At 70.7% G+C, this 109,508-nt stretch carries 119 protein-coding genes, 1 tRNA gene and 2 pseudogenes (1 of these 122 running past the window's edge); 63 read left to right on the forward strand and 59 right to left on the reverse strand.

Translation table 11 applies throughout. The features are described from left to right. Positions 1–292 carry the 3' portion of a hypothetical protein gene (locus tag HD596_RS13535; RefSeq protein ID WP_185069588.1) on the forward strand. Its footprint begins 35 nt before the window's first position, so only the last 292 of its 327 coding nucleotides appear in the window; the start codon falls outside the window, past its left edge; the stop codon is at positions 290–292. Between the two features lie 77 nt (positions 293–369). Here the strand turns inward: HD596_RS13535 and HD596_RS13540 are convergent, their stop codons facing one another. Further along, positions 370–1,392, reverse strand: coding sequence for a LacI family DNA-binding transcriptional regulator (locus tag HD596_RS13540; RefSeq protein WP_313043888.1), 1,023 nt, complete (start codon positions 1,390–1,392; stop codon positions 370–372). Between the two features lie 31 nt (positions 1,393–1,423). Here HD596_RS13540 and HD596_RS64755 point away from each other — a divergent pair, with 31 nt between their 5' ends. After that, positions 1,424–2,614: an MFS transporter gene (locus HD596_RS64755; RefSeq protein WP_185069589.1), complete on the forward strand. Its 1,191-nt coding sequence runs from the start codon at positions 1,424–1,426 to the stop codon at positions 2,612–2,614. 64 nt (positions 2,615–2,678) lie between these two features. Here HD596_RS64755 and HD596_RS13550 read toward each other — a convergent pair whose 3' ends face one another. The 4 genes from HD596_RS13550 to HD596_RS13565 all read right to left on the reverse strand — a co-directional run bounded on the left by HD596_RS13550 (position 2,679) and on the right by HD596_RS13565 (position 6,371). Continuing rightward, complete coding sequence (locus HD596_RS13550; protein WP_446685861.1) at positions 2,679–3,704, reverse strand: methyltransferase; 1,026 nt, start codon at positions 3,702–3,704, stop codon at positions 2,679–2,681. Next, on the reverse strand, positions 3,701–4,480 hold the full coding sequence (locus HD596_RS13555) for an ABC transporter permease (RefSeq protein ID WP_185069591.1): 780 nt from the start codon (positions 4,478–4,480) through the stop codon (positions 3,701–3,703). Before HD596_RS13555 ends, HD596_RS13550 begins: the two co-directional genes overlap by 4 nt. Next, positions 4,477–5,187 (reverse strand): ABC transporter permease, encoded by a 711-nt coding sequence (locus HD596_RS13560; protein WP_313043891.1) that lies wholly within the window; start codon positions 5,185–5,187, stop codon positions 4,477–4,479. Before HD596_RS13560 ends, HD596_RS13555 begins: the two co-directional genes overlap by 4 nt. A 62-nt stretch (positions 5,188–5,249) precedes the next feature. After that, positions 5,250–6,371: an ABC transporter substrate-binding protein gene (locus HD596_RS13565; RefSeq protein ID WP_313043893.1), complete on the reverse strand. Its 1,122-nt coding sequence runs from the start codon at positions 6,369–6,371 to the stop codon at positions 5,250–5,252. 275 nt (positions 6,372–6,646) lie between these two features. On the opposite strand from HD596_RS13565, the gene HD596_RS13570 reads away from it, so the two are divergent. The 4 genes from HD596_RS13570 (at position 6,647) to HD596_RS13585 (ending at position 11,925) form a co-directional block, all read left to right on the forward strand. Continuing rightward, the gene (locus HD596_RS13570; protein WP_185069593.1) at positions 6,647–9,394 is read left to right on the forward strand and encodes a sensor histidine kinase; all 2,748 of its coding nucleotides are present in this window, start codon (positions 6,647–6,649) and stop codon (positions 9,392–9,394) included. Beyond that, positions 9,391–9,816 carry a roadblock/LC7 domain-containing protein gene (locus HD596_RS13575; RefSeq protein WP_185069594.1) on the forward strand — a complete coding sequence of 142 codons (426 nt, stop codon included), beginning with the start codon at positions 9,391–9,393 and terminating at the stop codon, positions 9,814–9,816. The genes HD596_RS13570 and HD596_RS13575 overlap by 4 nt, the downstream gene beginning before the upstream one ends. A gap of 98 nt (positions 9,817–9,914) precedes the next feature. After that, positions 9,915–10,910 (forward strand): MarR family transcriptional regulator, encoded by a 996-nt coding sequence (locus tag HD596_RS13580; protein ID WP_185069595.1) that lies wholly within the window; start codon positions 9,915–9,917, stop codon positions 10,908–10,910. 328 nt (positions 10,911–11,238) lie between these two features. Next, positions 11,239–11,925, forward strand: coding sequence for a hypothetical protein (locus HD596_RS13585; protein ID WP_185069596.1), 687 nt, complete (start codon positions 11,239–11,241; stop codon positions 11,923–11,925). Positions 11,926–11,952: 27 nt separating this feature from the next. Here HD596_RS13585 and HD596_RS13590 read toward each other — a convergent pair whose 3' ends face one another. Genes HD596_RS13590 through HD596_RS13605 form a run of 4 tightly spaced genes read right to left on the reverse strand, consistent with a single transcriptional unit; the run spans position 11,953 to position 14,262 of the window. Further along, entirely contained in the window at positions 11,953–12,525 is a 573-nt protein-coding gene (locus HD596_RS13590) for a dihydrofolate reductase family protein (RefSeq protein ID WP_185069597.1), read from the reverse strand. A 31-nt stretch (positions 12,526–12,556) separates the two neighbouring features. Next, positions 12,557–13,684 carry an RNA polymerase sigma factor gene (locus HD596_RS13595; RefSeq protein WP_185079460.1) on the reverse strand — a complete coding sequence of 376 codons (1,128 nt, stop codon included), beginning with the start codon at positions 13,682–13,684 and terminating at the stop codon, positions 12,557–12,559. Further along, positions 13,627–14,037: a YciI family protein gene (locus tag HD596_RS13600; RefSeq protein ID WP_185069598.1), complete on the reverse strand. Its 411-nt coding sequence runs from the start codon at positions 14,035–14,037 to the stop codon at positions 13,627–13,629. Before HD596_RS13600 ends, HD596_RS13595 begins: the two co-directional genes overlap by 58 nt. Positions 14,038–14,058: 21 nt before the next feature. After that, a complete protein-coding gene (locus tag HD596_RS13605) occupies positions 14,059–14,262 on the reverse strand; it encodes a hypothetical protein (RefSeq protein ID WP_185069599.1) in 204 nt (67 codons plus the stop codon). 252 nt (positions 14,263–14,514) lie between these two features. Between HD596_RS13605 and HD596_RS13610 the strand changes: the two genes are divergently transcribed. The 3 genes from HD596_RS13610 (at position 14,515) to HD596_RS13620 (ending at position 15,733) form a co-directional block, all read left to right on the forward strand. Then, on the forward strand, positions 14,515–15,060 hold the full coding sequence (locus tag HD596_RS13610; protein ID WP_185069600.1) for an RNA polymerase sigma factor: 546 nt from the start codon (positions 14,515–14,517) through the stop codon (positions 15,058–15,060). Further along, positions 15,053–15,319 (forward strand): hypothetical protein, encoded by a 267-nt coding sequence (locus HD596_RS13615; RefSeq protein WP_185069601.1) that lies wholly within the window; start codon positions 15,053–15,055, stop codon positions 15,317–15,319. Before HD596_RS13610 ends, HD596_RS13615 begins: the two co-directional genes overlap by 8 nt. A gap of 177 nt (positions 15,320–15,496) precedes the next feature. After that, complete coding sequence (locus HD596_RS13620; RefSeq protein ID WP_185069602.1) at positions 15,497–15,733, forward strand: hypothetical protein; 237 nt, start codon at positions 15,497–15,499, stop codon at positions 15,731–15,733. On the opposite strand, the gene HD596_RS13625 is transcribed toward HD596_RS13620, so the two are convergent. Together HD596_RS13625 and HD596_RS13630 are read right to left on the reverse strand one after the other, a co-directional pair. Next, a complete protein-coding gene (locus HD596_RS13625) occupies positions 15,730–16,947 on the reverse strand; it encodes an MFS transporter (RefSeq protein ID WP_185069603.1) in 1,218 nt (405 codons plus the stop codon). The two genes, HD596_RS13620 and HD596_RS13625, sit on opposite strands and share 4 nt — an antisense overlap. 76 nt (positions 16,948–17,023) lie before the next feature. After that, positions 17,024–18,184, reverse strand: a complete 1,161-nt coding sequence (locus tag HD596_RS13630) for a pyridoxal phosphate-dependent aminotransferase (RefSeq protein WP_185069604.1) — start codon at positions 18,182–18,184, stop codon at positions 17,024–17,026. Positions 18,185–18,236: 52 nt separating this feature from the next. On the opposite strand from HD596_RS13630, the gene HD596_RS13635 reads away from it, so the two are divergent. Together HD596_RS13635 and HD596_RS13640 are read left to right on the forward strand one after the other, a co-directional pair. After that, the gene (locus HD596_RS13635) at positions 18,237–18,782 is read left to right on the forward strand and encodes a helix-turn-helix domain-containing protein (RefSeq protein WP_185069605.1); all 546 of its coding nucleotides are present in this window, start codon (positions 18,237–18,239) and stop codon (positions 18,780–18,782) included. Between the two features lie 20 nt (positions 18,783–18,802). After that, entirely contained in the window at positions 18,803–19,630 is an 828-nt protein-coding gene (locus tag HD596_RS13640; RefSeq protein WP_185069606.1) for an alpha/beta hydrolase, read from the forward strand. Here the strand turns inward: HD596_RS13640 and HD596_RS13645 are convergent. The 3 genes from HD596_RS13645 to HD596_RS13655 are packed head-to-tail and all read right to left on the reverse strand — an operon-like array spanning position 19,602 to position 20,970. Continuing rightward, on the reverse strand, positions 19,602–19,898 hold the full coding sequence (locus HD596_RS13645) for a hypothetical protein (protein WP_185069607.1): 297 nt from the start codon (positions 19,896–19,898) through the stop codon (positions 19,602–19,604). The two genes, HD596_RS13640 and HD596_RS13645, sit on opposite strands and share 29 nt — an antisense overlap. Then, positions 19,895–20,389: a hypothetical protein gene (locus tag HD596_RS13650; protein WP_185069608.1), complete on the reverse strand. Its 495-nt coding sequence runs from the start codon at positions 20,387–20,389 to the stop codon at positions 19,895–19,897. The genes HD596_RS13645 and HD596_RS13650 overlap by 4 nt, the downstream gene beginning before the upstream one ends. Before the next feature lie 59 nt (positions 20,390–20,448). Then, on the reverse strand, positions 20,449–20,970 hold the full coding sequence (locus HD596_RS13655; protein WP_185069609.1) for an RrF2 family transcriptional regulator: 522 nt from the start codon (positions 20,968–20,970) through the stop codon (positions 20,449–20,451). Between the two features lie 85 nt (positions 20,971–21,055). Here HD596_RS13655 and HD596_RS13660 point away from each other — a divergent pair, with 85 nt between their 5' ends. Beyond that, positions 21,056–21,799, forward strand: a complete 744-nt coding sequence (locus tag HD596_RS13660; protein WP_185078461.1) for an SDR family oxidoreductase — start codon at positions 21,056–21,058, stop codon at positions 21,797–21,799. Between the two features lie 24 nt (positions 21,800–21,823). On the opposite strand, the gene HD596_RS13665 is transcribed toward HD596_RS13660, so the two are convergent. Next, entirely contained in the window at positions 21,824–22,198 is a 375-nt protein-coding gene (locus tag HD596_RS13665; RefSeq protein ID WP_185069610.1) for a nuclear transport factor 2 family protein, read from the reverse strand. Positions 22,199–22,304: 106 nt separating this feature from the next. Between HD596_RS13665 and HD596_RS13670 the strand changes: the two genes are divergently transcribed. Continuing rightward, positions 22,305–23,273 carry a helix-turn-helix transcriptional regulator gene (locus HD596_RS13670; RefSeq protein ID WP_185069611.1) on the forward strand — a complete coding sequence of 323 codons (969 nt, stop codon included), beginning with the start codon at positions 22,305–22,307 and terminating at the stop codon, positions 23,271–23,273. Here HD596_RS13670 and HD596_RS60370 read toward each other — a convergent pair. After that, positions 23,258–23,587 (reverse strand): FAD:protein FMN transferase, encoded by a 330-nt coding sequence (locus HD596_RS60370; RefSeq protein WP_313047535.1) that lies wholly within the window; start codon positions 23,585–23,587, stop codon positions 23,258–23,260. The two genes, HD596_RS13670 and HD596_RS60370, sit on opposite strands and share 16 nt — an antisense overlap. A 93-nt stretch (positions 23,588–23,680) precedes the next feature. On the opposite strand from HD596_RS60370, the pseudogene HD596_RS13680 reads away from it, so the two are divergent. Both HD596_RS13680 and HD596_RS13685 read left to right on the forward strand, forming a co-directional pair. Further along, positions 23,681–23,908: pseudogene (locus tag HD596_RS13680) on the forward strand (sensor histidine kinase); the annotation flags it as partial. A 56-nt stretch (positions 23,909–23,964) separates the two neighbouring features. After that, positions 23,965–24,876: a phosphotransferase family protein gene (locus HD596_RS13685; RefSeq protein ID WP_221519309.1), complete on the forward strand. Its 912-nt coding sequence runs from the start codon at positions 23,965–23,967 to the stop codon at positions 24,874–24,876. Between the two features lie 47 nt (positions 24,877–24,923). Here the strand turns inward: HD596_RS13685 and HD596_RS13690 are convergent, their stop codons facing one another. Beyond that, positions 24,924–25,298 (reverse strand): MerR family transcriptional regulator, encoded by a 375-nt coding sequence (locus tag HD596_RS13690; protein WP_185078464.1) that lies wholly within the window; start codon positions 25,296–25,298, stop codon positions 24,924–24,926. Positions 25,299–25,351: 53 nt separating this feature from the next. On the opposite strand from HD596_RS13690, the gene HD596_RS13695 reads away from it, so the two are divergent. From HD596_RS13695 to HD596_RS13735, 9 genes are all read left to right on the forward strand, one after another. Continuing rightward, positions 25,352–26,236, forward strand: coding sequence for an NAD(P)-dependent oxidoreductase (locus HD596_RS13695; RefSeq protein ID WP_185069612.1), 885 nt, complete (start codon positions 25,352–25,354; stop codon positions 26,234–26,236). Then, a complete protein-coding gene (locus HD596_RS13700) occupies positions 26,233–26,664 on the forward strand; it encodes a PPOX class F420-dependent oxidoreductase (protein WP_185069613.1) in 432 nt (143 codons plus the stop codon). Before HD596_RS13695 ends, HD596_RS13700 begins: the two co-directional genes overlap by 4 nt. A gap of 137 nt (positions 26,665–26,801) precedes the next feature. Continuing rightward, positions 26,802–27,956 (forward strand): AAA family ATPase, encoded by a 1,155-nt coding sequence (locus tag HD596_RS13705; protein WP_185069614.1) that lies wholly within the window; start codon positions 26,802–26,804, stop codon positions 27,954–27,956. Next, entirely contained in the window at positions 27,953–29,197 is a 1,245-nt protein-coding gene (locus HD596_RS13710; protein ID WP_185069615.1) for a vWA domain-containing protein, read from the forward strand. Before HD596_RS13705 ends, HD596_RS13710 begins: the two co-directional genes overlap by 4 nt. Further along, a complete protein-coding gene (locus tag HD596_RS13715; RefSeq protein WP_185069616.1) occupies positions 29,194–29,922 on the forward strand; it encodes a hypothetical protein in 729 nt (242 codons plus the stop codon). The genes HD596_RS13710 and HD596_RS13715 overlap by 4 nt, the downstream gene beginning before the upstream one ends. A 4-nt stretch (positions 29,923–29,926) precedes the next feature. After that, positions 29,927–30,403: a GNAT family N-acetyltransferase gene (locus HD596_RS13720; RefSeq protein ID WP_185069617.1), complete on the forward strand. Its 477-nt coding sequence runs from the start codon at positions 29,927–29,929 to the stop codon at positions 30,401–30,403. A gap of 65 nt (positions 30,404–30,468) precedes the next feature. Continuing rightward, a complete protein-coding gene (locus tag HD596_RS13725; protein ID WP_185069618.1) occupies positions 30,469–31,851 on the forward strand; it encodes an SUKH-4 family immunity protein in 1,383 nt (460 codons plus the stop codon). Between the two features lie 42 nt (positions 31,852–31,893). Further along, positions 31,894–32,619, forward strand: coding sequence for a hypothetical protein (locus tag HD596_RS13730; RefSeq protein ID WP_221519310.1), 726 nt, complete (start codon positions 31,894–31,896; stop codon positions 32,617–32,619). 3 nt (positions 32,620–32,622) lie between these two features. Then, positions 32,623–33,135: a P-loop NTPase family protein gene (locus HD596_RS13735; RefSeq protein WP_185069619.1), complete on the forward strand. Its 513-nt coding sequence runs from the start codon at positions 32,623–32,625 to the stop codon at positions 33,133–33,135. Positions 33,136–33,302: 167 nt separating this feature from the next. Here HD596_RS13735 and HD596_RS13740 read toward each other — a convergent pair whose 3' ends face one another. The 4 genes from HD596_RS13740 to HD596_RS13755 are packed head-to-tail and all read right to left on the reverse strand — an operon-like array spanning position 33,303 to position 38,449. Continuing rightward, positions 33,303–34,517 carry an MFS transporter gene (locus HD596_RS13740; protein ID WP_185069620.1) on the reverse strand — a complete coding sequence of 405 codons (1,215 nt, stop codon included), beginning with the start codon at positions 34,515–34,517 and terminating at the stop codon, positions 33,303–33,305. Positions 34,518–34,526: 9 nt separating this feature from the next. Then, the gene (locus HD596_RS13745) at positions 34,527–35,927 is read right to left on the reverse strand and encodes a DNA-3-methyladenine glycosylase 2 family protein (RefSeq protein ID WP_185069621.1); all 1,401 of its coding nucleotides are present in this window, start codon (positions 35,925–35,927) and stop codon (positions 34,527–34,529) included. Between the two features lie 60 nt (positions 35,928–35,987). Next, positions 35,988–37,562, reverse strand: a complete 1,575-nt coding sequence (locus HD596_RS13750; protein WP_185069622.1) for an ABC transporter permease — start codon at positions 37,560–37,562, stop codon at positions 35,988–35,990. Then, the gene (locus HD596_RS13755) at positions 37,559–38,449 is read right to left on the reverse strand and encodes an ABC transporter ATP-binding protein (protein WP_185069623.1); all 891 of its coding nucleotides are present in this window, start codon (positions 38,447–38,449) and stop codon (positions 37,559–37,561) included. The genes HD596_RS13750 and HD596_RS13755 overlap by 4 nt, the downstream gene beginning before the upstream one ends. Before the next feature lie 176 nt (positions 38,450–38,625). Between HD596_RS13755 and HD596_RS13760 the strand changes: the two genes are divergently transcribed. Continuing rightward, positions 38,626–39,822, forward strand: coding sequence for an RNA-guided endonuclease InsQ/TnpB family protein (locus HD596_RS13760; protein WP_185069624.1), 1,197 nt, complete (start codon positions 38,626–38,628; stop codon positions 39,820–39,822). 112 nt (positions 39,823–39,934) lie between these two features. Here the strand turns inward: HD596_RS13760 and HD596_RS13765 are convergent, their stop codons facing one another. Continuing rightward, on the reverse strand, positions 39,935–40,390 hold the full coding sequence (locus HD596_RS13765) for a GbsR/MarR family transcriptional regulator (RefSeq protein ID WP_185069625.1): 456 nt from the start codon (positions 40,388–40,390) through the stop codon (positions 39,935–39,937). A gap of 85 nt (positions 40,391–40,475) precedes the next feature. Then, positions 40,476–41,096, reverse strand: a complete 621-nt coding sequence (locus HD596_RS13770; RefSeq protein ID WP_185069626.1) for an FMN-binding negative transcriptional regulator — start codon at positions 41,094–41,096, stop codon at positions 40,476–40,478. A gap of 26 nt (positions 41,097–41,122) precedes the next feature. Between HD596_RS13770 and HD596_RS13775 the strand changes: the two genes are divergently transcribed. Together HD596_RS13775 and HD596_RS13780 are read left to right on the forward strand one after the other, a co-directional pair. Continuing rightward, on the forward strand, positions 41,123–42,460 hold the full coding sequence (locus HD596_RS13775; protein WP_185069627.1) for an aminotransferase class I/II-fold pyridoxal phosphate-dependent enzyme: 1,338 nt from the start codon (positions 41,123–41,125) through the stop codon (positions 42,458–42,460). Between the two features lie 232 nt (positions 42,461–42,692). After that, complete coding sequence (locus tag HD596_RS13780; RefSeq protein ID WP_185069628.1) at positions 42,693–43,601, forward strand: M23 family metallopeptidase; 909 nt, start codon at positions 42,693–42,695, stop codon at positions 43,599–43,601. A gap of 77 nt (positions 43,602–43,678) precedes the next feature. Here the strand turns inward: HD596_RS13780 and HD596_RS13785 are convergent, their stop codons facing one another. From HD596_RS13785 to HD596_RS65625, 5 genes are read right to left on the reverse strand one after another with little or no spacing between them, the layout of a single operon-like run. Further along, complete coding sequence (locus HD596_RS13785) at positions 43,679–44,278, reverse strand: GTP-binding protein (protein ID WP_185069629.1); 600 nt, start codon at positions 44,276–44,278, stop codon at positions 43,679–43,681. Continuing rightward, entirely contained in the window at positions 44,259–44,657 is a 399-nt protein-coding gene (locus tag HD596_RS13790; RefSeq protein WP_185069630.1) for a DUF742 domain-containing protein, read from the reverse strand. The genes HD596_RS13785 and HD596_RS13790 overlap by 20 nt, the downstream gene beginning before the upstream one ends. Next, a complete protein-coding gene (locus HD596_RS13795) occupies positions 44,654–45,088 on the reverse strand; it encodes a roadblock/LC7 domain-containing protein (RefSeq protein WP_376775845.1) in 435 nt (144 codons plus the stop codon). The genes HD596_RS13790 and HD596_RS13795 overlap by 4 nt, the downstream gene beginning before the upstream one ends. Next, entirely contained in the window at positions 45,085–47,490 is a 2,406-nt protein-coding gene (locus HD596_RS13800) for a sensor histidine kinase (protein WP_313043933.1), read from the reverse strand. The genes HD596_RS13795 and HD596_RS13800 overlap by 4 nt, the downstream gene beginning before the upstream one ends. Positions 47,491–47,506: 16 nt before the next feature. Continuing rightward, entirely contained in the window at positions 47,507–47,743 is a 237-nt protein-coding gene (locus HD596_RS65625) for an arabinofuranosidase catalytic domain-containing protein (RefSeq protein WP_221519312.1), read from the reverse strand. Positions 47,744–48,042: 299 nt separating this feature from the next. Here HD596_RS65625 and HD596_RS13810 point away from each other — a divergent pair, with 299 nt between their 5' ends. Together HD596_RS13810 and HD596_RS13815 are read left to right on the forward strand one after the other, a co-directional pair. Beyond that, positions 48,043–48,450, forward strand: coding sequence for a hypothetical protein (locus tag HD596_RS13810; RefSeq protein ID WP_185069631.1), 408 nt, complete (start codon positions 48,043–48,045; stop codon positions 48,448–48,450). Between the two features lie 171 nt (positions 48,451–48,621). Next, positions 48,622–49,587, forward strand: coding sequence for a S66 family peptidase (locus HD596_RS13815; protein ID WP_221519313.1), 966 nt, complete (start codon positions 48,622–48,624; stop codon positions 49,585–49,587). Positions 49,588–49,595: 8 nt separating this feature from the next. Here HD596_RS13815 and HD596_RS13820 read toward each other — a convergent pair whose 3' ends face one another. Next, entirely contained in the window at positions 49,596–49,811 is a 216-nt protein-coding gene (locus HD596_RS13820; RefSeq protein ID WP_185069633.1) for a hypothetical protein, read from the reverse strand. A gap of 27 nt (positions 49,812–49,838) precedes the next feature. Here HD596_RS13820 and HD596_RS13825 point away from each other — a divergent pair, with 27 nt between their 5' ends. After that, positions 49,839–50,309 (forward strand): hypothetical protein, encoded by a 471-nt coding sequence (locus HD596_RS13825; RefSeq protein WP_185069634.1) that lies wholly within the window; start codon positions 49,839–49,841, stop codon positions 50,307–50,309. Positions 50,310–50,332: 23 nt separating this feature from the next. Next, positions 50,333–50,974, forward strand: coding sequence for a class I SAM-dependent methyltransferase (locus HD596_RS13830; RefSeq protein ID WP_185069635.1), 642 nt, complete (start codon positions 50,333–50,335; stop codon positions 50,972–50,974). Positions 50,975–51,041: 67 nt separating this feature from the next. On the opposite strand, the gene HD596_RS13835 is transcribed toward HD596_RS13830, so the two are convergent. The 3 genes from HD596_RS13835 to HD596_RS13845 all read right to left on the reverse strand — a co-directional run bounded on the left by HD596_RS13835 (position 51,042) and on the right by HD596_RS13845 (position 53,097). Further along, a complete protein-coding gene (locus tag HD596_RS13835) occupies positions 51,042–51,449 on the reverse strand; it encodes a hypothetical protein (RefSeq protein WP_185069636.1) in 408 nt (135 codons plus the stop codon). Positions 51,450–51,560: 111 nt separating this feature from the next. Further along, positions 51,561–52,355 (reverse strand): carbon-nitrogen hydrolase family protein, encoded by a 795-nt coding sequence (locus HD596_RS13840; RefSeq protein ID WP_185069637.1) that lies wholly within the window; start codon positions 52,353–52,355, stop codon positions 51,561–51,563. A gap of 10 nt (positions 52,356–52,365) precedes the next feature. Further along, the gene (locus HD596_RS13845) at positions 52,366–53,097 is read right to left on the reverse strand and encodes an HpcH/HpaI aldolase family protein (protein WP_246554443.1); all 732 of its coding nucleotides are present in this window, start codon (positions 53,095–53,097) and stop codon (positions 52,366–52,368) included. Positions 53,098–53,155: 58 nt separating this feature from the next. Here HD596_RS13845 and HD596_RS13850 point away from each other — a divergent pair, with 58 nt between their 5' ends. Beyond that, on the forward strand, positions 53,156–53,836 hold the full coding sequence (locus tag HD596_RS13850; protein ID WP_185069639.1) for a GntR family transcriptional regulator: 681 nt from the start codon (positions 53,156–53,158) through the stop codon (positions 53,834–53,836). Here the strand turns inward: HD596_RS13850 and HD596_RS13855 are convergent, their stop codons facing one another. From HD596_RS13855 to HD596_RS13875, 5 genes are read right to left on the reverse strand one after another with little or no spacing between them, the layout of a single operon-like run. Then, positions 53,837–55,486 carry an ABC transporter ATP-binding protein gene (locus tag HD596_RS13855; RefSeq protein WP_221519314.1) on the reverse strand — a complete coding sequence of 550 codons (1,650 nt, stop codon included), beginning with the start codon at positions 55,484–55,486 and terminating at the stop codon, positions 53,837–53,839. Continuing rightward, positions 55,483–56,283: a creatininase family protein gene (locus HD596_RS13860; protein ID WP_185069640.1), complete on the reverse strand. Its 801-nt coding sequence runs from the start codon at positions 56,281–56,283 to the stop codon at positions 55,483–55,485. The genes HD596_RS13855 and HD596_RS13860 overlap by 4 nt, the downstream gene beginning before the upstream one ends. Positions 56,284–56,296: 13 nt before the next feature. Beyond that, positions 56,297–57,166, reverse strand: coding sequence for an ABC transporter permease (locus HD596_RS13865; protein ID WP_185069641.1), 870 nt, complete (start codon positions 57,164–57,166; stop codon positions 56,297–56,299). Positions 57,167–57,168: 2 nt separating this feature from the next. After that, positions 57,169–58,113 carry an ABC transporter permease gene (locus tag HD596_RS13870; RefSeq protein WP_185069642.1) on the reverse strand — a complete coding sequence of 315 codons (945 nt, stop codon included), beginning with the start codon at positions 58,111–58,113 and terminating at the stop codon, positions 57,169–57,171. Further along, a complete protein-coding gene (locus HD596_RS13875; RefSeq protein WP_221519315.1) occupies positions 58,110–59,555 on the reverse strand; it encodes an ABC transporter substrate-binding protein in 1,446 nt (481 codons plus the stop codon). The genes HD596_RS13870 and HD596_RS13875 overlap by 4 nt, the downstream gene beginning before the upstream one ends. Positions 59,556–59,972: 417 nt before the next feature. On the opposite strand from HD596_RS13875, the gene HD596_RS13880 reads away from it, so the two are divergent. From HD596_RS13880 to HD596_RS13890, 3 genes are all read left to right on the forward strand, one after another. Beyond that, positions 59,973–60,782 (forward strand): CPBP family intramembrane glutamic endopeptidase, encoded by an 810-nt coding sequence (locus HD596_RS13880; RefSeq protein WP_221519316.1) that lies wholly within the window; start codon positions 59,973–59,975, stop codon positions 60,780–60,782. 164 nt (positions 60,783–60,946) lie between these two features. Then, positions 60,947–61,999 carry a hypothetical protein gene (locus HD596_RS13885; protein ID WP_185069644.1) on the forward strand — a complete coding sequence of 351 codons (1,053 nt, stop codon included), beginning with the start codon at positions 60,947–60,949 and terminating at the stop codon, positions 61,997–61,999. Between the two features lie 90 nt (positions 62,000–62,089). Then, positions 62,090–62,851, forward strand: coding sequence for a class I SAM-dependent methyltransferase (locus HD596_RS13890; protein WP_185069645.1), 762 nt, complete (start codon positions 62,090–62,092; stop codon positions 62,849–62,851). Here HD596_RS13890 and HD596_RS13895 read toward each other — a convergent pair. Next, positions 62,829–63,263, reverse strand: a complete 435-nt coding sequence (locus tag HD596_RS13895) for a DUF3995 domain-containing protein (RefSeq protein ID WP_185069646.1) — start codon at positions 63,261–63,263, stop codon at positions 62,829–62,831. The genes HD596_RS13890 and HD596_RS13895 overlap by 23 nt on opposite strands. 117 nt (positions 63,264–63,380) lie before the next feature. On the opposite strand from HD596_RS13895, the gene HD596_RS13900 reads away from it, so the two are divergent. The 5 genes from HD596_RS13900 to HD596_RS13920 all read left to right on the forward strand — a co-directional run bounded on the left by HD596_RS13900 (position 63,381) and on the right by HD596_RS13920 (position 67,269). Next, positions 63,381–63,794 carry a hypothetical protein gene (locus tag HD596_RS13900; protein ID WP_221519317.1) on the forward strand — a complete coding sequence of 138 codons (414 nt, stop codon included), beginning with the start codon at positions 63,381–63,383 and terminating at the stop codon, positions 63,792–63,794. Next, positions 63,791–64,273 carry an RNA polymerase sigma factor gene (locus HD596_RS13905; RefSeq protein WP_185069648.1) on the forward strand — a complete coding sequence of 161 codons (483 nt, stop codon included), beginning with the start codon at positions 63,791–63,793 and terminating at the stop codon, positions 64,271–64,273. Before HD596_RS13900 ends, HD596_RS13905 begins: the two co-directional genes overlap by 4 nt. A gap of 60 nt (positions 64,274–64,333) precedes the next feature. Then, a complete protein-coding gene (locus HD596_RS13910) occupies positions 64,334–65,254 on the forward strand; it encodes an alpha/beta fold hydrolase (protein WP_185069649.1) in 921 nt (306 codons plus the stop codon). A gap of 96 nt (positions 65,255–65,350) precedes the next feature. Next, the gene (locus HD596_RS13915; RefSeq protein ID WP_185069650.1) at positions 65,351–66,436 is read left to right on the forward strand and encodes an ATP-binding cassette domain-containing protein; all 1,086 of its coding nucleotides are present in this window, start codon (positions 65,351–65,353) and stop codon (positions 66,434–66,436) included. After that, entirely contained in the window at positions 66,433–67,269 is an 837-nt protein-coding gene (locus HD596_RS13920) for an ABC transporter permease (protein ID WP_185069651.1), read from the forward strand. Before HD596_RS13915 ends, HD596_RS13920 begins: the two co-directional genes overlap by 4 nt. 2,031 nt (positions 67,270–69,300) lie before the next feature. On the opposite strand, the pseudogene HD596_RS61685 reads toward HD596_RS13920, so the two are convergent. The 3 genes and pseudogenes from HD596_RS61685 to HD596_RS13935 form a co-directional block, all read right to left on the reverse strand. Continuing rightward, positions 69,301–70,329, reverse strand: a pseudogene (locus tag HD596_RS61685) (AfsR/SARP family transcriptional regulator); the annotation flags it as partial. Between the two features lie 136 nt (positions 70,330–70,465). Beyond that, positions 70,466–71,074: a hypothetical protein gene (locus tag HD596_RS13930; protein ID WP_185069652.1), complete on the reverse strand. Its 609-nt coding sequence runs from the start codon at positions 71,072–71,074 to the stop codon at positions 70,466–70,468. A gap of 135 nt (positions 71,075–71,209) precedes the next feature. After that, entirely contained in the window at positions 71,210–71,788 is a 579-nt protein-coding gene (locus tag HD596_RS13935; RefSeq protein WP_185069653.1) for a hypothetical protein, read from the reverse strand. A gap of 189 nt (positions 71,789–71,977) precedes the next feature. Between HD596_RS13935 and HD596_RS64760 the strand changes: the two genes are divergently transcribed. Further along, entirely contained in the window at positions 71,978–73,246 is a 1,269-nt protein-coding gene (locus HD596_RS64760) for a sensor histidine kinase (RefSeq protein ID WP_221519318.1), read from the forward strand. After that, positions 73,243–73,845, forward strand: a complete 603-nt coding sequence (locus HD596_RS13945; RefSeq protein WP_185069655.1) for a response regulator transcription factor — start codon at positions 73,243–73,245, stop codon at positions 73,843–73,845. The genes HD596_RS64760 and HD596_RS13945 overlap by 4 nt, the downstream gene beginning before the upstream one ends. 55 nt (positions 73,846–73,900) lie before the next feature. Here HD596_RS13945 and HD596_RS13950 read toward each other — a convergent pair whose 3' ends face one another. Genes HD596_RS13950 through HD596_RS13960 form a run of 3 tightly spaced genes read right to left on the reverse strand, consistent with a single transcriptional unit; the run spans position 73,901 to position 77,658 of the window. Then, positions 73,901–75,112, reverse strand: a complete 1,212-nt coding sequence (locus HD596_RS13950) for a vWA domain-containing protein (protein ID WP_185069656.1) — start codon at positions 75,110–75,112, stop codon at positions 73,901–73,903. After that, positions 75,112–76,320 carry an AAA family ATPase gene (locus HD596_RS13955; RefSeq protein WP_185069657.1) on the reverse strand — a complete coding sequence of 403 codons (1,209 nt, stop codon included), beginning with the start codon at positions 76,318–76,320 and terminating at the stop codon, positions 75,112–75,114. Before HD596_RS13955 ends, HD596_RS13950 begins: the two co-directional genes overlap by 1 nt. 30 nt (positions 76,321–76,350) lie before the next feature. Beyond that, complete coding sequence (locus tag HD596_RS13960) at positions 76,351–77,658, reverse strand: hypothetical protein (RefSeq protein ID WP_185069658.1); 1,308 nt, start codon at positions 77,656–77,658, stop codon at positions 76,351–76,353. Positions 77,659–78,127: 469 nt separating this feature from the next. Here HD596_RS13960 and HD596_RS13965 point away from each other — a divergent pair, with 469 nt between their 5' ends. Next, a complete protein-coding gene (locus tag HD596_RS13965; protein ID WP_185069659.1) occupies positions 78,128–78,475 on the forward strand; it encodes a VOC family protein in 348 nt (115 codons plus the stop codon). Positions 78,476–78,582: 107 nt separating this feature from the next. On the opposite strand, the gene HD596_RS13970 is transcribed toward HD596_RS13965, so the two are convergent. Continuing rightward, positions 78,583–78,732, reverse strand: a complete 150-nt coding sequence (locus HD596_RS13970) for a hypothetical protein (protein WP_185069660.1) — start codon at positions 78,730–78,732, stop codon at positions 78,583–78,585. A 1,243-nt stretch (positions 78,733–79,975) separates the two neighbouring features. Between HD596_RS13970 and HD596_RS13975 the strand changes: the two genes are divergently transcribed. Next, a complete protein-coding gene (locus HD596_RS13975; RefSeq protein WP_185069661.1) occupies positions 79,976–80,467 on the forward strand; it encodes a DUF2975 domain-containing protein in 492 nt (163 codons plus the stop codon). Continuing rightward, entirely contained in the window at positions 80,467–80,688 is a 222-nt protein-coding gene (locus tag HD596_RS13980) for a helix-turn-helix domain-containing protein (protein ID WP_185069662.1), read from the forward strand. Before HD596_RS13975 ends, HD596_RS13980 begins: the two co-directional genes overlap by 1 nt. A gap of 319 nt (positions 80,689–81,007) precedes the next feature. Here the strand turns inward: HD596_RS13980 and HD596_RS13985 are convergent, their stop codons facing one another. After that, positions 81,008–81,193 carry a hypothetical protein gene (locus tag HD596_RS13985; protein WP_185069663.1) on the reverse strand — a complete coding sequence of 62 codons (186 nt, stop codon included), beginning with the start codon at positions 81,191–81,193 and terminating at the stop codon, positions 81,008–81,010. Between the two features lie 745 nt (positions 81,194–81,938). After that, positions 81,939–82,544 (reverse strand): hypothetical protein, encoded by a 606-nt coding sequence (locus HD596_RS13990; RefSeq protein WP_246554447.1) that lies wholly within the window; start codon positions 82,542–82,544, stop codon positions 81,939–81,941. 322 nt (positions 82,545–82,866) lie between these two features. On the opposite strand from HD596_RS13990, the gene HD596_RS13995 reads away from it, so the two are divergent. Beyond that, positions 82,867–83,223 (forward strand): hypothetical protein, encoded by a 357-nt coding sequence (locus HD596_RS13995; RefSeq protein ID WP_185069665.1) that lies wholly within the window; start codon positions 82,867–82,869, stop codon positions 83,221–83,223. Positions 83,224–83,486: 263 nt separating this feature from the next. Here the strand turns inward: HD596_RS13995 and HD596_RS14000 are convergent. The 3 genes from HD596_RS14000 to HD596_RS61695 form a co-directional block, all read right to left on the reverse strand. Further along, a tRNA-Ala gene (locus HD596_RS14000) sits at positions 83,487–83,559 on the reverse strand. 15 nt (positions 83,560–83,574) lie between these two features. Further along, complete coding sequence (locus HD596_RS14005) at positions 83,575–84,303, reverse strand: HAD-IA family hydrolase (protein ID WP_185069666.1); 729 nt, start codon at positions 84,301–84,303, stop codon at positions 83,575–83,577. A 15-nt stretch (positions 84,304–84,318) separates the two neighbouring features. Continuing rightward, entirely contained in the window at positions 84,319–84,438 is a 120-nt protein-coding gene (locus tag HD596_RS61695) for a DLW-39 family protein (RefSeq protein WP_020542320.1), read from the reverse strand. A 368-nt stretch (positions 84,439–84,806) separates the two neighbouring features. Here HD596_RS61695 and HD596_RS14010 point away from each other — a divergent pair, with 368 nt between their 5' ends. The 4 genes from HD596_RS14010 (at position 84,807) to HD596_RS14025 (ending at position 89,566) form a co-directional block, all read left to right on the forward strand. Then, the gene (locus tag HD596_RS14010; RefSeq protein ID WP_185069667.1) at positions 84,807–86,141 is read left to right on the forward strand and encodes an MFS transporter; all 1,335 of its coding nucleotides are present in this window, start codon (positions 84,807–84,809) and stop codon (positions 86,139–86,141) included. A gap of 65 nt (positions 86,142–86,206) precedes the next feature. After that, positions 86,207–86,419: a heavy-metal-associated domain-containing protein gene (locus HD596_RS14015; RefSeq protein WP_185069668.1), complete on the forward strand. Its 213-nt coding sequence runs from the start codon at positions 86,207–86,209 to the stop codon at positions 86,417–86,419. Then, on the forward strand, positions 86,416–87,348 hold the full coding sequence (locus tag HD596_RS14020) for a DUF8832 domain-containing protein (RefSeq protein WP_185069669.1): 933 nt from the start codon (positions 86,416–86,418) through the stop codon (positions 87,346–87,348). The genes HD596_RS14015 and HD596_RS14020 overlap by 4 nt, the downstream gene beginning before the upstream one ends. A 19-nt stretch (positions 87,349–87,367) precedes the next feature. Then, positions 87,368–89,566 carry a heavy metal translocating P-type ATPase gene (locus HD596_RS14025; protein WP_185069670.1) on the forward strand — a complete coding sequence of 733 codons (2,199 nt, stop codon included), beginning with the start codon at positions 87,368–87,370 and terminating at the stop codon, positions 89,564–89,566. Here HD596_RS14025 and HD596_RS14030 read toward each other — a convergent pair. Then, entirely contained in the window at positions 89,516–90,712 is a 1,197-nt protein-coding gene (locus HD596_RS14030; RefSeq protein ID WP_185069671.1) for an MFS transporter, read from the reverse strand. The genes HD596_RS14025 and HD596_RS14030 overlap by 51 nt on opposite strands. Before the next feature lie 67 nt (positions 90,713–90,779). Between HD596_RS14030 and pdxR the strand changes: the two genes are divergently transcribed. After that, positions 90,780–92,171, forward strand: a complete 1,392-nt coding sequence (gene pdxR, locus HD596_RS14035; protein WP_185069672.1) for a MocR-like pyridoxine biosynthesis transcription factor PdxR — start codon at positions 90,780–90,782, stop codon at positions 92,169–92,171. On the opposite strand, the gene HD596_RS14040 is transcribed toward pdxR, so the two are convergent. Next, on the reverse strand, positions 92,127–92,645 hold the full coding sequence (locus tag HD596_RS14040; RefSeq protein WP_185069673.1) for a universal stress protein: 519 nt from the start codon (positions 92,643–92,645) through the stop codon (positions 92,127–92,129). The two genes, pdxR and HD596_RS14040, sit on opposite strands and share 45 nt — an antisense overlap. Before the next feature lie 125 nt (positions 92,646–92,770). Here HD596_RS14040 and HD596_RS64765 point away from each other — a divergent pair, with 125 nt between their 5' ends. Genes HD596_RS64765 through HD596_RS14055 form a run of 3 tightly spaced genes read left to right on the forward strand, consistent with a single transcriptional unit; the run spans position 92,771 to position 98,764 of the window. Continuing rightward, positions 92,771–95,953 carry an AfsR/SARP family transcriptional regulator gene (locus tag HD596_RS64765; protein WP_185069674.1) on the forward strand — a complete coding sequence of 1,061 codons (3,183 nt, stop codon included), beginning with the start codon at positions 92,771–92,773 and terminating at the stop codon, positions 95,951–95,953. 35 nt (positions 95,954–95,988) lie between these two features. Beyond that, positions 95,989–96,150 carry a hypothetical protein gene (locus tag HD596_RS14050; protein ID WP_185069675.1) on the forward strand — a complete coding sequence of 54 codons (162 nt, stop codon included), beginning with the start codon at positions 95,989–95,991 and terminating at the stop codon, positions 96,148–96,150. 37 nt (positions 96,151–96,187) lie between these two features. After that, on the forward strand, positions 96,188–98,764 hold the full coding sequence (locus tag HD596_RS14055) for a helix-turn-helix transcriptional regulator (protein ID WP_185069676.1): 2,577 nt from the start codon (positions 96,188–96,190) through the stop codon (positions 98,762–98,764). Here the strand turns inward: HD596_RS14055 and HD596_RS14060 are convergent. Together HD596_RS14060 and HD596_RS14065 are read right to left on the reverse strand one after the other, a co-directional pair. Continuing rightward, the gene (locus HD596_RS14060; protein WP_185069677.1) at positions 98,761–99,462 is read right to left on the reverse strand and encodes a hypothetical protein; all 702 of its coding nucleotides are present in this window, start codon (positions 99,460–99,462) and stop codon (positions 98,761–98,763) included. The genes HD596_RS14055 and HD596_RS14060 overlap by 4 nt on opposite strands. 98 nt (positions 99,463–99,560) lie before the next feature. Further along, positions 99,561–100,430: a hypothetical protein gene (locus HD596_RS14065; RefSeq protein ID WP_185069678.1), complete on the reverse strand. Its 870-nt coding sequence runs from the start codon at positions 100,428–100,430 to the stop codon at positions 99,561–99,563. A gap of 199 nt (positions 100,431–100,629) precedes the next feature. Here HD596_RS14065 and HD596_RS14070 point away from each other — a divergent pair, with 199 nt between their 5' ends. Together HD596_RS14070 and HD596_RS14075 are read left to right on the forward strand one after the other, a co-directional pair. Next, positions 100,630–101,217, forward strand: coding sequence for a cadmium resistance transporter (locus HD596_RS14070; RefSeq protein ID WP_185069679.1), 588 nt, complete (start codon positions 100,630–100,632; stop codon positions 101,215–101,217). Between the two features lie 58 nt (positions 101,218–101,275). Then, positions 101,276–101,710 (forward strand): phosphatase domain-containing protein, encoded by a 435-nt coding sequence (locus HD596_RS14075; RefSeq protein ID WP_185069680.1) that lies wholly within the window; start codon positions 101,276–101,278, stop codon positions 101,708–101,710. Here the strand turns inward: HD596_RS14075 and HD596_RS14080 are convergent. The 5 genes from HD596_RS14080 to HD596_RS14100 all read right to left on the reverse strand — a co-directional run bounded on the left by HD596_RS14080 (position 101,693) and on the right by HD596_RS14100 (position 104,563). Then, positions 101,693–101,959, reverse strand: a complete 267-nt coding sequence (locus HD596_RS14080; RefSeq protein WP_185069681.1) for a hypothetical protein — start codon at positions 101,957–101,959, stop codon at positions 101,693–101,695. The genes HD596_RS14075 and HD596_RS14080 overlap by 18 nt on opposite strands. Next, positions 101,959–102,309 (reverse strand): ArsR/SmtB family transcription factor, encoded by a 351-nt coding sequence (locus HD596_RS14085; RefSeq protein ID WP_185069682.1) that lies wholly within the window; start codon positions 102,307–102,309, stop codon positions 101,959–101,961. Before HD596_RS14085 ends, HD596_RS14080 begins: the two co-directional genes overlap by 1 nt. 46 nt (positions 102,310–102,355) lie before the next feature. After that, positions 102,356–103,699 (reverse strand): hypothetical protein, encoded by a 1,344-nt coding sequence (locus tag HD596_RS14090; protein WP_185069683.1) that lies wholly within the window; start codon positions 103,697–103,699, stop codon positions 102,356–102,358. Positions 103,700–103,772: 73 nt separating this feature from the next. Further along, positions 103,773–104,168: a hypothetical protein gene (locus HD596_RS14095; protein WP_185069684.1), complete on the reverse strand. Its 396-nt coding sequence runs from the start codon at positions 104,166–104,168 to the stop codon at positions 103,773–103,775. A 2-nt stretch (positions 104,169–104,170) separates the two neighbouring features. Then, entirely contained in the window at positions 104,171–104,563 is a 393-nt protein-coding gene (locus HD596_RS14100; RefSeq protein ID WP_185069685.1) for a hypothetical protein, read from the reverse strand. 83 nt (positions 104,564–104,646) lie between these two features. Here HD596_RS14100 and HD596_RS14105 point away from each other — a divergent pair, with 83 nt between their 5' ends. The 7 genes from HD596_RS14105 to HD596_RS14135 all read left to right on the forward strand — a co-directional run bounded on the left by HD596_RS14105 (position 104,647) and on the right by HD596_RS14135 (position 109,493). Next, the gene (locus tag HD596_RS14105; protein WP_185069686.1) at positions 104,647–105,420 is read left to right on the forward strand and encodes an alpha/beta fold hydrolase; all 774 of its coding nucleotides are present in this window, start codon (positions 104,647–104,649) and stop codon (positions 105,418–105,420) included. Between the two features lie 47 nt (positions 105,421–105,467). Next, entirely contained in the window at positions 105,468–106,613 is a 1,146-nt protein-coding gene (locus HD596_RS14110; RefSeq protein WP_185069687.1) for a sensor histidine kinase, read from the forward strand. After that, positions 106,604–107,242, forward strand: a complete 639-nt coding sequence (locus tag HD596_RS14115) for a response regulator (RefSeq protein WP_185069688.1) — start codon at positions 106,604–106,606, stop codon at positions 107,240–107,242. Before HD596_RS14110 ends, HD596_RS14115 begins: the two co-directional genes overlap by 10 nt. A 27-nt stretch (positions 107,243–107,269) precedes the next feature. Then, on the forward strand, positions 107,270–108,064 hold the full coding sequence (locus tag HD596_RS14120; protein WP_185069689.1) for an MBL fold metallo-hydrolase: 795 nt from the start codon (positions 107,270–107,272) through the stop codon (positions 108,062–108,064). A gap of 35 nt (positions 108,065–108,099) precedes the next feature. Further along, positions 108,100–108,672 carry a PadR family transcriptional regulator gene (locus HD596_RS14125; RefSeq protein WP_185069690.1) on the forward strand — a complete coding sequence of 191 codons (573 nt, stop codon included), beginning with the start codon at positions 108,100–108,102 and terminating at the stop codon, positions 108,670–108,672. Between the two features lie 111 nt (positions 108,673–108,783). Continuing rightward, on the forward strand, positions 108,784–109,161 hold the full coding sequence (locus HD596_RS14130; RefSeq protein WP_185069691.1) for an SgcJ/EcaC family oxidoreductase: 378 nt from the start codon (positions 108,784–108,786) through the stop codon (positions 109,159–109,161). After that, positions 109,158–109,493 (forward strand): hypothetical protein, encoded by a 336-nt coding sequence (locus HD596_RS14135; protein WP_185069692.1) that lies wholly within the window; start codon positions 109,158–109,160, stop codon positions 109,491–109,493. Before HD596_RS14130 ends, HD596_RS14135 begins: the two co-directional genes overlap by 4 nt. Positions 109,494–109,508: the final 15 nt, after the last annotated feature.

Below are 109,508 nucleotides of genomic sequence, written 5' to 3' on the forward strand. Positions count from 1 at the left end.
TGGCGGCTTTTTCGTGCTGGCAGGCGCGGCAGTGGTCGCGCCCCCCGCTTCCGCGGACCCGTGCTGCGCCCCCTGCTACGGAAGCAACGGTGCGCACATCGTCGACCGTGGAGAGACCCCTTATGGCCTGATCTGGGCAAAGGTTCTCAACTGCAGCTACGGACGAGAGGTCACGGTCGACGTGTCCAACGCGCTGGACCCGCCCTGCGAATATGTGGGCAAGGGCAAAACGAGGACCTTCTATACGAAAACCTACCTGTCGTCAGACGTAAGAAAGGCGAAGTTCTGCTGACCCGCCCGCGCGGCTGAGAACAGCGCCGAGCCCTTTCGCATCCCCGTCCGAAAGGGCTCGGCGCGCGACTGCCCGGGTCATCGTCCGGATGTGATGGTCCATGGGATCTCTTGGTCGTTCGGGTGGCCGGGGTTGAGTGCCAGATGCGCGCAGCGGCGGCCCTGGTCTCGTAGCGGGTTGGTGACGGAGGTGATGCCGAGCCGGCGGCCGGCGGGTGATGCGTCCCAGCCGAGGTAGGCGGCCTCCGGGTGGGTTTCCTGGAGGGCCTGGTGGGCGCCGAGGGCGAGTTCGTCGCTCATGGCGATGATGAGCGCAGCGGGGGTGAGGTGGGGTGCGAGCGCTCGCGCTGCGGCGAGGCCGTCTTGCTGGGTGTTGCGGGCCACGACGGCGATGGGGGTGTTCGTCCAGCTGAGCCCGGCTTGTTCGATGGCGGTGCGGTAGCCACGCAGGCGGGCGTCGGTGACGGGGAACGGTGCGCGTGGCGGCAGGTCGGCGCCGGTCGTCACCAGGTGCTCGCGGTCGCGGTCGAGCGGGAACGAGATCACGACGGGTGTGCGGTTCTCGCGGAGTCCCTGGGAGACGAGCGCGAGCGCGGCCCGGTAGTCGTCCTGGGTGACGCAGGCGATCCCCGGGCGCGGTGGGCCGCCCTGGATGACGGCGGGGCGGGGGTCGCCGGCGACTGCCGCCAGCACCGGATCGTCCTCTGCGGTGGTCCACAGGACGAAGCCGTCGACCGCCGCCGACAGCACGCGGTCGGCATCGGCGGCATCGCCCCGCGTGGGGATGAGCGTGAGGCCCCGGCCTTCCTCGACGCAGACCTCTGCGACCCCGGCCAGGAACTGTGCTGCCTGGGGGTCGTCGAAGGCGTACGCCAGATGCTCGCTGAAGACCACTCCGATCTGATGCGTTCGACCGGACTTCAGCGCGCGGCCCACGGCGTCGGGGCGATAGCCCAGCTCGTCGGCGGCGCGGTGTACGCGTTCGCGGGTGGCGGTCGCGACCCGGGCGGGTCGGGTGAAGGCGTAGGAGGCGGTCATGGGTGACACTCCGGCACGAGCCGCCACATCTTTCAGCGTCACGCGTCTGCGGTCGGTTGGCACGGCACCATTCTATTTGTGTAGCGTTACACAGGTGTCCACAGTGATTGCCCGCCCCGCCGGCCTGCTTCGCGCGGCGCCGTTCCTTGGCTTCGCCGGATTCGGAGCCTTCTGGGGTGTGTGGGGTGCCACCCTGCCCCTGCTGCGCGTCCAGGCCGGTGTGAGTGATGCGGAGTTCGGGGTCGTGCTGCTCTTCATCGGCGCCGGAGCGCTGCCCGCCATGCTGATGACCGGACGGCTCGTCGACGCACTCGGTCTGCGGGTCACCGGAGTGCTGCTCGCGCTCCTGGGTGTCATGGGTGTCGTGCTTTCCACCGCGACGAACTATGCCGCGTTGTGTGCCGGCATCCTGTTGACGGGAGCCAGCTCGGGAGCGGCCGATGTGGCGCTCAACACGCTGGCGGCGACGGTCGAGAAGCGAACCGGACGTCCCGTCGTGACCCGTTCGCACGCGGCGTTCTCCGCCACGGTCGCGCTCACGAGCCTGGGCACCGGTGCACTCACCGCAATCGCCGGCAGCCTGCTGGTGAACTTCGCCGCGGGCGCCGTGGTGGTCGTGGCGCTCGGTCTGGCCGTTGTCATCACGACGCGCCTGGCCCATGCTGAGGGCGCGCCTGAAGGTCAGGACGAGCCCACGCGCCCCGGTCGCATGTCGTGGTGGATCGCCCTGGTCATGGTCGGTGCGATCGGCGCTTTCGCGTTCGCGGCGGAGAACGCCTACCAGTCCTGGAGCGCCGTCCTGCTGACCGACGCGTTCACCGCCTCGCCGGCGCTGGCCGCCGTCGCGCCGTCGGCGTTCGCCACAACGGCGGCACTGACCCGTTTCGCCACCGGTACGGTCACGTTGCGCCGCCCGATCGCCACGCTGGTCGCGGCAAGCGCGATAGCCACGGCCGGTGGTGTCCTGACGGCGTTCGCGCCCACGTTGCCGCTCGCGCTGGCAGGCATCGTCGCCGCAGCCGTCGGCACCTCGGCGCTCTTCCCCACCCTGCTGTCCTACGGGCTTCGACCCGTTCCGGACGGGTCACGAGGACGGGCCACGTCGGCTGTCTCCACGGTCGCCTATCTCGGCTACCTCGCCGGGCCGGCGTACTTCGGGCTGCTCGCCGAGGCCACCGGGGTGCAGAGGTCGTTTCTCGGTATCGCCGCGCTGACCGCCGTGGTGCTGGCGGCGGTCCCGGTGCTGCCGGCGCTCAGGCGAGCGGGGAGCCGGTCGCTGCCTTGATCATGATGCTGGGCCGGGCCGAAGGCGCCGCCGAGCTGGTAGCGCCGGACGTGCAGGGTCCGGGTCAGATGGGTTTGGCTTCGAGGAGGCTTGCTCCCGCGCCCAGCTCCACGACCTGTCCCAGTTCCAGATCGGCCGAGGCGAAGAGCTTCGCGTAATCCTGTCGGCTCCGCTCCGAGCCGCCGTTGAAGATGGCCAGCATCCGCAGGTCCAGGTCCTTGCCCAGATGCGGCTCCGCGTCGTCGGGCAGCACCACTTCCAGGATCAGCACGCGCCCGCCGGGTTTCATGGCGTGCCGGACATTTCGCAGAATGCGTACAGCGTCGTCGTCGCCCCAATTGTGCAGGACGCTGGCGAGCAGGTAGACGTCCCCTCCCGAGGGCACCGAGTCGAAGAAGTTCCCGGCCACCACCTGGCACCGATCAGCCAGTCCCGCCGCGGCCAGCACATCCCCGGCATGGGCCGCTACATGGTCGAGATCGAGGAGGATGCCCCGCATGTCCGGATTGGCGCGTAAGACCGTGGCCAGGATCGAGCCCCTGCCTCCGGCGACGTCGACCATGGTGCCGACGCCGGTGAAGTCATAGCGCGTGACCAGGCCCCGCGTGAAGGCGTCGGCCCTGGCGGTCATGTAGTCGTCGAAGATGCGGCTGATTTCGGGGTGGCGGGCCAGGTGCTCGTAGAGCTCTCCATACTTGCTGACGAACGCGGAGCTGCCCTCGCGCACCGTCTCCGGCAGTTTGCCCATGGCGTACCAGAAGCTCTCCTCGCCCAGCATGCGCATGGAGGAGCGGATCGAGCCGGGGACGTCCGAGCGGAGCACGGAGCCCTCCTCGGTGAGGGCGTACCGGTCGTCGCCGGACGGGCGGACGACCCCGATGCTCGCCAGCTCGCGCAGGACCCGGCGGAGCGAGGGGGCGTGCGCCCCGCACCTGGCGGCGAGCTCTTCGGTGTCGAGCGGCCCATGCGCGAGGTGATCGGCCACGCCGAGCTCCGCCATGGTCAAGAGGGCAGCGAATCGGGAGATACCGGAGACCGCTTCCCAGAGGAGCTTGTCGGATGACGGCATGTGTCCCTTTCCAGAAGTCATGGCGTACGGTTCGCCTGCCTGTGCCAGATCAGCAGCCGGCGCTCCGCGAGCACGAACAGCGCGTTGACGATATAACCGAGAATGCCCAGCAGGGCGATCGTCGCCCAGACGCCGGGTGTGTCGAAGCTCCGCTGCGCCACCAGCAGCTGGTAGCCGATGCCGTCCGTGCTGCCGAACACCTCGGAGATCACCATGAGGATCAGCGCGAGGGACAGGCTCAGCCGCAGGCCGGCGAAGATCTTGGGTGAGGCGGCGGGGATGACGATCCGGCGTAGCCGCTGTGGTCTCGACAGCCCGAAGACCGTGGCGGTCTCGGTGTAGGTTCGGTCGACGTTCCTGGCCCCGTCGATCGAGTTGAGCAGCACGGGCCAGATCACACCGGAGACGATCGCGGCGAGCTGCGTCGCCAGCCCGGCCTGGAACAGCGCCAGGAACAGCGGCAGCAGCAGGGGCGGCGGAACGGCACGGCCGAACTCGATCAGCGCGTCCACGTAGTCGGCCGCGACCCGCGAGCGCCCCAGCGCCACCCCCGCCACCACTCCGATGAACGCGGCCAGGAACCAGCCGGCGAACATGCGCCCCAGGCTGGGCAGGATGTTGGCCACGGCCTCGTCGGTGAGGAACAGGCGGGCGACCGGGCCCGAGAACCACAGCTCGTGCATGCGGGCGACGATGCTCGTGGGCGGCGGGAAGTCGGTGTCCCCGAGCCGTCGCGTGACGAGCTCCCAGACGACGATGGCAGGCAGGATCACCACGACCCCGGCAAGCGATTTCATGTCTGCGCCGCACCCGTCCGCGCCAGGTGCCAGCTGAACAGGCGGCGCTCGGCCGCCCGCAGCGAGGCGTTGGCCAGCAGGCCGAACATGCCGGCCCACAGCGTGGCCGCCATGACGAGGTCGGTCCTGTTCCCGCTGCCCGCCTGGACGACGAAGACGCCCAGGCCCGCGGTTCCGCCGGCGAACAGCTCGGCGCTGACGGCGATGATCAGCGCGACCCCGGAGGCGATCCGGACACCGGTCGCCACGAAGGGCGCGGCACTGGGCAGGCTCACTCTGCCGAGCACGGCCAGCGGCCCGAATCCGAAGCTCCGCAGCGAATCCTTGGCCAGCGGGTCGACGTCGTGCATGCCGTACAACGTGTTGAACAGGATCGGCCAGACGGACGCGTACACGATGACGCCGACCTTCATCAGGCCATCCACCGGGATCAGCAGGATCGCCAGCGGGATGACCGCGACCGAGGGAATGGGCCGCAGGAACTCCAGTACGGGCCGGGCGGCGCGCTCCACCGGGGCCAGCGCGCCGAGCAGGACGCCTGCCGGGACCGCCACCGCCACCGCGACCAGCAGGCCGAGTGCCCAGTTCGTGAGCGTCGTGAGCGCTCCCGACAGGAACTCTCCGTCGACCGCCAGCCGCGCGGCCTCCATCAGGATGACGGAGGGCGCGGGGAAGACCAGGCCGTCGCCCAGCCCGAACCGGATCACCAGCTCTCCCGCGAGGAGGAACGCCGCAACGCCTGCGACGCTGCGGAATGACCGCGAATGACTCATCCGTCCGACGGCGTCGCGATGACCGACTTCACGTCGATCGGACTCTGGAGGTACTTGTACTCGAGCATGAGGTCGGCCACTTTCTGCAGCCTGTTGGCGCTCAGCGCGCTCGGGAAGGTGCCCAGCGTGATGACCGAAGCGGTCTTCGCGTCGATCTTCGTGTACGTGGGCAGGATCGCCTCGATCTCCTTACGGTCGTTCGACGCGAGTTCCTGCGCCTTGGCGATGGCTCGCTGAAAGGCGGCCAGCGTCTTCGGGTTCTTCTTGACCCACTCGTCGGAGGCCATCCAGCCCGCGATCGGCAGGTCCTCGGTCTGCCCCGTCATGGTGTCGGCGATCTTGCGGAAGCCCAGCTTGCTCTGGTTGGCGGTGATGAACGGCTCGGTGATCCAGGCGGCGTCGGCCTGTCCGGCCTGGAGCGCGTTGCCCATGTCGGGGAAGGGCTTCTCGGCGAATTTGACGTCGTTCTCGGTGAGGCCGGCCACCTTCAGCTGGGTCGTGACGGCCAACGTGGCGATGTTCCGGAAGTTGTTGACCAGGACGGTCTTGCCCTTGAGATCCGCGACCGTCTTGATCGGCGAATCCTTCGGGACCATGATGTTGTAGCAGTTCGGACCGGCCTGGTACATGTCCGCGACGAGCTTGAACTTCTCGCCCTTGCTCACCGCCAGGAAGGTCGAGACGTAGTTGGTCTGGGTGATGTCCAGCTGACCGCTCTTGATCTGCGGAAGGGCCGCGGCGCCGCCGACGATGGCGACCGGCTCGACCGTCAGGCCCTCTTGTTTGAAAAAGCCCTTGTTGATGGCGATGTAGAGGGAGACGGGGTCGGGAATCGGCATCGCGCCGACCTTGATGGTGGCCTTCTCCAGGCCGTTGCCGCCCGGCGAGCCGGCCGGCGCGCCGTTTCCACCGCAGCCGGTGAATAACAGAGTAACTGTAACGCCGAGCACGAGAGTGCGACAGCGCACTTTGCGGGTCATTTGAGGTTCTCCTAACACAGGAAGCCTCCGGTGATCGGCACCGGGGCACCGAGCGTGAAGAGTACCGAAGGCGAGATCGATGCTGAAGCGCGCCGGATGACGTTTCTCTTGGATTTCTCTGCAAATGAATTGCGTCACCAGCGCTGACGCTGAGTGCGTCGCCGAATGCTCCGATGCTCTCGAGATCGAGCTGTCGAGTGACTGTGCGTGATGTTTGCAGAGACGTGCAAATGTTGATTTATCTAGTATCTTGATTGCCGTTGGCCAGCTAATGGGGTTTGTGGTCGAATTGCGCCGGAGCTTGCCCCCGCTCGGTCAGTGGCGCCGGAGCTTGCCCGCGTTCAGTCAGCGACGTGGCTGAAGTCTCCCGAGGCAGGCCGTCCGGGGGACGTTTGCCATCGGTAAGGACAAAGATGACCCAAGTTGGTCGTGCCGGCGTTCCCGTTCTGCAGGAACGGTTCGTGGCCGACGAGAAGTCACCGGAGCAGGCGTCGGTGGAGCAGGTTCCCGCTCACGGGAACCCGATGGCGTTGCGGAACTGGCGGGTGCGAACCCGCCTCATCACGCTTATCGCCATTCCGACCCTGGTTGCCGTGGTCCTGGGCGCGCTGCGGGTCGGCATATCGATCAGCAGCGCGGAGCAGAATCAGCGCATCAGCAATGTGGGCTCCTTGGTGGCACAGCTCGGCGAGCTGTCCCGCGAAATGGCACTCGAACGAGACCTGTCCGCGTACTATGTCGCCTCCGACAGGGAAACGGCGCAGCTGGAGCGGCTCACGGCCCAGCGGCGGATCGTCGATTCCAGCGTGCAGCGCACGAACGCGACGGCCTCGGCGGTCGAGAGCTCACTGTCCGATCTCGGCCGCAGGAAGCTGGCCTTCGTCCGCATCAGGCTGACCCAGCTCGCCTCGCTGCGCGCCACCGTGTCCGGGCCGAACGCGCAGCTGCCGCCGCTCCCGACGATGGAGAAGTACTCCGAGGTCATCGCGGAGATGCTGCAACTGTACGACGAGGTGGCGCAGGGCTCGACGGACGAGCAGCTGATCTCCACCAGCGCCGCGCTGCGAGCCGTCGCCCGATCAGAGGAGGAGGCCGCCAAGCTGCGCGGCCTGTTGACGATCGCGCTCGTCAAAGGGTCGTTCGAGGAGCCCGAGCACAAGGCCTTCCTCGACGCGCGCTCCAACCGCGAGAGCGAACGCGCCTCGTTCCGCGCCGTGGCCACGCTGGCGCAGCGGCAGTTCCACGACAACACGGTCACCAGCGTGGAGGTCGGCCGGGGCGAGTTCTACATCAACAGGGCCGTGTTCCTCGCCAATGCCGGCCTGCCCCTGCGGCGGCTCGACCCCTCGACCTCCAACGACGTCACCCTGTGGTTCAACGCCATCAGCGACACCGTCGACCGGCTGCACACCGTTCAGCGGGCGTTGCTGGAGCAGGTCGGCACCCGGAGCGCCGACATCCAGTCCAGTGACCGGTCCGCGGCCACGCTCAACGTCATCATCCTCGCCGTGCTGCTGCTCCTGGTCCTCGCCATCACGGCGGTCATGGCCCGCTCGCTCGTCCGGCCGCTCAGGCGGTTGCGCCGAGACGCGCTCCTGATCGCCAGCCAGCGGCTCCCCGAGCTCGTGCGGCAGCTGCGCACCAGCGAGGTCGACGCGAAGGCGATCCAGGTGCCGCCGATCGCCATCTCCTCCAAGGACGAGATCGGCGAAGTGGCGCGGGCGTTCGACGAGGTCCACCGCGAGGCGGTCCGGCTGGCGGGCGAGGAGGCCCGCCTGCGCGCCAACGTCAACGCGATGTTCGTGAACCTGTCGCGGCGCAGCCAGACGCTGGTGGAGCGGCAGATCACCCTGATCGACGGCCTGGAGCAGGGCGAGCAGGACGAGCAGCGGCTCGGCAACCTGTTCAAGCTGGACCACCTGGCCACCCGCATGCGGCGTAACAGCGAGAACCTGCTGGTCCTCGCCGGCCAGGAGACGCCCCGCCGCTGGAGCAAGCCCGTCAAGCTGGTCGATGTCGCCCGCGCCTCGCTGTCGGAGGTCGAGAACTACGAGCGGGTCGTCCTCCAGGTGCCCGACGGCGTCGCCGTGGCCGGCCAGGCCGTCAACGACGTCATCCACCTGCTCGCCGAGCTTGTGGAGAACGCGTTGTCGTTCTCGCCGCAGGAGGCCCAGGTGATGGTGTCGGGCAGCAGGATCGACGGGGGCGGCATGATGCTGTCGATCACCGACTCCGGCATCGGCATGACCCCGGACGAGCTCGCCATCGCCAACGAGCGCCTCCTCGACGCTCCGACCGTGGACGTGTCGGTGTCGCGGCGCATGGGCCTGTTCGTGGTCGCGCGTCTGGCCCACCGCCACGGCATCCGGGTGCAGTTGCGCCCGCACGAATCCGGGGGGCTCACCGCGATGATCCTCATGCCCGAGGCGATGCTCGCCGCGCAGGCGCCCGGCTATCCTGGCGGCTCCGCCGAGGCCGTGCCCACTCCGCCGCAGTGGGGCTCGTTCCAGATGGGTCCGGGCCATCCTTCGTACCCGTCCAACCCGCCCGACGCCTGGCTCACGCCGTCCGAGAGGTCGGGGCAAGCCGGTGGCTGGCCGTCCGGCGACACCGGCTCGTACGCCGTCGCCGACCCGTGGGTGCCGCCGCGGAGGCCGTACGACCTGCCGAACCAGGAGACGATCTACCCCAGGCGCCCCAACCTGGGTCCGCGCGGCGGCATGGACGCCGCGCCGCGGCGGCCGTCCGGTTACGACTTCCCCGACACGACGTCGGAGTCCACCGGTCCCATCCCGGCCGCCAAGGCGACCTCGGACGAATACCTGCCGATCTACGCCTCGATCGAGTCGGCGTGGTTCGAGCAGGGAGCCAGCTGGGGGACGGCTGACGCCGGATGGAACGCCGCCAAGGCCGCCGTGGAGCCGGTGCGCGACGGCGAGACCGCGACCGGGCTGCCCAAGCGGGTGCCCAAGGCCAACCTGGTGCCCGGCTCGGCCACCCCGGCCGCCGCGCCCCAAGATGTCCCGCCGATGCCGTCCGTCTCGGCGGACCGGGTACGCAGCCGCCTGTCCAGCTTCCAGCAGGGCTACCGGTCCGCTCGCGACGACATCAGCATGGGCAGGGCCGCTCCCGACCCGAAGCACAGAGGGCAGGGCGTATGAACGACGTGAGCTACATGGCGTACGAGGTCGACTGGCTGATCAGCGAGTTCGTCGGCATCATTCCAGGAGTCGTCCACGTCGTCCTCTTCTCCGCCGACGGCCTGCCGCTGGCGACGTCCTCGGGCTTCCCCGTCGACCGGGCCGGCCGGCTGGCCGCGATCACCTCCGGGCTGGTGGGCCTGTCGGTGGCCACCTCCTGCGCCCTCGACGGAGGTGAGGTCGTTCGGAGCATGGTGGAGATGGAGAACGGAATGATGCTGACCACCATGTCGATCGGCGAAAGCGCTTGCCTGGCCGTGCTCGCCGAGCCCGACTGTGACGCGGCGCTTGTCGCCTACCACATGACGCTCATGGCGGACCGTGCGTGTCAGGTGCTGACTCCCGCCGTACGCGAACATCTGCGCACCAGCCAGATCAGGTGATGCGGACGAACGAGCGATCATCGCCATCCGGCACCGTTTCGACCGCCGAAGCAAGTCTGTATCCGCCACCGTGACATGAGTAGCATCGCTGCTCGCTATTGGCCGAAGCTCGAGAGGACGAGTTACTAATGGGCACGCGCCTGGTCATCGAACGACTTGATCGGGTACCCGTGACCGTGACGATGGTCCCCGGATTGTCCATGTTCGCGCTGATCTCCGATGCGCTCGGGGGACGGGACAGGGGCACCCCCGAACGATGGCGGCAACTGGTGCGCTCCGCCGCGGTGACACCTGACGAAATGGTGGTGGATTCGCTCGCGGCACCCGGCCACAACATATTTCCCGATGTCGCGTTCCCCGGAGACTTCAGCCGGGACCTGGACGTTGCCACGCAGCTCGAAATGCTTCGCGATCAGCCGCCCGACGCATTACGAATAGAGCTGGACGCCATTACCGACGGGCGACCGCCGCCCCACTGGCAGCCCGCGATGAAGGATCCCCGCCGTTGGCTGCAGGGGTTCGCCGACCTGATCGAGCAGGCGTGGTCCGCCATGCATCCGGAATGGCAGCAGACCCGCGCGCTGTTCGATCGCGAAGTCGAGCGGATCGCCGTGGCCGGCGCCCGAGGAGCACTCGATGTCGTGCTCAATGACCTGCACGCCGACTGCACCTTCCGCGAGGGCGCGTTGAGCGTGCCCGACTACGGTCCCGACGAGTTCTCCATCGGGTCCAGGGGCCTGGTGCTGATACCCATGCTCGCCGGGCCGAAGGCGCTCATCGTCCGCCTCGACGGCCCGGACGCCGTGTGGCTCGGCTACTCCCCGCCGCACCTGACGGCGCCCAGGCCGAAGGACACCGAGGAGCAGCTCCAGTTCCTCTTCGGCGACGCGCGGGCGACCATCCTGGCCAGCGTCGACCAGCCGATGTCGATGGGCGTTCTGGCCAGGCGCATCAAATGTCACCCCAGCGTGATCACCTACCACTGCAAGCGCCTCGAATCGGCGGGGCTGGTCACCCGGCGGCGCGACGGCAGGGAGATCTACGTCCACCTGACCAAGCGCGGCACGGCCCTGCTCGATCTCTTCACCTCCTGACCTCGGCATCGACGCGTCCACGCCAGGCTGCGGCGCCTCGGACGAATTCCGCATAAATGCAAGGGTGCCGTCACGATCCGACATGGCGCCGTGTGTCGCATCAGCCGCCTCTGTCCGCCGGGCCATGGTGGTCGAGTTCGGGCGAGCGGGTCTCAACCCCCGTCTCCACCACCGGTCCGCCGAGCCGCGCGTGGCCCTGAAAGGTCCGTACGCCACCGCGTGCGCGTCCACGAACGAGAAGGCTTGCATCACACGCATGACCAAGAGGGACCGAATCCGAGAAGCGGGCGGAAAGCCTCGGAGGCTGGCGCTCAGCGTGCCACAGATCGTGGGAAGCACGATGGCCGCGGTCACGGCGGCGGTCGCGGCGTCGTACCTGGGCGTCGCCGGCACGGTGATCGGCGCCGCCGTGATGAGCTTCGCCAGCACGGTGGCCACCGACGTTTACACGCACTATCTCAGGCGCACCGGCGACAAGGTCAGGCAGCACACCGCGAGCGCGTGGCACGAGCGGACGGCCGAGGCGGGTGACGGCGCGCCGCGGCGGTCCGCGCAGGTCGTGGCCTCGGCCGGGGCACTGCTGAAGGCGTTGCCGTGGGCCAAGCTGGGTGCGGCGGCCGCGCTGGTGTTCTGCGTCAGCATGGGCGGCATCCTGACCTACCAGGTGATCGTTGATCAGACGGTGGCCGACCAGGTGACCGGCAAATCCCGTAAACGGGCCGAACCCCGCAAACCATCCTCCAAGAAGAGCAGGCACACACCGGCGCCGTATCGGGAGCCTGCCACCTCGACGCCGGCAGGCGCCTCTCCGTCCTCCATCCCGTCCACGTCACCCGCCACCCGCACCCCCACGCCGGCACCCACCCTGACGCCGAAGCCGACGCAGAGCGTGCCGGAGCCGTCCGAGCCTTCCCCTCCCGAAGGGACTCCCGACGTGACCAGGCAGTCACCGGCGCCGGGCCAGGGTGGGCCCTCGGCCACGCCGCCGGGCACGGTGCACGTGGAGCTCTTCTGAACGTGGCGGGAGACCGGCCGTCGGGGCTCAGACATGCAGGGTGGGCCGGTAGATGAGCTCCTGGGTGTGGCCGTCGAGCGTCCGGCTCTCGATCAGCTCGAGGTCGAAGTCGGCTGCCCCCTGGAAGATCGGGTCCACTCCGGTCTGACCGGAGATCACGGGGAAGATCGTCACCTGGACGCGGTCGACCAGACCGGCGGCCATCAGCGCCCGGTTCATCGACAGGCTGCCGTGCGAGCGCAACGGCACCTCCGACTCCTCCTTGAGCCGGGCGACGACGTCGACGGCGTCGCCTCTCACGAGGGTCGCGTCCGGCCAGTTGAAGGGTCCTTCGAGGGTCGTCGACACCACGGTTGTCGGCAGGTTCCGCATCCGGGTGTTCACCGGGTCGCTCACCTGGTTCGGAGCCAGCACCTGCACGAACTGCCGGAAGGTGTTGGCCCCGAGGACCATGCGCTGCTCCTCGCCGTACAAGGCGAGGCGGCGGTCGAGAAACTCGGGACCTTGCTTGCCCCAGTAGCCGCCCCAGTCGCCGCTGCTGTTGTAGGAGCCGAAGCCGTCCAGGGTGGTGAAGATGTCGAAGGTGTAGACAGCGGTCATGATGCTCTCCTTGAACGTTTGATTGACGACATCACCTAAGGGAGATCAACGCGGCCAGGTGATGCAGCGAGTTGATGAGGTGCTCGCGGCCGAAGGAGCGCCCGTCGCGTCTGCAGGAAGGTTCGTTCGGTGTCGTTGGTGGCCAGGGCGATGGCCTCGTCGTAGGCGGCGCGGGCATCGGCGGTACGGCCGAGGCGGGCGAGCAGTCCGCGCGGGCGGCGGGCAGCAGGTGGTAGCCGGGCAGGTCCAGCTCGTCGATGGCGGCCAGCGCCTGCGCCGGACCGTGCACCTCGGCGACGGCGACCGCGCGGTTGAGCGTGACGATCGGGGTCGGGGTGTGCTGCAGCAGTTGGTCGTAGAGCGCCAGCACCTGCGTCCAGTCGGTCGCCGGCCCGTCGGTGTGCACGGCGTTGATCGCGGCCTGCAACTGGTACGGTCCCGGCTGGTTACGGCGCAGGCACCGCCGTACCAGCTCGTGTCCTTCGGCGATCAGCTCCCGGTTCCACAGCCGCCGGTCCTGCTCGGCGAGCACCACCAGTTCACCCGAAGGCCCCACCCGCGCGGGGCGCCGGGCTTCGGTGAGCAGGAGCAGCGCCAGCAGCCCGATCACCTCCGGCTCGTCGGGCATCAGCTCGGCGAGCGCCCTGGCCAGGCGGATCGCCTCCAGGCACAGGTCCGTGCGCAGCAGCGGCCCGGAGGTCGCGCTGTATCCCTCGTTGAACACCAGGTAGAGCACGGTGAGCACCGAGGTCAGCCGGTCGGGGAGTTCGGCGGCGGCGGGCACCCGGTAGGGGATGCCGGCGTCGCGGATCTTCTTCTTCGCGCGGACGATCCGCTGGGCGACGGTCGCCTCCGGCACCACGCAGGCCCGCGCGATCTCCGCCACCTCCAGCCCGCCGAGCAGGCGAAGGGTGAGCGCGGTCTGCGCGAGCGGCGACAGCGCCGGGTGGCAGCACGTGAAGATCATGCGGAGCTGGTCGTCGCGCACCGGTCCCACCTCCTGTGGCTCGTCGGGTTGCTGCAGCAGCAGCGCCTGCGCGTGGCGGGCCTCGCGGGTGGACTCCCGGCGCAGGCGGTCGATCGCCCGGTTGCGGGCGGTGGTCACGATCCACGCGCCGGGATTGGGCGGCGGCGTCTCGTCCCACTTCTGGACGGCCACCGCGAACGCGTCCTGTACGGCGGGCGCACCTCGATCGGGGCCCCGCAGGTCAGCGCGCACTTCTCGGCCCAGGCCAGCGCCTGGTCCAGATCGTCGCACCGGATCACCCAGAACCCGCCGAGCTGCTCCTTCGTCTCGGCGAACGGGCCGTCGGTCATCGTGGTCGTGCCGTTGCCGGGACGGACGACCGTGGTGGAGTGCGAGGGCAGCAGACCGCCGACGAACACCCACGAACCGGCGGACTGCATCTCGGCGGTGACCTTGGCCGTCCGGGCCTGCTGCTCCTGCATCTCCTCTTCGGACAGCGACGGCGCGCTCTCGTCGAACTGGACGGCGAGCAGGTACTTCTTCATGACGGACTCCTTGGAAAGGGATCAGGCGGACAGGCGGCGGGCGATGACCGGGATCACGATGGCGGCGGCGACCACGTGCGTCAACATCAGCAGCGCGCCGCCGACGACGAGGCTGATGCCGGCGAACTCACCCGCCCTGGCAACGGCCGCGGTCGCCGCGACGGCAGCGGCGGTCAGACCGCCGGTGATCAGTGGTTCGGCGGGAGCGGTGGTGGTGACGGACATCGTGGACCTCCGGTGAGTGGCGACCGGCCCGTTGCCCGGTCTCTCACCTTGGCTACGAACGCGCTCGACGCCAATCGACACCCGCACAGAAAAATCCGGATCTCGAATCCTTCGGCGGGTGTGGCGCCTCTCATATGCGTTCCGTCATCGACGAATGAGAGGTTGTCGTGATCGTTGCTGTGGGCGTCGCCGTCGCCGTCGTACTCATCTGCACCTGTAGCGTGGTCGTGCTGCGGCGGAGGAGGCGTGCGCGTGGCTGAGACGAGGGCCTGGCCGGACGAGGCGGTGATCGCGGCGGCCCGGGACGGCGACGCCGAGTCGATCGCCGCGCTGGTGTCGGGCGCGCACCCGCACGTGCGGCGCTTCGCCCGCCACCTGTGCGCCACGCCGGAGGACGCCGAGGACGCGGCGCAGGAGGCGTTGATCGTCCTCTACCGCAAGATCGGTACGCTGCGGGCCACCGGCGCTCTGGTGTCGTGGATGTTCCGGATCATCCGCAACGAATGCGTACGCCGGGCCAGGCTGGCCCTGCGGCCACCGCCTCCCCTCCACGGTGCCGTCATGCGGTCCGCCGAAGAGGAGGTGTTCCAGCGGCTGGAGGCGGCGCGGGTGGCGGCGGCCATCGCGGCGCTGCCCGCCGACCAGCGGCAGGTGCTGATCATGCGGGACGTCCAGGGCCTCAGCGGCCGGATGACCGCCGACGCGCTGGGCCTGACGGTGGCGGCGATGAAGTCGCGCCTGCACCGCGCCCGCGCGGCCGTGCAGCACCGGCTGGGCGAGGGGGCGTGCGATGAGTGACGGGCACGAGTTCGCCAGCGCGTCGCTGCCGCGGCACCTGGCGCGTGGCGTGGTGGGGTTCGGGGCACTGATCGGCTCGTTCGCGCTGATCCCGGTGATCGGGCCGGTCAGCCTGGTGCTGGCGCCGGTGGCGCTGCTGGCCTTCCGCGGGTGCCCGACGTGCTGGCTGATCGGGCTGGCGCAGACGATCTCGAGGGGACGGTTGCGGCGGTCGTGTACGGACGGCGTGTGCGAGCTGCACGTCGCCAAGAGGACGTAGCCCCCGGAAGGGGAGGGCGGGCCATGGCCATGGTCCGGAGGCGTTCGGGGCCAGTATGGCGGCGGCCTCGTTCGACGAGGCGGACTGGGCCGCGGTGCGGTCGCACGACACCGTCGGCTACCTGCTGTCCGCGCCGACCGGGGCCGCTGGCTCGCCCCGGCCGATCGAGCGGACGAGGTGCTGGCCGATCGGGCGGCCGAGGGCACGGACGAGGCCCTGGCCGACGTACTGGTCAGCGCCTGGGTGAAGCGGCCGATCCACGACGGTCAGGTGCTCTACAGCTGCGGCATGCACCTGCTCGGCGCCCCCGAGGTGGAGATCGAGGTCGGTGCTGCGCACCGGCCCGTGCGACCGCTACGACGAGGACGATCTGTTCTTCAACCGTACGGATACGTCCGGCTGACTCACGGCTAGCCGGCCGCGGTCCTCAATTCCGCCGGACGGCGCTCTCGCTGAGCCCAGCGGACGGCGAAGGGGGCCGCCAGGCCCGTGAGGGCGAACAGCCCTCCGACGACGTACCAGCCGGGACGGCCCCAGGTGACGCAGAGCGCGATGAGCAACGCCGGGCCGAGCCCTTCGGCCAGTCCGGCGCCCAGCCCGAACACCCCCAGATACTGCCCCGTGGCGTGCTCCGGCGCGAGGGCGAAGGAGACCTCGAAGCCCGCCGCCGAATGCCACAGCTCGCCGATCGTATGGATCACCACCGCGATCACCAGGAACGTCGCCGCCCCCCATGCGGGTAACCCGGCGGACAACGGGATCAGCGAGCAGGAGACGAGGAAGGCGCCGCCCGCCCGGCGGTAGGCACCGCCGCCGGCCGCCGGGGAGTCGACGCCGCGGCTGGCCCGTACCTGGAGCGCGACCACCATGACGGTGCTGATCAGCATGGTGCCCGAGACCAGCCAGCGCGGCGCGGCGGTGAATCCGACCAGCCAGAGGGGGATGGCCACGGTGAGCACCTTGAACTGGACGGCCATGATGCCGTCGAGCGCGGTGAGCAGCAGGTAGGGACGGTCCCGCAGGGCGATCCAGCGGGGCCCGTGGACGGCCGGTCCGGGCGCGACCGGCGGCAGGCAGATCAGGATCGCGGCGGAGGCGGCGAAGGCGAGGGCGTTGCCGGCCACGAGGAGCCGGTAGGCCATGAAGGTGTCGGCCTGGACGGCCCAGCCGGCCAGCAGGGCGCCGAAGGAGACGCCGACGTTGGTGACGGCGCGGAGGTAGGCGCGGAACTCCTGGGGCCGGTCGCCGCCGTAGTGTCTGATGAGCGGACTGCGTGCCGCCAGTCCGGCCGCCTTCGCCCCGGTGGCCGCGCACACGGCGAGGAGGAACGGCCAGAAGCTGTCGGCCAGCACGAAAGCGGCCGTGGCCAGCGCCTGGACGACCAACGTGATCGTGTAGACGCCGCGTGCGCCGTGTCGGTCCGCGAGGTGGCCGACGGCGATGCCCAGGGCCAGCGAGGCGATTCCGGCGATGCCGAGCCCCAGGCCCACCTGGCTCGCCGGGAGGTGCACCCCTTCGGTGAAGTACAGCACTCCGGCGGTCAGGTAGAGGCCGCTGCCGAGGGTGTAGACGAAGTTGGAGGCGGCGAGGACGCGCTGCGGCCCGGCTTCCGGCACCAGATGGGGCATTGACGACGCTCCGGTCACTTATTGCGATAGATTCGCAATAGCAAGGTAAGCGCAAATATCCGGAACGTCTATGGTGTCAGCCGATGGCCAGGCGGAAGCGGTCGCCGAGGCCGGTGAGGCGTTCGACGGGCTCGTTGGCGAACACGAGCCGCAGATAGTGCCCACCGCTGGGACCCCAGCCGTCCATGGGGGTGGCCGCGACCTTCGCCCGGTCGAACAGGCGCCGGGACAGCTCGGCAGGGGTCAGCCCCAGGGGCCTGGTGTCCAGGAGGAGCGACCACCCGCCGTGCGGCCGGACGACCGGGTACGCGGCGAGCTGGTTCAGGATCGTCTCGCAGCGCCGCTGCCATTCGGCGGTGGCGGCGGCGACGTCGGCATCGGCGTCGGGCGCGTCCAGCGCGGTGGCCACGGCGTCCTGTGCCAGGCCGACCTGGCAGACGACGTTGGTCAGGCCGACCAGGCGGATGTCGGCGACGATGTCGGCGGGGCCGGTCACCCAGCCGACGCGCCAGCCGATGAGCCGCAGCTCCTTGGAGGCCGAACCGACGGTGATGGTCCGCCGTGCCAGGCCCTCGTGGGCCGCCGGGTGGCTGGGAGGGCGGCCGTCGAAGCGGATGCGTTCCATGGCCGCGTCGTAGATCAGCCAGGCGTCGTGGCGTTCGCAGGCGTCGGCGAGGGCGGACCAGTGGCGCTCGTCCAGGACGAGGCCGGTCGGCATCGCCGGCCCCATCATCAGGACCGCCGCCGTGCCGGGTCCGACGGCGCCGGCGAGCCGTTCGGCGTCGACGGTCCAGCCGCCTGCGGTGGGCTGCGCGGGGACGAAGCGGGGGACGCCGCCCGCGAGCCGGACGCGGTTGACCAGGCCGGCGTAGACGGGGTCGCACAGCACGACCTCCTGCCCTGGCTCCACGGTGGCCAGCAGCGTGTTGAGGACGCCGTTGAGCCCGCCGGCCACGCTGACGCACTCGGTGTCGGCGTCGTAGACGTGCCCGGAGACGCGCCCGACGTGCGCCGCGGCGGCCGCGCGAAGCGAGCGGCGCCCCTGGAACGGCAGATAGCTGTTGGCCGAGTCGTCGTCGACGGCGGCGCGCGTGGCGGCGAGGGCGACGGCGGGCGGCCGCAGGTCGGTGTCCAGGTTCTCCAGCCGCAAGAACTCCGGGTCGCCCACGGCGTCGGCCGCGTCGCCGACGGCGTCCACGCCGATGCCAGGGATCTCGCGCAGCCGCGTCACCGTCATGTCGCCTCCAAAACCATTTTATTGGTACGTCCATACCACTATGCTGATACGCATGGATCTCGCGCAAGTGGTGGGGACGAACGTGCACCGGCTGCGTACGGCGGCCGGGATATCGCTGGCCGACCTGGCGTCCGCCGGCGGCATCAGCAAGACCACGCTGCACGGCATCGAGCAGGGCCAGGGCAACCCCACCCTGAGCACCCTGTGGGCCCTGGCCACCGCGCTGAAGGCGTCCCTCGGCGAGCTGCTGGAGTCGCCCGCCTCGACCGTCGAGGTGGTGCGCGCCGATGACCGGCGGCCGCGGGTCGAGGGCGACGCGGTCAGCGCGCGTCTTCTCCACCGCATCAGGCTGCGCGGCACCGTGGAGGTCTATGACATCGCCATCGCCGGGAGCACCCAGCACTCCGACGCCCACCTGTCCGGCGTCGAGGAGTGCCTCGTGCTCACCCACGGACGGGTCACCACCGGACCCGCCGATTCCCCCACCGACCTGGCAGAGGGCGATTCCATCCGGTTCGACGCCGCCCGCCCGCACCTGTACCGGGGCCACGCCGCGCACAATCGCGCCGTGCTACTCATGGTCCACCCGGAGAGCTGACCAGAGGGGAGAAAGAGCTCATGACCGTCCCCGACGTGTCCGAGCTGCGCGAAGGCTCACGCAGGCGGGCCGCCGACCGGCCCCAGGGCCCCGCACAGGCCGGTGTGGAGGACCTGCACGGGCCGGGCGGGCTGCCGCTGCGCCACTACCGGCCCTCCGAACAGGCCCGGCCGCTGATGGTGTTCGCCCATGGCGGCGCGTTCGTCATCGGCGACCTGGACACCCATGACCGCACCTGCCGGCGCATCGCCCACGCCTGCGACGTCGAGGTGCTGGCCGTCGACTACCGGCGCGCGCCCGAGCACCCGTACCCGGCGGCCGTCGACGACGTGACCGCGGTGCTGCGCTGGGCCCGCCCGGCCGCGGTGGCCGGCGACAGTGCCGGCGGCTACCTGGCCACCATGGCCTGCCTGCGGCTGCGGGACGCCGGCGAGCCGGTGCCCGGCCTGCAGATCCTGATCTGCCCCAACACCGACCTGACACTCTCCCAGCCGAGCATCGTCGGCAAGGGCTCCGGTCACTCGCTGGACGCCGGCTTCCTCGCCTGGGCGATCGAGCTGTGGACGCCCGATCCCGCCGACCGCGTGCCCGCCAGCCCGCTGCTGGCGGCAGACCTGTCCGGAATGCCGGACGCCCTCATCGTGACCGCCGAACACGACGCCCTGCGCGACGAGGGCGACGCCTACGCCCGCCGGCTGGCGCAGGCCGGCGTCCACGTGACGCACCGGCAGGAGCCCGGCCTGGAGCACGGCTTCATCCAGAACATGGACCTGACCTCCGCGCAGGCGGCCGCCGCGCACGAGCGGCTGTTCGAGGACATCAGGACCCTGACACGCCGGAGCCGGTGATCAGGGGGCAGATCTTCCGGTACGGCAGGCCGGGCAGATACTCCTGCCACTCCGCGCGCGTCAGCGAGCGCCCGGCCCGGGCGCAGACGGCCGCGGCCGTGCGCTCCGGATCGACGGAGACCGCGCGCAGCACGCCCGCCTCGTCGATGGTACGGAGCACCGCGCCACCGGATCCGAACGCCGCCGCCATCAATGGCTCGTCCGCCCCGGCGGCCGACGACCCGAGCTTGCGAGGCGTGATGGGGTCCCGTTGTCCCTCGTCGATCATCCGGCGGCGCCATGGCCGGGGAAGAGGCCCTGAAGGAGCGTGTAGCCCGGCATGCGTTCGGCCGGACGCACGCCCACGGTGAACATCTCCGGCTCGTCGAACACCGGCTCGCCGTTCGGGCGGCGCGCGTACGGGACGCGCCCGTAGTCCACGCCGTCGTTCTGATCGAAGCTCATCCAGGTGATCGCCTCCTGCTCCCCGTCGAGCAGCGGGAGGTTCGAGACGGCTCGGCTGAAGACCTTGTCCGGTGTGATCACCCACACCTGGGGGACCGCGAAGATCCATCGCGTCGCGGCGATCTCCTGCGCCTTGGCGGCGGCTCGGTTCTCGAAGTCGGCCGCCGACTGCTGATCGCGAAGGTAGTCGTAGTCGCTGAGCACGAGCCGGCGTTCGCCCTGGAGCGCGACGATGGCGGGGCAGTCGCGAGCGAGGATGTTCTTCTCCAGCCGGGCGATCACGTCGAAGAGCAACGTGGCCGTCTCGTCGTTCATCGCGTCCTCCGAACTTCGCAGCTCCCCACAGATCCTGTCATGTGGCTCCGGTGGCGGGCTCAGCGGAGAACGTCGCCGCCCTGTCCTCGCGGACGGGTCTCCGGCGCGTCCTTCGAGCCGGTGAGCAGCGAACGGGTGCGGGCCGGCGCCCATGGAGGCAGGTCGGCGAGGACCTCGGCGAGCGAGACCCCGGCCAGGCTGCCTCGCCACGCCCGATGCGCCTCGGCCATCTTCACGGCGAGGACGCAGGCCTGCCGGCACTCCTCGGCCGGCAGCGCGCCACGGCCCTGCCGGCGGATCTCGCGGCATTCGTACGGGGCGGAGGCGCCGTCCACCGCCTCCACGATCTGCAGCAGCGTGATCTGCGCGGGCTCGCGCGCCAGCCGGAACCCGCCGCGCGGCCCCGTCGTCGCCGACAGCACGCCCGCCTTGACGAGCGACTGGAGCTGCTTGGCGAGGTAGGGCGCGGGCAGGTCGTAGTAGTCCGCCAGCTGGGCGGCCGATGCGGTGGCCCCCGGTTCGAGCTGCGCCAGCGAGGTGGCGCAGTGCAACAGCCATTCGGTGCTCACGGGCAGCTTCACGATCGGCAGCATATCGCGGATATTGCGGACCTGTTTAGTCCGAGATATGGTCATGGCTGATCGTGGACAAGGAGTGATGATCATCATGCGGATCGCCGTCGCCGGCGCTACCGGCAACATTGGTTCCCTGACCGTGGCCGCCCTCGAACGGGACGGGCACGACGTCGTGCGCATCAGCCGTTCGCTCGGCGTGGACCTGCTGAGCGGTGACGGGCTCGACGACGCCCTCGCCGGAGTCGAGGCCGTCGTCGACGTCACCAACGGGCCGGCGGGGGACCGGGCCGAGACGGTGGCCTACTTCGCGACCGCCACCCGCAACCTGCTCGCCGCCGAGGAGCGGGCCGGCGTACGCCATCACGTGCTGCTGTCGATCGCCGGGGTGGGCCGCATCGACGGCAACGCGCACTACGCCGGCAAGCGGGAGCAGGAACGCCTGGTGGCCGAGGGGCCGGTGCCGTGGACGGTCGTACCGGCCACGCAGTTCCACGACTTCGCCGAGATGGTGGCCGGCTGGACCGAGCAGGACGGCGTGGCCACGGTCGCCCCGCTGCTCGTGCAGCCGATCGCGCCCGCGGACGTGGCCGCCGTCCTGGCCGAGATCGCGGCGGGCGAGCCGCGGGGGCGCTACGTCGACGTGGCGGGGCCCGAGCCGCAGGACCTCGTCGACATGGCCCGGCGCACGCATCAGGCGCGCGGCCGGGAGGTCAAGCTCGTGCCGACGTGGTCGGGGCTGTTCGGCCCGGAGATGGCCGGCAATGTGCTGCTGCCGGGCGAGCACGCCCGCATCGCGCCGACCACGTTCGACGACTGGCTCCAGGAACAGAAGTGACCACCCGAGGTCGTGCGAGCCGGGTCAGGGCTGGACGGCGCTCCTGGCCCGGTGCATCGGGAGCATGTCGAAGACGCTGATCACGCGCGTGATCCTGCCGTTCTCGACGGTGAAGTAGTCGATGCCGCGGAAGTCCTTCAGCAGCGGGGTGTCGGTGGTGTACACGGTCGCCGCGTTCGTGTCGTCGCCCAGGACGTCGATGACGGTGGCGCCGATCAGCGAGGTCGCGAACGGTTCGAGGAATCCGCGGTAGCCCTCCACCCCCTCGAAGGTGCCGGTCGGGGCCTCGCACACGACGTCGTCGGCGAGCAGGCTCAGGGCCTTGTCGATGTCCTTGCTCGTCCACGCGCGGACGAAGTCCTCGGCGATCTGCTGGGCGAGCCCGTTCGTTGCGGTCACAGCACGGTTCCTTTCGGGGACGTTCGGCGCCGCCCCCCGTGGGCGGCCCGTCTACCTGCATCTTCACGGGGATATATGTCAGGTGGCGTCATATACGTTTGAGGACGTGAGATCCGAGCGCCTGCTGTCGATCATGCTGCTGCTGCAGACCCACGGGCAGCTGCCCGCGGGTGACCTGGCCGAGCGGCTGGAGGTGTCGGTCCGCACCGTCATGCGCGACGTCGAGGCGCTGTCGTCGGCGGGCGTGCCCGTCTACACCGTGCGCGGTCCCCACGGCGGCATCGCCCTGCTGCCCGGCTACCGCACCAACGTCACCGGCATGACCGCCGACGAGGCCCGCGCCCTGTTCGTGCTGCTGTCCGGCCACGCCCACACCGAGCTGGGCCTGGGACAGGCCCTCGGCTCCGCGCTGCGCAAGCTGATGGCCGCCCTGCCCGCCCCCCACCGGCCCGACGCCGACCTCGCCAGCCGCCGCATCCTCATCGACCCCGTGCGCTGGCGCGGCGGGCCGGCGCGCCCCGCCGTCGACCTGGCCGTGCTCCAGCAGGCCGTCTTCGACGACCGGCGGCTGCGCCTGCGCTACCGGCACGGCCGCGACAACCGCGTCCGCTCCTACACTCTCGATCCGTACGGCCTGGTCAACAAGGCCGGCGTCTGGTACCTGGTCGCCGACCACCGCGGCGAGCCCGCGCTCTTCCGCGCCGACCGGGCCCTGTCAGCCGGCATCCTCGACGAGCCCGTACGCCGCCGGGACGGCCTCGAACTCGCCGACGTCTGGGACGGCCTGCGCCGCCACATCGACGACATCCCCGCCCCGCTGCCCGTCACGGTCAGCGTCCACCGCGACATCCTCGGCAGGTTCCTGCGCATCCACGAAGCCGATCTGGCCGGTCCCGCGCCCGCGATCGACGGGCAGCCGGAGCGGGTGCGCGTCCAGCTGCACTTCCGCTCCCTGGGCGCGGCAGAAGTGCTCCTGGCCTTCGGCACGGACGCCGAAGTCCTCGCCCCGGCCGAGCTCCGCCGGGCCCTGGCCCGAAAAGCGGCCGAAGCCGCCGCCTGCTACGACGGCACGTAGCGGTGGAAGCCGCTGGTACGCCAGACCGTTCCCGACGAGGTCACCGCGAACGCCTCCAGCTCGTCCTGCTCCTCCACCCACCCCCGCGCCGCCGAGCCCATCGCGAACGCGGCGGTGGCGTAGGCGTCCACGGTGGTCAGGTCGTACCCGACGAGGGTGAGCGAGGCCAGCGCGGTGGCGGGGGCGCCGGTGTGCGGGTCCACGATGTGGTGGCCGCGTTCGGCGGTGCCGGAGGTGGCGACCGCCAGGCCGGTCCCCGAGACGACGGCGGCCAGCGCCCGGGGCGCAGCGGGTGGGCGACGCCCACCCGCCAGGGGGTTCCGGCGCTGCGCCGAGGCGGACGTGCCGGATGAGCGAGCTGGTCGCCGACCTGCTGCTGCTCGCCCGGCTGGACGCGGGACGAGGCGGACCTCACGGTCACCGACGGCGGGCCCGGCATCCCGCCGGACATGCGGGAGGAGATCTTCGAGCGCTTCTCCCGCGTGGACAAGGGGCGATCGCGCGCCTCCGGCGGGACGGGGCTCGGCCTGGCGATCGTCAAGGCGGTGGTCGCCGCGCACGGCGGCACGATCGGCGTCGAAACCCACCCCGGCCGCACCGCCTTCCACATCCGCCTGCCCGACGCGAGAGCCTGATACCTCGATGGAAAATGCCGGGCACGCGACCAGAGTGATGGCCTACCGTGCCGCGAATGGAGGATCTGCTTCCCCAGGCAGTGCTGGACGCGGTGCTGGGCCGGCCGGGTGGCTCGCTCGTGTCGTGCCGGAACGAATCGATCACCGGTAGCTCAGGGGCCGCCACCGATGGCGTGACCAGGCTCTCGGGCCAGGCGCGGGTCGGCCGCGATCAGGTTTCCTTCACCGCGATCCGCAAATCCTGCCGGCCGCTGACCACCGGACGCCACGCCGCCGGCGCCGCCGACCCCCGGCACTGGGCCAACTGGCGGCGCGAGCTTCTCGCCTATGCCAGCGGGCTGCTGCCGAAGGGACCTGGCCTGGTCGCTCCCCGCTGCTACGGCGTCATCGGCGACACCGTCTATCTCGCCGACGCCGGCGCCACACCGGAAGCCCCGCCCGTGGCCGCACACCGGCTCGGCCGCTGGCAGGCCGGCGTCACCGTGCCCGACGTACCGTGGCTGTCCGGCCACCAGCTCGCCCAGCGGATCGCCGTCAGCGACCTGGACTGGACCGGCATGGACGTGCCCCCGAGCATCCCGGCGTTGTGGGACGAACGCCACGAACTGCTGAGGCGGCTCGACCAGGTGCCGCGAGTGCTCGTGCACGGTGACTTCTCCCACGGCAACCTCGTCGCCGCCGGCGACGGAGCCGACACGGTGGCGCTGGACTGGGCGACGTTCGGGGTGGGCCCGGTGGGCGCCGATCTCGCATCCCTGGCGCTGACCACGCTCGGGCGCTATCTCCCCGACTACCTCGACGGGCTGGCCGGCCGCTTCGACGCCGCCGATGTCGAGCTGGGCTACCGGGCGACGCTCGCGCTGACCGGAGCCGGTCGCATCCACTGGATGCTGTCGCGCGGGATGAAGCCTCCCGCCGGCTACCTCGACTTCGTCGCCGCCGAGGCCACCTCACGCCTATACCGGTAGAACCGTTGAGGCGACGAGAAAGCCGGGCAGACGGCTTCCAACAGGCCTCAATTATGTGACCCGCTCTCCACAACGCGTCGCTCCCTGGCGTCGATGTAGTCGCGGAGGGACTGGCGGGAGCGGGCGAGCGTGTCGATGTGCTCGTCCAGGCCGTGCAGCCGGGCCCGCAGGGTGTCCAGGAGTTCGGGGTAGGGCTCCAGGTCGGATGCCGCGCCGGTGGCGCAGGGGAGCAGGTACGCGATCTCCTGGGTCGACAGCCCGGCTTCGAGCAGCCTGCGGATCTGGGTGACGGTCAGTACGGCGTCGTCGCCGTACTCGCGGTAGCCGTTGCTGCCGCGCGCGGGTTCGAGCAGGCCCTGGGCCTCGTAGTAACGCAGCTGATGCGTGTGGACTCCGGTCTGCCGGCTCAGCTCCCCGATCAGCGCGCTCTTTCCCCCTTGACCTTCATATCGGTATGAACGTTGAGGATTCTGCCATGAGCACCAACAACGCCAACCACACTCCCGTAACGGTCATCGGCCTCGGGCTGATGGGCCAGGCGCTGGCCGGATCGTTCCTGCGCGAGGGGCATCCCACGACCGTGTGGAACCGTACGGCGGCCAAGGCCGACCAGCTGGTGGCCCAGGGCGCGACGCTCGCCGGCTCGGTCGGCGAGGCCGTCGCGGCCAGCCCGCTCGTGGTCGTCTGCGTCACCGACTACGACGCCGTGCACGGGCTGCTCGATCCGCTGGGCGCGGTTCTCGACGGCCGGGTCCTGGTCAACCTGGGCTCGGGTACGTCGCAGGGCGCCCGTGAGACCGCCGAGTGGGCGGCGCGGCAGGGCGGCGCCTACCTCGACGGCGCGATCATGGCCGTCCCCGCCGAGATCGGGGCGGACGCCGTCATCACCTACAGCGGGCCGCGGTCGGCCTTCGAGCTGTACGAGCCCGCGCTGAGGAGCCTCGGTTCGGGAACGACGTACCTTGGCGACGACCACACCCTGTCGGCGCTGCACGAGATGGCCGTGCTGAGCCTGATGTGGAACGTCCTGAACGGATTCCTGCAGGGTGCCGCCCTGCTCGGCGCGGCGGGGGTGCGGGCCGGAGCGTTCGCCCCGCTCGCGGGCAAGGGGATCGAGATCGTGAACGGCTGGCTGGCGGACTACGCCGAGCAGGTCGACAATGGCGCGTACCCGGCCCTGGACTCCACGATCGACACCCACCTGGCCGCGATGGACCACCTCATCCACGAAAGCGAGTCGCTCGGTGTCAGCGCCGAGCTCCCGAGGTTCATCAAGGCCCTGACCGACCGGGCCGTGGCCGACGGGCGCGGTGGCGACGGCTACGCGGCGATGGTCGAGCAGTTCCGCAAGCCGTCATGACCGCCACCCCGTTCGACCCGCGTACGCTGCTCGCGGAGAGCCGGCTGGGCGTCCTCGCGACGATCAAGTCGGACGGCCGCCCGCAGCTCTCCCCCGTCATGCCCTTCTACGACCGGGAGGCCGAGGTCGTCTACGTCTCGATGACCGAGGGCCGGGCCAAGACGGCGAACCTGCGCCGGGACCCGCGGGCCGCGCTGGAGGTCACCAGCCCCGACGGCTGGTCCTGGGCCACCGCCGAGGGCGCGGTGACGCTCACGGGGCCGGGCGCCGACCCCCACGGTCCCGAGGTGGAGGCGCTGGTGGACTACTACCGCCGCGCCGCGGGGGAGCATCCGGACTGGGCCGAGTACCGGTCGGTGATGGTGTCCGACCGCAGGGTGCTCATGACGATGCGGGTCGAGCACGTGTACGGCGAAAGAGTCCGCTGACGGTCGCTGCTCTGGTCCAGGCCCTGCCCCGGCCGAACCGCCCATGAGCTGCGAGGTCAATCAAAGTTGACGCCAGCGATCGCGTCAACCTAAGATGACGCTGTCCGGCTGATCCCGTCGCTCCCCTGCGAGGACCCATGAGCTCTCAGTCAGCAGTGCGCGAGGCCGTCGCGGTCGCGGTCGCCGCGAACCTGCCCGTCATCCTGTGGGGCGCCCCGGGCACCGGGAAGACCTCGTCGGTGCTCGCGCTCGGCGCGCGGCTCGGCCTGCCCGTCGAGGTCGTCGTCGGGTCGATCCGCGAGCCGAGCGACTTCTCCGGCCTGCCGGTCCTGCGGGACGGCGGCACCTGGTTCGCCCCGCCCCGGTGGGCCGAGCGGCTGGCCGAGGCGGGCCACGGGCTGCTGTTCCTCGACGAGCTGACCACCGCGCCGCCCGCCGTGCAGGCCGCCATGCTGCGGGTGGTGCTGGAGCGTACGGTCGGCGACCTCACGCTGCCCGACGAGGTGCGGATCGTGGCCGCGGCCAATCCCCCGGACCAGGCCGCCGACGGCTGGGACCTGTCCGCGCCGCTGGCCAACCGCCTGATCCACCTGCACTGGCAGGTCGAGGCGGCCGACATCGCCGAGGGCTTCGCCACCGGCTTCGCGGTGCCCGAGCCGGCGCCCGCGCCGGGCCCCGAAGCGGTCGCCCGGGCTCGCGCGCTGGTCGGCGCCTTCCTGCGGGTACGGCCCGAGCTGGTGCTCGCGGTGCCGGACGGCCCGGAACGGGCGGGCCGCGGCTGGCCGAGCCCGCGAAGCTGGGAGATGGCGGCCAGAGCGGTCGCCGCCTGCGAACGCGGCCCGGCGGCCCGGACCTCCGCGGCCTGCGAAGGCGGCATGGCCGCCCGGACCTCCGCCGCCTGTGAAGGCGGCATGGCCGACGGCGAGGTGCTCGCCGAGCTCGTGCTGGGTGCGGTCGGCGAGGCGGCCGGCTTCGAGCTGATCTCCTGGCTGCGCGACCTCGACCTGCCCGACCCCCAGACCCTGCTGACCGACCCGCACGCGCCGCTGCCCACCCGGGTCGACCGCCTGTACGCGGTGCTCGGCGCGGTCGTCTCCCACGTGCTGGCCGACGGCAGCCCACAGGCGTGGGAGCAGGCGTGGACCGTGGTGGCCAGGGTCGCCCGCACCGCGCCCGACGTCGCGGCCGGCGCGGCCAGGTCGCTGGCCAGGGGCCGGCCGGCCGGTGCGGCCCTGCCGCACACCATGCTCGAACTGGCGCCGATCCTGCGTTCGGCGGGTCTGCTGCGATGACCGAGGGGGCGGAGCTGATCGGGCAGGCGATGGCCCGGTTCGCGGCGGCCAGGCTGTGGGCCGCGCACCGGGCGCCGTACCTGGCCACCGCGGTGTTCGCGCTGAACCCGGTGGTGCTGGAGCCGTACCTGGACGACAGGACCGGGCGGCCGGTGCCGGACGCGGAGTTCCGCGCCTTCCCCGCCGACACCCGGTGGAACGTGCACGTGGACACCGGCACCGCGCTGGCCACCCCGGTCGAGGAGATCGGCTGGTGGCTGCTGCACCAGGTGGGCCACCTCGTACGGGCGCACGCCGAGCGCTCGCCCGCGGCCGAGCCGCACCGCTGGAACCAGGCGGCCGACGCGGAGATCAACGACGACCTCGAGGCCGAAGGGCTGCCCGGACCGGCCGGCGTGATCTCGCCCGCCGCGCTGGGCCTGCCGCCCAACCGCATGGCCGAGGAGTACGTACCGATGCTGGACGTGCTCGACGAGGCCGTCGGCAGGGGCGGCCGGGCGCTGTCGGAGGCCCTCGACTGCGGCAGCGCCGCGGACGGCGTCGGCCGCGCCTACGAGGGATCGGGCGGCGGGCTCGGTGACCTGGACCGGGAGCTGCTGGAGCGCTCCATCGCCGCCGGCATCCAGGACCGGATCGGCGCCCGCAGCGAGGTGCCGGCCGGCTGGCGGCGCTGGGCCGAGGAGCGCCTGCGCCCCAAGGTCGACTGGCGGGCGCGGCTCGGTGCGGTGATCCGGCGCGGGCTGAGCTCGGCGGCCGGCCGGGTCGACTTCAGTTACCGGCGGCCGTCACGGAGGGCGGGCGCCCATCCCGAGATCGTGGCCCCGGCCATGGTCAGGCCGGTGCCCGGCGTCGCGGTGGTCATCGACACCTCGGGCAGCGTCACAGAGCCGCGGCTCGATCAGCTGCTCACCGAGCTCACCGGCATCCTGGACGGCGTCGCCGGCCCGAACCGGCGGCTGCGCGTGATCTGCTGCGACGTGGCGGCTCATCCGGTGCAGGAGGTCCGGCGCGCCGCCGACGTACGGCTGGCCGGTGGCGGTGGCACCGACATGCGGGCCGGGCTGGCCGCCGCGACGGCGCTGCGCCCCCGGCCGGACGTGGTGATCGTGCTGACCGACGGGCAGACCCCCTGGCCGGAGCGCCGGGTCGCGGCCGACGTCGTGGTCTGCCTGATCGGCGAGGACGGGCACGCCCCGGAATGGGCGGCCGCTGTGCGCGTACCCAAGGAGGATCGATCATGATCGTGGCATTCCCCGACGACTCGGAGCCGCGTCCCGAGCCGCTGCACGCCTGGCAGGAGAGCGGCTTCACCGTCGCCGAGGCCCGCGGCTGGATCAAGGAGGGCTTCCGGCTCCCGCAGGCACGGCGGTGGCGCGAGTCGGGTGTCTGCGCAGCCGACCAGGCGCGGCAGTGGCGCACCGCGGGCGCGACGCCGTACACGGTGGACGTCTGCCTGCGGGCGGGCATGACACCACGGGACGCGGTGCGCTGGCGGGAGCTGGGGCACTCGCTGGAGGAAGCGGCGGATCGGCACCTGGCCGGTGAGAGCCCGCGACCGAGGCGGTGGCTGCACCGGCTGTTCGGCGGCGACCGGAGCCGGGCCGCCGCCGAGCCCGGCGCGATGCGGGAGCTGCTGCGGGCCGGTGTCGCGGCCTCGACGGCACGCGGGTTCGCCGACGCGGGCTGGGCCGGTCGCGACGCGGTGGAGTGGGCGCGGCGTGGCGTGGAGCCGACCGACGCCAAGATCTTCCGCGCGCTGGGCTTCTCCGCGGCCGAGGCGGCGAAGCTGGACGAGGACGCGGTCTCGGTGATGGTCGGGTGGTGGCGTGCCGGAGTGCCGTTCGACGAGGTCGCGGCCTGGCGGGGCGCGGGTTTCCGGCCCGGCGAGGCGGTCGCGCTGCGCGCGGACGGGACCGGCGTGGAGCAGGCGAAGATCCTGCGGGCCCTCACCGAAGGGGCAGAATGAGCCGGTGACCAGTCCCATCGAGGCGCCCGCGCTCGTCCTCGTCCCGTTGCGTCCGGAGCACGCCGACGAGATGGCCGTCGTGCTGTCGGACCCGCAGCTGCACGCGTTCACCGGCGGCGCCCCGCTCACCGCGCCGGAGCTGCGCGCCCGCTACGAGCGGCTGGTCGCCGGGCCGCCCGGCTGGCGCAACTGGGTGATCCGGTCGCGGGAGGAAGAGCGGCTGGTCGGGTACGTGCAGGCCACGATCGACGGCCGGACCGCCGAGATCGCCTGGGTGATCGGCACGCCGTGGCAGGGCCGCGGCCTGGCCACCGCGGCCGCCCGCGCCCTGGTCGACCGGCTCGTGAGCGAGGGGATCGACACCATCGTCGCCCACATCCACCCCGACCACGCCGCCTCGGCCGCCGTCGCCACGGCGGCCGGCCTGCGCCCCACCGACCGGTGGTACGAGGGGGAGGTCCGCTGGGAACGTACCGTCTGATCCGCGAAGATCCCCTACCCTTGGGGGAACTTGATCCCAAGGGTCTGACGTCGGGGTGTTGAATCGTGGTCACGCACGAAGAGATGGTCGAGGCTTTCGGTGACGAGGGCCTGCTGCTGATGGACGTCGAACAGTGCCGCGAGAAGGGGCTGTCGGAGGCGGACGTCCGGATCCTGTCCGAGGTCGGGCTGCCGGTACGCGCGGACCAGGCGTTCACCACCTTCCTCGCCGACGAACCGCGGGTGGGCTCCCTCGTCGTGTTCAGGACGCCGGGCGGGGACCTCAACGTCCTCACGCTCGGCGGCACGTCGGGAGACTCGGGCATGCGCTACTTCCTCGACATCCGCAGCGGCGTCGTCGGCCTGCTCTCGATGGACGAGACGCCGCAGGCGGAGAAGGTCAACAGCTCTCTGGCGAACTTCGTCGAGTTCCTCTACCGGCTCAGGCTGCGCCAGCAGGCGTTGAACGGCGAGTCCCCGGAGGCCGGCAAGGAGTACACGGAGAAGCTGTGGCTCTCGCTCAAGGAGCTGGATCCGGACGCCTTCGACGACGCCGAGGCCTGGTGGTCGATGGTGATGGACACCCTGATGAGCCGGAACCTCATCTCCGAGACCCGCGCCTTCCTCGAACAGCGCCGCGCCGAGGTCGCCGACACGCTGTCCAAGCTGATCGAGTTCGAGGAGGCCGTCGCGCCGCGCGGCACGCAGCGCGAGGGTTTCGACCGGGCTCTCAGCCGGCTGGAGCACGAGGGCTGGCAGATCGTCGACGCCAAACGGTTCGCCTCCGACACCGGGACCAGCGGCCTGCTGAGCCCGTGCGCCGACCACTTCACCCCGGACGGCGCGCTGGCCGACGACGTGCCGCTCGCGTGGCGGGGCGGGCTGCCCTCCAACATCCAGGCGGCGTTCGCCCGTGAGGGTCTCGTGGTCTCCGTTCCCGGGCAGGCGGGTCAGGACGACGACTACGACGCGCTGCTGGAGATGGACGCCGACGAGCTGGCCGAGCACGGCGACGCCCTGATGGATTCGGTCATCGCCTCGGTCCACGGCTTGAAGAAGCCGGAGGAAGGGGTGGTGACCTGCCTGGCCGCCGACCGGTCGTCCGACCTGTGCCGGATCTCGGCGGCCTTCGACCGGCTGGCCGCGCACGGCTACCTCGCCGAACCCGACCTGTGGCCGACCGCGTCCGGCGCCTGGCAGCAGGTCCACGAGGCGGCCGCCGCCGCCGGGCAACCGCCGAGGGCCGTCTTCTGGACGACGCAGTCGCACACGGCGAGCTTCGACGCCTACGGGGACCTGGTGGACGAGCTCGTCCTGCAGTGGGCCGGCGATCCGGAGCTGATCGCGCAGGCGCTGGCCGGCACCGGGCTCGAGGTGGAGGTTCCCGAGCACGAGAGCACCGCGTTCCTCCTCCGCCCGGCCTCGAAGGGGCGTTTCGAAGTTTCTTGATGTGAGCCGTCGCGCCTCCGGGGGCTCTGTACCGTGCTGCCGGTGAAGATCCAGAAGATGGGAACGCGGCCGTGGCTCGCCGCCGGCGCGGCGATGATCACGGTGCTCGCGGGGGTGGCGGGTCCGGCCCGGGCGGGGGAGAACTACGGGCAGTACTCCCGGTTCGCCGACCGCAGCGCCGGCCAGTACTGGTCCGATGGGCAGGCGGCCGGGCAGTGGACCTGGAAGCCCCTGTCGTCCACGACCTCGGAGATCAGCTGGGGCGATCCGAAGAAGTGGCCGCCGGACTACGCGGAGAAGTTCGTGCGCGACGGCGACTGGCTGACGCTGGACGGGTGGCGGGGGAACGGCACGTACTACACCGTCAGGGTGACCAAGGAGCAGATCGGGGACGCCAAGTGCGAAAATCTGCGGACGTTCGCCACATCGGGGCCGCAGCACTACGTGAAGTGGGACATTCCCTCGCAGGGGTACTGCCTCAAGGCGTGGGGGACCATCACCGAGAAGTCGTCGGGCAAGGTCATCGACTTCGGCCACACCCAGATCTGGTCGCCGCCCGCGCCCTGCTCGAACCAGTACCTGAGCGGGAAGACCTGCATCAAGCAGTGGGAATCCTGGTGGGACAACAAGGACACCCCCGGTAAGCCGATCACCAGGAAGCTGGACCGGGACCAGTACATCGCCCGCGGCCTTGGCATGGCGTTCAAGATCCAGCAGTATTTCCCGAAGGACTGGAAGTCGGAAGCGCGCTCCTACTGGACCTGGTGATCCATGATCGTATGGCTGAACGGGACGTTCGGCGCGGGTAAGACGAGCACCGCGAGGGAGCTCCTCCCGCTCGTCGCCGGTGCTCGCTACTTCGATCCCGAGCAGGTCGGCTCCATGCTGCGGACCGTTTCCGACCTTCCGGGCGTCGGGGACTTCCAGCACTGGACGCCGTGGCGGGGCCTCGTCGTGGACACCGCGGCGCGGCTGCTCGACTACGTGGGCGGGGCGCTCGTGATGCCGCAGACCGTCCTGGTCGAGCAGTACTGGCGGGAGATCAGCGCCGGCCTGCGGGAGGCCGGCATCCCCGTGCACCACTTCGTGCTCCACGCCGACCAGGAGACCCTGACCCGCCGGATCGAGGCCGCCGACGACGTGTGGGCCCGGGAATGGCGGCTGGAGCACCTGCCGGCGTACGCGGACGCCTTCCCCTGGCTCAGCCGCGAAGGCCAGGTCGTCGACACGACCGACGGGTCGCCCGCCGAGGTGGCCAGGAAGATCGTGAAGCGGCTCGGCTGAGGGTGTTCATCCACAGGTGTGTGCCCAGGCCGGTGGACAGCCGGGCCAAGGTGGTCGCGGGCTGTGGTATTGCGACGCCAGGCCCTGATTCTCCAGCGTTCCGGCCCTGCCGGGGCGTCGGGGGCGGGTGCTTCCGCCACCCCTGGTGAGGGCCGGTACGGGCATGGTTATCCACAGGACGACCCGGTTATCCACAGCCGGCGGTCCTCTCGTACGAACAGCAGGGCGAAGGCGGGAAGGGCCGCCAGAGCGCTCATCAGGATCACGGCCCCGGCCAGGTTGCCCGCCACCAGCAGCGGGGTGACCACGGCGGCCCCGACGGGCGGGGTCGCCTGCATCATCGTGCGGAAGGCGCTGAAGACCCGGCCGCGCCGGGACGGCGGGATGCGCTCCATGCGCAGCGACTGCGCCCAGACGGTCATGGGGGCGCTGAACAGGCCGATGACCAGGAAGCCCGCGGCCACCGGGATCCAGTCGGGCGACCCCAGCACCGCCAGGAACCCTGCCGCCGCCACCAGCTCCACCACGGCGATCGCGACCAGCCGGTCGATCCGCGGGCGCCAGGCCCCGGCCGCGAACCCGCCCAGGAGCTCGCCGGCGGACAGGGCGGCCATGAGGAGCGAGAGGGCGGCGCCGTCGCCCGGAAGCTGCTCCTTGGCCAGCCACGGGGCGACCACCATGGTCATCGCGCCTTCGGCGATGTTGAAGGCCATGAAGGCGAGCGTGGTGCCGACGAGGACCCTGTCGCGGAAGACAGGCACGGGTGCGGACCGGGCCGCCGGCTTCGCGTGCGGGCGCAGGGGGCGGCGGATCAGGGCCACGGCCACGGCGAAGCAGGCGTAGGTGGCGGCGTCCAGGGCCAGGATGTTCGCCGGGCCGAGGGCGCCCAGGAGCGGGGCGGCCAGGGTGAAGCCGATGATGCCGGACAGGGAGTAGCTGACGGATTCGAGCGCGTTGGCGGCGTCGCGTTCTTCCGGGGCGACCAGGTCGGGGATGGCGGCCGGGACCGCCGCCATGGGGACCATTTTCAGCAGGCCGTAGAGGGCGGCGACGAGGAAGGGGAGCCAGGCCGGCACGGTCGCGACCGCCGCCGACAGGGGGATCGACCCGACGGCGACACCGCGCAGCACGCTGTCGGCGATCAGCGCCGCCCGCTTGTCGAACCGATCGAGCAGCGGCCCCGCCACCAGGCCCCCGACCACGACGGGGGCGGTGTAACAGACGGCCAGGAGGCCCAGCTTCGCCGTCCCGCGGGGCTGGGCCAGGACGAGCCAGGACAGGGCCACGAACGTCATGCTGTCGCCCATCACCGAGACGGACGCGCCGAGCCAGAGGCTGCGGAAGTCCCGCCTGTTCTTGAGGAGGGACAAATAGGTCGACACGAAGGTTCCTCAGGGGGTGTGGGTGAGTGGCGCGCTCAGGTGCTGCATCGCGTACGAGCGCCAGGGCCGCCAGCGGCGCGCGTCCCCGGCCGTCAGCCCGAGGCGGTGCAGCCCCTCCCGCACGGCCGGGTCGGAGGGCAGGAAGACGTCGGGGTCGCCGAAGGCCCGCATGCGGATCCGTGCCACGGCCTCCGCGTCCAGGCCCGGCAGGGTCAGGAGCTCGCGTTCGACCTGGTCGCGATCGGCTTCGGGGCCGAGGTGGAGGGTCCCGGCGGTCAACGCGCGGGCCAGGGCGGTGACCGGGGCGGGTCCGTCGGAGCTCGCCAGGGCCTCCATACGGGGGAAGGCATGGGTGACGCCGGCCGCGTGGAACGGCGGATGGGGGAGCAGCGTGCCGTAGGTGCGGACCAGGTGGACGAGCAGGGATCGGCCGGCGGGGGTCTCCTCGTTCAGGATCGCGCGGATCGCCATCTCGGCCGCGTCCACGTGGCCGGGCACGCGCCTGCCGGGAGTCCGCGCCACCACGGCGGCGAGGAGCGGGTCGCGGGTCAGGTGGTCGGCGATGTCGCGGGGGTCGGCGTCCAGGTCCAGCAGGTGGCGGCAGCGCCGTACCGCCGCCGCCAGGTCCCTCAGGTCCGCCAGGTGGAGCTCGCAGGAGACGTACGTGCCTGCGGGGCGGAGCGTGACGAGGCCGAGGCCGTGCGGGAGGGTCAGCGAGCGGCGGTAGCAGTGGGCGGTGGCCTCCTCCAGGCCCGGAATCGCGCGGGCGGCGAGGTAGGAGAACAGGGCCGGCAGGTCCAGGGGCGGGCGGTAGGTGAGGCGCAGCCGCAGCGCGCCGGGTGGGCGGCGGGCGGAGGGCGCGCCCCGCAGGGCGGTGGGCGTCGTCCCGTAGACCTTGCGAACGGTGTCGTTGAACTGGCGGATCGAGGAGAAGCCGGCGGCGAACGCTATCTCGCTCGCGGGCAGGTCCGTGGTCTCCAGGAGCGTCCTGGCCGTGGCCGCGCGCTGGGCCCGGGCCAGGGCCTGCGGCCCCGCGCCCAGGTCGGCGGTGAGCTGGCGGTGCAGCTGGCGCTCGCTGTAGCCGAGCCGGGACGCCAGGCCGGCGACTCCTTCGCGGTCCACGAGGCCGTCGGCGATGAGCCGCATGGCGCGGCCCGCCACGTCCGCCCGGACGTTCCACTCGGGGGAGCCGGGGGCGGTGTCCGGGCGGCAGCGCTTGCAGGCGCGGAAGCCCGCCTCCAGGGCGGCCGCGGAGGAGGGGTAGAAGCGGACGTTCTCGCGCTTGGGGAGGGCGGCCGGACAGCTCGGGCGGCAGAAGATGCCGGTGGTCACGACGGCGACGAAGAACCGGCCGTCGAACCGGCCGTCGCGGCTTCTGAGCACGGCATACGCGTCTTCGTCGGTGAGCACGCGGACCACTCTTCCGGCTCCACGGCCGCACCCACTAGTGGAAATCGGACATCAAGCGGCTCAGCCCAGGTCGCGGTCGCGCAGGCGGATCAGGGCGGTGGCGACGAGCAGCGCGGTCAGTGCGAGGATCACCGTCGCCGGCGCCGCGGTGAACGGCTCGCCCGACACCGTGTTGGGCGTGTAGTGGAAGGGCTCCACGCGGCTCCAGCCCCACAGCCCGATCAGCGGTCCGACCAGGTCGCCCACCACGGTCACCGCGCCCCAGACCGCCCACGACAGCGCGACCGACACCCGCGGCAGCACCCCCACGGCGAAGGCGGCGAACGCTCCGACGAGCCAGGCGGCCGGTACGTGTTCGAGCGCCGCCGGCAGGACCCGGCCCACCGCCGGTTCCCCCATGACCAGCGAGCAGATCAGCCCCGTGACGAACCCGCCGAGGGCCAGCAGCGCCAGCGTGCCGAGCGCGGCCACGGCCAGATGCGCCGCCGCCCAGCGCAGCCGGCTCACCGCGGTGGACAGCAGGGCCTCGGCGTGGCCGGAGGACTCCTCGTGGCGCAGCCGGAGCGTGGCGAGCACCGGGTAGAGCGCGACCGTGTACGCCAGCAGGAGCACGATGATCCACAGGTAGGCGTCCACCGGATCCCCCGACGGGCCCCCGTAGCGCTGCAGGAAGGCGTCGAGGACCCGGCCGGGCTGCTCCGCGAGGCGGGGCGCGACGCCGCTGAGGCCGGCGAAGAGCGCGGCGGCGGCCGCCACGCCCGCGGCCCACCTGGCCAGCAGGCCGCGCTGGAGGCGCCAGGCCAGGCTGAACGGCCCCCTCAGGTACGGCCCCGCGGCCGGCCCAGGACGTACGGGAAGAAGGCCGGCGTCCAGGTCACGACGGGCGGACAGCGCGTACGCGAGCGCCAGCAGGACCCCCGTCGCCACCAGCGACACGATCAGCGGCCACCACCGGTCGGCCGCGTAGGCCCGCACCAGGTGACTCCAGCCGAGCGGCGAGAGCCACGTCAGCCAGGTCGCGCCCGAGGCGTCGCCGAGGTAGCGCAGCGCGTAGGAGCCGCCGAGCGCGAGCAGCCCGAGCGTGGTGGCGGTACGCGTGGTTCGCGCGAGCTGGGAGGTCACCGCGCCGATCGCGGCGAAGACCCACCCCGCCGCCGTGATCGCCGCTCCGTACGCGAACGACCCGGCCGCCTCCAGGCCGATCGCGACGAGGACGCCCGCGGTGAGCGCCCCGGCGACCAGCGCGGCGACGGCCGCGGTGACGAGGGCCGCGGTGAGCGGCGCGGTCCTGCCGATCACGCCGGACAGCATCAGCTCCTGCCGCCCGGACTCCTCCTCTCCCCTGGTGTGCCTGATCACGATGGTCAGGGCCATCCAGGCGGTGAGCAGGAAGAGCAGGCCGCCGCTCCGCCAGGCCGCCATCGCGCCGACCGAGGGTTCGGCGACGGGGCCGCCGAGGCCGAGGAAGATCGGGTTGCCGGAGATCACCCGGGCGTACGTGCGCAGCGTCTCCTGGGTGGGGAAGTAGCCGTCGACGTAGGAGACCAGGCCCGCGCCGAGCATGACGACGGCGAGGATCCAGACGGCCGAGCGGAGGCGTTCGCGGCGGGCGGCCAGCCCGAGCAGCACGGTCATCGCGCGGCCCCCTGGTAGTGGCGCAGGAACAGGTCCTCCAGGCTCGGCGGGCCGCAGGTCAGGCCGCGTACGCCGATCGCGGACAGCCGGGCGAGCAGCCCGTCGAGCGCGCCGGAGTCGGCCTGGCACGTGAGGCGGCCGTTCTCGACCAGCACGTCGTACACGCCGGGCAGGTCGCTCAGCGAGCCGGGGGAGCCCGCCAGGTCGGCGGTGATCGAGGTGCGGGTGAGGTGGCGCAGGCCGGAAAGGGTGCCCGACTCCACGGCGCGGCCTGCGCGGATGATGGTGACCCGGTCGCACAGGGCCTCGACCTCGGACAGGATGTGGCTGGACAGCAGGACCGTGCGGCCCGCCCGCCGCTCCTCGATCACGCTGGTACGGAAGGCGTCCTCCATCAGCGGGTCGAGCCCCGAGGTCGGCTCGTCGAGGATCAGCAGCTCCGCACGGGAGGAGAGGGCGGCGACCAGCGCCACCTTCTGGCGGTTCCCCTTGGAGTAGGCGCCGGTCTTCTTGCGCGGGTCGAGCTCGAACCTGTCCATCAGCTCGGCACGACGCCGCTGGTCGAGCCCGCCCCTCGCGCGGCCGAGCAGGTCGATCACCTCGCCTCCGGTGAGCGTGGGCCACAGGGTCACGTCGCCCGGTACGTACGCCAGGCGCCGGTGCAGCTCGGCGGCCTGCCGCCACGGGTCGCCGCCGAGCAGCCTGACCGTGCCGGAGGTGGCCCTGATGAGGCCGAGCAGGATGCGGATGGTCGTGGATTTTCCGGCGCCGTTCGGGCCGAGGAAGCCGTGCACCTCGCCGGCGCGTACGGACAGGTCGAGCCCGTCGAGCGCGCGGGTCGCGCCGTACGACTTCGTCAGCGCGGCGACCGAGATCAAGTCGTCCATCAGAGTCTCCCGAGGAAACCGCCGTCTTCAGGCGACGGGGGAATGGGGAGCGGGAGGGTCGTCAAGGCCCGAGTGTGCCTTGGCCTGTCGGGTTCGCGGGTCACAGCTTTCCTTCCGGGTTTGTCGGTGCCGGGCGATATCGTGGTGGTCTCGTTACCGAGCGTGGGAGGTGGGGTGTGCGCAGGTCGTTCACGTTCCTGCTGCGCCCCACCAGCAAGCAGGCCGCCGCGCTCGCGCAGTGCCTGGAAGACCACCGGCAGCTGTACAACGCGGCTCTCGAACACCGCCGTACGGCCTACCGTAAAGCCGGGGTGGCGGTGCGCTACGGCGAGCAATCGGCGGAGCTGAAGCACATCCGCGCCGACGATCCCGGCGGTCAGGGCCGGTGGTCGTTCTCCTCCCAGCAGGCCACGCTGCGCAGGCTGGACAAGGCGTACCGGGCGTTCTTCGACCGCGTCCAAGCGGGCCGCACGCCAGGCTTCCCGCGTTTCAAGGGGCGGGGCTGGTTCGACACGGTCGAGTGGCCCAAGGACGGTGACGGCTGCCGATGGGACTCCCGACCCGAGCACCCGACGGCGGCTTTCGTCCGTCTGCAGGGCGTCGGGCATGTCCGGGTTCACCAGCACCGCCGGGTGCTGGGCATCGTCAAGACGATCAGCGTCAAGAGGGAAGGCGCCCGCTGGTTCGTCGTGCTGTCGTGCGATGGGGTGCCCGCACGCACCCTTCCCGCCACGGGCGCGGTCGCGGGTGTTGACATGGGTGTCGCCTGGCTGGCCACGACCAGCGACGGCGACCACCTCGACAACCAGCGCCACCTTGCCGCTTCCGCGAGCCGTCTGGCAGCGGCCCAGCGGAAGCTCGCCGGTAAGAAACGGGGATCCAATCGGCGCGGTAAGGCCGTCGCGCGGGTGGCGGCCTTGCATGCCAAGGTGCGGCGGCAACGCCTCGACTCGGCGCACAAGGCCGCGCTCGCGCTGGTCCGCGGCTACGACGTGATCGTGCACGAAGCGCTGAACGTCGCGGGCATGACCCGGCGTGCCGCGCCGAAACCCGACGGCGAAGGCGGCTACCTGGCTAACGGCCAGTCGGCTAAATCGGGGCTGAGCAAGAGCATTCTCGACGCGGGTTGGTCCGCGTTCTTGACGATCCTGTCGCACAAGGCTGAAAGCGCCGGTCGACAGCTGATCGCGGTGAACCCCGCCAACACCTCTCGTACGTGCTCGCGTTGCGGGCACTGCGGGAAGGACAACCGTGTCACCCAGGCCGTCTTCCGATGTACGGGGTGCGGGCACGAGGCGCACGCCGACGTGAACGCGGCGATCAACATCTTGAGGGCAGGGCTTGCCCTTCGTGAGGCTGCGCAAGCGGCTTAGCGAGAAGCCGCTTCCTTCAGGGAGCGGAGGAGTCACGGGGGTTCCCTTGTGGAAGGAGGCATGGCGGGACGGCGGCGTGGCCGCAGAGAGCCCGCCGCGTCCGTTCCGGGTTTCAGTCGGCGGCCTGGTCGAGCACCTTGGCGAGGCCGGCGATGGCGGTCCTGGCCGACTCGATGCGCCTGGTCTGCGCCTCGTCGGTCCAGCCGAGCCGCAGGCCCTCGGCGGCCAGCTCGTCGAACGCGGTGAACGCGGCGAGCTTCTGCCGGATGACCTTGGACCAGGCGTCGTCCTCGATCTGGTAGTAGACGTTCCGCTCCCCTGGCTTGCGGAACCTGCGGATGAGCTTGATGGACGTCAGGAGGTGCATGTTCGTCGTGAGCGAGGCGCGGCTGGCGCCGATGGCGTCGGCGATCTCGCTCGCGGTCTGCGCGGGCGGGTCGCAGGCCATGAGCCAGCCCAGGACGCGGCCGGTGATCGGGGCGAGTCCCCATTCCGCGGAGACGAACGCGGCCACCCGCTCGACCCAGTCGAGCACCTGCTCGCGGTCGGGGCCGTCCTGCGTACTCATGCGGTCATCCTAACGTTCAGCCTTTTAGCCAGTAATTTCAGACTAGTCTGAAACAACTGGCAATGGCAAGCCGTGTCCGGTGAGTTCACCGTCCCATCCGCCTGAGCTGCTGCGCCCGCGCGCCCGCGTCGCCCGGCAGGTCCCGCCCGGCGAGCCCGTCCGCGATCCGCTCGCGGAACTCGACCGGCCGGTGGTCGTCGTACTTGAACTTGGCCCGCACGTCCACCACCTCCAGCCGCAACCCCCGGATCGCCGAGAGCATCTTCCGGTACGGCCCCGCGTCCGCGGCCACCTCGCCGTGCCCGCCGCCGGGCTCGTGGTGGGCCAGCTGGCGGCGCAGGATCTCGGCCTTGCCCTCCTTGTCGTCCACGATCCGGGCCTGGCAGGTCAGCTGCACCGCGGCATAGTAGCTGGTCGGCACGCCGGTCTCCGGGGTGTCGGAGCGCCAGCCCGACGGGATGTACGCGTAGTCGTCGTGCACGGTCACCACCACGCCCGGGTTCGCCTCCACCGCGGGCCAGAGAGGGTTCGGCCTGGCCAGGTGGAGCACGACCTCGCTGTCCCCGTCGAACAGGAAATGTGTTGGCACCACGATCGGCGGGCCGCCGTCCACGCCGTTCGCGGCCAGCTGCCCGAAGTCGCGCGTACGCAGCCAGGCCCGCCATTCGTCGCCGTCGTGGGCCGCGTCCCAAGGATGAATGAGCACCCCATACCTCTTTGTATTAGTACATAATGGGTTTTGTGTCAGAAAAATACCTGATTGCGGGTGGGACTGCCAGCGAGCTCGCGGCCGGGGTCGAGGCCGCCGTGTCGGAGGGGCGGCTGCCACCAGGCGCGATGCTCCCGCCGGTGCGCGAGCTGGCCTCCCGGGCCGGGGTCAGCCCCAACACGGCGGCGGCCGCGTACCGGCTGCTGCGCGAGCGCGGCGTCATCGAGACCGCCGGGCGGCGCGGCACGCGGGTCAGGCCGCGTCCGGCCAGCACGTTCCGGGAGGAGATTCGCATCGAGGTGCCTCCTGGCGCGCGCGACCTGTCCACGGGCAACCCCGACCCGGCCCTGCTGCCGCCGCTGGGGGACGCCCTCGCCGCCGCGGCCCGCGCGCACGAGGAGCGGCCCGCCATGTACGGGACCGGTGACGACGAGGAGCTGATCGCCCTGGCCGGCGAACGGATGCGTGCGGACGGCGTACCGGCCGGCCCGCTGGCGATCACCTCGGGCACCCTCGATGCGGTCGAACGCGTGCTGGCCGCTCAGCTGCGCCCCGGCGACGCGGTGGCCCTGGAGGATCCGAGCTGGACGGCCCTGCTCGACCTGGTCGGCGTCATGGGGCTGCGTCCGGTGCCGGTGCGGGTGGACGACGAGGGCCCCCTGCCCGACGAGCTCGGCCGGGCCCTGCGCGCCGGGGTCCGAGCCGTCGCGATCACGGCCCGCGCCCAGAACCCGTTCGGCGCCGCCGTCTCCGCCGAACGGGCCGGGGCCCTGCGCGAGGTGCTGGGGGCGTACCCGGAGGTGCTGCTCGTCGAGGACGACCACGGGTCCGGCTTCGTGGACCTGCCCCTGCACCCGCTGGCGGGGGTCACGCAGCGCTGGGTTCTCACGCGCTCGACGGCCAAGGCGTTCGGCCCCGATCTACGGGTCGCCCTGACCACCGGCGACCCGGTCACGCTCGGCCGGCTGCGCGGCCGCCAGCGCCTGGCCGCGGGCTGGGTCAGTCACCTGCTGCAACGCGCCGTCGCGTACCTCTGGCGTACGGACGCGGTGGACGCGGCGGCGGTGGCGGCCTCGTACGCGCGGCGCAGGGACGGCCTGGTGGCGGCGCTGGCCGAGCGGGGCATCCCGGCGCACGGTCGCACCGGGCTCAACGTGTGGATCCCCGTCCCGGACGAGACCACCGCGATCACCCGCCTGCTCGCCCGCGGCTGGGCCGCCGCGCCCGGCGCCCGCAACCGCATCGCCACGCCACCCGCGATCCGCCTGACCGTCTCGCCCCTGGGCGTCGCCGAGGTGGACCGGCTCGCGGACGACATCACCGCCGCCCTGCGCCCGGCTTCGAGCGGCCGGTACGGCTAGAGGCGACCAAATCTATAATTTCGGGCGTACATAAAAGAGGCCCTCCATTGATTTCGCCGAAATGGACTGCGGTTTTGAAGAGCCGCAAAATTTCATGTTCGCAGAGATTGATGAAGAGAACTTTCAAGGATATCTTCATGATCGACCCGCCCTCCCCCACGGGCGAGGTGTCGAAATGCCACCGGGTGCCCGACCGTATCCCCCCAGCACGCACCTGTTCAGAGAGGTGAGCATGCCCACAATCGGCAAGCCGACCTGGCCGAAGGCCCTCAAACCCGCCATCACCGTACTGTTGGTCACTGTCGCGGCAGCGCTGATTCCCCAGGCCGCCTCGGCCCACAGCGCCGGCGTCCTGGCTGTGACGCACAAGAGCCCCTTCAACTGCGGTAAGACCTTCTACGCCAACAACTGGACCGGGACCCCCGCCCACAACCCGTCGGGTTCCATCGACTGGCAGGACTACGGCGGCGACGACATCAACGGCGAAACAGTGCGTGCCACCGCCGCGGGCACCGCGTATTTCTACGACGCGGGAAGCACCAGCTACGGCAAGTGGATAGAGATCCGGCACAGTGACGGCACCAGGACCCGCTACGCCCACCTGGCGAGCATGGTGAGGTCGGCCGGCGGCTCGTTGAGTGTCAGCCAGGGCACCGTGATCGGGACCGTCGGCTCGACGGGCGGCTCGAACGCGCCGCACCTGCACTACGAGCAGCGGACCTCCACCGGCGCGATGGACACCAGCCCGACCGTGGACGGCGTGACCGTGTCCCTGGGCCAGAAGAAGGCCATCACGAGCACCAACGGCTGCGGCGGCGGCAACCCGTACACCCCCGAGGAGGTCTGCGGCAGCGGTTACGCGGTCATCGACTCGGCGGCTCTCACGGGCGGCCGTACGTACCTGCTCTACAACTCGGGCAACGGCTACAACTGCGTCGTGACGCTGAAGTCGTCGAACCTCGGCTCGGCGTCGGCGATGTCGGCCTTCCTGGAGCCGCAGGGCGAGAGCAGGACGACCGACTCAGGCAGCTACGACTACTACGCGGGGCCCGTCAGGCGCGACGCGGCCGGACAGTGCGTCAAGTGGGGCGGCTCGGTGGGCAGCAGCAGCTACACCAGCGGCTTCGAACACTGCGATTAAGAGCCTGACGTCAATGGCCACTCCCCGATCGCGGGGGGTGGCCATTGCGCTATTCAGGGCTGCGCGGCAGCAGGGCGTCAGGCCACGGGTTGCGGTGCGGTGCCGGACCGGGCGGCCAGCAGGTGGTCGATGAGCGCGAGCAGCACGTCGCGGGCCGCCGCCCGGTCGCGGGCGTCGCAGAGCACCAGCGGCACCTGCGGGTCGAGATCGAGCGCCTTGCGGATCTCCTCCTTCGTCCGGTCCTTGACGCCGTGGAAGCAGTTGACGCCGACGACGAAGGGGATGCCGCGGCTCTCGAAGAAGTCGATCGACGCGAAGCTCACGTCCAGCCGCCGGGTGTCGACCAGGACGACCGCGCCCATCGCCCCGTGGACCAGGTCGTTCCACATGAACCAGAAGCGTTCCTGCCCGGGGGTGCCGAACAGGTAGAGCACCAGCCCGCTGTTGATGGTGATGCGCCCGAAGTCCAGCGCGACGGTGGTGGTGGACTTGCCGCTCAGGCCCTCCAGGTCGTCGACGCCGACGCTGGCGTGGGTGAGGTACTCCTCCGTACGCAGCGGGGCGACCTCGCTCACCGCGCCGACCATGGTCGTCTTCCCGACGCCGAACCCGCCGGCGATAAGGATCTTCACCGCCAGGGGAGCGTCGTCGCCCTGGTCAGAGCTTGCGTAAGCCATCCCTCACCGCCTCAAGAATTGTCACATCGGGACGACCGCCCGCCTGGGCGAAGGCCAGCGGTGCCCGGGCCCGCATCTGGCCGTTCTCGATCAGGTCACCAATGAGGATCTTGGTCACCGACACCGGGAGGTTCAGCGCCGAGGCGACTTCGGCCACCGCCAGCGGCCGCTCGCACAGAGCGAAGATGGTGCGGTGCTCCGGCTGCATCCGCCTCGGCCCGCGTCCGGTCTGCGAAGACACGCCGGAGATCGAGGTCACCAGCGTGATCAGCGTGAGGTCGTCCCGCTCGGGGGCGGTTCGCCCGCCGGTGATCGTGTAGGGGCGGACGAGGGGCTCGTCGGCGTCATCGTCGTCGAACCCCTCGGTCCAGTGCTTCATCCGCGTCTCCCCGCGTCGTCGGCCTGCGGGGTACGCGCGTCGGTGCCCAGCTTCTGGCCGACCTGCTGGACCAGGGTGTGCATCGCGACGCTCATCAGCTCGGCGTCCACCTCCTGGGAGGCGACCACGGCCAGATGGGTGCCGCGGCCGGCGGTCGTGATGAACAGCCACAGCTCGGCCATCTCGATGATGACCTGTTCGACCGGTCCGCCGCTGAAGAGCTGTCCCACACCGCGCGCCAGGCTCTGCTGGCCGGTGGCGATCGCGGCCAGGCGTTCGGCGTCCGAGCGCTCGATCGTCCTGGACCGGCTGATCACCAGGCCGTCGTCGGACAGCACGATGGCGTGCCGGGTGCCCGCGACCTGATCGACCAGGCCGTCCAGGAGCCAGTCCAGGTCTGCGTTGGTGGCGGTGGTTCGCTGCGTCATCATCGATCTTCCGTCGTAGGTGAACCGGGCTCGGAGGATCCGTCCGGCCGGGGCTGGAAGGCGTCATCACCGGTCCGGCGCCTGCGAGACTGCCTCTGGAACGCGCCGATTGTCGCACTGGATCGGCTGGGCTGCTCGCGGGGGGCCCAGGCCTCCTGTTCGGTCTGTTCGTCCCTGTTCACCGGGACCTTGAGCTCGGTGACCAGGCTGGCCTGGCGCACCCGCTGGGGCAGCGGCCGGCGGCCGGACGGCGGGAGCTCGTCGTCCGGGATTCCGGTGGGCGCTGTCACATACGCCATCGCGCGTCCCCTGGAGCGGGTCGGCAACTGCCCGTCCTCGCGGGGAGCCGCCTTCTCCTCCTGCGGGCGAGGCTGCGGGCGGGGCGCCTCCGCTGCCGGGGCCGGGGCGGCCTCCTCGGGCACCGCGCGGGGGCGGTCCACGATCAGCGCTTCCGGAAGCAGCACGATGACCCGGGTGCCGCCGAAGGCCGACGACCGCAGCTCCACCTGGAGGCCCAGGCTCGCGGCGAGCCGGGCGACCACGTACAGGCCGAGCCGGACGTCGTCGGCGTGGGTCATGACGTCGAGCTGCGGCGGCGACTTCATCAGGGCGTTGGCGGCGGCGTACTGCTCGGCCTCCATGCCCAGGCCGCGGTCCTCGATCTCCACGGCGACGCCCCGGCTGACCGGTGCGGCCCGCACCTCGACGGGGGTCATCGGCTTGGAGAAGGTGGTGGCGTTCTCCATGAGCTCGGCCAGGACGTGGACGAGCGGCCCCACCGCGCGCTCGCTCACCCAGGACTCGCCCTCGACGTCGATCGAGATCCGCCGGTAGTCCTGGACCTCGCCCTGCGCGGCGCGCAGCACGTCGAGCAGGTGCACCGGCTTGCGCCAGCGGCGCTGCGGCTGCCCGCCGCCGAGGATCACCAGGTTCTCCTCGTAGCGGCGCAGCCGGGCGGTGAGGTGGTCCAGGTCGAACAGGCCCTCCAGCACCTCGGGGTCCTCGTGCTTGCGCTCCAGCTCGTCGAGCTTCTTCAGCTGCAGGCCGATGAGGATCTGGGTACGGCGGGCGATGCGCTGGAGCATGCGCTGGAAGCCGCGGTGCTGTTCGGCCTGCCGCACGGCGGTGAAGACCGCGCTGCGGCTGGCCAGGTTGAGGGCCTGCCCCAGCTCGCCGAGCTCGTCGGGGGTGGGCTTGAGCATGTGTACTTCGGCGTCCACGTCGACGTCCTCGCCGCGCTCCAGCCGGGCGACCACCTTGGGCAGCCGCTCCTGGAGCTCCTGGGCGTCCTCGCGCAGGTGGAGGATGCGGCGGCGAAGGATGGAGGTGAGGCGCCAGCTCGTGAAGATCACCAGGCCCAGGGCGAGCAGGCCGACGCTGGTGACGCTGACGAAGATCACGAAGAGCATGCTGGCGTGGTCGTAGCCGATCTTGCTGACGTCGTCGAGCCGGAGCCGCAGGAGCTGCGTCACCTGCTCGGTGACCGTGTCCGCCGCGGCGCGCCACTCGGCGCTGCTCCCGCGCAGGATCACCTGGTTGGGGCCCGAGGGGGTCAGCCGCCCCTCCAGCGCGGTCATGGCCATCCACGCCTTGCCGGTCATCAGCGTCTCGTACCGCTTCTCGGCGCCGATGAGGCTGGGGATCACCTGGGACCGCAGGAGATGCTTCCTGGTGCCGGCGGCGTCGGTGATGAGGCCGTACTCGTCCCTCGTCAGGCGCCCCGTCTTCCAGCCGCGGGCCAGGACGGCGTCCTCGCGGCCGATCAGGTTGACGACCCAGAAGAGGTCGACCAGGGTCTGCGCGCTGCTGTTCACCTCGCCCTCGTCGGTGTGGCTGAGGACGGTCAGCACGCGCAGGTCCGACTCGATAACCCCGCTGTAGTAGTCGAACGCCTTCTGCGGGCTGGCCCAACCGGCGTCCACCGCCCGGCGCTGCTCGTCGAGGAGGTTGAGGCTGCGGTCGGTACGGGCGATGGCCTCGGCGAGCCCCTCCGGACCCTTGCCGGTGTCCAGGGCTGTCAGGGGGCGGAAGGCGCTCACGGCCTGGTCGGTCACCGCGCGCTGCTTGGCGAGCTTGCCCGGGGCGGCGCCACCGGGGTCGGCCTGCGCCTCCGCGGTGAGCCGCCGTTCCTTGTCGAGGCTGAAGAACAGGTCGGCCGCGGGCGCGCCGACGGTCTTGGTGGCCAGATCCATCTGGGCCTTCTCGGCCCGCCACTGGGAGGACAGCTGGAACATGCCCGACGCCAGCAGCGGGGTGAAGGTCAGGCTCGGCACGAACACGATGATGAGCAGCACCGTACGCAGGGGCAGCCGGCGGACGCCGGCCAGCCGCCGCGGCTGGGACGACGCGCTCCCGTCGCCCCCGGTCTCCGTCCGCCGTCGCCCGAGCCTGCCCCATCCAGCCACGTGCAGGACACTCTCCTCACCAATCGGTGACAATCGCCCAACTAGGCGATAGGTGCCTGATAGTAGCCATACGGCAGTTGAGTCGAAAGCCCTGCATCGCCGCGCTTTGTCGCTCACGGATCGCGTCGGCGCCCCCTCCCGCGCTCAGCACCCCGATGTCGTGGGTGGCGTTGTCCGAGGCGCGGCGAACCTGGTACAGCGGGCCGTTGTAGGAGGCGTACAGGGCGCGGGTCGTGCTGTGCGCCGCCCGCACGGCGTGCCGCCCGCGGCGCGCCCCCGCTGAACTGGGCTCGGCAACTCCAGGAAACGGCCGAAGAAGAAAATTTCATCCGGTTCTCCGGAAACGAGCAGTAGATCGTCGGGGCTGCTGTGGTGGATGGGCTCAAACACAAAAATCGTGATTACATACGACGCTTGGGCTTTGACGTGCTATTTGCGATTAACGAGGTAACTGAGAATATCTGTATGGGTATGTCCGGTTCCATCTGGGTGTCCGCGAAATGGCGGATGCCAGGTTCCGCACCGATCTATCCATGAACGGAAACGAGACACGTGAACACCAACAGTCGGCGGACGCGAGGGCGGCTCGCAGCACTAGCTATCACCGGCGCGGTCGCCGGTGTCATGCTCCTGGGCCAGGCGGTGGCCAGCGCCACCACGGCGGGCGGCCCACCCGCACCACGTAAGGTGACCCGCGTGGTGCAGCAGGCCGCGCCGAGGGTCGTCAGCCACGAGAAGCCCGTCTTCATTCCTCGGTTCATCCGGGAGGGACGCGAGCGCGTCTTCGTCGACGTGGAGAACCGCAACCGCAACTTCAACAGGCACGAGCGTCGGCGCAACGTTATGCACCGCCACCACGACCACGAGAACAACCGCGAGAAGAACGACGAGAAGAACGACGAGAACAACGGCAGCTGGACCGGCAACCCGGAGTGGTCGGAAGGCACCTCGTCGGAGTGAGGGATTCTTCCGCTGACACCGAAGCCGGCGCCGGGTGGAGATCGTTCGCGCCTGCTCGGTGACGGTGGACGATATCGGCGTCGAGGAACGATGGAGCGGCTTTTTCCATTGTTCCCGACGCCGAACCCGGCGTTAGGCTTCGGTCGTATGGATGTGATCTTTCCTCGCAAGTTGCACGCAGGCGACGTCGTACGAGTGGTGGCACCCGCCAGGTCCCGCGCGATGGTGATGGAGCACGATCACACCGACCTCATCAGCTCCCGGTTCGCCGAGCTCGGCCTGACGCTCTCCTACGGCGCCCATGTCGACGAGCGGGACGCGTTCGACTCCTCCAGCGTCGCCTCGCGGGTCGCCGATCTGCACGAGGCCTTCGCGGACCCGTCGGTGGCGGCGATCCTGACGGTCATCGGCGGCTACAACTGCAACGAGCTCCTGCCGTACCTGGACTGGGACCTGATCCGCGCCAACCCGAAGATCCTGTGCGGCTACTCCGACATCACCGCGCTGCAGAACGCCATCCTCGCTCGCAGCGGGCTGGTCACCTACTCCGGCCCGCACTGGTCGACGTTCGGGATGCGGGATCACCTCGAGGAGACCCTGCGCTGGTTCACCTCGGTCATGTTCGACACCGCTCCGGTCGCCCTGACCCCGGCGGCGCGGTGGGGCGACGATCTCTGGTTCCTCGACCAGGACAAGCGCGAGCTGATCCCCAACGAGGGATGGTGGCCGCTGCGTCCCGGCACCGCCGAGGGGCGCATCGTCGGCGGCAATCTGAGCACCCTGAACCTGCTGCGGGGCACCCCCTCCATGCCGTCCCTCGACGGCGCGATCCTGATCGTCGAGGACGACTTCGAGTCGCACCCGGCGAGGTTCGCCCGTGACCTGACCTCGCTGCTGCAGCTTCCCGACGCCCCGAAGATCCGAGGACTGGCGATCGGGCGGTTCCAGCACGCCAGCCGCATGTCCCGCCCGCTGCTGGAACAGATCATCGCCACCCAGCCGGTGCTCAGCCGCGTCCCCGTCCTGGCCAACATCGACGTCGGGCACACCAACCCCATGGCCACCTTCCCGATCGGCGGCCAGGGCCGGCTCGCCGTCACCGGCGCCGAGTCGAGCCTGACGCTGCTGCGCCACTGACCGCCGGATCACTGAGCGGGGTGGAGGGCGAGTACGGCCAGCGCGGCGGCGACCAGGAAGCCGAGGCCGCCGATCACGACGTCGGCGTGCAGGCCGGCCACGAGACCGCCGCCCGCGACCAGCGTGCCGACCAGCGCCACCCCGATGGCGCTGCCGGTCTGGCGGGCGGCGTTGAAGACCGCGGAGGCCGCCCCGCGCTCACCGTCGAGCACGACGGCCGGCACCGCTATTACCGCCTGGCCAGCACCGACGTGGCGCGGGCGCTGGAGGAGCTGGCCAGGATCGCCCGGCCGCTGCCGGCCACCTCGCTGCGGGAGGACGTGCGCAACCAGGCACTGCTGCGCGCCCGGCTCTGCTACGACCACCTCGCCGGGCGGCTCGGGGTGGTGCTGCTGGCCGCGCTGGTGGACGGCGGTGTGCTCGCCACCGCCGCGAACGGCTACCGGATCACCCCGGCGGGCCTCGGCAAGCTGGGGGAGTTCGGGATCGACGTCGAGGAGTTCTCCAGGCGGCGACCGGCGATCCGCTACTGCGTCGACTGGGGCGAGCGCCGCCACCACCTCGCGGGCGCGCTCGGCGCGGCCATCGCGACCCGGCTGTTCGCGCTGGACTGGCTGCGCCGGGGCCGGGCCCGCCGGGTGGTCCAGCTCACCGACGCGGGCCGCACCGGCCTGCACGAGACCTTCGGCGTCCCCCTCGACTGGGACGGCCCGGCCCGCTGATCCACGGTCTAGAGTCATCCACCATGACCGAAACCCCCTCCTACCTGACCACGACGGCGGAGGCCTACGACGCCGTCGCCGTCATCTACGCGGAGTTCGTCCAGGGCATACTGGATCGCCAGCCCCTGGATCGCGCGGTGCTCGCCGCGTTCGCGGAGCTCGTGCGGACCGGCGGTGCCGGGACCTCGGTCGCCGAGCTGGGTTGCGGCCCCGGCCACATGACGAAGCACCTGCGGGACCTCGGACTGGACGCCTTCGGCATCGACCTGTCCCCTGTGATGATCAAGCTTGCCCGTGAGGCCCACCCCGACCTGCGCTTCGAGGTCGGTTCCATGGACGCCCTCGACCTGGCCGACGGTGCGCTGGACGGCATCCTGTCCTGGTACTCCGCCATCCACATCCCGCCGCAGGAGCTGCCGCCGTACTTCGCCGAGTTCCACAGAGTGCTGGCCCCGGGCGGCCACCTCCTGTTCGGTTTCTACGAATCCGGGGGCGAGCCGGTGGTCGCCTTCGATCACAAGGTCACGACTGCCTACCGCTGGCCGATCGAGGACCTCGCCGAACTGACGCGTGCGGCAGGGTTCGTGGAAGTGGGGCGAATGCTGCGCGAGCCCCAGGAGAACGAGCGGTTCCGCCAGGGCCGGCTGCTGATGCGCAGGCAGTAGAGACGACGAAGGCCACTTCCTGACCTGAGGAAGTGGCCTTCGACGTTCAGCCGGCCCGGTTAAGGGCTCAGCTGCAGCGCGCGACCCGGGTCACGGAGTACGGCTTGTAGGCGGCGGCGTAGAACTTCTTCTTGCCCTTGGTGTTGGCGTTGACGGTCATGCAGCGGTACTTGGCGGCCTTGTCGCCGACCGAGCCCTTCCGCACGAACGTGATCTTGACGCTGACCTTGTGGCTGCAGTGGTTGTTGAAGTAGATGGTGGCGGTCGTGTTGCCCTCGCCCCAGGAGTAGTTGGCCCACTTGCCCCTGGGCTTGGAGCAACTGACGCTGTCGCGCTCGATCCCAGCTCGGGCCGAAGCCGTCGTCGCGGTGGAGGCCGAGCCGGCCTGCGCGGAGGCGGCCGTCGCCGGGGTCAGCAGCAGGGCGGCCGTGGCGGCGGAACCGAGCAGAAGGGATGCGAGCTTCTTGCGGGTCATACTTCAACCTCATAAAGGTAAAGAGATCTTGACAAACCCACCCTACCGACCGTCCGAATCGCGAGTAAAGCCGCCCCCTCACCATCCGTAGAACATGTGGTTACGCGGCGTTCAGGCCGGCAGCACCTTGAAGCGGCGGTTGGCCAGGCTCGGGTTCTTGGCGCGTACGGCACGCAGCCGCTCCGCGCCGATGACGGCCGACGCCACCCCCGGGGCCTCGCCCGCCGACGCCACCACGGTGCCCATCGGGTCCACGACCGCGCTCTGCCCGGTGCAGACCGGGCCGGTCTGGCCGCTGGCCAGGACGTAGGCGGTGTTCTCGATCGCGCGGGCGCGGACCAGCGTGATCCAGTGGTCCTCCTTGGCGGGGCCGGCGACCCACGCGGCGGGTACGACGAAGGCCTCGGCCCCCCCGTCGACCAGGAACCGGGCGATCTCCGGGAAGCGGAGGTCGTAGCAGGTCAGGACACCGAAAGTGAGCCCGTCCAGGGTGAAGACGAGCGGCTCGGGCGCGTGCGCCTGCACCCGGTCGGACTCGCGGTAGCCGAAGGCGTCGTAGAGGTGCACCTTGCGGTAGACGCCGAGCAGGTCGCCGCCCGCGTCCACGGCGAGCACGGTGTTGCTGGGCTTGCCGTGCTCCCCGGCGGGCGCCTCGGTCATGCCGGCGACGACGGCGATGCCGTGCCTCTTCGCCAGCGTGCCGATCGCGGTCGCGAAGGGCCCGTCGAGGTGCTCCGTCTCGGGGACGATGTCGGCCGTCACGTCCGGGTTGGAGTACATGGCGTTCTCCGGCAGGACGACGAGCCGTGCCCCCTGGGCCGCCGCCTGCTCGATCAGCCCGGTGGCGGCGTCGAGGTTGGCGGACTTGTCGGTGGTGGCGCTGAACTGTCCGACGGTGACGAGCATGCGGGGTCTCCTAGTGGGTGAGTTCGTGGGTCTGGTCGAGCGCGGCCTTGAAACCGGCCATGATGGCGCCGTGCTCCATGGTCAGGACGAGCTGGTCGGCCCCGTTCTCCAGGGCGAACGCCTTCTCCTCCGGTGACCACGCGGGCAGCACCCAGGGCTTGCCCGCGGCACGGGCCGCGTCCGCCACGATCTTGAGGTCGGCGAAGTCCCCCTCCGAGCGGGAGTAGGCGCCCCGGCCGCGGCGGATGGACAGGTCGCTGGGCCCGACGAAGACGCCGTCGACCGTGTCGAGCGCGAGGATGTCGTCGATCTCCTCGATGGCGCCCGCGTCCTCGATCATCGGGTAGACGCGGGTCTCGCGATCTTGGCGTACGATCCACTCGTCGTCGAACCCGCCGTACCGCGCCGTTCGTCCGCCCGCGAAGCTTCTGTCGCCCCGAGGGGGAAACTTCCCGAAGGCGCAGACGGCGGCCGCGTGCGCGGCGCCCTCGATGTGCGGTACGACGACGGCGGTGGCGCCGAAGTCGAGGGCCTGCTGGATCGGCCCCCGCTCGGGCCCGAGCACCTTGGCCAGCACCTCCAGACCGAGACCACGGAGGAACGGGATGAAGCGTTCGAGGTCGGCCAGGTCGAAAGAGCCGTGTTCGATGTCGAGCACCACCGCGCCGTAGCCCAGGTCGGCCACGATCTCGGCGGCGGCGGAACTCGGACCGGACAGCCAGGCGGCGTATCTCCGCTGCAACGGATACTCCTTCTCACGATTAATATACGCTGTGTATACACACGAGCGTGGGGGTGGCATGAACTGGGAACCGGACATCGCGCCGGCGGCTACCGCGGGCGAGCGCGCCTACCGATGGACGCGTGAGGCGATCCTCGGCGGCCGGTTTCCCGAGGGGTCCTTCCTGGAGGAGAAGCTGGTCTGCGACGAGGCCGGCGTCTCGCGCACTCCCGTCCGTGAGGCGTTCCACCGCCTGGCGGCCGAGAAGTACATCGACCTCCTGCCCAGGCGCGGCGCGCAGGTGCGCAGCGTGACGGCCGCCGAGCTGTTCGAGACGTACGAGATGCGGCTGGTGCTCGAGATCCACGGCTTCCGGATCCTGTGCGACAAGAAGACCGACATCCCGCAGGAGCTGTCGGCGCACCTGGACCTGATGGAGGATCCGGACATGGTGGCGCGGTGCAGGGCGGGCGACCGCGACGCGATCGCCGAGCACGCCAAGATGGACTTCTTCTTCCACTTCGCGTTCGTCAGGGCGACGGGCAACACCGTGCTGACCGACCTGTTCAGCAGCCTCCAGCCGCGGCACCAGCGGATCGGGGTCAGCGCCGTGGCGGCGCGCCCCGACCGGCTGGCGGTCATCAACCCCGAGCACCGCACCCTGCTCGCGGCCCTGACTATGCACGACTTCGACACCGCCGAACGCACCCTGCGCAACCATCTGCGGCCCGACGAGCGGGTGGTCTCCCACCTGAGGTGATCACTTGGCGATCGCCCGCCACAGCTCGCGGCGCTCGGCCTGCTCGGCGGGGTCGGGCACCGGCGCCGCCGCGACCAGCCTCCTGGTGTAGTCCGTACGGGGATCGTTCAGCACCTCGCGGGCCGGGCCGTGCTCGACCATCCGCCCGTGCTGCAGCACGGCGACGTCGTGCGCGAGCAGCTCGACCACGCCCAGGTCGTGGCTGATGAACAGGCAGGAGAAACCGAGCCTGTCCTGCAGCTCCTGGAACAACCGCAGCACCGTGGCCTGCACGGAGACGTCCAGCGCCGAGGTGGGCTCGTCGGCGATGAGCAGTTCGGGCTCCAGCGCCAGCGCGCGGGCGATCCCGACGCGCTGCCGCTGGCCGCCCGACAGCTCGTGCGGGAACCTGCCGGCCCAGCTCCTGGGCAGCTCCACCTGGTCGAGCAGTTCCAGCACCCGCTCGCGGACGGCGGCGCGGCCCGCGTACCGGTTGATGAGCATCGGGGCCGCGATCGAGTCGCCGATCGACCGGCGCGGGTCGAGCGAGGAGCCCGGGTCCTGGAAGACCATCGAGTACTTCCTGCGGAACTCGCGCAGCTCCCTGGCGCCGAGCCCGGTCACGTCACGTCCGCAGATCTCGATCGTGCCGGCCGTGGCGCGTACCAGCCCGACGATGGCCCGGCCGATCGTGGACTTGCCCGAGCCCGACTCGCCCACCAGGCCGAGAACCTTCCCCTTCCCGATCTCGAAGCTGATGTCGTGCACCGCTTTGAACCCTTTGCGACCCAGCCGCCCGGGGTACTCGACCTGGAGGCCGGCGACCCGGAGCGTGGCGTCCTGCGGCGTGTCGCCGCCGGGCAGCGCGGGCTCGGACTGGCCGCGCCGGGGCACCGCGGACAGCAGCCTGGCGGTGTACTCGTGCCGGGGTTCGGCGAACAGCCGGGCGACCGGGGCCTCCTCCACGACCTCGCCCTGCTTCATCACCACCACCCGGTCGGCCAGGTCGGCGACCACGCCCATGTCATGGGTGATGACCACGACCGCCGAGCCGAGGTCCTTCTGCAGGCGGCGCAGCAGTTCCAGGATCTCCGCCTGCACCGTGACGTCGAGGGCCGTGGTCGGCTCGTCGGCGATGATGACCTCGGGCGACCAGACGATCGCCATCGCGATCATCGCCCGCTGCCGCTGGCCGCCGGAGAGCTGGTGCGGGTAGCTGTCGATCCGCGACTCCGGCTCCGGGATGCCGACCTTTCTCAGCAGCTCCAACGTACGCGAGCGGGCCTCGGCGGCCGGTACGCGCTCGTGGCACCGGATCGCCTCGATGATCTGTTCGCCGATGGTGTAGACGGGGTTCAGCGCGGTCATCGGCTCCTGGAAGATCATCGCGATCCGCTTGCCCCGGATGTCGCGCAGGGCCTCCTCGCCGAGGTCGAGCAGCTCGGTGTCGCCGTACCGGATGCTGCCGCGGCGGCGCGCGTTCTTCGCCAGCAGCCCGAGCACCGACATCGAGCTGACGGACTTGCCCGAGCCGGACTCCCCGACGAGCGCCACCACCTCGCCCTTGGCGACCGCGAAGCTGACGTTCTTGACGGCGGGCACCCACTCGCCCGCGATCTGGAAGTCCACCGAGAGCCCCTCGACCGAGAGGATCGGCTCCGCGGGTGTCATGCGTCCACCGAGGTGTTCCGGTCGTATTCCTGTATGTAGGCGGAGCAGAAGCCGATGACCCGCTCGATCCAGATCTCGCCCGTCTTCGCGCTGCCGAGACTCACGTCGCCGGTGCAGCCGGTCGCGCTCACCTCGGAGAAGTCCCACAGGACGGTCCCGCGCACGTCGTGCCCCGGGATCGCCGCCTCCGTGTAGCTCGTCGGGCTCCAGCCGCTGCTCGAGGCCAGGCCGCCCGCGACGGCCAGCTCGCTCTGGACCTGGTCGGGGAACATCGCGAGCATCGCGGAGTGCTCGGGCTCGGCGCCGTGGCCGTACGCCTTGGCCGGGTCGTCGTACACGTCCCGCATGAGCGCGTAGCCGAGCTGCCACGGGTACAGGTGGCCGACGAGAACGCCCAGGTCATGGCGGGCCTGGAGGCCGGCGTCGATGACGGGCCCGACGTTGCCGCCGTTGTTGTTGACGATGATCACGCGACGGAAGCCCGACTGCACGAGCGCCTCGATGATCTCGTACGTGACAGCGCGCAGCGTCGCCTGGCTCAGGGAGAGGTTGCCGTTGAAGCCGCGGAACACCCCGGAGTGACCGTAGTGGAGGGCGGGCGCGACATAGCACCCGTTCTCCTTGGCCAGCTTGTCGGCCACCCATTCCGCCACGATGGAGTCCTCGTGGATCGGCAGGTGCGGGCCGTGCTGCTCGACCGCGCCGATCGGCAACAGGATGATCGGATCCCGTTCCGCCAGCTCCTTGACCTGGGTCCAGGACAGCTCGCCGAGCCTGTGGGTCGAAGGGAGGGTCATGAACGCGTTCCTTTCAGTTGGTGCCACGGCGGCGCGGGTCGAGCAGGTCACGGATGCCGTCCCCGAACACGTTGAGCGCGAGGACGACGAGGATGATGAGCACGGACGGGTAGAGCAGCAGCGTCGGCTGGACCTCCAGGAAGTCGCGGCCCGAGCCGACCATCGTCCCCAGCGAGGGCAGCGGCGGCTGCGCGCCGAGGCCGAGGAAGCTCAGGCCGGCCTCCATCTGGATGGCGAAGCTCACCGACAGGCTCAGCTGGACGATGATGGGCGCCGCCACGTTCGGCAGGATCGTCCGGACGAGGATTCCCGCGGGCCGCGCGCCCATGATCTTCGAGGCTTCGACGTACTCCAGGTTCCGGATGGCCAGAACCTGCGTGTAGACGATCCTGGTGAACCTCGGGATGTACAGGACGCCGATCACCAGGACGACGTTCACCAGGGCCGGGCCCATGATCGCCACGACGGCGATGGCCAGCACGATCGGGGGGAAGCTCAGCAGGACGTCGATGCCGCGCATGATGATCGTCGAGGCCCAGCGGCCGACGTACCCGGCCACGAGCCCGAGCGCGACGCCGATGACCGCCGCCACCAGCACCGCCGACAGCGCCACCCCGAGCGACACCTGGAGTCCGATCAGCAGGCGCGACAGGACGTCGCGTCCGAAGTCGTCGATGCCGAGCACCGAGGCCGAGGTCAGCGGCTTGCCGACGATGTCGCGGTAGTCGTACGGCGCGATCAGCCTGGCGAACAGCGTGACGATCGCGACCAGCAGCAGGAAGGCGCCCGCGACGGACGTCCTGCGGTTGGACAGCATGCGCCGGAGAAAGGTCTTCTTGTCGGCGTTCCCGATCGCGGGCGCGCCTGACAGCACGGTGGCCATGATCAGTTGTCCTCCGCCCGGGGGTCGAGTGCCCTGGCGACCAGGTCTCCGACCAGGTTGACCAGGATGACGATGGTGGCCGCGGCGAGGACGACGGCCTGGATGACGGGATAGTCGCGCTGCCCCACGGCGTTCATGAGCAGGGAGCTCATCCCGGGCCACCCGAAGATGGTCTCCACCAGGACCGTGCTCCCGATCAGCGTCGTCAGCTCGACCGTCGTCACGGAGACCACGGCGAGCAGCGCCGTACGCAGCGCGTGCCGGTTGATGACGTGCTTCTCGACCAGACCCTTCGCCCGTGCCGTGCGGACGTAGTCGGCGTTGAGCGTCTCCAGCATCGACGCCCTGGTCATCCTCGTCACCACCGCGCACGAGGCCGCCGTCAGCGTGGCCACGGGCAGGACGAGGATCTGCAGGTGGGCGAGCGGATCCTCGAACGGCGAGGCGAACCGGCGCGGCGGCAGGATCGGGATGAAGAACGCGAACACCAGCAGCAGCAGGGTGCCGATCACGAACACGGGCAGCGAGATCCCGAAGATCGACCCGGCGACCAGCGCGTGGTCCGCCGGCTTGTCGGCGCGCGTGGCGGCGATCCGGCCCAGCGCGATGCCGACCACCAGCGAGATCGCCAGCGCGATGAGGACGAGCTCCAGCGAGTTGCCGATCCGGGACGGCAGGTCCTGCATCACCGGGCGGCCGCTGATCAGCGAGGTGCCGAGGTCGCCCTGGAACAGCCGGGTCCAGAACCCGACGAACTGGCTGAAGAACGGCTCTTCGAGGTGCATCGCGGCCCGGGTGGCGGCGATCTGCTCGTCGGTGGCCGCGTCGCCGAGCACCGCCCTGGCCGGATCGCCGGGGATGAGCCGTACCAGGAAGAACACGATGGTTCCGACGAGCAGCAACTGCAGGATCGCCTGGGCGAACCGCTTGGCCAGGAAACGCCTCACGCCGTCTTCTCCATCCAGGTCCGGCGCAGGGCCGTGGCGGTCCAGGCGCCCTTCGGGGGGTGCTCGTAGCCCTTGACGTGGTTGTAGTGCGCCTCGCCCTGCTCGCGGCGGATCGTGTACGTCATCGGGACCAGCTCCAGGGCCCGTTTCTCGACGTCCAGGTAGATCTCGTTGCGCAGGCTCTGGTCGGAGGTCCTGCGTGCCTGGGTCAGCAGCTCGTCGATCCTGTCGTCGGCGAAGTCGAGGTTCTTGGCGAAGGTGCCGGTGCTGCCGATGAAGTCGCCGAGCGAGGCGGGATCGCCGAACTTCGGCGCCGTCCCCCAGGAGTGGACGGGGAAGGCCTTGGTCGACACGCTGGAGCGGAAGGTCAGCCACTCCTGCTGGGTGAGGTTCACGTTCAGTCCCGCGGCGCGCAGGCCGGGCAGCATCGCCTGCGCGGGCCTGGCGATGACCGAGTACGAGCTGGTGGTCACCACCGGCAGCGTCAGGCCCTCCTGCCCGGCCTGTTTGAGCAGGAATCTGGCCTGTTCCGGGTCGTAGGGCATGGAGCCGGCGAGCTGGGGCGCGTACGGGGCGAAGGTCTCCGACATCAGGGCGCCGTCCATCGGCCTGCCGTGCCCCAGCAGCGCGGTGTCCAGGACGGACTGCCTGTTGATCGACATCGCGACGGCCTTGCGGACGCGTACGTCGTCGAAGGGACGCCGGCTGGTCACGAAGCCGACGAAGCCGAACCCGAAGGTCTTGTCCGAGACGAACCGCAGCCGCGGGTTCTCGGAGATGACGCCGACGTGGGTGGCCGGGACGTAGTCGATCATGTCCACGGTCGCCGTACGCAGCGCCGTCACGCGGGCGTAGTCGTCGCCCATCGGCTGGAAGACGATCCCGTTGAGGTACGGCAGGCCGTCCTCGAAGTAGTTCTCGAACCGGACGAAGGTGGTGCTCACCCCCGGGATGCGCTCCACGAACCGGAACGGTCCGGTGCCCATGACCTGCGTCTTGGTGTTCGCCCCCGACTCGATCCACTTCCTGGAGACGATGTTGGTGGTGGGCGCGGCCAGGGCGAACGGGAAGGCCACGTCGGGCTGCTTGAACCGGAACACCACGGTGGTGGCGTCGGGCGCCTCGACGGAGGCCACCTGGTCGAGCAGCGGCGCCGACGCCGCGGCGGTCGCCTTGTCCATCATGCGGCGGAAGGAGAAGACCACGTCGTCGGCCGTCATCGCGGACCCGTCGTGGAAGCTGACCCCCGAATGCAGCTTGACCTTGTAGGTCAGCTCGTCGGCCCACCCGAACTCGGTCGCGAGGTCACCGACGATCTCTCCGGCTCCGTTGTACTGGACCAGCCCGTTGTAGGCGAGCTGGCGCAGGTAGTCGGAGGCGCTGCCGCTGGTGAGGTGGGGGTCGAGGTTGGCCGGGTCGGTGGAGAGACCGAAATACAGCACCCCGCCGCGATTCGGTCCACCGCCCTCGCGGATTTCCTGCATCGATACGGGCAAGGTCTCTGGGCTGCCGCAGGCCGTCAGGGCAGAGGCCCCCAGGGTGGCTACGCTTCCGGCGAGAAATCCTCGCCTGCTGATCACTGCCATGACATCTCCGCCTCGTCAGGGCCTGGCACTGAGTCGTTGGGTTGGGGATCCATCAGGTATTGCGTATGTATACATGGCGTTCACATCAGGGTCAACGGGTTGCAGCCTGGCAGAATTTGAGATACCGGCCAGCACAAAACACGCACTGATGCGAGCGACCCGATACCTCCCGCCCGGCCCGCACCCACCGTGACCTGCGCCTTGCACGGCGACTCGGAGCCGTATCAGAGCGATGTCAGGTCCGTGTTAGGTCGCCGGGCCACCATTCTCGGCATGGACACAGCAATGCGGCCCCCGGCCGACCCCCAAGGCGCGAAAGGCTTCGTCGCGAAGCTCCTCGCCGACCGTCACTCCGTCCCGTTCTCCATCGCACTGCACCTGGTGCCCGGCGCGGCCATCGTCGCCGTGTACGCGTTCATCGCCGCCCCCCTGGTCCGGGCGATAAACTTCCCGATCTTCCTGGCCTGGGCCATCGCCCTCGCGATTGTGCTCTTCCCGCTCCAGCTGTTCCTGCTGTGGCTGGGCAAGCAGCAGACCGGCCGCTTCACGATGAAGGGCGTCGTCCACTACCGCGACAAGCCGCTCTCGCGCCGCAAGGTCTTCTGGCTCGGGGCCGCGTGCCTCGTGTGGATGACCGTGGTCTCGCTCTCGCTGACCCCGCTGGACAACATCGTCTACGACTGGTTCTTCACCTGGGTGGACTACCAGGGCGCCGGCCCCGACGGCACCACCTACCTCCAGGGCTACCCGCAGGAGCTCGTGATCACCACGCTGCTCATCTGCGCACCGTTCACCGGCTTCACCCTGCCCCTGCTCGAGGAGTACTACTTCCGCGGCTTCCTGCTGCCTCGCCTCCCGCAGCTCGGCAAGTGGGCCCCGTTCTTCAACACCTTCTTCTTCTCGGTGTACCACTTCTGGGCCCCCTGGACTGTCCTGTCGAAGCTCGTCTTCCTCTACCCGGGCGTCTGGCTCGCCTGGAAGAAGCAGGACATCCGCATCTCGATCGCCATGCACCCCGGCTCGGCGCTGCTGATGACCGTGGTCGGCGTCATCGCCCTCGCCTCCGGCGCCACCTCGATATAAGACCGCCCGAAAGCGTGCCAGGGACGGCGATCAGTGGCCCTCCCGCGCTTTGGACCAGGGGTGAAGCAATGACGGCCCCGCTCTCATCGGTGTATTTCACGTAGCAGGCAGCGCCCATCACTATTCTGACTCCGATTGATCGTTTCGTTCAGGGAGAAGGTGCCGTGACACAGGAACCCGCGGCGCAGGCACCATTCCCGAAGGTGGCGCTGCTGCGTTTCGGTGCGGTTGCGGCCGCGTCCGGACCGGTGATCCTGACCACCTTCGGGGTCGGCAGGCAGAGCGTCGGCTGGTTCTGTTCCACGGCGGCCCCCGATTTCTATCCGGCGGAAGGCCCGTACGAGCTGGCGGGGCCGTATGCGCTGGCGGGTCCGTCCGGGCTGGGTGTTTACGCGCCGAACGACCTGCCGGGAGAGCTGCTGTTCTGGGCTGTTCTCCTGCTGCCGATCGCCGTGGCCGCCCTTGTGCTGAACGGCTCACGCCGAGCCACGCTCGCGGCCGTCGCCACGATCGCCGCAGTGCTCGCGTACGGGCTCGTCGTCGCGTTCGTCCTGCCGGGCCCCGATCCATGCACCGGGCGGGAACACGCGGTCGCACCGCCCTGGCCCCTGATCATCTCGTACCCGATGGCGGCAGGGGCGCTGTATCTGGCGGCCCGATCATCCCCGACCCGCAGGAAATACGGGATGATCCTTTGGGCAGGCGCCGCCGTCGCGGCAGCGTGGGCGGCCATGTTCCACCGCCTTCCGGCCACGTACGACAGGTTCCTGAGCGCCGTCTATGTGGCCAAGGCGTCCACCTGGAACGGCCTCGCGTGGTGGTCCAGTGACGCCGACAAGATCGGCCTGCCGGTCGTCATCGTCGCCCTGGCCGCGGCTGCGACAGCCACCGCTCCACCCTGGTGGAAACGCAGAGCCGGCATCGCGGCCGCAGCGGCTCTTCTTCTCTTCGTACCGCTCGACATCGTGACGTGCGTCAGCCTGGAGAGCGACACCTTCTGGCTGAATTTCGCCGATTCGGTGCGCTGGCGCCTGCTTCTCGCGGCCGTCCTCGTCGCCTCGGCCGCTTGGCACCCCCAGGTACGGCTCTCCTGGTCCGGAACCGTTCACCTGGCACGAAGCATGAGATCCAGGCGGACGAGAGATGTCGCCGTCGCGATTCTGATCGTGGCCTGCGCCGTCTGGCTGATCGTCACGTCCTTCACACCGACCCGGTAGCAGCCCCATGCCCTTGCGGCATGACACGACGCTGCATATCGTGCCGATGTATCAGGTCGATATATCGAGTCAAATGAGTCGGGAGCTGCGATGAGGCGGATCGACTACGACACGGAGCAGTACCAGGACTATGCGCGTGGCCGTGCGCTCTCCGAGCCGCAGCTGCGGACCTGGATCAGTGCCTTCGAGGCGGTGCTGCCCGAGCGGCGTCCGCTGGTGGGGCTGGACGTCGGCTCAGGCACCGGCAGGTACACCCCCGCCCTGGCGCGAGCGTTCGGACCGGTGACCGGCGTCGAGCCGTCGGTCCGCATGCGCGAGATAGCGCAGGCACAGTCCCAGCATCCCGAGGTGCGGTATCTCGCAGGCTCCGCCGAGGACCTGCCGGTGCCGTCCGGCAGCGCCGACTACGCTCTCATGTTCTTGTCCTGGCACCACGTCCAGGACAAACCGCGGGCGGTCCGGGAGCTGGCCAGGGTGATCAGGCCCGGCGGGCGGCTGCTCCTGCGCGCCAATTTCAGCGACCACCATCCCAGGCCGTGGTGGCTGGCGCACTTCCCCCGCGGCTTCGAGGCGGACGCCTCGCTGTTCCAGCCGCTGCACGAGGTCATCGCGATGTTCACGTCGGCCGGCTGGCGCGTCGCCGGCTTCGGCACGGTGACCGAGCCGTCCGCCGGCACCCGCGCCGACATGCTCGAACGGCTGCGCCTGCGCACCCTCTCGTTCTTCGCCCAGCTCAGTCCCGACGAGCTGGCGGTCGGCTTCGACCGCCTGGAGCAGGCCGTGGCCGCGGATCCCGACGCGCCGGCGCCCGTGTTCTCCGAGCCGCTGCTCACGCTCGAACGGTGCCAGTGAAGAAGGCCCGCATCAGCACCGCACCGGTCGAGAACGCCAGCGCCACGCACAACGGGGTGTAGAGCAGCAGGTTGAGCCAGTAGAACGGGGTGCTGGTGTCCGTGCCCAGCCCGAAGGCCCATGCGAGGCCGAGTTCCGCACGCGTGAGCAGCCCGGCGCCCAGAGCGAGAGTGACCGCCTTGGCGAGCCGACCGCCCCGCCCGACGGAGACGGCGATCGTCGAGAGGGCGGCGACGGTGAGCACGACGATCAGGGGCACGAGGACGCGCGGCGTGAAGGGCGTATCGAAGTTGAGCAACGCCAGGGAGAGTGCTCGCGGGTCCGCGGCCGGCCGTACCCACCAGGAAAGGTGAAGGAACGCGTCGAGCAGCAGGACGGCGGCGACGAAGGCCGCTGGGAGTGAGATTCTCATGCCCGGCAGGAGGAGCGAAAATCGCCGGTGGTTCCATGGAACCTTTCCCACGATCGACGCCTCTGGATGGATATGACTTGGCCTGTTGCTGATCTGGACCCGGTACGGAGGCTGCGAGTGCTCGCCTCCGCCATCCCCGGGGCGTACATGGCGGAACGTGTCATCGCCGCCCCGTTCGAGGACGTCTGGTCCGTGGTGAGCGCCCTGGAAGAGGAGTTCGGCACCTTCGAGCCGGACATGCGCCGCCTGACCATCGTGTCCGGGCACGGGAGCGAGCGCCTGGTGGCCAAGGCGCGAAGCAGGTACGGCATGCGTGCAAGGTTCGACATCGAGCTGCAGCCCGGCTGGTGCTGGATGCAGAGCAGGTTCCTGATCGTCGGCGTCGCGGCGGCAGCCGTACCGGGAGGAACCCTGGTCGCCCAGACGGGAGGGGTCCGCGTTCCCGGCCGGGCGGCGCTGGTGCCCTTGGGCGTGCGGGCCGCGGGGGAGAAGGCGCTGGCCAGGCTCGAGGCGAGGGTCGTACGTCGATGAGCGCCGAGCTGGTGCGCGCCGCGCAAGGCGGCGACACGATGGCCATGAACGACCTGCTGAGCGAGCTGACGCCCTACCTCGGCCGGATCTGCGGGCCCATCGCGCTCGACAACGGGTCCGACGCCGTTCAGGAGGCGCTGATCGCGATCTTCCGGAACCTGGGCAGCCTGCGCGATCCGCAGGCGCTCCACGGCTGGGCCCGCGCGATAGCCGTACGGGAAGCAGTCAGGATCGCGAGACGGCGGCACCACGCGGTGGAGCTCGCCGAACTGCCGTCGAGGCAGGACGTCGAGAGCGCGGTGGACATCCGTGACGTGCTCGAGCGGCTGTCCCCCGAACATCGGGCCGTGCTGGTCCTGCGTGACCTGGAGGGGTTGCCGGAGGAGGAGGCCGCGCGGCTCCTGCACGTACCGGAGGGAACGGTCAAATCGCGCCTGCACCGCGCCCGCCGGAGCTTCCGCAAAGCCTGGCAATCGTGAGGAACCTCCTGAGGCTCGGTCGCCTCCTTCTGGTGGAATCCCACAGAACGGAGAGCATCCATGAGACCTCGTACGCTCGCGGTCCTGAGCCTGATCCTCACCCTGGCCGTCGGCGCCGTTCTTTACGGCGCGTACGGCTATCGCCCAGCGGTGGCCGGCTACCGGCCGCCGGCGAATGCGCGGTTCCTCGACACCCCACTCGCTCGCTTCCACTACGTCAAGGAGGGCTCCGGCACACCTGTCGTGCTGCTGTCGCCTGGGGCTTCATGGACGTACGGTTGGCGCCGTCAGGTGCCGGCGCTCGCCCGCGACCACACGGTCTATGTAGTGGACCTCCCCGGTCAGGGATTCACCCGGCTGAAGGACCGCGACTTCACCTGGGACCTGAGGGGGATGACCACGGCGATCGGCGTGTTCCTGAACGCGGCGCGCATCGAGCGTCCCGCGCTCGGAGGGCTGTCGTGGAGCGGAGGCTGGGCGCTGGCCTACGCCCAGCGCCACCCCGAACGCGTCAGCAGCCTGCTCCTGCTGGCCCCCTCCGGCGCCAGCACCCGCGACACCTGGGTGTATGAACTCATGAAGTACCCGGTCGTCGGGGAGCTGTGGAACAACTGGTACTACGCCGACAGGTCCAGCTCCCGTGCCGCGCTCGACCGGATCCACGTCAACCGAAGCAGGATCCTCGAGGAGGACGTCGACGCGTTCTGGGCACCCGGCACCTTCCCCGACAACCTGGAGAGCCAGGTCCTGCTCGAACGCGGCCTGGACTGGCGTGAAACCCTGGCCGCCATGCCGTCCACCACCACGCCCACCTTGGTGATCTGGGGCCGCCAGGACACCGTCAACCCGGTGGGGCAGGCCCAGGAGTACGCTCGCCGGTTGCCCGCCGTGCAGGTGCGCGAACTCGACGGCTGCGGTCACGCGCTGACCACCGACTGTCCGGAGGAGGTCGCACGGCTGATGGCGGACTACCTGGCTTAGCGACCCGGTGTAAAGCCACTGGAGACGCGCCTGACCCGGCGACCAGTGAAACCCCGGCGAGGGTGCCGTGAAACCGCCACCGCCGAGAGTGAAGCCATGAGCATCACAGAACTCGGACGTACCCAGGGCGGCCCCGCCCTCGACGGGAGCGCCGATCTAGCCGTACGCGCGCAAGGGCTGGTGAAGGCGTTCGGCGGGCACCGCGCCGTCGACGGGATCGACCTGGAGGTACGCCCCGGCGAGATCTTCGGCGTCCTCGGCCCGAACGGCGCCGGCAAGACCACCACGATACGGATGCTGGCCACCCTGCTGGCGATCGACGCGGGCCGTGCCGAGATCTTCGGGGTCGACGTGGCCGCCAACCCGCACGTGATCCGCCAGCTGGTCGGCGTCACCGGACAGTACGCCTCGGTCGACGAGAACCTGACGGCCCGCGAGAACCTCTGGCTCTTCAGCCGCCTGCAGGGCATCCCCGCGCCGCGGGCCCGGCGCATCGCCACCGAACTGCTGGGCCAGTTCGGCTTGGAAGAGGCAGCCGACAAGCCGATCGCGCAATTCTCCGGGGGCATGCGCCGCCGCCTCGACCTGGCGGCCAGCCTGATCACCAGGCCACCACTGATCTTCCTCGACGAGCCGACCACCGGTCTCGACCCGCGCACCCGCGGTCAGATGTGGGACACCATCCGCGGTCTGGTCGCCGACGGCTGCACGGTGCTGCTGACCACGCAGTACCTGGACGAGGCCGACCAGCTCGCCGATCGGGTCGCCGTCATCGACCATGGCCGCAAGGTCGCCGAGGGCACGCCCGACGAGCTGAAGACCGCGGTCGGCAACTCCACGCTCCAGTTGCTGCTCGCCGAGCCGGGCGAGGTGCCCGCCGCTGTGCAGGTCGTACGGCGCGTCCTCGGCTCCGACCCGGTACTCAGCCCGGAGCAGGGCCGCCTGAACGTCGCCCTCGACCAGGCCGACCTGGCCGCGGACGTACTGATCGCGCTCCGCACCGCCGGGGTGTCGATCTCTTCGGTGAGCGTGGCCAAGCCCAGCCTGGACGAGGTGTTCCTCGCCCTCACCGGCCACGAGACCGATGGGCACGAGACCGATGGCTACGAGACCGATGGCTACGAGACCGATGGGCACGAGACCGATGGGCACGACGAGACCCGCACGGAGGAGAACCGATGAGCACCGTGATCGCACCCGCCCGCGAGGCGGTACGGGCCGCCGACCGCGTGGCGGCCGCCCGGCGTCGCGTCTCCATGGGGGAGACGGTCGGTCAAACCCTGACGATGGCATGGCGGGCGCTCAAGAAGATGCGTCGCAACCCGGAACAGTTCTTCGACGTGGCGCTGCAGCCCATCCTGTTCACCGCGATGTTCGCCTTCATCTTCGGCGGCGCCATCGCCGGTGACGTGGAGAGCTACCTCCCCCTGATGATCCCCGGCATCCTCGCCCAGACCGTGCTGACGACGTGCATGGCCACGGGCACGCAGCTACGCGAGGACCTGGAGAAGGGCGTCTTCGACCGGTTCAAGTCGTTGCCGATCGCCCGGATCGCGCCGCTCGCCGGCCCCATGGTGGCCGACCTGCTGCGCTACACGATCGCGGCCACTCTGACCTTCGGCATGGGTCTGGTGATGGGCTACCGCCCGGCCGGTGGAGCGGGCGGCGTGCTCGCCGCGATCCTGCTGGCGATCTTCACGGGCTGGTCGCTGGCGTGGGTTTTCACCTGGGTCGGCACGATCGCCCGCAGCGCCCAGGCGGTGCAGGGCATCTCCATGATGATCTTGTTTCCGCTGACGTTCCTGTCGAACGCGTTCGTCCCCGTCGAGACCCTGCCCGGGTGGCTGGCCGCGTTCGTCCGGTTCAACCCGGTCTCACACCTGGTCACGGCCACCCGCGACCTCGCCAACAGCGGCCTCGTCAGCGGGGAGGTGGCCTGGACGCTGCTGGCGTGCCTGATCGTCATCGTGATCTTCGCGCCGCTGTCGGTACGCAGCTACAAGCGGCACATGTGATCCGTGCCCGTCCCGGCCGGAGACCCGCTCGACGAGACTGCGCGCCTCGTCGAGCAGGTCGGAGCCGCGCCGGTCGCCGTACTCGGCCCGCACGGCGGCGATCATCCCCGGCGCGGCCCGCTCCGCGTACGGTTCGATCCGCTCGAAGGCCATGCTGGGCATGCTGGTGTTGTACGCGAACCGTTCGGCCAGCACCAGCAACCCGATCGCGTCGCGGGGGGCCAGGGCTCCGCGCAGCAACCCCCACGCGCCGAGCCCGAAGAGCCTCGAGCCCAACAGCGGATAGTCGAGGATCGGGTTGTCCGCGGCCAGCAGGTCGTAGCCCCGGACGGCGGAGAACAGTTCCTCGCCGTACCGGGCGTCCTCCGGCGGGGCGTGGTACGCGTACGCCGTCAGAGTGACCGACTCCGCCATGATCGCCCACGGCGTGACCTCCGCGCGCAGCACCCCGGGCAGCCGCAGGTTGTGCGCCCGCTGAACGGCCAGGCGGTACTCCGCGAGCGCGGCGGCCGTCCTGCCGCGGGCGAGGGCCAGCTCGGCCGCGCACAACGAGGCCATCGCCACCCCGCCGAGCACGGTCTCGTTGTCGTTGATCCGGATGATCCCGGCGAGTTCGGCCTCCGCGGTGTCGAGGTCGCCGTCGGCGAGAGCGCAGATCAGCAGCACCGCGCGCAGCTGCACCTCGTCGTCGGCGGCGCCGAGCCGGCTCAGCACCGGAATGGCGGTACGCGCGTGCCCGACCGCCCGCCGCCGGTCGCCGAGCTGCATGACCAGGTGGGCCAGCATGGCGTGCATGATCGCGGCCAGCCACGGCCCCTCGTCCTCGCGGACCATCGCCAGGGTCCGCTCGGCGGCCTCGATCGCCCCGGTGACGTCTCCGGTGTTCTCCAGGACTTGGGCGCTCATCTGCGTCGCCGCCAGAACCACGTCACGGTCGCTGCTCCGGCACAGCTCCGCCAGCCGGTCGCGCACGTCGGCGGCGTCGTCCGCGACGCACGCGAGCAGCACGGTGCTCATCGCCGCCACCAGGGAGTCCGTCGCGTCGCTGGTGGGCAGCGCGCGGAGGAGGTCGCGCATCGGAGCGCTGCCGCGGTCGGTGAAGTTCAGGCTGTTCATGAGCGTGATCAGCATGGCGGCCCTGGTCACCTCGACGAGGTGCGGCGGCGGCATCCAGCCGCTGACCACCTGGGCGATCGCGTCCCGGTGAACGAGTATCCGGGAGTGGTCGCCGCGGATCGACCACAGCGCGCCGACGCCGGCCAGCAACTGGACCATCGTGACGGGATCGGGCTCGCCGAGGGCCTGCCGGAGCAGGTCGGCGAGGTTGCTCTCTTCCGCGTGCAACGCGTCTGCCGCCGCGAACTGCGCCGGGCCGAACAGCCTGGCGCCGTGTTCGAGGGAGTACGCCGTCGCCCAGCCCAGCTGCGCCGCCCGGGCCGACGCCTCTTCGCCGGCCTCCTTCAACCGCATCCGCCCGAACTCCCTGACGGTCTCCAGCATCCGGTAGCGCAGGCCGTACGCCGTCTCGCGGACGTTCAGCATCGACTGCTCGGTCAGCGCGTTCACCACGTGCAGGGCGTCCGAGCCCAGGACGTGCTCGGCCGCGGCCAGCGTGAAACCGTCGCCGAACAGCGACATCCATCGCAACGCCCGCCGTTCCGGCTCGTCCAGCAGGTTCCACGACCACTCGATGACCGCGAGCAGCGTCTGGTGCCGGTCGGGGGCCGTACGGTTCCCGCCGCGCAGCAGGGCGAACCGGTCCGCCAGCCGCCGCGCGATCTCCTCCACCGACATCGCCCGTGCCTTGGCCGCGGCCAGCTCGATCGCGAGCGGCAACCCGTCGAGGCGGGCGACGACCTCCTCGACCACTGCCTCGTCGATCCGCACCCCCGGGCGAGCGGCCGTGGCGCGCTGGCGGAACAACTCCACCGCGTCGCCCGTGGGCAGCTCGCCGAGCGGGTAGACGCGTTCGGCGGGGATCGACAAGGGGGCGCGCGAGGTCGTGAGCACCCGCAGGTCGCGGGTCGTCACGGTCAGGAACGCCACCAGGTCGGCGACGGCCTCGATCACGTGCTCGCAGTTGTCCAGGATCAGCAGCGCCGGAGCCTGGTCGAGATGCTGGGCGATGCGGGCGCGAACGTCTGAACGCTGCTCGGCGGTCAGGACCCGACGCCCGCTGACCGAGTCCCGAACCCCGAGCGCCGAGCCCACCTCGCCCACCACGCCCTCGGGGGAGGACACGCCGACGAGCTCGACGAAGTGAGCGACGGGCTGCGTGACGTCCCTGCCGACGACATGAGCCAGCCGCGTCTTGCCCAGCCCGCCGGGGCCGATGATGGAGACCACCCGGTTGGTCCGCAGAAGGGCGTGCACCGCTCGGATGTCGTCATCGCGGCCGAGCAGCGAGGAGCCGTCGAACAGGATGCCGGCGCGCACCGGCCGATCCGCGGCGAGGAGTTCGGCGTACACGCGGGCGAGCTCGGGCCCCGGTCCGGTGCCGAGCCGCGCCACCAGGCCCGCGCGATACCGCTCGTAGCGCTCCAGGGCGGCGGCGGCACCTCGTACGGCGGCCTCGCTCCGCAGCAGGCAGGCCAGCAGCTCCTCGTCGTGCGGCCGATCGGCCGCGGCCTCCTCCAGCAGCGGCAGCGCGGCCTCGTGAGCGCCGCTTCTGCCCCGCGCGATCGCCGCCACCCGCCGGGCCTCGGCCGCCCACTTCGCCGCCATCCCCCTCAGCTCGGCGAGCGCGCCCGTGGCACCGTCCGGGCCGCCGGCCACGAGACCCATGGCCTCTTCGGCGCGGCGACGCGCGAGCGCCACGTCGTCCTCGCCCAGTGCGGCCCGCGCCTGCTCCACCAGCGCGCCGACGAGCAGCGCGTCCACCTGATCGGCGGCCAGCCCGAGCCGGTACCCACGCGGCATCCGCACCACGACATCGGCACAGGTCGCCGCCCTGGTACGCGAGACGACCACCTGCAGCGCCTTCGTCGGATTGGCCGGCGCCTCATCCGGCCACAGCTCCTCGACCAGGCGCTCGTCACTGACGCCTGCACGCCCGTGCATGGCGAGCAGGGACAGCAGGGTCTGCGCACGATCGCCGACCACGCGCACACCTTGCCAGCGGACGCCGTCGAGCAGGACCAGAGCGGGGGACACACCCTCAGCTTACGGACGAGTCAGACGCGAGCGGCGTGACCGTTCAGTCCGAGGCGGTCGGGTCGCGGAAGAGAAAGCTGTTCGAGCGATCCGCGTGCAGGTAGTGCTGGAACCGCGTGGCCTTCGCCTGCGCTGTCCTGTCGGCCGTGACGACCGTGAGGAGGACGTACCTCCCGCTCGAGGTCACCCGCCGCTTGGCGTAGACGTACGTGCCGAGCATCTTGTCCCGGCGCCACTTCACAGCCCCGGAGGAGTTCGCCAGGCGCCCGGCCGTGGCCCTGGCCGCCTTCATGGTGGGGAAGGACATGATGACCTGCACCGCCGTGAGATGGCCCCGGTAGGCCGCATAGGCCAGTTGAACGGCGTGCTCGCACCTGTTCTTGGCGAGCACGCCGTGCCTGTCCACCGGCGCGCAGGAGTCATACGTCCAGCCGCCCACCTTCTCGGCCTTGAACGTGACACTGCCCAGGCGGAAGTTCCAGTCGCCGTATTCGCCGGCGTCGATCGGCGAGTCCGGGCGCTCTTTCTCGCTGGGGCGCGGTCTCTTGGGCTGGGGGGTGGGATCTGCTGTCGGCGAGGCCGCGGCCGGGGGGTTCAGATACCTGTACAAGCTGAACGTGAAGCCGCCCGGCAGGAGCACTGCCAGGATCACGACCAGAGCAGAGACCACACCGGGGTATTCCCGCGGACCGGGTTGCCGAGGGTGTCCCATGGATCAATTGTGCTGCACTCTGCCCGGGTTCATCGCCGCCGGCATCCACGCCGGCGACGACGGCACCACCGCGCGTCACACCAGGAAGATCAGCTCGAGCCCGATCAGCACGTCCAGCACGCCGCACCACTCGGCGTAGGAGCGGCTGACGACCTTGCCGCGCCGCAGGTGCACGAAGTCCCAGACGCCGTGCAGCAACCATCCGGCCGCCACCACGTACCGGCCGATCTCCGGGTCGAGGGCCAGCCCTGCCAGCGCCAGCGCGCCGAACCCGATCATGCCGATCGCCTGGATCCTGAAGGCGCCGGACCGGCGCGAGTGTCCGTCGATCAGGCCCCAGACCAGCACGACCAGGGCGAGAGCGAGCAGGACGGTGGACGGCGCGACCAGATCCAGCAGCCGCGCCCCGATGATGATCACCATTCCGACGCCCAGCAGCGGCCACGACAGCGCGGGCCGGCCCAGCTTGGCGACGGCGAGATACAGCAGCGGCAGGGCCGGAAGGACCTGCGCGAGGCTCCTCACCTCGCTGCTCAGGTCGCTGCCGCTGCTCACCGTCAGCAACGTGAGTCCGAGGGCGACGGCGGTCGGCCAGCGGCCCGTCAGCACGTGGATCCGGCGCTTGGGGGCGGGTGCGATGTTCGCTGCCTGCATCGGAATCCTCCTTGATACGGGGGGGAGGTATGGACGACCTCCAGGCTCGCCGACACGAGGGTCTTCTCGGTAGCGCCGAAACCGCATGTCAGAGGATGGACATGTCACATGATCGCGTGACATTTGTCATCTTGGGGCCGAGGTGAGGCGCAAAGGGCCGACGCGATGGATTGCTGCGACAATGGCCGGGTGCGTGACGTGCCGGTCGATCCCGGAACGGGGCTGACGAACTTCCGCCGCTACACGTGGTGGAGTCTCATCGGCGTCACCACGTTCTTCCTGATCTTCAGCGTCAGGAGCCGGATCATGGACACGGCGGTGCCGGTCACGGTCCGGCTCGCCGCCGTGGCCGCCTTGGCGGTGACGATGGCGGCCATCGGGGTGTCCGTCAGCCGCCGGCTCCCGCGTATCCCCGTCGAGTCGCCGGGCAGCGACCCGGCCGGGCCACCGCCGGTGAGATGGCTGGTGGCCGGAGGTGCGGGCGCGATGGTGCTGGGCGCGATCCTGCTCGCCCTGCGGGACTACGGGCTCTGGTCGTTCGGCCCGGCCATGATGGTCTCGATCATCGCGACGTTCATACCCGGTCGGCGCCGGTGGCTGCTGATCGCCGCCACGGCGGCGGGCGCGGCCGTTCTCGGCGGGGTCACGGCCGCGGTGTCGGGGCAGGGATCGGTGTTCGCGGCGGCGTTTCCGGCCGGACTGGTGGTCTTCACCGGCTGGGTCACGCTCGGCATGTTGTGGGCATGGGACGTCGCCGAGCGGCTGAACCTGGCCCGCCGGTTGTCGGCGGAGCTGGCGGTAAAGGACGAGCGGCTGCGTTTCGCCGCCGATCTGCACGACATCCAGGGCCACCACCTGCAGGTGATCGCGCTCAAGAGCGAGCTGGCGGCGCGGCTGGCGGGGGCCGACCCCGCGCGGGCGGCCGCGGAGATGAAGGAGGTACGGCGGCTGGCCGCGGACGCGTTGCGGGACACTCGCGCCGTCGTCCAGGGGTACCGCCGGGTCACGCTGGAGGAGGAGATCGGGAACGCGACCAGAGTGCTTGCCGCGGCCGGCATCGACGCCCGGGTGGAGTTCGACCCGCCCGCCGTCCCCGGCATCCTTCCCGATCCGGGCCCGCGCCTGCTGGGCCTGGTGATGCGGGAGGCGACCACCAACGTGCTACGCCACAGCCGCGCCCGGCACGCCGAGGTCGGCTACCGGATCACCGGCGGCCTGGCCCGCCTCACGTTCGCCAACGATGGCGCGCCCGAGCATCCCGGCACGGAACGGCAGGCCGCTCCGGGTACCGGCCTGCGGACGCTCGCTGAGCGGCTGGAGGCCGCCGGCGGGGAGCTGACCTGGAAGCGCGACGGCGACCACTTCGTCGTGGCGGCCTCCCTGCCGGTGGAGACAACCGGCCACGAATCCGCGAACGCCCGGACTGCCGCAGCGGCCACCGAACCGGAGGCGCGATGATCCGGCTCTTGATCGCCGATGACGAGGACCTGATCAGGGGTGCCCTGACGGCGCTGCTGGAGCTGGAGGAGGACCTGACCGTCGCCGCCGAGGCGGCCACCACCACCGACGCCGTGCGCCTGGCCCGCGAGCACAAGCCTGACATCGCCGTACTGGACCTGGAGATGCCGCCGGCCGACGGCCTGCGCGCCGCTGAGGAGATCAGGGCGGAGTCCTCCATCAAGATCATCCTGGTGACACGGCACGCCCGCCCGGGGGTGCTGCGCCGCGCGTTGTCGGTGGGTGTGAGCGGGTTCGTGCCCAAGACCACCCCCGCCACGAAGCTGGCGGAGATCATCCGCGACGTTGCCGCCGGACGGCGCTACGTCGATCCCGACATCGCCGCCTCGGCCCTGACCGAGGACGACTGCCCGCTCAGCGATCGGGAGCTGGAGGTGCTGCGGGCGTCCCGGACCGGGGCCTCGATCCGGGAGATAGCCGCCCAGGTCCACCTGGCGCCCGGCACGGTACGCAACTACCTGTCGGCGGCCATGGCCAAACTCGGCGTCAGCTCCCGCCACGCCGCCGCCCACCGAGCCTGGGAAGAAGGCTGGATCTGAGGATCATTCCGCGCGGCACCGGAGGCGAAGCGCAGGACCGCCAAGGCCGACGTGCCTAGCCGATGTCGACCACCCGCGCCCACGAGGGCGGCGTGTCCGGCACGTAGCCGGGATCGCTCTCGTCGTACGACCGCCTGGTCCGGGAGAACAGCCCCACCACCATCCGGGACGCCGGCCGTTCCTGCGGCCACGGGGTCTGCCCGTCGGTCAGGACCACGACGACATCCGGCCGCGGGCTCGCCCGCAGCGCCTTGGCGATGCCCGCACGCAGGTCCGTGCCGCCGCCGCCCACCAGCGTCATCCCCTCGGACCGGCACAGCGGTTGTGCGACCCGGGCCGCCGCGTCGCAGGACAGCACGCTGACCAGGTCGCGCCGGCCGCCCACGGCGCGGACGATCGCGGCGACCTCCAGCAGCGCGCTCCCCAGTTCGGCGTCGCTGACCGACCCGGAGGTGTCGATGACCACGCTGATCCGCGGCGGCCTGCGCCGCAGGCTCGGCAGGATGACGCCGGGCAGGCCGGCCGAGCGCCGCGGCGGCCTGCCGTAGGTGTAGTCCTCGCCCACGCCGGGTCCCGACACCGCCGAGCGGATGGCCGCGCCGAGCAGTTCCCGCCACGGCTGCGGCGGGTGGAAGGCCTCCTCCGCCCACCGCCGCCATCCCTTGGGCACGTTCCCCGGATGGGCGTTGATGCCCTGCGCCACCCGGAACCGGACGGCCTCCCGCTCGTGGTCGCTGAGCCCGTTCGCGCCCTCCGGCCCGAGATCCCACTCCCGCTCCAGCCCGTCGGCGCCGCTGCCGCAGTCCAGCCAGACCAGCCCCTGCGTATACGGCCCGAGCCGGAACTGGCGCAGGTAGTCCTCCATGAGCTCGCCTTCGCGCAGCCCCAGCATCTTCGGCTGGACGGCGTCATCAGGCCAGGCCAGCCCGTCACCGTACACGTCGTCGTTGATCTCGAAGTCGGCGGCGATGTTCATCCGCAGCCGCTCTCCCCGTCCCGTCAGCTCCCGCTGCCGGGCGACCCGGTCGCTGCGGCCGTGATGGTCGCGCAGCAGGTGGGAGACCTCGTGCACCCACACGCTCGCCAGCTGCTCAACGGGGGTCCCCGCGACGAACGCCGGTGAGACGTAACACCGCCAATGCCGATCCACCGCCATCGTGGGCACGGACCGCGACTCCACCGGGTGCAGCGCGAACAGCGCAGTCGCCAGATAGGGCCGGGCCCGCGCGGCGTACAACCGGGCGGTGAAGAGCTTCTCGAGGTCCATCAGCCCGCCACCCGCGCCGCGACCTCGTCCGCCTTCCTGCTCAGGGAGACCACCCCGGCGAGCCTCTCGATCGAGGCCGGGACCTTCCAGTCAGCGCGGCGCAGCCCGGCGAGCGTGGAGGCGGGCACGACCACCAGGTCCGGGGCGCCGGTCTCCAGCGCTCGCACCAGCAGCGCCCATGCCGCGTCCCACCGGCCCTTCTCCGGCCGCTTCCGCACGGCCGCGACCACACCGTCAAGTACGGCCTGGCGCAGGTCACCCCGCTGCGGCAGCTCGGCCGCCTCCGGGTCGGCCAGCAGCACCTCGGGATCGGGAAGGTCCATCCGATCCATGGCGGCAAGCAGCTCCAGCCCAGGACCGTCTCCCACCGTGCCCCTGACCAGCATGGACAGCACGTCCTTGGACGCGCCGGCCGCGGTGGCGAAGGCGGTCAGGCACAACGCCATCTCCCAGCTGCGAGGTGAGGGCCACGGGCCGCCCCGGTGCGCCTCGTTGTTCGGCAGCCGGTGCACGAGATCGGGGCGGGCGACGAGGAGCCCGCACACCGCACGCCGGGCGAACGTCACCGCCTCGGACAGCCGCTCCGGATCCAGCCACGGCAGGCTCGCGCGCGGCCAGGTCCCGCCGAGGCCGCGTACGACGACATCGTGATCGTGCCGCCATTGCAGGTGGACGAAGCGGTTCGCGAGCGGCGGGCTCAGCTCCCAGCCATCGGCGGCGGAGGAACGCGGGTTGGCGGCCGCCACGATCCGGACACCTGTCGGGAGCCGCAGGGCCCCGACCCGCCGTTCCAGAACCAGGCGGAGCAGGGCGGCCTGTACGGCGGGCGGTGCCGTGGACAGCTCGTCCAGGAAGAGCAGCCCCCGGCCCGCGCGAACCAGACGTACAGCCCAATCCGGCGGCGCCATCGGGACGCCCTGCGCGGCGGGGTCGTCACCGACCACCGGCAGGCCGGAGAAGTCGGACGGCTCGTGCACGCTGGCGATCACCGTCGTGAGCGGCAGGTCGAGCGTGTCGGCGAGTTGCTGCAGCGCCGCGGTCTTGCCGATCCCCGGCTCCCCCCACAGCAGGACGGGCAGGTCGGCCGCCACCGCCAGGGTCAGGGCCTCCAACTGCGTGTCGGTACGTGGCTCCGTGGTGGTGTCGCGGAGCAGGGACAGCAGCTCGCCGGCGACTTCAAGGCGCGAGGCATGAACAGACGTAAGCATGATTAATCACCTTTTGAGGTCTAGGAAGTGTCAGCGGAACGTGGCGTGGCGCGGGCGTGCCCGGCCCTTACGGGAGCGGCGGTCCGGCCGCTCGGCCAGTCCCGGCTCCGGCCGCTTGGCCGGTCCCGCCTCCGGCCCGAGCCCGGCACGGAACAGCCCGTGGTCGATCCGCCGCCGCGCCGCCTTCTCCAGTGCGTCGCGCAGCGCGCCTTCTGGCAGCTGCGCACCAGGTCCGAGGAGACCGTCGACGGTGGCCTGCGCGCCCGCGGCGTCGCCGTGCTCCAGCCGCGCATGGACGTCGAGGAGGCACTCGGGGGAGCGGTGGGCCTCCTCGATCAGTTGCAAACAGGGCAACGGGGTGCCGGTCAACTCGGCCAGCAGCTTCTCGCGCCGGATCTCGCTCGCGTCGTGATCCAGGGCGACCAGCACGCCGTTCACCAGCGCGATCCTGTGCCGGGCGCCGCGGCACTCGACCGTTCGCGGCCCGTTCTCGCTCTGGCGGCCGCGTGGCCTGGCGTCCGGCGAATGGCCGGGTACGAGCGCCGCTGCGACGAGCGGGTGCAGCCTGCCGGCCTCGATCAGCCCGGCACGCAGCAACGCCAGGTCGGGCAGCACCCAGGTCGCCGCGTCAGGCAAGATCGGCGGCGGCGCGGGTCCTCTGTCGCCGGCCCGGGACGCGTCCACATCGACGAGCACCTGACGCCGCCCGCCGACCCGGACGGCCACCGTACCCCCGTCCTGCCCCTCGGCACGGAGCAGCAACCGGGCCTCGGCCGGCCACCGATCGACGGCCCAGCCCCGCGCGTGCGGCGCCGTTTCGGAACGGGTACGCAGCTCACCGGCCCTGCGCGCATCCCACAGGTGGCGATGCAGGTCGAGGCGGAAGCGCCGATTCGGATGGGGGTGCGGATGCGGTCCGGACCGGGAACCGTCCCAGAGCGCCAGGCTGATCCGCTGCCCGGCATCCGCCCAGGCCGGCGGGGTCCTGGCCACGAGGTGAACCGTATTGTCCCCCTCGTGGTACCGGGCCAGCGACAGGGTCAGCCCCGGACGTAGCAGGCCGTTGGGGGCGATCCTCGGCATGTGCCAGCGCAGCAGGTCAGGTGCCAGGTGGCGGAGGTCGGTGCGGAGATGGGTGGCCAGTTCCTGGCCGTGGAGGCGCGCTATGCGGCGCAGGTCGAGATCGACATCCACGTGCGCTGCCGCACAGGCCGCTGCCCAGTCTCCGGTGGCACGGCGGGCGGTCGCCGACTCGATCATGGGGGGCGGCACGGCGAACTCGCGCACGCGCAGCCAGAGGGTAAGGCGGGGATCCTCGTTCGGGGTCGAGTGCGGCATCAGCACTCACCTTGCGCGAACGGGGCCCCCAATCTGATGTAGGAGGTATTCATCGTGATCAGCGTAGCGTCTTCCGGTCCGCGCGAGAAGAGCGGCTCCGGCAACGCCGGCCACGATCAGGCTATGGGGAGGGCGGCTTGAGAGCTTCCTTTGTGACCGTCGCCCACTACGTCCGCATCATGGTCGTCTCGGGTGAAGCAGCATGGGCACGTGTACTCGCCTTGCGGCAGAGGGAACAGAGCGCGACATCCGCCGCCATTCACCAACGCGATCCTTGAGCGCGTGCCATGAACCTTGGCGGGCGCGCGATGGTGACATCAAAGTGCGCAGTTCAGAGCATTAGCCCATGGAAACTGGACAAGGCGGTCTCCCGCACCTGACGCGGCCCGCGATGACTTTTGCGGACGCGCGGGGTCCACTCCTTCGGAGAGCCGGGCCTTCCCGGCCCCAACGGAGAGGAGATCCGACAGTGGCAGTGGGAATCTTCGCGGGCATTCCCGTCCGCGACTGCAAGAGTGCCGTGGAGTGGTACACCAGGCTCCTCGGCAAGGACCCGGCGTTCTGGCCCAACGACGTCGAAGCGGTGTGGCAACTGGCCGAGGACCGGTACGTGTACGTCATCGAGGACGCCGCTCGCGCCGGAGGCGGCGTGAGCATGATCTGGGTGGACGACCCGGTGTCTGAGGTGGACCGGATCGCAGAACGCGGGCTGCGGCCGGCGGGCAAGGAGCAGCACGGCAACGTCTGCAAGTGGGTCTTCCACGACGCCGACGGCAACGAGATGGGCATAGGAGGCGAGACCGCGCCAACGCCCTGATCGGAGATCAGCCACTCACTCTTTGATGGCATACGCCCGATGTTCGCCGGCCTAGGCCCGCCCAAATGCCGGGCCGCCAAGCGCCAGGATCAGCGTCCGCTCGGCCATCATCCCGGCCCCTGACAGAACATCTCGCCACCCACGCCTTCTTGCTTCTCGGCAAGCGCGGCGAGTTCCCGCGCGGCGGCAACTTCCGGTGCAAGGCCAGGTGGACGGAAGCGCTCAAGGAGATGGGACTTCGCGACCTGCACTTCCACGATCTCCGCACACCGGCAGCACGCTCGCCGCCCGGTCCGGCACGATCCTGGCGGACCTCAAGGCGCGCATGGGGCACGGCAGCGACCGCGCCGCGCTCATCTACCAGCACGCCACCTGCGACGCAGACCAGCGGATCACCGACGTCCTCAGCGCTCGTCACAGAAGATCATCAAGGGTTAATGGGACGAGCGCCCCGCACCAAGATCGTCTGTGGGGTGGAGCCCCCGACAACACCTGTTCCAGGCGAGGTGTGGCTGGCGAGCTTCGATGCCGAAGCAGGCGACGATCTCCGTCAGCGTCTCACCTGATGAGGAGACCTGAAGGCGCTGGGCCGCTGTTGGCGCTCCCGCTAAGGAATGGCCTTCTGTATTGCGTCTCCGGCAGGCTTCGTTCTCGAAGTCGGCAGGCGGATTTGTCGATTTTCGACACTGCGACCTTTCAATATTAGTTGGACCAGGTATAGCCGTTGGTCGTGACCTGGCCTCCGCCGGGCGTTTCGTCCACGGCGTGGGCGGGGCTTGCAAATGCGAGGCCGGCGGCGGCAATCACCGCCGCAGTGATGAGCATTTTTCGTGCTCTAATTTTTGAAGCCATGGAACACCTCCGAACGCGAAATCCCAGGCGATTCTGGTTTCGCCAGGGCTCGACGGAAGTGATCGTACACAAGTTATCAGATGCTGACAAGGGCCTCAATTTAGAGCATGTCCAATTATGCAGATTGTTGTCCGCATTACCTATATCAACGGCTGAGCGATTGCCTGGAACGTTGAGAAATTTCATCATGGCAGTACGCGGGGGCGGTCGCCGCACGGTTGCGGGTGCGGGAGCAGTCAGATTCAGGCCTCTCCGGAGCATGTCTCGTCTCCGCCGTTCTGATGTCGCACCGGGCGTAAGGTCCGCCCCTTCATGAAGGCTGTCGTGTCGACGACCCGTACGATGTCCAGCTCGACGCGGGGACGGCAGGACGTCGAACAGCCGACGTCTGCTGCTGAACGACACGCGCCTTGTGCGTGACCGGCCCATCCGCGCCGGTCGGAGTCTTGGTAAACGTCGAGGCTTGAACGGGGCGGGGGTGCCGCCGACTTCGACAAGATCAAGGCGGTTCGTGCGAACGCCATGCCCCGGCAGGGGGCGACGGCGTCCCGCCGCGGACGAAACCGCCGCCAGCCCTCCGCCCCCCACCCTTGCTTCACCTATCGAAATTCGATAGATTCTCATCGCAACTCGATCGAAGGATGAGTCATGGGAAAGCTGGCAGTGCGTGCGCTTCGCGCCGTGCTCGTGGTGCTGCTCACTGGCACCGTGTTCGTACAGGCATTGATGGTGTGGACATTGGTCAGCGGGAGCGACCCGGAGGACGGGTCGCTCCCGCTGACCGCGTTCCGCGTGATCGCGATCCTGGGCATGGTGTCGGGCCAGGTCGCCCTGGTCAGCGTATGGCGGCTGGTGACGATGGTGCGACGCGGAACCGTGTTCTCCCACGCCGCCTTCCGGTACGTGGACGCCGTGATCGGCGCGATCGTGGCGGCCGCCTTCCTGTGGTTCGCGGTCACGGCTATCAACGCGCCGGGCCAGCGGGACGACCCGGGCGTCACCGTCATCATGGCCGGAATTGGCCTGGCCATCCTGGGGGTCGCACTCATCGTCTTCGTGCTGCGGATGCTGCTCGCCCAGGCCGTCGCGCGCGACGTCGAAGCGGCGCAGCTGCAGGCCGAGTTGGACGAGGTGATCTGATGCCGATCGTCGTCGACATCGACGTGATGCTGGCCAAGCGGAAGATGTCCGTGGGCGACCTCGCCGATCGCGTAGGGATCACGCCCGCCAACCTGGCGGTACTCAAGAACGGCCGCGCCAAGGCGGTGCGCTTCACGACGCTCGCCGCGCTCTGCGAGGTACTCAAGTGCCAGCCGGGCGACCTGCTGCGCTGGGAGGCCGAGGACGCCGCAGGCGGATGACGTGCCCCAGAGCGGGCGTAAAACGCCTGGCACCACCGGCCTGACCCGGCACGTCGACCGCAGCGCCGAAGCGAGGCCCGATCCGGTCTCTGATCTCCATTCATCTACGTAGATCGGCAAATAGAGTCCGTGCGTCTGCGCCTGGACTTGTCCGTCGACCGATAGGTACTTCATCCACCAGGGAGGGTCGAGAGGCGGCCTCTCCCGGTAGGCGGCGGCAAGCTCGGCAAAGGTCCCTGATGAAGTTGCAGCGTGCTGTCGATGAACGTGGTTTTCCAATCGACTCTCCAGACGACCGCCCCAAGGGTCACGGCCACGATCACGCGACTGCTGCTCGCGCATACGCCTGGACCGAGAGGTACGAGATGACCGTGGTGAAGCTCCAGAGACACGCCCACAGCCAAGCGAAAGCGATGATCAGCGGCGTTAACAACCAAATCTGCCGGTACAGCGGGATCTGCAGATAGCCTGCGGGGCCCAGGAAGATCGATCCGGAGCTGGCCATGATGACGGTCCATTTGGAGCAGCGGGCGGACCTCATAAGAGACACCGACACAGGAGGAGTGTCCCGGCCGCCATACGTGAGCCGCTGCAAATAAAGCTGGAGTTTTGCGTAATTTGCACGTTTATCCATATTTCTGTCGACGAAAATGGCGCGTGCATGGGCGGCTACTGCTCACGTCCTAGCCAGTTGGGGAGGCATCCATGTGAAAGCCTTCACTCAGGACCGACCGGAAGGCTTGATCTTCGCCGGACCCGACAACGGGGCGCTCAGTAACACCAACTTCAACCGCCGCGTCTGAGCCAAGGCGCTCGAAGACGCGGGCGTGTCGAAGATTCACTTCCACGATCTGCGGCACACCGCCGGCACAGGTTGATGACCCTCATGGGGCACTCCAGCACCCGGGCCGGGCTCATCTACCAGCACTCCACCGACGAGCGCCAGCGCGAAGTGCCGCGCAAGCTTGACGCCCTCACACACACCGCACTGGCAAAGAAAGCCACTCGGGCACGTAACAGGCACGGGCCTCAGAGCCAGCCCCCCACAAAGATCGACATTGACCTGGGCTTTCATATGAGTGGCGCCTGCGAGTTTCGAACTCCTGACTTCCAGCTTGCAAACGGGAGTCAGCCACAACGTTGAGAGCTTCTTGTCCTGCTCAAGCGCCAGGTACGCCCTGCCAGAGTGCGATCGCGTAAGGCGATGTTGCTGGACCAAGCTGCTGGACAACGTCCGGCGTGCGCAGGCCTCATCCGAGGTGCGATGGATACAGGGCTGTCGCGAGGTCCTCGGCAAGGTCCTTCAGCGCGACGTCGACGTTCAACGCGGTGACGACCGCCTGCGTCAGCGGGCGGAGCGCATAGACGTGCTGTACCGCATCGAGATCCACACGGACTTGGTAGTAGTCCTCAGCGAACCGTTGGAACGCCTTTGGCGTCGGATCGGTGAGCAGCGCGAACAGGTGGGCCGATCCGTCGGGATCACTTTCGCCCTCCGGATAGTCGATCTCGCCCACCCGCCAGCCCTCGTCACCGGCCTCGCGCCATAGACAAGCGGTCACGACCGGCATGCCGTCCTCGTCGCAGAACGCGGGCTCCACCACGCAGTGGCGGAAGACATCGGGGACTGAGTCAAGCACTCCCGGCCATGGCCCGTCGTTCCGATATGGGCTCATCACCGCCTCATGATCGAAGCCACGAATGTAAGCGCCGCCGGCCAAGAAGACAATGGAGTATTCGTCTCCAGAGCCGTTCCGCATCGACCCCATCTCCTCCGCCGGGCCCCAACCCGCGCTAAAGGAGTGGTAGCGACTCTCCCAGTCATCCGGGCTCAGGACGGCCTCCAGCACCGCCATAGACCGGCAAAGATCTCGGAGCACCAGGACGTCGGGCAACAGAGGGGCGACATCGTGAGCAGTCATGCATTCCATCCAACCGGACGCCAGTGACAACTCAAGGCACTCCGTTGTGGGCATAAGGACAACCAGCACTTCGCGAAGAGCGGTGGTTGAGCCATGACTGCGCATGTTCTCCGACGCGTGATCTGGTCACCCGCGAAAACAACTCGATCATGTCGGCGAGCAGCGGTTACGCTGGCGGACGTCTCGCGTCGCTTCTCCCCGGTTCCGATGCTCCCACGGAACAGTGACGGAACAAGAGCAGAGCTTGGAGGCGGCTGTGGCGATACCGAAGAAGGGCTCGCGGCTCATCACCATCGACGGCACCGTCTTCCGCTGGCGTGTCCGCCACAAGCCGACCTACGACGAGGGCATGGCCTGGGCGCCGCTCAGCTTCGCCGTCGAGCGAGCTGAGAAGCCGGGAGCCGTTCTTGTGGTGTCACTCCCCTGCGCCCGTCCGGACAACTGGCTAGGAGAGCGAACGATCGCTATCCGTCCGTTCCTGGTCGTCGAATGCATCCGGCGGGCCGTCGAACAAGGATGGAACTCGGGGCAACCAGGCACGGGATTCGTCCTCACCGTTGCTGAGGACGAACTGGCCGCGCTCGTGGGCGAACCGCCTCAGCATCTGATCTGAGCTGCCTTTCCCTCCGGGGCATGATCCCGGAGGTGGCGGCATCGAAGACCATGTCCCAACGAGCCGTACGCCAGCGTGAAGCTCCAGTACAAGGACTACGCGCCGGTCCTCAGCCTGCGTTCAAGCCCTCAAGGAGATCTCACAGCGCTACGGCTTCCCGATCCCGCAGAAACAGCGCGAGCGTGCAGAGAACGGTTGAGGTGGCAGCATACAAGATCAAAAAGGCCACTTCCCGATCATAGGAAGTGGCCTTTTACGTGCAGTGGAGCCTAGGAGATTCGAACTCCTGACTTCCTGCTTGCAAAGCAGGCGCTCTGCCAACTGAGCTAAGGCCCCTTCGACGAAGATAGCTTACCGGGCGGACGAAGCTACCTGCGTCGTACCAAGGTCATCGCTCAATACCAAACCAGGGAAGTCGGCGATCGAGTCAAGGATGTGGGTGGCGCCGCCCTTCAGCAGGCGCTCCCGGCTGTGGACCCCCGTCATCACCCCCGCCACGATCGACGCGCCCGCGCGTCTGCCGCAGAGCATGTCGCTTTCCGAGTCGCCGATGACGGCCACCTGGCGGACGTCCTCCACGCCCAGGCGCAGCACCGCGTGCAGGACCATGTCGGGCCAGGGGCGGCCGCGGCCGCCGGCGTCTTCGGGGGAGATGGCCAGGTCGATCTTGTCGTGCCAGCCGAGGACGCTCAGGATGCGGCTCAGGGTGGTGCGGCTGAAGCCGGTGATCAGGGCGAGCTTGATGCCGGTGCCGCGGAGTTTGTCGAGGACCTCCAGGACTCCGGGCATGGGGACGAGACCTGCCCGCTCGAGAGTGCCCTCGTAGGAGCGCTCGAACGTCAGGTTCGCCGCTTGCGCCTGGGCCTCGTTTCCGGGGAAGATCCCACGGAAGACATCGATCTTGGGGCAGCCCCGGGACCGGTGCACGTGAACCATGGCACGCGCGTATGCTCCGGTCCCGGGCACTATGCCCTGGGTCGCGATCGCCTCGGCAAAGGCGCGCTCGACCATGGCGATGTCACCGACTGTGGTGCCTGCCAGGTCCAGGCACACCAGCTTGATGGGGACGACGTCACTCATCGCCTCGCCGGTCGGTTAGTTCTCGCTGCCGGTCGCCTCGGTCCAGAGATCGAGCTCTGCGCGGTCGGCCTGCACCTTACGCCAGATCAGCAACCCCCCGAGGGCGATCAGCGCCAGAACGAGCAGCTTCTTCACGGTGTGACCCCACTTCTTCGACGGCCTCACCTGCCGGGGTGAGACCCAACGGTTGACATGCAGCCTAGCAAGGGATGGCTGCGCTCCCTGTGTTGCGCACGGACCAGATGCGCGGAATGTGCGGAGAACGAGTGGTCAGCCCCAGGTGAGCTGCGTTAACCCCATCCCGCACGACATCTCGGATTCCTCTCCGTGTCCATCCCCCTTCATTCCGGGGGCCACTCGTCCAGGCAACAGCTCGATCATGCCAAATATCGCGCCCGGCCGCGCATGACTTCGAACTGGACAAACCCCTGGGGGGTATGTTACGTTCCTCGCCGTTCCCGGAAATACCCCCTGGGGGTAGCAAGGAAGGAAGGGGTCACGTCATGGCTGACGCAAGACGCTGGTGGGCGCTCCTCGTGCTCGCGGCGGCACAGTTCATGGTGATCATGGATACGTCCATCATCGGCGTCGCGCTCCCCGACATGCAGCGCGACTTAGGCTTCTCCGACGGCGGGCTGCAGTGGGTGTTCAACGCCTACGTGGTCGCCTTCGGCGGATTGTTGCTGCTCGGCGGGCGGCTGGCCGACCTGTTCGGGGCGCGCAGGGTGTTCGTCACGGGGTGGGCGGTCCTGATCGCCGGGTCCGTGGTCGCCGCCGCTGCCACCACCGCCTGGGTCGAGGTGGCCGGGCGCGCCGTGCAGGGCATCGGCGGGGCGCTGATCGCGCCCGCCGCCATGGCGCTGCTCATGATGCTCTTCGGCCACAACGCCCGCGAGCTGGGCAAGGCCATGGCACTGTACGGCGCCGCCGCCCCGGCGGGTGGCACCGCGGGCGTGTTCCTCGGTGGCGTGATCACCGAGTACCTGAGCTGGCCCTGGGTCTTCATCATCTACGTCCCGATCGGCCTGGCCACCCTGGCGGCCACCAAGCTCCTGCCCGCCGTGCGCGGCAAGCGCGGCTCCGTCGACCTCGTGGGCGCCGCGTCCGTCACCGCGGGCATCGCGCTCGTCGTGTACGCCATCGTCGCCGCGAACTGGCCGGCCGGCCTCGGTGGCGCGGCGCTGCTCGCCCTGTTCCTGGTCGTGCAGCGTACGGTCAGAGAGCCGCTCATGCCCCTGGCCATCTGGCGCACGCCCGGCCTCGCCACCTCCAACCTGGCCATGGCCCTGCTCGGCGCGGCCTGGATCCCCATGTGGTACTTCCTCAACCTCTACCTGCAGCAGGTCCTCGGGTACGGCGCGTTCGCCAGCGGCGCGGCGCTGCTCCCGATGACCGTGGCGATCATGATCTTCATGATCGGCATCACCGCCCGGCTGCTGGGCAGGTTCGGGGCCAAGCCGCTCATCGTGGTCGGGCTGGCGGTGCTGGCGGCCGGGGTGGCCGGGCTCGGGTTCACCGGCGAGTTCGCCACGAACGTGCTCCCCGCGAGCCTGGTCGCGGCGGTCGGCATGTCCCTGGCGTACATCCCGGCGATGATGTCGGCCATGTCGGGCGCCCGCCCGGAGGAGGCGGGGCTCGCCTCCGGCATCGTCAACACGACCTATCAGGTCGGCTCCGCGCTCGGCCTGGCGGTCATGACCGCGCTGGCCACCTCCCAGGAGCAGCTCGGCTTCCAGGCCGCCTTCACGGGCGCCGCGGTGGTGGCCGTCCTGGGCGCGGCGCTCACGGCCGCTCTCATGCGCAAGCCGGCCGTACGCGAGAGCGAGCCTGTCGGCTGAATCCTCAAAAACCCTTCTAGATACCCTAGGGGGGTAGGGTGTTACACTGGAAAAAGGGAGACATCATGAGCACCACCACCTACATCGTCAAGGGCATGACCTGCGGTCACTGCGTGAGCTCGGTCAAGGAAGAGGTCAGCGAGGTCGCCGGAGTCACCTCCGTGGAGGTGGACCTGGCCGGCGGCCTGCTGACGGTCGACAGCGAGGGCCCCGTCGACCGGGCGGAGATCGCCGCCGCGGTCGAGGAGGCCGGATACGAGCTGGCGGGCCAGGCATGAACGCCGCCGCCAAGCTCGGCGCCTACGTCCTGGGGCTGACCGTCGTCTTCGGCGGCGCCCTGGGCGTGGGCCAGGTGGTCGGCCCGACGGCGGCCCCGGCCCAGCAGGTCGAGGACCACGCGGCGATGGCCTCGCAAGGCGAGGACCACGCGGCGATGGCCCCGCAAGGCGAGCACGAACAGACGAAGAACGATACCCCTAGGGGGCTTCAAGTGTCCGAGAACGGCTACACCCTCAACCCGTTGACCACCGTCAAGGCCGGCGAGCCGACCGATTTCCGTTTCACGGTGACCGGACCCGACGGTAAGCCGGTGACCGATTATCAGGTCGAGCATGACAAGAAGCTGCACTTCATCGTGGTGTCGCGGGATCTGACGAGCTTCCAGCACCTCCACCCCGTCCAGGACGGCGACGGGGCGTGGTCGGTGAAGCTGACGCTGGCCGATCCGGGCGCGTACCGGGCGTTCGCGGACTTCGCCCCGGTGGGTGGCGGTAACCTGACGCTGGGTACGGATCTGCTGGTGGCGGGGGACTACGCGCCGAAGCCCCTTCCCCCGGTGACCCGTACGGCGACGGTGGACGGCTACACGGTGTCCCTGCAGGGCGATCTCGTGCCCGGCCAGGCGAGCAAGCTGACGCTGAGCGTGAGCAAGGACGGCGGACCGGTGACTGACCTGCAGCCGTATCTGGGGGCGTACGGGCATCTGGTGGCGTTGCGGGCCGGTGACCTGGCCTACCTGCACGTGCATCCGGAGGAGAGCGTGAAGGCGGGGCCGGAGATCACCTTCTACGCAGAGGTGCCCAGCGGCGGCGACTACCGGTTGTTCCTGGATTTCCAGCATGACGGCAAGGTCCGTACCGCGGACTTCACCGCCCGGGCGAGTGGTGCGGGACCGGCGCAGCCGGGCACCAGTGGTCACGGGCACTGAATCAGGAAACGGAGGGGTGATGACTTCCCTGGCCCAGGACAGATCCGTCGAGCTGTCGATCGGTGGCATGACGTGCGCGTCGTGCGCGAACCGGATCGAGCGCAAGCTGAACAAGCTCGAGGGGGTGAGCGCGACGGTGAACTACGCGACGGAGAAGGCGAAGGTCACCTTCCCCGCGGATATCGATCCGAAGGAACTGATCAGCGAGGTGGAGAAGGCCGGCTACACCGCCGCACTGCCGGCTCCCCCGGCCCCGAGCGAAGCACCCGCGGACGAGCTGAAGCCGCTGCGGCAGCGGCTGGTCACCGCAGTCGCGCTGAGCGTGCCGGTGGTCGCGATGGCGATGATCCCGGCGTTGCAGTTCACGAACTGGCAGTGGTTGTCGCTGGTGCTGGCCGCGCCGGTGGTGGTGTACGCGGGCTGGCCGTTCCACAAGGCGGCCTGGACGAACCTGCGGCACGGCGCGGCGACGATGGACACGCTGATCTCGGTGGGCACGCTGGCGGCTTTCGGCTGGTCGGTATGGGCGTTGTTCTTCGGCAGCGCGGGCACGCCCGGGATGACGCATCCGTTCGCCTTCACGATCGAGCGCACCGACGGGTCGGGCAACATCTATCTGGAGACCGCGGCGGCGGTGACGGCGTTCATTCTGGCCGGCCGGTATTTCGAGTCCCGTTCCAAGCGGCGTGCGGGTGCGGCGTTGCGGGCGTTGCTGGAGTTGGGTGCCAAGGAGGTGGAGCTGGCCGACGGCCGGCGGGTCCCTACCGACCAGCTCAAGGTCGGTGACACCTTTGTGGTGCGGCCCGGTGAGAAGATCGCCACCGATGGGGTGATCGTCGAGGGTTCCTCGGCGGTGGACGCCTCGATGCTGACCGGTGAGTCGGTGCCGGTGGAGGTGCGGCCGGGGGATGCGGTCACGGGGGCGACGGTGAATGCCGGCGGGCGTCTGATCGTCCGGGCCACTCGGGTGGGTGCGGACACTCAGCTGGCGCAGATGGCCAAGCTGGTGGAGGAGGCGCAGACCGGTAAGGCGGCGGTGCAGCGGCTGGCCGATCGGATTTCGGGGATCTTCGTGCCGATCGTGATCGCGCTCGCGGTCGGGACGCTGGGCTTCTGGCTGGGCACCGGTAACGGGGTGGCGGCGGCGTTCACCGCGGCGGTGGCGGTGTTGATCATCGCGTGCCCGTGCGCGCTGGGTCTGGCCACGCCGACCGCGCTGCTGGTGGGCACCGGCCGGGGTGCTCAGCTCGGGATTCTGATCAAGGGGCCGGAGGTGCTGGAGTCGACCCGCAAGGTCGACACCGTGGTGCTGGACAAGACCGGCACGGTCACCGAGGGCAAGATGACCTTGGTGGCGGTGCATCTGGCCGAGGGGGAGAACCGCGAGGAGGTCCTGCGGCTGGCGGGCGCGCTGGAGCATGCCTCGGAGCACCCGATCGCCCAGGCGATCGCCCGCGAGGCCCAGTCGAAGGCGACGGTGGAGGACTTCGCCAACGTCGAGGGGCTGGGTGTGCAGGGGATCGTGGACGGCCACGCGGTCCTGGTCGGCCGTCCCAAGCTGCTGGCGGAATGGTCGCAGTACCTGCCGGACAGCCTTCAGCAAGCGCTGGGCACCGAGCAGGCCAAGGGCCGCACCGCGGTCGCGGTCGGCTGGGACGGCCAGGCGCGGGCGGTCCTGGTGGTGGCCGACGTCATCAAGCCCACCAGTCGCCAGGCGATCGAGCAGCTCAGGGCGCTCGGCCTGCGGCCGGTGCTGCTGACCGGCGACAACGAGGCCGTGGCCAGGACGGTGGCGGCCGAGGTGGGCATCGATGAGGTGATCGCCGAGGTGCTGCCCGCCGACAAGGTCGAGGTGGTCAAGAAGCTGCAGGCCGAGGGCCGGGTCGTGGCGATGGTGGGCGACGGGGTCAACGACGCCGCCGCACTGGCTCAGGCCGATCTGGGGCTGGCGATGGGCACCGGCACGGATGCCGCGATCGAGGCCGCGGATCTGACCCTGGTCCGGGGTGATCTGCGGGTGGCGCCGGAGGCGATCCGGTTGTCGCGGAGGACGCTGAAGACGATCAAGGGGAATCTGTTCTGGGCGTTCGCCTACAACGTGGCCGCGCTGCCGCTGGCCGCGCTGGGGCTGCTCAACCCGATGATCGCGGGCGCGGCGATGGCGTTCTCAAGCGTGTTCGTGGTCAGCAACAGCCTGCGGCTGCGCCGCTTCAAGTGATCGCTGCCCCCATCTGACGGCCGGCGCCATCGAGGCGCTGGCCGCCGCGAACGCCGCGCCGAGCAGCAGCCAGCCGAGCGTTCCGCCGCCGAGCACCAGCGTGGTGAGCACGACGGGCCCGAGCATCCTGGCCACGGCCACGCCGGTGCCGAAGAAGCCCTGGTACTGGCCCTGCTTGTGGTCGGGGGCGAGCCCGAAGCTGATCTCCCAGGACCCGGAGGCCAGCAGCATCTCGCTGAGAACCTGCAGGCCGGCCGCCACGAGCAGGAACAGCCACCCGTACGGGCTCAGCGCGAACACCGCGCAGGCCGCGAACATCACCAGCCCCGCGTACCGCACCGACCGGGCGGCGGACGGCAGGCCCTTCACGCGCCGGGCCACCCGCACCTGGAAGAGCAGCACGGTGACGGTGTTGAGCAGCAGCAGGACCGAGACCATCCAGGTGGGCGCGCTCGTACGCGAGGCGATCCAGAGCGGCACCACCAGGCTGAGCAGCGGCATGTAGAAGAGCATCACCGCGTTGATCAACGTGATCAGCGCGTACGGCCGGTCTCTGAGCACCGCCAGCCGGGGCCCGGGCGCGGCCGGCGGGACCTGGACAGAAGGCAGCTTGAGCAGCAGCCGGGCGGCGACCAGGAAGCTCACGGCGTCGAGCGCGAACACCGCCAGATACGCCGGCCGCGTGCCGAGATGCAGGGCGAGCCCGCCCAGGGCGGCGCCGACGGCCAGGCCGCCGTTGAGCGTGGACTGCAGGACTGCCCGCACGACCGTGCGCTCCTCGGGGGCGATCAGCCCGGCGAGCAGGGCCTGGCGGGCGGCCGACAGGCCCGTCTGCGCCGTCCCGTACAGGCAGGCCACCAGCACGAAGAGCGCGAACGAGCGGACGAACAGGAACGAGCCGACCGCCGTGGCGGTCGTGAGCGCGAGCAGGACGGCGACGCCGCGTGGCCCGCGCCGGTCGGCCAGGTGGCCGAGCGGCACGCCGGCCACCGAGCCGACGGCCCAGCCGAGCGTGAGGCCGAGGCCGATCTCGGTGGCCGACAGGCCGACGATCCTGGTGAAGTAGAACGCTGAGGTGACGAGGTAGACGCCGTCGCCGATGGAGTTCGCGAGCTGGGCCTGAGCCAGGATGCGCCGGGGTGCCATACCCTCATCTTCGATCCCCCATTGTCCCGATATAAGCTCCAATTTCTGGGAAAGTGATTGGGCCAAGATGGACGTTCACATCAGCCTCCACGGCCGGGGTGACCTGGCCGCGCAGGTCTACCGGCAGCTGCTCGACGCCATTCTCGACGGCCGGCTCAGGTCGGGCGAGCGGCTGCCCCCGACCAGGGAGCTGGCGCGCCGCCTGGAGATCTCCAGGAACACGGTCGCCGTGGCCTATGACCGCCTGGTCGCCGACGGGTTCCTGGTGGGACGGGCGGGGGCGGGCACGTTCGTGTCGGGGGAGCCGGTGCGCGGCAGGGCGGCCCCGAAGGGCGTGGTGCGGCCGAGGGCGTTCTGGCAGGGGATCGAGGCCCCGCGAGCCATGCGGGGAGCCCGGTACGACTTCCGCGTCGGCATGCCGGACCCGCGCCTGTTCCCCATAGAGAGCTGGCGCCGGCTGGTGGCCCGCGAGCTGCGGGTGAGCGCCGCCGCGTACAGCAGCCCTGCCGGATATGAGCCGCTGAGAGAGGCCATTTCACGTCATATAGGGATCAGCCGCTCGGTCCACGCCGGCCCCGACGACGTGCTGATCACGAACGGCGCCCAGCAGGCGCTCGACCTCATCGGCCGCGTCCTGATCGAGCCGGGGGCCTGCGTGGCCGTCGAGGAGCCCGGCTACCCGCCCGCCCGGCTGCTGTTCCGCTCGCTCGGCGCCCGCGTGGCCGGCGTGCCGGTGGACGCCGAGGGCATCGACGTCCGGGCCATCCCCCGTGCCGCCCGCATCGTGTACGTCACCCCGTCGCACCAGTTCCCGCTGGGCACGCCCATGTCGCTGGGCCGCCGCACCGCCCTGCTGGCCTGGGCCGAGCGCCGCAGGGCGGTGGTGATCGAGGACGACTACGACAGCGAGTTCCGCTTCGGCGACCGCCCGCTCGAACCCCTCCAGAGCCTCGACCGCGCAGGCCGCGTCATCTACGTGGGCTCCTTCTCCAAGACCCTGCTCCCCATGCTCAGGCTCGGCTTCCTCGTCGCCCCGGCCTCGCTGGCCCCGGCGCTGGCCGCGGCCAAGCAGCTGTCCGACTGGCACAGCGACGTGCCCGCGCAGGCCGCCCTGGCCCGCTTCATCGACGAGGGGCTCCTGTCCAGGCACATCAGGAAGGCGACCCGCGAGTACGCCGCCAGGCACGCCCTGATCGCCGAGACGCTGGCGGGCGACGAGCGGCTGCGGGTGGTCCCGTCCACCGCGGGCCTGCACCTGTGCGCCCGGCTGGCCCCTGGCGTGGAGGTACGCGCGGCGCCGGATCTGGCGGTGGAGCCGCTGGCGGCGTACTGCGGCGAGAGCCCGGCCCAGCCCGGCGTGGTCCTCGGCTACGGCGGCATCACCAGGGACGACATCCCCGAAGGACTCAGGCGCCTACGGATGGCGGCGGCTCCAGAACCGGCGGGCCCGCTCCCCTGACAGCTCGGGGTCGTCGGGCGGCGCCGGCTGCTGCACGATCACGACCGTGGTCCGCGCGTGGCGGGCACAGTACATGCTGGTCGAGGGCAGGAAGATGCGGCTGAGCAGCCCGCGCCGGCTCCGCCCCAGCACCAGCAGGTCGCCCTCGCGGGCCAGGTCGACGAGGTGGTAGCCGGGATCGCCGACCCGGCCGATCACCGCCGTTCTGATGTCGTCGGGCACGCCGCCCGCGACGTCGTCGAACACGCCGGCGATCACCTCGCCGCAGCGCGCCTCCTCGCCGGCTCGGAGCGCGTGCTGGACGGGCAGAGCCTCGGGGAAGGGGTGGACGGGCGCGCGGCTGACGTGTACGGCGACCAGGGCCATCCGGTGCAGCCTGGCCGCACCGATGGCCCAGGCAAGCGCCCAGCGCGAGGCCGGGGACTCGTCCACCCCCACGATCAGCCTCGCACCGCCGGGCAGTTCCTGTTCCACGGTGCCTCCTGTCAAGAAGTACGACCATAGTGCGCCCGCCGGTCTCTTACCGGGAGGTGGCACTTTCCGAACTATGGAGTCCCTCGCGAACCCCGGCGTAGCATGCGGGGGTGGAACGAGGGTGGGTGCGACCCCGTCCCGCCCTCGACCGGCGGCTGGACGGGGCGCTCACGTACAGGCTCACCTCGATCGTCGCAACTACAGGCTACGGGAAGTCGACCGCCCTGGCAGGGTGGAGCCAGGCCGTCGGCGCGGTGCTGCACCGGCTCGGGCCCGCTGATCGTGATCTTCCCACGCTGGCGGGAGCGGTGGCATCGGCTCTGTCGGATCGGGTGGCCGGGCTGCCCGCCGACCTGGTGACCGCCGCCGACGCCCCGCTCGGTCCTGACGCCGACGAGCTGTCCAGGGCGGCGGCGCTGGCGGGCGCGCTGGCCGAGGCGCTGGCCAGGCGGCTGCGGCGCGGCCTCGCGCTGGTCTTCGACGGCATCGACGCCATCGCGGGCGCCCCGGGCTCGGTGCGTTACGTGGAGACGCTGGTCCGCGTCGCCCCCCGGCACCTGCACCTGGTGACCGCGTCGCGGGCGCCGCTGCCGTTCCCGACCGCCCGGCTGCGCCAGGACCACGAGGTGCTCGACCTCGACGCGACCGATCTCGCGCTCACCCCGGACGAGACGGCCGCCTGGGCCCACGACCGGCTGGGCGAGCAGGGCGCGGCCGTCGCCGCCACGCTCCACGACGCCTGCGGCGGCTGGCCCGCCGCCGTGCAGGCCGCGCTCGACGCGCTGGCCCGCGAGGACCCGTCCGGCTGGCCGCGCACAGCCGCCGGGCTGGCCGCCAACTCCGCCACGCTCGAACGCCTCACGCTGGCCGCGTTCGAGGACCTGCCGCCGGCGATGCGCGAGCTGCTGCGGGCCGCCACCGTCCTGCCCGTGCTGACCGCCGGGCTGGCCGCCACGCTCGGCGCGCCGCCCGACACGCTCGACTCGCTCACCAGCCGCGGCCTCTTCCTCGAGGCCGGTCAGGACGGCCACCGCCTGACCTTGACCAGCCGCCACGTGCTGGCCAAGAACGCGCCGCTCGACCGGCACGAGGCCCACGACGTGGCGGCGGTCGCGTCCCGCTGGTACGTCGAGCACGACCAGCCCGAGCTGGCCCTGCGGGCCGCCGTCGCGACCGAGCACCCGGGCCTGGCGGCCGCGCTCCTCGACGCGTACGGCCTGCGCCTGGCCGAGCGCGGGGACGTGGTCGCGGCGCTGGAGCTGCTGCCCGAGGCCGCCAGGAACGCGCCCACCATGATCAAGCTGGCCGGCGTCGCCGAGCAGAACCGCGGCCACTGGACCCGCGCCCGCGACCTGCTCGCCCGGGCCGCCGAGGGCCCGGCGTTCGACGCGTTCGTGGCCAGGCGGCTCGGCCTCATCGACCACCTGCGCGGCGACCTCGACGCGGCCCTGGCCGGCTACGCCAGGGGATACGAGTACGGCCTGCCGCCCGCCGACGCCGCCATGTGCGCCGCGTCCACGGCGTCGGTGCTCTGGCTGAAGGGCGACCGGGCGGGCTGCGCCGAGCTCGCCGACAAGGCGCTCGAGCAGGCCAGCAGCCTGGGCGACCCGAGCGCGCTGGCCATGGCCAACACGGTCCTGGCCATGCTCGCCGCGCTCGACGGGGACCGCCGCGCCAACGACGCCCACTACCTGCGCGCCCTGGAGTACGCCGAACGCGCGGGCGACATCGTCCAGCTCATCCGCATTCACGCCAACCGGGCCTCCCGCCACCTGGACGAGGGCGCCTACGCCGAGGCGCTGGCCGAGACGGAGATCGGAGGCCGGCTGTCCGACCTGGTGTCGTTCGCCCCCTATGCCGCCCTGAACGTCTCCAACCGCGCCAAGGCCCTGATCGGCCTCGGCCGCCTGGAGGAGGCGGCCACCGAGGCCGCCGACGCGGTGGCCAGGTGGGAGGCGATGGGCTCCCGCCTGGTCGGCACCGGCCTGAACCGGCTCGCCGAGATCAACGTCCTGCGCGGTGACCGCAGGACGGCGGCGGCGATCTACCGGCGGGTCATCGCCGATTTGGGGCCGTCGGGCGAGGTGCAGTCGCTGTCCAACGCGCTCAACGGCCTCGCCGAGCTGCTGGCCGACGACGATCCGGCCGAGGCCGCCCGCGTCGCCGAGCAGGCGCTCGAACACACCGAAGGCATCGCGGGGGTGAGCGCCAGGGTCGTGGCCGCCCGCGTGGCGCTGGCGGGCGGGCGGCACGACGACGCCAGGGCGCTGCTCGACGAGACCGAGCCCGTCGCGGTGAGCCGCAGGGACCACGCCGCGCAGGCCGCCATCGCCGAGCTGCGGGCCGAGCTGGACGGCGACGCGCGGGCGGCCGACGAGGCCGTGCGCACGTGGACGATGCTCGGCGACCCGGTGGGGCAGGCCAGGGCCGAGCTGGTCAGGGCGGCTCTGGCCGACCCGGCGACCGGCGGCGAGCTGGCGGCCGGGGTGCGCGAGCGCATGCACGCCATCGGCTGCCGGGCGCTCGACGACCGGATCGACGCGCTGATCGCCCGCGCCGCTCCCGCGCCGGGCGCGAGGGTGATCGTCGAGACTTTGGGAACGTTCCGGGTGCTGCGGGGCGGCGTTCCGGTCCCGCGTACGGCCTGGCAGTCGCGCAAGGCGCGTGACCTGCTGAAGATCCTGGTCAGCCGGAGGGGGAGCGGGATCGGCAGGGAACGGCTGGTGGAGATCCTCTGGCCGGACCAGGAGGGCGAGGCGGTCGGGCTGCGCCGGCTGAACGTGATGGTGTCCACGCTGCGCGCGGTGCTGGATCCGGCGCACGAAAGGCCGGCGGACGAGATCGTGGTCTCGGATGAGGGCGCGTTACGGCTTGATCTGTCCAATGTAGACGTCGATGTCGAGAAATTTCTGGATCTGGTGGCTCAGGCCGTACGGCTGGACCAGGCGGGACGTACGGCCGAGGCGCTGGAGCGGTGGACGGCGGCCGAGAGCGCGTACGGCGGGGAGTTCTGCGAGGAGGACCCGTACGCGGACTGGGCCGTGGGGCTGCGCGAGCAGGCCCGGCTGGCCTACACGCAGGCGGCGGCCAGGCTCGCGGCGGCGCGGGCGGGCGAGCGGCGCTACGACGAGTCCGCCCGCTACTGGCTGCGGCTGCTGGAGCGCGACCGCTACGACGAGCGCGCCCACCTGGGCCTGGTGCGGGTGCTCGACCTGGCCGGCCGCCGCGGCGACGCCCGCAGGCGCTACCACCTCTACGCCGAACGCATGCGTGAGCTGGAGGTCGAGCCCGCCCCGTACCCCACCTGAACCAGACCTGAACCGCCCGGCGAGATGGTTTCCAGATGAGAACGGTCATCGTCCGGCTGGTCGAGCCCGAGCAATCCGGCGGCCAGCTCCGCGGGCTGCTCGAAGAGGTGGGCGGCGAGCCGGTGCCGTTCAGCGGCACGGAAGCCCTTCTCGACCTCCTGCGTTCCGCCGCCGGACTCAACACGAACTCGGCCTGAACCTCCGCGCCGACGATGGTTGTCGAGAGGAGGCGCGATGAGCGAGCAGGGGAGCGGTTGGCCGTTCGTCGGGCGAGGGGGGCCGCTCACGACCGTGCGGGCGGCGCTGCGGTCGGGTGCGGGCGTGATGATCGCCGGTGAGGCCGGGGTCGGGAAGAGCAGGCTGGCGGCGGAGGCGCTGGCCGGGTTACCGGGCTATGCGGTGGTGCGCGCGCTCGGCACGGAGACGGCGTCGATGATCCCGTTCGGGGCGTTCGCGCACGTGCTCACGGGGCCGCCGGAGGGCGGCGAGAACCTGCTGAGCTGGGCCGCCCGCCACCTGCGCGAGCGCGCGCCCCGGGGCGAGCTGCTGGTCAGCGTGGACGACGCGCACCGGCTGGACCCGGCCTCCGCGGCGCTGGTGCACTACCTGGCCGACAGCGGCGCGGCGCGCGTCCTGGTGACGGTGCGGTCCGGGGAGCCGCAGCCGGCTCCGGTGGCCGCGCTGTGGAAGGACGAACTGCTCGACAGGATCGAGCTGCCGCCGCTGACGAGGGCCGAGGTCGGGCAGGCGCTCGCGGGCGCGCTCGGCGGCGAGGTCGCCGCGGAGACCGTACGGCACCTGGCGCGGGTCAGCGAGGGGAACGTCCTCTACCTGCGCGAGGTCGTGCAGGCGGGGCGCAACACGGGCTGCCTGGCCGAGCGGGACGGGCAGTGGCGCTGGCGGGGCGAGCTGTCCATGACGACCAGGCTGCGCGAGCTGGTGGGCGACCGGATCGGCCACCTCGACGAGGACGAGCGCGAGGTGCTGGAGCTGGTGGCGTTCGGGGAGCCGCTGGGCACGGAGCTGCTGGTGTCGCTGACCTCGGCCCGGGCGGTCGAGCGGGTCGAGGACCGCGGCCTGGTCGTGGCCGCCAGCGAGGGCAGGCGCGAGCAGCTGCGGCTCGGCCACCCTCTCTACGGCGAGGTGGTCCGCGGCGGCTGCGGCACGCTGCGGACGCGGCGGCGGCTGCGGATGCTGGCCGACGCGCTGGAGGCCAGCGGGCTGCGGCGGCGCGAGGACGAGCTGCGCGCGGCCGTGTGGCGGCTGGACTCCGGCTCGGTCACGGCCCCCGAGATGCTGGTGTCGGCCGCCCGGCTGGCCTGGGGCAGGCAGGATCCCCACCTGGCCGAACGCCTGGCCAGGGCCGCGATCGACGCGGGCGGGGGCGTGGCCGCGGTCGCGGTGCTCGGCGAGGTGCTCATGGTGCTGGGCGACGCGGACGCGGCGCTGTCGGCGCTGCGTCGGGCGGCCCGCGACGCGGTCACCGAGGCCGACCGCGCCCAGCACTCCTTCAGCCTGGGGATCAACCTGGCGTGGGCGGGCGCGGACGCCGAGGCGTGCGAGGTGCTCGACCTGGCCGCCGCGACGCTGACCGAGCCGGTCTGGCTGCAGGAGGCGCACGTCTACCGCGCCGTGACGGACTGCTTCGCCGGGCGGCTGACCGGGGCGGCGCGCTCGCTGGCGCGGTCCCGTTCGTACGGGCCGATGTCGCCGCGCGCCGACGCGCACGCGGCGTCCATGGAGGCGTGGGTCGCGGCGTACTCGGGGCGTACCCGAGAGAGCCTCGCCATCGCCGCGCGCACGCTGGAGAGCGTGGACAGCTGGCGGGACGAGGCGCCGCACGCGCTGCCGAGCTTCCTGGACGCGCTCTGCGCCGCCCAGACGTTCGCGGGCCTGCTGGAGGCGGCGGACCGGTCGGCGGAGCAGGGGATGGAGCTGCCGGCGGCCGAGCTGTCGGTGTCGGGGTTCGCGGCGTACCGGGCGATGGCCGGGCGGTTGCGCGGGGATGTCGCGGGGGCGCTGCGCTGGTGCCGGGACGACCTGGCCAGGATGCCCGGGCGGGAGCCCTACCTGGGGCGGGTGCTGGCCGAGCAGGCGCACGCGCTGGCGCTGCTGGGCCGTACGGCGCAGGCCCGGGAGGTGCTGGCGGAGGCCGGCGCGACGGCGTCCAGGTGGGCCTTCACCCGGCAGCACGTGCTGCAGGCCGCGGTGTGGGTGGCGGCCTGCGGCGGCGAGCTCGACGAGGCGGTACGGCTGTGCCTGGCGGCGGCGGACCACGCCGAGCGGCACGAGCTGCACGCCGGCCTGATGTTCGCGCTGCACGACCTGGTACGGCTCGGCGCTCCCGACCAGTTCGCCAGGCTGGCCGGCCGGGTGGACGGCCTCCTGGCCGCGCTCCTGGCCAGGCACGCCCGCGCGATCGGCGACCCGGTCGAGCTCCGCGCGGTGGCCGGGGAGTTCGAGCGGCTCGGGATGCTCCTGTACGCGGCCGAGGCCACGGCCCAGGAGGCGGCGGCGCACCGGGACGCGGGCCGCGGCTCGCTGGCCAAGGGGGCGCAGACCAGGGCGTGGGCGCTGGCCAGGCGCTGCCCGGGCGTGTCGACCCCGGCGCTGGTGGAGCTGGCCACGCCCGAGCTGACGCCGCGCCAGCGGGAGATCCTCCAGCTCGCGGCCGCCGGGCTGACCAACCGGCAGATCGCCGACCGGCTCACGCTGTCCACGCGTACGGCCGCCAATCATTTGCAGGCGGCCTACGACAAGCTCGGCGTGAACGACCGCACCCAGGCGGGCCGCCTGCTGGCGGCGCTCTAGATCAGCTTCATCAGGCCGTCGTACAGCGCCTGCCGCTCGTCCTCGGCCAGCGCCTGGTACGGCCGCGCGGCCCGCAGGTTGGTCTCCGCCTCGATCCGCGCGCGGACGGGCCCGTCCCGCAGGCCGACGATCTCGGCCGCGGACAGGCCCTCCGCCTGCCAGGCCCGGGCGTGGGCGTCGGCGCGGTGGTAGCGGAGGACGGCCAGCCGGTTGAACAGGAGCAGGCCCGGCTCGCTCCCCTCGGGCTCGTAGGGAGGTGAGACGAGTTCGAGCGCGCCGCCCGGCAGCCGCTCGGCCCGGTCGAGCACCCTGCCGGCCAGGTGCGCCAGCCGGGGCAGGTCCTGCCCTGCCCAGCTCCGCGCGGCGGCGGCGCCGTGCGCCTCGTACAGCTTCCGGATGAACGCCAGCCCCGAGGCCGTCGCCCTCAGCGCCCCGCCTTCGTCCTCGGCCAGGGTGCCCTCGCTCAGGTGCTCCCGGATCCCGGCCTCTCGCTCGGCCGCGTCGCGGTAGCGGTAGATCGCGCCCAGGCCGGCTCGGGTCAGCGGGCGCAGCGGCAGCACGAACCTCAGGTCGTACAGGAATCCAGTGCTCACGCCGGCGGTCTCGGCCAGTGCGGTGATCGCTCTGCGGGCGGAGGCGTGCACGTTGACCTGGGCCGCGTCGATGACGGGCGCGATGGCCGCCGCATACTCAGACAATTCCCGAATTTCCGGCATTGTCCGCCATTATGCCCGCGTTCCGGCGACCAGACGGGTGTGTCCGCTGATCGCCGGTGCGCGGCACCACGATCCAGGTCTTAGCCCTTGCTCCAGATCGCCGCGATGGTGCTGCCCTCGGTGTCCAGGACCTCGGGACGGTAGCCCAGCGCCTTCAGCTCGGTGGCCTTGAGCGTGTAGGTCAGCTTGGACAGGTTCAGGTACTCCTTCAGGCCGGTCGCGCTGCCCTTGCTCCACACGGTGGTGTAGAGCTTGCCGGGCTCGACGGCCATGAGGACGGGGCGCAGCCCCTGCTTGGTCTTGGCCAGGAGCTCCTTGCCGCGCTGCTCGACCGTCTGGCCGGTGGTCACCTGGACGGTGCCCGTGGCGGCCCCGGCGACCCAGACGGCCGCGTAGAGCGGCTTCTCGACCGTGCCGTACACGTCCAGCGAGGCGACGCTGAAGCCGGCGGCCGAGAGCTGGGCGTTGACGGACGCGAAGACGTCCTTGGTCATGTTGAGCTTGGACTGGACCTTCTCGGTCGTCTTCTCGAAGACCGCCGCGAAGATGGCACCAGGCCCCGAGCCCGTGCCGCTGATCATGGTCGGCACGAAGCCGCTCTTCGCCTGCTCGGTGATGCGCGTCGGCAGGTCGGTCGCCGACAGGCCCTGCAGGACGCTCACCTTGCGGGTGGCGTCCTTGATCCAGACGGACGTGTACTGCGGGTTGGCGGCGTTGGTCACGCTCAACGCTTCGGGAACGTAGCCGGTGCCGAGCAGCTGCTTGACCTTCTTGAGCTGCTCGGTCGGGTTGAGGCTATCGAGTGAGAGCCAGTCCAGCACCGGAAGGCTCTGGACGCTCTTGGTGGTCTCGGTGGACTGCTGGGCGCTCGCCGGGGTCGCGATGGCCAGCAGGGGAGCGACTGTCGCCGCCACAGCCGCAGTGATGGCGACGGTCCTCGGGGTCCTCATGATCCTCCTCGGGTAAAGGGTGTCCGTTTCTGGACAGTGAGTGACCATAACAAAGGATGAGCGAGAGTTCACCAGGTGTGACCACATACGCCGCAATCTGCGTCAGAAAGCTGGAGGCCCAGATGTCAGGGCATCTGTCAAAATCACGGGCAGTCCTCCAGCGGGGAGCGTTCCAGAGCGGTCCGGTACGGTTCCAGGCGTGAACGCGGGCATCATCGGGCAAGCAGCAGGCCTGTTCGCCGTCACGAACATCGACGACCTCGTCATCCTGGCGCTCTTCTTCGCCCAGGGAAGCGGGCACCTGCGGATCGTCCTCGGGCAGTACATCGGCTTCGCCGGGATCCTCGTGGTCGCCGTCGCGGCCGCCTTCGGGGCCACGTTCCTGCCCCCGTCCGCCGTCCCGTACCTCGGCCTGCTCCCCCTCGCCCTGGGCCTCAAGGCGGCCTGGCAGGCGTGGCGCGACCGCGCCGACGGCGGCGACGACGACCCGCCCGCGCGGGGCGGCGGGCCGAAGGCGCTGGAGGTCGCCGCGGTCACCTTCGCCAACGGCGGCGACAACATCGGGGTCTACGTCCCCGTCTTCGCCACGTCCGGCACCTCGGGCATGGCCGTGTACGTGATCGTCTTCCTGATCCTGGTCGCCGTCTGGTGCCTGGCCGGCAGGTTCTTCGCCACCCGCCCGCTGGTCGCCAGCGCGCTCAGCCGGTGGGGACACATCCTGCTGCCCCTCGTCTTGATCGGGCTCGGGGTGGTCATCCTCGTGGAGGGCGGGGCCTTCGGTCTCTGAAGTCTGCCGAGAGCTGAAGATCGCCTGTCCTGGCAGTCCCCGCGGCTACGCTCGCACCATGACAGCGACCTGGGAGCCCATGGCGGCGGGAGTGCTGCGGCTGCCCTCGGGCCGGCTGGTGCGCGGCCGGGGGCTGCGGCGCCCGCTCCCCGAAGGGCCGCTCCCCACGTTCGCCCTCTACCTGCTGGGCCGCCGGCCCCCGGCCGTCGACTGGGAGCACCGGTGGGTGCGCTGGCCCGACTTCTGGCTGCCCTCCGACCGGGGCGCCGCCGCCCACGCGTTCCGCGAGGCGTGGGACCGCGCCGGGTCCGAGCGCGTCGAGGTCGCCTGCGGCGGCGGCCGGGGCCGCACCGGCACGGCCCTGGCCTGCCTGGCCGTGCTCGACGGGGTGCCCGGCGACCGGGCCGTCGCCTACGTACGCGAGCACTACGACTCGCACGCCGTCGAGACCCCTTGGCAGCGCCGCTTCGTCGCCCTATTCGACCGTTCTTAGGATCTGCTCGATCGACGTGGCGCGGGCGCGCAGCTCGGCCAGGTCGGCGGCCATCCGCTGCTGGGCGTCCATGGTGTTCTCGGCGAGCTGCTCGAACCGGCGCACGAGCTGCCGCAGGTCGTCCGCCTGGTGGGCGTCGAGCTTGGCCTTGCGCATCTCGAACATTCCCACGGCGAAAAGGGCGATCAGGAAGCCGACCACGAGCAGCACCCCTAACGAGAAGATCGCCGCGGGCCAAGAATCGATCATCAGGAGTGCTCCTTGGGTCCTGGCCCCTTCCCGGGGTCCGGCCTGGTGAGTGTCTTGGCCGCCTCGGCCAGTGCCGACGCGGTCAGGTGCAGGCTGAAGTCCGTGACTTCGTAGTACTTCATGGCCTTGCCGTCGTCGGACAGCTCCAGGGTGCCGGTGATGAGCCCGGCCGCCTCGAGCCGTTGCAGGTGCATGTGGAGGAGCGGGCGGCTCACCCCGATCTCGCGGGCCAGGTGGCTGACATAGTCGCGCCCGTCCGCCAGCACCGCCATGATGCGCAGCCGCAGCGGGTTGGACAGGGCCGCGAAGATCTCGACCAGGTCGTCACCTGTCGGCCCCGGCACTGTCATGGCTTCCCGTCACGTGTAATGATTATCTTACAGGTGAGCCTAGCACTCAGGTGGTGCTCCGGGAAAGCTCGGGACTGGGGGTCCCCGCCCGTTCCTGCCGGGACGGCGACCGGGCGCCGAGGGCCAGTCCCAGGGCCAGGCAGACCAGCGGGATCGCCGGGATCACGTAACGCACGTCGTAGGCCGCCAGGAACGGCGGCGAGGCGACCAGCGCGAGTGCCGTGACCCCGGGCAGCAGCGCGTCCCACCGCCGCCGCACGAGCGCCGTCGCCAGCGCCCCGACCAGGGCCAGCATGAGCAGCGGGAACGGCACGTACCCGAACCGCTGGTACGCCCGCAGCCACCCCGCGAACGGCTCCACGACCCGGGTGGCGGCCGGTCCGCCCTCGTACGACTCGGCGATGCCGCGTACCGACTCGCTCAGCGGCCGCTCCGCGGAGGGGAACTTGTACGGCGTCTTCTCGTCCACGGCCGTACGCTCCCAGCGCAGCAGCTGCGTGAGGTCGGTCGCGACCGCCGCGACGTACTCGCCGGGCTGGGCGAGGATGGCCGCCCTGGCGAACTCCCCGGCAAGCTGGTTGCGATGGGCCGTGCCCGGCACCTTGAGCAGGGGGGAGAAGCTCTCCCACAGCCAGTACGGCGGGTACGGGCGCTGCTCCACCGGCATGTTGGGGCAGAGCACGGCCAGCCGCTCCGGAGGCTTGATCACCGAGCAGTCGGCGAAGCTCATGGTCCTGGACCACAGGAAGTTCCCGTCCGCCTCGGTCAGCGCGAACTTCCCCTTCTCCACCTTCGCCCAGGTGGCGTACGCGCCCAGCGGGATCGCGCCCGCCACCAGCAGCGCCACGAGCGGGCGCCAGCCGTACCGCCTGATCAGCAGGTACGCGGCCGTGAGGATCAGCAGCGGCAGGCCGACCGTCCTGGTGATCCCGGCCAGGCCGAGCAGCAGGCCGCCGACGGCGGCGGTGGCGGGGGTGACGCGCCAGACCACGAGCAGGATCGCGACCGTGACCAGCACGACGAAGACCGCGTCCGCCATGATCATGTGTTCGAGCAGCACCAGGAACTCGTCGTACAGCAGCGGGGTGACCAGCAGGGCGGCGCCCCAGCCTGGCAGGCCGCGCCGCCTCAGCAGCGCGTAGACCGCCACAGCCAGCGCCAGCATCAGCAGGTGCTGCAGGACCGTCACCAGCGTGAGGCTGTGTGCGGGGCGCAGCAGCGCCAGCAGCAGCGAGTAGCCGGAGGGCCTGGTGGTGCCGGGGGTCAGCTCCTCGCGCAGGAAGGCGAACGAGTCGCCGTAGAAGAGGATCGACGGAGGGTAGCCGAGCACGGCGAGAGCCCGCAGCGCGATCGCGGGCAGCAGGGCGATGACCAGGGCGCGATGTGCCAAGGTGGATCCGCTTCCTCGTGTGTCGGGGCCCCCACAATAGTGGGTGAACCGGACATCACCCTGGCCTGATGGGTCAGTTCTGCTCAGGCAGGGGATCGACGAGGATCGCCGGGTCCAGGTTGCGCAGGATGCCGGGGCGGTCGGTGAGGATCGGCCACTGGGTGGACCGCGCGCATAAGATCACGTGGCCCGCGGTGATGTCGCTCGACCCGTCGAGGATCTCGGCGATGTCGGGCACCTTTCCCGCGGTGAGGTCGTCGACCTGGACGGCGGAACTGCTGATCAGATCGAAGAGTTCGACTTTCGTGACGAGCGGGACGATCGAATAGACGAGGGTGAGGGCGGTCGCGGGAATGCACAGCCCGCCGCCCCGATAAAGGCACAGCGCCGCGATGCTGCGAGAATGATTCGTTTTCGCGACCGCTATGTCGACGAGCGCTCCCACATCGAGAACGCGCCCAGGAAGCATGGTCAATCCTCTTGATTCCGATGCAGGCCGAGCCTGAGCATCACGTCGTCCGAAATCCGGTCCACCTTGAGAGCGTCGGCCGCCCTGTCGAGGTCGTCGCACTGCAGGTTCCAGCGTTGGATCAAGATGGTCGCATGCGTCATGTTGCCCACTTCGCGCTCCACCGCGGCGCGAATCACCTCGGAAATCATACGGCCATCGGCGCGCGCTTTTTGATGAACCGCATCAAGTGTCGCCTTGTCTAAATTTACGATGATTGATGCTGTTTCCCCGGATTGTGTCTTGGGTTCGGCGGAAAGGCGGGGCGCCGACATAGGCCAGGACGGTGGAGCGGGGGTGTCAGGGGCCTTGTCGTTGTCCGCGGAATTCCGCCGTGATGGAATGGGGATCGCCATACGCACGACGGTAGTCCCATAACGCCGCCGCCGATAGTCACCCATCGAGATCGGGTGGTCACAAGGGCCTCCGGAGGAGTCACATGCACCGCGTCACGGCGAAAGACGGCACGTCCATCGCGTTCGAACGCCTGGGCGTCGGTCCCGCGATCGTCCTGGTCGGCGGCGCCGCGGTCGACCGCTCGGCCAACGCGCAGCTCGCGCGGGAGCTGGCGGAGCGGTTCACCGTCTACAACTACGACCGGCGCGGCCGGGGCGAGAGCGAGGACACCCTCCCGTACGAGGTCGACCGCGAGATCGAGGACATCGCCGCGCTCATCGCCGAGGCGGGTGGGGCGGCGCACCTGTTCGGGATCTCGTCGGGCGGCGCGCTCGCGCTCGAAGCCGCCGCCGCGGGGCTGCCGATCGCGAGACTGGCCGTGTACGAGGTGCCCTACGACCTGGCGCCGGACGGGCCGAAGCGCGCGCGGGAGTACGCCGACCGGCTCCGCGCGCTGCTGGCCGAGGGCCGCCGCGGCGACGCGTTGGCGCTGTTCATGGTGACGGCGGGCGCGACCGAGGAGATGGTGGAGCAGGCCCGCGAGTCGCCGGCGTGGCCGGGCCTGGAAGCCCTCGCGCCCACGCTCGCCTACGACGCCGCCTGCCTGGGCGACGGCCGCCCGCCCGCCGACCGGCTGGCCGGCATCGCCTGCCCCACGCTGGTGGCCACGGGCGGGGGCGGCGGCTTCTTCGCCCTAGCCGCCGACGCGATCGCGGAGCTCGTCCCGGGCGCCGTGCGCGAGACCATCGAGGGCCAGACGCACATGGTGGACCCGAAGGCGCTGGCCCCGGTGCTCACGCGCTTCCTCGGACAGTAGACCCAGCACTACTGCCCGGCCCGCCAACCTGCGGATACCGTCAGAAAGTGCTCAACCGGACCGCGCTGGAGGCGCTGACGCAGCGGCCGCTGCCGTTCCTGGGCTCCGCGTGGCCCTGGCGGTGCGCGGCGTACCTGCTGGCCAGCGCCGTCCCCGGCCTGGCGGTGGGGGCCGCGGCGTTCGCCACGATCCCGCTCGGCGTGGTCGCGGCCCCGATCGTGCTGGCGCTGTGCCTGCCGCTGGTCGCCTGGTTCGAGCGGCGCAGGCTGCGGCTGGTGGACGGCGTGCCGCTGCCCGAGGCGCCCGCCGGGCGCGGGCGCGAGGCCGGGCTGGCCGTCATCACGGTGCTCGCGCTGTGGTGGATCGACCTGGTCATGCTGGGGTTCACGGTGGGCGGGCCGGTGGTCCTGATGCTCTCGCCGGTCGTGCAGCCCGAGGCGGAGGTCGGGATCGCCGCCGTGGGCTCCGTGGCGGGCGTGCTGCTGCTGCCCGTCGCCGCGTACACGATCACCGCCTGGGGCGGCGCCCGGGGGGCGATGGTACGCGCGATGCTCGCGCCGCAGGGCTCCGAGCTGAACGAGGTGCTGCGGTCACGGGCGCGGCTGGTGGACGCGTTCGAGACGGAGCGCCGCAGGATCGAGCGGGACCTGCACGACGGCGCGCAGCAGCGGCTGGTCTCCCTGTCGATGGCGCTCGGCATGGCCCGGCTGGACCTGCCGGACGACTCGCCCGCGGGCCGGATGGTCGGGCAGGCCCACGAGGAGGCCAAGCGGGCGCTCGCCGAGCTGCGCGAGCTGATCAGGGGCGTGCACTCGCAGGTGCTCACCGACCGCGGGCTGGGCGCGGCGGTGCGCGACGTGGCCGGGCGCTCCCCCGTGCCCGTGGACGTGGACGTGGAGCTGGCCGGGCGGCTGCCCGCGCCCGTGGAGGTGACCGCGTACTACGTGGTCAGCGAGGCCCTGGCGAACCTGGCCAAGCACAGCCGGGCCACCAGGGGCGCCGTCACCGGGCGGGTCGAGGGCGGCACGCTGGTCGTGGAGGTGCGCGACGACGGCGTGGGCGGGGCCGACCCGGCCAGGGGCACGGGGCTGACCGGGCTGGCCGACCGGCTGGCCGTGGTGGACGGGCGCCTGTCCCTGTCCAGCCCGATCGGCGGTCCGACCCTGATGAGAGCGGAGATACCGTGCGCGTAGTGATCGCCGAGGACGCCGTCCTGCTGCGGGAGGGCCTGGTCGGGCTGCTCGAACGCTTCGGCCACACCGTGGCCGCCGCGGTCGGCGACGCGCCCGCCCTGCTCGCCGCCGTCGCCGAGCACCGCCCCGACGCCGTGGTGACCGACGTGCGCATGCCGCCCGGCTTCGCCGACGAGGGGCTGCGGGCGGCACTGGAGCTGCGCGAACGGCATCCGGACCTGGCCGTCCTGGTGCTCAGCCAGTACGTCGAGCAGACCTACGCGGCCGAACTGCTGGAGCCGGGCGCCGGCGCGGGGATCGGCTACCTGCTGAAGGACCGCATCGGCGACGTACGCGAGTTCGTCGACGCGCTCGACCGGGTGGCCGCCGGGGGCACGGTCGTGGACCCGGAGGTGGTCCGCCAGCTGCTCAGGCGGCGCCGCGACCCGCTGGCCCGGCTCACCCCGCGCGAGCAGGAGGTGCTCGGCCTGATCGCCGAGGGGCGGACGAACGCGTCGATCGCCAGGGAGCTGTTCGTCACCGAGGCGGCCGTGGCCAAGCACATCGCGAACATCTTCGCCAAGCTCGACCTCCCGCCCGCCGCGGACGGGCACAGAAGGGTGCTTGCGGTGCTCGAATACCTCAAATGACGCGGCTGGAAAGTAGGGTTCGTTGGCATGAACGAGCAGTGGCAGGAGGTCGGCGACCGGGTCTATGTCCGGCGCCACAAGTCGTACGACATGAACGTGGGGCTGGTCGTGGGCGACGGGCACTGCCTGGTGCTCGACACGCGTAGCTCGCACAGGGAGGCGGCGGACCTCATCGAGGCGGTCAGGAGGATCACCGGCAGCCCGTGGACGGTCGTCAACAGCCACTCCCATTTCGACCACTACTTCGGTAACGCGCTCTTCGGCCCCGCCGAGATCTGGGGCCACGTCAGGTGCGCCGAGGAGATCGACCAGTACGGCGAGCAGCAGCGCGCCGTGATGATCGAAGGGCATCCCGAGCGGCGCGAGGAGTTCGAGGAGGTCACGATCGTGCCGCCGGACCACACGTTCACGAGCGCGGCCAGCCTCGACATCGGCGGACGGATCGTGCACCTGCAGCATTTCGGGCTCGGGCACAGCAGCAACGACGTGGTCGTGCACGTGCCGGACGCGGGCGTGGTGTTCGCGGGTGACCTGGTGGAGGAGGGGGCGCCGCCGGCGTTCAGCGACTCGTACCCGCTCGACTGGCCGCTCACCATGGCGGCGATGCTGGACGAGCTGCCCGAGCAGGTGATCGTGCCGGGGCACGGCGCGGTCGTGGACCGGGCGTACGCGCAGGCGCAGCAGGCCGAGCTGGCCCTCGTGGCCGAGCTGGCCAGGCGGGCACACGTGGAGGGCCTGCGTGACCTGATCAAGCTCTTCCCCTATCCGGAGGACGTGACCAGGCAGGCGATCGACAGGGCCTTCCTGCAGCTGGATGTCTGAGCTATATTGCAAATTGCAATATAGGAGGTGGCATCATGGCGCAACGCCACAATTTGGTCGGCCTGACCGTGCTGGCCCTGCTCACCGTGCGCCCGAGCCACCCGTACGAGCTGCACCGGTTCATCATCGACACGCACAAGGACTACATCACCGGCCTGCCGCGCAGCCTCTACCACGCGGTGGAGCGGCTGGCCAAGGACGAGCTGATCGTCCCCTCGAAGACCGACCGCGAGGGCCGCAGGCCCGAGCGCACGGTCTACGAGATCACCGACGAGGGCCGCCAGGAGCTGGTCACCCGGCTGCGGCAGCTCCTGGAGAAACCCGACCCCGACCGGCGCGCCTTCGTCGCGGCCGTCTCGCTCATGGGCTGCCTGCCGCTGCCCGAGGCGCAGCGGGCGCTGCGCGGGCGCGCGGCCACGATCGAGGGCGTCCTGGCCGGGATGGAGGCCCACCTGCGAGCCATGGCCGACAGCGGCCTGCCCGCGATCCTCATGCTGGAGGTGGAGTGCGAGCAGGCGCTCTACACCGCCGAGCTCGGCTGGATCACGGGGCTGCTCGACCGGCTCGACAGGGGAGAGCTCGACTGGCAGACCACGGTCGAGATGTGAGAAGGCCGCCGAGGTGCGCCAACACCCCGGCGGCCGGAAATCCGAACAAGGCGCCTGCCCTGCCCGAACTCGCATTCACAGGATAGGCGCCGCGACAGAGGGAGCAGTGCCATGTCCGCAGAGATCGTCCGGCTGCTCGCGCGGATCCCGGAGACCTGGAACTCCGGGGACGCCGAGGGTTACGCCGCGCTCTTCACCGAGGACGCCGACTACATCACGTTCTTCGGCAGCCACCTGGAGGGCCGGCAGGCCATCGAGGAGGCCCACCGCGAGCTGTTCAAGCTCGACATCAAGCTCGAAGGGGGCGGCGGCCCGCCGCTGATCAAGCCGCTCAGCGACGACGTCGCGCTGGTGATCGTGGGCGGCGGCTCGTCCGTGAACGGCGCCGCCGACCCGAGCCGCCAGTCGGTCATCACGCTGACCGCGCTCCGCACGCCCGAGGGCTGGCGCTTCGCCTCCTTCCAGAACACGAGGGTGAGCGCGCCGTGAGCAGGCGGCTCATCACCGAGGTCGCCGGGGTGATCGAGGCCCCGGTCGAGCGGGTGTGGCCGGAGATCGTACGGACCGTCCCGAGGACGGAGCTGGGCGAGCACGTCCTGGCCTACCAGGGCGGCTGGTGGTACCGCGGCGAGTGGTCGGTCACCCCCGTCCCCGGGGGCACGCGCCTGGTCCACCGCGTCTACGACGTGGCCGGCCAGGGCTGGGCCGTCGCCCTGGCCAACCGGCTGTTCATCGGGTTCCGCGAACGTACGCGCCGGTCGTTCGCGGAGGGCCTGGTCCACCTCGGAAACCGCTTGGGGTGCGCCACCAGGCTCACCTAGGCGTGGCGTGGCAAG

This window comes from Nonomuraea jabiensis, from assembly GCF_014204795.1.
GTDB classification, from domain to species: Bacteria; Actinomycetota; Actinomycetes; order Streptosporangiales; family Streptosporangiaceae; genus Nonomuraea; species Nonomuraea jabiensis.

Bases quoted from the DNA above. Each gene is read 5' to 3' on its own strand.
- HD596_RS13550 (WP_446685861.1), bottom strand. From the start codon at position 3,704: ATGACTTCTGGAAAGGGACACATGCCGTCATCCGACAAGCTCCTCTGG.
- HD596_RS13555 (WP_185069591.1), bottom strand. From the start codon at position 4,480: ATGAAATCGCTTGCCGGGGTCGTGGTGATCCTGCCTGCCATCGTCGTC.
- HD596_RS13570 (WP_185069593.1), top strand. From the start codon at position 6,647: ATGACCCAAGTTGGTCGTGCCGGCGTTCCCGTTCTGCAGGAACGGTTC.
- HD596_RS13575 (WP_185069594.1), top strand. From the start codon at position 9,391: ATGAACGACGTGAGCTACATGGCGTACGAGGTCGACTGGCTGATCAGC.
- HD596_RS13590 (WP_185069597.1), bottom strand. From the start codon at position 12,525: ATGACCGCTGTCTACACCTTCGACATCTTCACCACCCTGGACGGCTTC.
- HD596_RS13600 (WP_185069598.1), bottom strand. From the start codon at position 14,037: ATGAAGAAGTACCTGCTCGCCGTCCAGTTCGACGAGAGCGCGCCGTCG.
- HD596_RS13605 (WP_185069599.1), bottom strand. From the start codon at position 14,262: ATGTCCGTCACCACCACCGCTCCCGCCGAACCACTGATCACCGGCGGT.
- HD596_RS13615 (WP_185069601.1), top strand. From the start codon at position 15,053: ATGAGTGACGGGCACGAGTTCGCCAGCGCGTCGCTGCCGCGGCACCTG.
- HD596_RS13625 (WP_185069603.1), bottom strand. From the start codon at position 16,947: ATGCCCCATCTGGTGCCGGAAGCCGGGCCGCAGCGCGTCCTCGCCGCC.
- HD596_RS13630 (WP_185069604.1), bottom strand. From the start codon at position 18,184: ATGACGGTGACGCGGCTGCGCGAGATCCCTGGCATCGGCGTGGACGCC.
- HD596_RS13635 (WP_185069605.1), top strand. From the start codon at position 18,237: ATGGATCTCGCGCAAGTGGTGGGGACGAACGTGCACCGGCTGCGTACG.
- HD596_RS13640 (WP_185069606.1), top strand. From the start codon at position 18,803: ATGACCGTCCCCGACGTGTCCGAGCTGCGCGAAGGCTCACGCAGGCGG.
- HD596_RS13645 (WP_185069607.1), bottom strand. From the start codon at position 19,898: ATGATCGACGAGGGACAACGGGACCCCATCACGCCTCGCAAGCTCGGG.
- HD596_RS13650 (WP_185069608.1), bottom strand. From the start codon at position 20,389: ATGAACGACGAGACGGCCACGTTGCTCTTCGACGTGATCGCCCGGCTG.
- HD596_RS13660 (WP_185078461.1), top strand. From the start codon at position 21,056: ATGCGGATCGCCGTCGCCGGCGCTACCGGCAACATTGGTTCCCTGACC.
- HD596_RS13685 (WP_221519309.1), top strand. From the start codon at position 23,965: ATGGAGGATCTGCTTCCCCAGGCAGTGCTGGACGCGGTGCTGGGCCGG.
- HD596_RS13695 (WP_185069612.1), top strand. From the start codon at position 25,352: ATGAGCACCAACAACGCCAACCACACTCCCGTAACGGTCATCGGCCTC.
- HD596_RS13700 (WP_185069613.1), top strand. From the start codon at position 26,233: ATGACCGCCACCCCGTTCGACCCGCGTACGCTGCTCGCGGAGAGCCGG.
- HD596_RS13705 (WP_185069614.1), top strand. From the start codon at position 26,802: ATGAGCTCTCAGTCAGCAGTGCGCGAGGCCGTCGCGGTCGCGGTCGCC.
- HD596_RS13710 (WP_185069615.1), top strand. From the start codon at position 27,953: ATGACCGAGGGGGCGGAGCTGATCGGGCAGGCGATGGCCCGGTTCGCG.
- HD596_RS13715 (WP_185069616.1), top strand. From the start codon at position 29,194: ATGATCGTGGCATTCCCCGACGACTCGGAGCCGCGTCCCGAGCCGCTG.
- HD596_RS13735 (WP_185069619.1), top strand. From the start codon at position 32,623: ATGATCGTATGGCTGAACGGGACGTTCGGCGCGGGTAAGACGAGCACC.
- HD596_RS13750 (WP_185069622.1), bottom strand. From the start codon at position 37,562: ATGACCGTGCTGCTCGGGCTGGCCGCCCGCCGCGAACGCCTCCGCTCG.
- HD596_RS13755 (WP_185069623.1), bottom strand. From the start codon at position 38,449: ATGGACGACTTGATCTCGGTCGCCGCGCTGACGAAGTCGTACGGCGCG.
- HD596_RS13765 (WP_185069625.1), bottom strand. From the start codon at position 40,390: ATGAGTACGCAGGACGGCCCCGACCGCGAGCAGGTGCTCGACTGGGTC.
- HD596_RS13775 (WP_185069627.1), top strand. From the start codon at position 41,123: ATGGGTTTTGTGTCAGAAAAATACCTGATTGCGGGTGGGACTGCCAGC.
- HD596_RS13780 (WP_185069628.1), top strand. From the start codon at position 42,693: ATGCCCACAATCGGCAAGCCGACCTGGCCGAAGGCCCTCAAACCCGCC.
- HD596_RS13785 (WP_185069629.1), bottom strand. From the start codon at position 44,278: ATGGCTTACGCAAGCTCTGACCAGGGCGACGACGCTCCCCTGGCGGTG.
- HD596_RS13790 (WP_185069630.1), bottom strand. From the start codon at position 44,657: ATGAAGCACTGGACCGAGGGGTTCGACGACGATGACGCCGACGAGCCC.
- HD596_RS13795 (WP_376775845.1), bottom strand. From the start codon at position 45,088: ATGATGACGCAGCGAACCACCGCCACCAACGCAGACCTGGACTGGCTC.
- HD596_RS13830 (WP_185069635.1), top strand. From the start codon at position 50,333: ATGACCGAAACCCCCTCCTACCTGACCACGACGGCGGAGGCCTACGAC.
- HD596_RS13835 (WP_185069636.1), bottom strand. From the start codon at position 51,449: ATGACCCGCAAGAAGCTCGCATCCCTTCTGCTCGGTTCCGCCGCCACG.
- HD596_RS13840 (WP_185069637.1), bottom strand. From the start codon at position 52,355: ATGCTCGTCACCGTCGGACAGTTCAGCGCCACCACCGACAAGTCCGCC.
- HD596_RS13850 (WP_185069639.1), top strand. From the start codon at position 53,156: ATGAACTGGGAACCGGACATCGCGCCGGCGGCTACCGCGGGCGAGCGC.
- HD596_RS13855 (WP_221519314.1), bottom strand. From the start codon at position 55,486: ATGACACCCGCGGAGCCGATCCTCTCGGTCGAGGGGCTCTCGGTGGAC.
- HD596_RS13860 (WP_185069640.1), bottom strand. From the start codon at position 56,283: ATGACCCTCCCTTCGACCCACAGGCTCGGCGAGCTGTCCTGGACCCAG.
- HD596_RS13865 (WP_185069641.1), bottom strand. From the start codon at position 57,166: ATGGCCACCGTGCTGTCAGGCGCGCCCGCGATCGGGAACGCCGACAAG.
- HD596_RS13880 (WP_221519316.1), top strand. From the start codon at position 59,973: ATGGACACAGCAATGCGGCCCCCGGCCGACCCCCAAGGCGCGAAAGGC.
- HD596_RS13890 (WP_185069645.1), top strand. From the start codon at position 62,090: ATGAGGCGGATCGACTACGACACGGAGCAGTACCAGGACTATGCGCGT.
- HD596_RS13895 (WP_185069646.1), bottom strand. From the start codon at position 63,263: ATGAGAATCTCACTCCCAGCGGCCTTCGTCGCCGCCGTCCTGCTGCTC.
- HD596_RS13905 (WP_185069648.1), top strand. From the start codon at position 63,791: ATGAGCGCCGAGCTGGTGCGCGCCGCGCAAGGCGGCGACACGATGGCC.
- HD596_RS13910 (WP_185069649.1), top strand. From the start codon at position 64,334: ATGAGACCTCGTACGCTCGCGGTCCTGAGCCTGATCCTCACCCTGGCC.
- HD596_RS13915 (WP_185069650.1), top strand. From the start codon at position 65,351: ATGAGCATCACAGAACTCGGACGTACCCAGGGCGGCCCCGCCCTCGAC.
- HD596_RS13920 (WP_185069651.1), top strand. From the start codon at position 66,433: ATGAGCACCGTGATCGCACCCGCCCGCGAGGCGGTACGGGCCGCCGAC.
- HD596_RS13935 (WP_185069653.1), bottom strand. From the start codon at position 71,788: ATGCAGGCAGCGAACATCGCACCCGCCCCCAAGCGCCGGATCCACGTG.
- HD596_RS13945 (WP_185069655.1), top strand. From the start codon at position 73,243: ATGATCCGGCTCTTGATCGCCGATGACGAGGACCTGATCAGGGGTGCC.
- HD596_RS13950 (WP_185069656.1), bottom strand. From the start codon at position 75,112: ATGGACCTCGAGAAGCTCTTCACCGCCCGGTTGTACGCCGCGCGGGCC.
- HD596_RS13955 (WP_185069657.1), bottom strand. From the start codon at position 76,320: ATGCTTACGTCTGTTCATGCCTCGCGCCTTGAAGTCGCCGGCGAGCTG.
- HD596_RS13960 (WP_185069658.1), bottom strand. From the start codon at position 77,658: ATGCCGCACTCGACCCCGAACGAGGATCCCCGCCTTACCCTCTGGCTG.
- HD596_RS13975 (WP_185069661.1), top strand. From the start codon at position 79,976: ATGGGAAAGCTGGCAGTGCGTGCGCTTCGCGCCGTGCTCGTGGTGCTG.
- HD596_RS13980 (WP_185069662.1), top strand. From the start codon at position 80,467: ATGCCGATCGTCGTCGACATCGACGTGATGCTGGCCAAGCGGAAGATG.
- HD596_RS13985 (WP_185069663.1), bottom strand. From the start codon at position 81,193: ATGGCCAGCTCCGGATCGATCTTCCTGGGCCCCGCAGGCTATCTGCAG.
- HD596_RS13990 (WP_246554447.1), bottom strand. From the start codon at position 82,544: ATGGCGGTGCTGGAGGCCGTCCTGAGCCCGGATGACTGGGAGAGTCGC.
- HD596_RS14005 (WP_185069666.1), bottom strand. From the start codon at position 84,303: ATGAGTGACGTCGTCCCCATCAAGCTGGTGTGCCTGGACCTGGCAGGC.
- HD596_RS14010 (WP_185069667.1), top strand. From the start codon at position 84,807: ATGGCTGACGCAAGACGCTGGTGGGCGCTCCTCGTGCTCGCGGCGGCA.
- HD596_RS14015 (WP_185069668.1), top strand. From the start codon at position 86,207: ATGAGCACCACCACCTACATCGTCAAGGGCATGACCTGCGGTCACTGC.
- HD596_RS14020 (WP_185069669.1), top strand. From the start codon at position 86,416: ATGAACGCCGCCGCCAAGCTCGGCGCCTACGTCCTGGGGCTGACCGTC.
- HD596_RS14025 (WP_185069670.1), top strand. From the start codon at position 87,368: ATGACTTCCCTGGCCCAGGACAGATCCGTCGAGCTGTCGATCGGTGGC.
- HD596_RS14030 (WP_185069671.1), bottom strand. From the start codon at position 90,712: ATGGCACCCCGGCGCATCCTGGCTCAGGCCCAGCTCGCGAACTCCATC.
- pdxR (WP_185069672.1), top strand. From the start codon at position 90,780: ATGGACGTTCACATCAGCCTCCACGGCCGGGGTGACCTGGCCGCGCAG.
- HD596_RS14050 (WP_185069675.1), top strand. From the start codon at position 95,989: ATGAGAACGGTCATCGTCCGGCTGGTCGAGCCCGAGCAATCCGGCGGC.
- HD596_RS14055 (WP_185069676.1), top strand. From the start codon at position 96,188: ATGAGCGAGCAGGGGAGCGGTTGGCCGTTCGTCGGGCGAGGGGGGCCG.
- HD596_RS14065 (WP_185069678.1), bottom strand. From the start codon at position 100,430: ATGAGGACCCCGAGGACCGTCGCCATCACTGCGGCTGTGGCGGCGACA.
- HD596_RS14075 (WP_185069680.1), top strand. From the start codon at position 101,276: ATGACAGCGACCTGGGAGCCCATGGCGGCGGGAGTGCTGCGGCTGCCC.
- HD596_RS14080 (WP_185069681.1), bottom strand. From the start codon at position 101,959: ATGATCGATTCTTGGCCCGCGGCGATCTTCTCGTTAGGGGTGCTGCTC.
- HD596_RS14085 (WP_185069682.1), bottom strand. From the start codon at position 102,309: ATGACAGTGCCGGGGCCGACAGGTGACGACCTGGTCGAGATCTTCGCG.
- HD596_RS14095 (WP_185069684.1), bottom strand. From the start codon at position 104,168: ATGCTTCCTGGGCGCGTTCTCGATGTGGGAGCGCTCGTCGACATAGCG.
- HD596_RS14100 (WP_185069685.1), bottom strand. From the start codon at position 104,563: ATGGCGATCCCCATTCCATCACGGCGGAATTCCGCGGACAACGACAAG.
- HD596_RS14105 (WP_185069686.1), top strand. From the start codon at position 104,647: ATGCACCGCGTCACGGCGAAAGACGGCACGTCCATCGCGTTCGAACGC.
- HD596_RS14120 (WP_185069689.1), top strand. From the start codon at position 107,270: ATGAACGAGCAGTGGCAGGAGGTCGGCGACCGGGTCTATGTCCGGCGC.
- HD596_RS14125 (WP_185069690.1), top strand. From the start codon at position 108,100: ATGGCGCAACGCCACAATTTGGTCGGCCTGACCGTGCTGGCCCTGCTC.
- HD596_RS14130 (WP_185069691.1), top strand. From the start codon at position 108,784: ATGTCCGCAGAGATCGTCCGGCTGCTCGCGCGGATCCCGGAGACCTGG.